The 94,534-nt window shown below is 65.0% G+C and carries 78 protein-coding genes, 11 tRNA genes and 1 pseudogene (1 of these 90 only partly in view); 57 read left to right on the top strand and 33 right to left on the bottom strand.

Features of this window, described 5'->3' with window-relative positions:
- Positions 1–81: 81 nt before the first annotated feature.
- Positions 82–327 carry a DUF2939 domain-containing protein gene (locus FHR95_RS09795; RefSeq protein WP_183314239.1) on the bottom strand — a complete coding sequence of 82 codons (246 nt, stop codon included), beginning with the start codon at positions 325–327 and terminating at the stop codon, positions 82–84.
- A 1,012-nt stretch (positions 328–1,339) separates the two neighbouring features.
- Here FHR95_RS09795 and FHR95_RS09790 point away from each other — a divergent pair.
- The gene (locus FHR95_RS09790) at positions 1,340–1,783 is read left to right on the top strand and encodes a helix-turn-helix domain-containing protein (protein WP_183314238.1); all 444 of its coding nucleotides are present in this window, start codon (positions 1,340–1,342) and stop codon (positions 1,781–1,783) included.
- Between the two features lie 804 nt (positions 1,784–2,587).
- Complete coding sequence (locus FHR95_RS09785) at positions 2,588–3,739, top strand: hypothetical protein (protein WP_183314237.1); 1,152 nt, start codon at positions 2,588–2,590, stop codon at positions 3,737–3,739.
- A gap of 616 nt (positions 3,740–4,355) precedes the next feature.
- Here the strand turns inward: FHR95_RS09785 and FHR95_RS09780 are convergent.
- Positions 4,356–4,431 (bottom strand) — tRNA-Thr (locus FHR95_RS09780).
- Between the two features lie 42 nt (positions 4,432–4,473).
- On the bottom strand, positions 4,474–5,289 hold the full coding sequence (locus FHR95_RS09775) for an acyl-CoA thioesterase (RefSeq protein WP_183314236.1): 816 nt from the start codon (positions 5,287–5,289) through the stop codon (positions 4,474–4,476).
- An 83-nt stretch (positions 5,290–5,372) separates the two neighbouring features.
- On the opposite strand from FHR95_RS09775, the gene tadA reads away from it, so the two are divergent.
- Entirely contained in the window at positions 5,373–5,843 is a 471-nt protein-coding gene (tadA, locus tag FHR95_RS09770; protein WP_183314252.1) for a tRNA adenosine(34) deaminase TadA, read from the top strand.
- A 16-nt stretch (positions 5,844–5,859) separates the two neighbouring features.
- Here tadA and mltF read toward each other — a convergent pair whose 3' ends face one another.
- Positions 5,860–7,323 (bottom strand): membrane-bound lytic murein transglycosylase MltF, encoded by a 1,464-nt coding sequence (gene mltF / locus FHR95_RS09765; protein ID WP_183314235.1) that lies wholly within the window; start codon positions 7,321–7,323, stop codon positions 5,860–5,862.
- Positions 7,324–7,480: 157 nt separating this feature from the next.
- Here mltF and purL point away from each other — a divergent pair, with 157 nt between their 5' ends.
- The 8 genes from purL (at position 7,481) to FHR95_RS09725 (ending at position 18,497) form a co-directional block, all read left to right on the top strand.
- On the top strand, positions 7,481–11,437 hold the full coding sequence (gene purL / locus FHR95_RS09760) for a phosphoribosylformylglycinamidine synthase (RefSeq protein ID WP_183314234.1): 3,957 nt from the start codon (positions 7,481–7,483) through the stop codon (positions 11,435–11,437).
- Positions 11,438–11,450: 13 nt separating this feature from the next.
- Positions 11,451–13,313, top strand: a complete 1,863-nt coding sequence (radD, locus tag FHR95_RS09755; protein WP_484494481.1) for a DNA repair helicase RadD — start codon at positions 11,451–11,453, stop codon at positions 13,311–13,313.
- Between the two features lie 122 nt (positions 13,314–13,435).
- Positions 13,436–15,511 carry a PAS domain-containing protein gene (locus FHR95_RS09750; protein WP_183314232.1) on the top strand — a complete coding sequence of 692 codons (2,076 nt, stop codon included), beginning with the start codon at positions 13,436–13,438 and terminating at the stop codon, positions 15,509–15,511.
- 72 nt (positions 15,512–15,583) lie between these two features.
- Positions 15,584–16,522: a segregation and condensation protein A gene (locus FHR95_RS09745; RefSeq protein ID WP_183314231.1), complete on the top strand. Its 939-nt coding sequence runs from the start codon at positions 15,584–15,586 to the stop codon at positions 16,520–16,522.
- Positions 16,519–17,376: an SMC-Scp complex subunit ScpB gene (gene scpB / locus FHR95_RS09740; protein ID WP_183314230.1), complete on the top strand. Its 858-nt coding sequence runs from the start codon at positions 16,519–16,521 to the stop codon at positions 17,374–17,376. The genes FHR95_RS09745 and scpB overlap by 4 nt, the downstream gene beginning before the upstream one ends.
- On the top strand, positions 17,376–18,233 hold the full coding sequence (gene rluB, locus FHR95_RS09735; protein ID WP_040185382.1) for a 23S rRNA pseudouridine(2605) synthase RluB: 858 nt from the start codon (positions 17,376–17,378) through the stop codon (positions 18,231–18,233). Before scpB ends, rluB begins: the two co-directional genes overlap by 1 nt.
- A gap of 82 nt (positions 18,234–18,315) precedes the next feature.
- Positions 18,316–18,391 (top strand) — tRNA-Lys (locus tag FHR95_RS09730).
- A 30-nt stretch (positions 18,392–18,421) separates the two neighbouring features.
- Positions 18,422–18,497, top strand: a tRNA-Lys gene (locus FHR95_RS09725).
- Between the two features lie 511 nt (positions 18,498–19,008).
- Here the strand turns inward: FHR95_RS09725 and FHR95_RS09720 are convergent.
- A complete protein-coding gene (locus FHR95_RS09720; protein WP_281380756.1) occupies positions 19,009–19,977 on the bottom strand; it encodes a diguanylate cyclase domain-containing protein in 969 nt (322 codons plus the stop codon).
- Between the two features lie 705 nt (positions 19,978–20,682).
- On the opposite strand from FHR95_RS09720, the gene FHR95_RS09715 reads away from it, so the two are divergent.
- From FHR95_RS09715 to FHR95_RS17140, 3 genes are all read left to right on the top strand, one after another.
- Positions 20,683–21,402, top strand: a complete 720-nt coding sequence (locus tag FHR95_RS09715; RefSeq protein ID WP_183314228.1) for a Crp/Fnr family transcriptional regulator — start codon at positions 20,683–20,685, stop codon at positions 21,400–21,402.
- A gap of 210 nt (positions 21,403–21,612) precedes the next feature.
- Positions 21,613–22,335, top strand: coding sequence for a Crp/Fnr family transcriptional regulator (locus FHR95_RS09710; RefSeq protein ID WP_183314227.1), 723 nt, complete (start codon positions 21,613–21,615; stop codon positions 22,333–22,335).
- A 223-nt stretch (positions 22,336–22,558) separates the two neighbouring features.
- Entirely contained in the window at positions 22,559–22,738 is a 180-nt protein-coding gene (locus FHR95_RS17140; protein ID WP_040185385.1) for a CsbD family protein, read from the top strand.
- A gap of 116 nt (positions 22,739–22,854) precedes the next feature.
- On the opposite strand, the gene FHR95_RS09700 is transcribed toward FHR95_RS17140, so the two are convergent.
- Positions 22,855–23,100: a hypothetical protein gene (locus FHR95_RS09700; RefSeq protein ID WP_183314226.1), complete on the bottom strand. Its 246-nt coding sequence runs from the start codon at positions 23,098–23,100 to the stop codon at positions 22,855–22,857.
- Positions 23,101–23,445: 345 nt separating this feature from the next.
- On the opposite strand from FHR95_RS09700, the gene nadA reads away from it, so the two are divergent.
- On the top strand, positions 23,446–24,474 hold the full coding sequence (nadA, locus tag FHR95_RS09695) for a quinolinate synthase NadA (RefSeq protein ID WP_040185387.1): 1,029 nt from the start codon (positions 23,446–23,448) through the stop codon (positions 24,472–24,474).
- Positions 24,475–24,532: 58 nt separating this feature from the next.
- Here the strand turns inward: nadA and FHR95_RS09690 are convergent, their stop codons facing one another.
- Positions 24,533–26,035 (bottom strand): M48 family metalloprotease, encoded by a 1,503-nt coding sequence (locus tag FHR95_RS09690; protein WP_183314225.1) that lies wholly within the window; start codon positions 26,033–26,035, stop codon positions 24,533–24,535.
- Between the two features lie 140 nt (positions 26,036–26,175).
- Here FHR95_RS09690 and FHR95_RS09685 point away from each other — a divergent pair, with 140 nt between their 5' ends.
- Together FHR95_RS09685 and FHR95_RS09680 are read left to right on the top strand one after the other, a co-directional pair.
- On the top strand, positions 26,176–26,424 hold the full coding sequence (locus FHR95_RS09685; RefSeq protein WP_040185391.1) for a sulfurtransferase TusA family protein: 249 nt from the start codon (positions 26,176–26,178) through the stop codon (positions 26,422–26,424).
- Positions 26,421–27,521, top strand: coding sequence for an AI-2E family transporter (locus FHR95_RS09680; protein ID WP_040185394.1), 1,101 nt, complete (start codon positions 26,421–26,423; stop codon positions 27,519–27,521). The genes FHR95_RS09685 and FHR95_RS09680 overlap by 4 nt, the downstream gene beginning before the upstream one ends.
- Positions 27,522–27,580: 59 nt before the next feature.
- On the opposite strand, the gene FHR95_RS09675 is transcribed toward FHR95_RS09680, so the two are convergent.
- Positions 27,581–28,054 carry a peroxiredoxin gene (locus tag FHR95_RS09675; RefSeq protein WP_040185396.1) on the bottom strand — a complete coding sequence of 158 codons (474 nt, stop codon included), beginning with the start codon at positions 28,052–28,054 and terminating at the stop codon, positions 27,581–27,583.
- A gap of 188 nt (positions 28,055–28,242) precedes the next feature.
- Here FHR95_RS09675 and dapA point away from each other — a divergent pair, with 188 nt between their 5' ends.
- From dapA to purC, 4 genes are read left to right on the top strand one after another with little or no spacing between them, the layout of a single operon-like run.
- Positions 28,243–29,127, top strand: a complete 885-nt coding sequence (gene dapA, locus FHR95_RS09670; RefSeq protein WP_183314224.1) for a 4-hydroxy-tetrahydrodipicolinate synthase — start codon at positions 28,243–28,245, stop codon at positions 29,125–29,127.
- Positions 29,128–29,173: 46 nt separating this feature from the next.
- The gene (locus tag FHR95_RS09665) at positions 29,174–30,142 is read left to right on the top strand and encodes a lipoprotein, NlpB (protein ID WP_246378486.1); all 969 of its coding nucleotides are present in this window, start codon (positions 29,174–29,176) and stop codon (positions 30,140–30,142) included.
- 11 nt (positions 30,143–30,153) lie between these two features.
- Positions 30,154–30,936: an MBL fold metallo-hydrolase gene (locus FHR95_RS09660; RefSeq protein ID WP_343065203.1), complete on the top strand. Its 783-nt coding sequence runs from the start codon at positions 30,154–30,156 to the stop codon at positions 30,934–30,936.
- Positions 30,937–30,977: 41 nt separating this feature from the next.
- Positions 30,978–31,691 (top strand): phosphoribosylaminoimidazolesuccinocarboxamide synthase, encoded by a 714-nt coding sequence (purC, locus tag FHR95_RS09655; protein WP_183314222.1) that lies wholly within the window; start codon positions 30,978–30,980, stop codon positions 31,689–31,691.
- Between the two features lie 61 nt (positions 31,692–31,752).
- Here the strand turns inward: purC and tsaA are convergent, their stop codons facing one another.
- On the bottom strand, positions 31,753–32,508 hold the full coding sequence (gene tsaA, locus FHR95_RS09650; protein WP_183314221.1) for a tRNA (N6-threonylcarbamoyladenosine(37)-N6)-methyltransferase TrmO: 756 nt from the start codon (positions 32,506–32,508) through the stop codon (positions 31,753–31,755).
- Between the two features lie 93 nt (positions 32,509–32,601).
- Here tsaA and FHR95_RS09645 point away from each other — a divergent pair, with 93 nt between their 5' ends.
- Positions 32,602–33,159 carry a GNAT family N-acetyltransferase gene (locus FHR95_RS09645; protein ID WP_183314220.1) on the top strand — a complete coding sequence of 186 codons (558 nt, stop codon included), beginning with the start codon at positions 32,602–32,604 and terminating at the stop codon, positions 33,157–33,159.
- Between the two features lie 8 nt (positions 33,160–33,167).
- Here FHR95_RS09645 and nadC read toward each other — a convergent pair whose 3' ends face one another.
- The gene (gene nadC / locus FHR95_RS09640; protein ID WP_040185404.1) at positions 33,168–34,019 is read right to left on the bottom strand and encodes a carboxylating nicotinate-nucleotide diphosphorylase; all 852 of its coding nucleotides are present in this window, start codon (positions 34,017–34,019) and stop codon (positions 33,168–33,170) included.
- A 76-nt stretch (positions 34,020–34,095) separates the two neighbouring features.
- Here nadC and ampD point away from each other — a divergent pair, with 76 nt between their 5' ends.
- The 6 genes from ampD to FHR95_RS09610 all read left to right on the top strand — a co-directional run bounded on the left by ampD (position 34,096) and on the right by FHR95_RS09610 (position 42,237).
- Positions 34,096–34,659, top strand: a complete 564-nt coding sequence (gene ampD / locus FHR95_RS09635; RefSeq protein WP_040185405.1) for a 1,6-anhydro-N-acetylmuramyl-L-alanine amidase AmpD — start codon at positions 34,096–34,098, stop codon at positions 34,657–34,659.
- Between the two features lie 335 nt (positions 34,660–34,994).
- Positions 34,995–37,667: a pyruvate dehydrogenase (acetyl-transferring), homodimeric type gene (gene aceE, locus FHR95_RS09630; RefSeq protein ID WP_040185406.1), complete on the top strand. Its 2,673-nt coding sequence runs from the start codon at positions 34,995–34,997 to the stop codon at positions 37,665–37,667.
- Between the two features lie 76 nt (positions 37,668–37,743).
- The gene (gene aceF / locus FHR95_RS09625; protein ID WP_183314219.1) at positions 37,744–39,768 is read left to right on the top strand and encodes a pyruvate dehydrogenase complex dihydrolipoyllysine-residue acetyltransferase; all 2,025 of its coding nucleotides are present in this window, start codon (positions 37,744–37,746) and stop codon (positions 39,766–39,768) included.
- Between the two features lie 239 nt (positions 39,769–40,007).
- Positions 40,008–40,664 carry an adenylate kinase gene (gene adk / locus FHR95_RS09620; RefSeq protein WP_040185410.1) on the top strand — a complete coding sequence of 219 codons (657 nt, stop codon included), beginning with the start codon at positions 40,008–40,010 and terminating at the stop codon, positions 40,662–40,664.
- 110 nt (positions 40,665–40,774) lie between these two features.
- Positions 40,775–41,479, top strand: a complete 705-nt coding sequence (gene tsaB, locus FHR95_RS09615) for a tRNA (adenosine(37)-N6)-threonylcarbamoyltransferase complex dimerization subunit type 1 TsaB (RefSeq protein ID WP_183314218.1) — start codon at positions 40,775–40,777, stop codon at positions 41,477–41,479.
- A gap of 8 nt (positions 41,480–41,487) precedes the next feature.
- Positions 41,488–42,237, top strand: coding sequence for a class I SAM-dependent methyltransferase (locus tag FHR95_RS09610; RefSeq protein ID WP_221199278.1), 750 nt, complete (start codon positions 41,488–41,490; stop codon positions 42,235–42,237).
- A 2-nt stretch (positions 42,238–42,239) separates the two neighbouring features.
- Here the strand turns inward: FHR95_RS09610 and plsB are convergent, their stop codons facing one another.
- A complete protein-coding gene (gene plsB, locus FHR95_RS09605) occupies positions 42,240–44,693 on the bottom strand; it encodes a glycerol-3-phosphate 1-O-acyltransferase PlsB (protein WP_246378484.1) in 2,454 nt (817 codons plus the stop codon).
- A 126-nt stretch (positions 44,694–44,819) separates the two neighbouring features.
- Between plsB and FHR95_RS09600 the strand changes: the two genes are divergently transcribed.
- Positions 44,820–45,941, top strand: coding sequence for a phospholipase D-like domain-containing protein (locus tag FHR95_RS09600; RefSeq protein ID WP_040185414.1), 1,122 nt, complete (start codon positions 44,820–44,822; stop codon positions 45,939–45,941).
- A 140-nt stretch (positions 45,942–46,081) separates the two neighbouring features.
- Here FHR95_RS09600 and FHR95_RS09595 read toward each other — a convergent pair whose 3' ends face one another.
- Positions 46,082–46,732, bottom strand: a complete 651-nt coding sequence (locus FHR95_RS09595) for a YecA/YgfB family protein (RefSeq protein WP_183314216.1) — start codon at positions 46,730–46,732, stop codon at positions 46,082–46,084.
- 75 nt (positions 46,733–46,807) lie between these two features.
- Here FHR95_RS09595 and FHR95_RS09590 point away from each other — a divergent pair, with 75 nt between their 5' ends.
- The 3 genes and pseudogenes from FHR95_RS09590 to FHR95_RS09580 all read left to right on the top strand — a co-directional run.
- Positions 46,808–47,356 carry a SprT family zinc-dependent metalloprotease gene (locus tag FHR95_RS09590; RefSeq protein WP_183314215.1) on the top strand — a complete coding sequence of 183 codons (549 nt, stop codon included), beginning with the start codon at positions 46,808–46,810 and terminating at the stop codon, positions 47,354–47,356.
- 175 nt (positions 47,357–47,531) lie between these two features.
- Positions 47,532–49,481: an acetate--CoA ligase gene (gene acs / locus FHR95_RS09585; protein WP_040185418.1), complete on the top strand. Its 1,950-nt coding sequence runs from the start codon at positions 47,532–47,534 to the stop codon at positions 49,479–49,481.
- 222 nt (positions 49,482–49,703) lie between these two features.
- Positions 49,704–50,363: pseudogene (locus FHR95_RS09580) on the top strand (LuxR C-terminal-related transcriptional regulator); the annotation flags it as partial.
- A gap of 128 nt (positions 50,364–50,491) precedes the next feature.
- Here the strand turns inward: FHR95_RS09580 and FHR95_RS09575 are convergent.
- The 4 genes from FHR95_RS09575 to FHR95_RS09560 all read right to left on the bottom strand — a co-directional run bounded on the left by FHR95_RS09575 (position 50,492) and on the right by FHR95_RS09560 (position 57,191).
- On the bottom strand, positions 50,492–54,436 hold the full coding sequence (locus tag FHR95_RS09575) for a hybrid sensor histidine kinase/response regulator (protein ID WP_183314214.1): 3,945 nt from the start codon (positions 54,434–54,436) through the stop codon (positions 50,492–50,494).
- Positions 54,437–54,514: 78 nt separating this feature from the next.
- Positions 54,515–55,030 (bottom strand): hypothetical protein, encoded by a 516-nt coding sequence (locus tag FHR95_RS09570; protein WP_040185426.1) that lies wholly within the window; start codon positions 55,028–55,030, stop codon positions 54,515–54,517.
- A 97-nt stretch (positions 55,031–55,127) separates the two neighbouring features.
- Positions 55,128–56,924 carry a sodium:solute symporter family protein gene (locus tag FHR95_RS09565; RefSeq protein WP_040185428.1) on the bottom strand — a complete coding sequence of 599 codons (1,797 nt, stop codon included), beginning with the start codon at positions 56,922–56,924 and terminating at the stop codon, positions 55,128–55,130.
- Between the two features lie 6 nt (positions 56,925–56,930).
- Positions 56,931–57,191, bottom strand: coding sequence for a DUF4212 domain-containing protein (locus tag FHR95_RS09560; RefSeq protein WP_040185430.1), 261 nt, complete (start codon positions 57,189–57,191; stop codon positions 56,931–56,933).
- A gap of 529 nt (positions 57,192–57,720) precedes the next feature.
- Between FHR95_RS09560 and FHR95_RS09555 the strand changes: the two genes are divergently transcribed.
- The 3 genes from FHR95_RS09555 to ttcA all read left to right on the top strand — a co-directional run bounded on the left by FHR95_RS09555 (position 57,721) and on the right by ttcA (position 61,203).
- Entirely contained in the window at positions 57,721–59,547 is a 1,827-nt protein-coding gene (locus FHR95_RS09555; protein ID WP_183314213.1) for a putative nucleotidyltransferase substrate binding domain-containing protein, read from the top strand.
- 42 nt (positions 59,548–59,589) lie between these two features.
- Positions 59,590–60,216: a 3'-5' exonuclease gene (locus FHR95_RS09550; RefSeq protein WP_040185435.1), complete on the top strand. Its 627-nt coding sequence runs from the start codon at positions 59,590–59,592 to the stop codon at positions 60,214–60,216.
- Between the two features lie 75 nt (positions 60,217–60,291).
- Positions 60,292–61,203, top strand: a complete 912-nt coding sequence (gene ttcA / locus FHR95_RS09545) for a tRNA 2-thiocytidine(32) synthetase TtcA (protein ID WP_040185437.1) — start codon at positions 60,292–60,294, stop codon at positions 61,201–61,203.
- A 102-nt stretch (positions 61,204–61,305) separates the two neighbouring features.
- Here the strand turns inward: ttcA and fnr are convergent, their stop codons facing one another.
- The 11 genes from fnr to ccoN all read right to left on the bottom strand — a co-directional run bounded on the left by fnr (position 61,306) and on the right by ccoN (position 72,338).
- Entirely contained in the window at positions 61,306–62,049 is a 744-nt protein-coding gene (fnr, locus tag FHR95_RS09540; protein ID WP_040185439.1) for a fumarate/nitrate reduction transcriptional regulator Fnr, read from the bottom strand.
- A 114-nt stretch (positions 62,050–62,163) separates the two neighbouring features.
- The gene (gene hemN / locus FHR95_RS09535; RefSeq protein ID WP_183314212.1) at positions 62,164–63,546 is read right to left on the bottom strand and encodes an oxygen-independent coproporphyrinogen III oxidase; all 1,383 of its coding nucleotides are present in this window, start codon (positions 63,544–63,546) and stop codon (positions 62,164–62,166) included.
- A gap of 96 nt (positions 63,547–63,642) precedes the next feature.
- Positions 63,643–64,341, bottom strand: a complete 699-nt coding sequence (locus tag FHR95_RS09530; protein WP_183314211.1) for a sulfite exporter TauE/SafE family protein — start codon at positions 64,339–64,341, stop codon at positions 63,643–63,645.
- On the bottom strand, positions 64,341–64,559 hold the full coding sequence (ccoS, locus tag FHR95_RS09525) for a cbb3-type cytochrome oxidase assembly protein CcoS (protein WP_040185447.1): 219 nt from the start codon (positions 64,557–64,559) through the stop codon (positions 64,341–64,343). Before ccoS ends, FHR95_RS09530 begins: the two co-directional genes overlap by 1 nt.
- On the bottom strand, positions 64,556–67,039 hold the full coding sequence (locus FHR95_RS09520) for a heavy metal translocating P-type ATPase (RefSeq protein ID WP_183314210.1): 2,484 nt from the start codon (positions 67,037–67,039) through the stop codon (positions 64,556–64,558). The genes ccoS and FHR95_RS09520 overlap by 4 nt, the downstream gene beginning before the upstream one ends.
- A gap of 19 nt (positions 67,040–67,058) precedes the next feature.
- Positions 67,059–67,571, bottom strand: coding sequence for a FixH family protein (locus FHR95_RS09515; RefSeq protein WP_183314209.1), 513 nt, complete (start codon positions 67,569–67,571; stop codon positions 67,059–67,061).
- Entirely contained in the window at positions 67,571–69,004 is a 1,434-nt protein-coding gene (ccoG, locus tag FHR95_RS09510; RefSeq protein ID WP_040185452.1) for a cytochrome c oxidase accessory protein CcoG, read from the bottom strand. Before ccoG ends, FHR95_RS09515 begins: the two co-directional genes overlap by 1 nt.
- A 133-nt stretch (positions 69,005–69,137) precedes the next feature.
- Positions 69,138–70,067 carry a cytochrome-c oxidase, cbb3-type subunit III gene (gene ccoP, locus FHR95_RS09505; protein WP_040185453.1) on the bottom strand — a complete coding sequence of 310 codons (930 nt, stop codon included), beginning with the start codon at positions 70,065–70,067 and terminating at the stop codon, positions 69,138–69,140.
- Positions 70,064–70,279: a CcoQ/FixQ family Cbb3-type cytochrome c oxidase assembly chaperone gene (locus FHR95_RS09500; protein WP_040185454.1), complete on the bottom strand. Its 216-nt coding sequence runs from the start codon at positions 70,277–70,279 to the stop codon at positions 70,064–70,066. Before FHR95_RS09500 ends, ccoP begins: the two co-directional genes overlap by 4 nt.
- A 2-nt stretch (positions 70,280–70,281) precedes the next feature.
- Positions 70,282–70,890, bottom strand: a complete 609-nt coding sequence (gene ccoO / locus FHR95_RS09495; protein ID WP_183314208.1) for a cytochrome-c oxidase, cbb3-type subunit II — start codon at positions 70,888–70,890, stop codon at positions 70,282–70,284.
- A 23-nt stretch (positions 70,891–70,913) separates the two neighbouring features.
- Positions 70,914–72,338 (bottom strand): cytochrome-c oxidase, cbb3-type subunit I, encoded by a 1,425-nt coding sequence (ccoN, locus tag FHR95_RS09490; RefSeq protein ID WP_040185459.1) that lies wholly within the window; start codon positions 72,336–72,338, stop codon positions 70,914–70,916.
- 163 nt (positions 72,339–72,501) lie between these two features.
- On the opposite strand from ccoN, the gene FHR95_RS09485 reads away from it, so the two are divergent.
- The 10 genes from FHR95_RS09485 (at position 72,502) to FHR95_RS09440 (ending at position 81,136) form a co-directional block, all read left to right on the top strand.
- Positions 72,502–73,224 (top strand): alpha/beta family hydrolase, encoded by a 723-nt coding sequence (locus FHR95_RS09485; protein ID WP_246378482.1) that lies wholly within the window; start codon positions 72,502–72,504, stop codon positions 73,222–73,224.
- 136 nt (positions 73,225–73,360) lie between these two features.
- Positions 73,361–73,436 (top strand) — tRNA-Val (locus FHR95_RS09480).
- A 42-nt stretch (positions 73,437–73,478) separates the two neighbouring features.
- Positions 73,479–73,555 (top strand) — tRNA-Asp (locus FHR95_RS09475).
- 37 nt (positions 73,556–73,592) lie between these two features.
- A tRNA-Asp gene (locus FHR95_RS09470) sits at positions 73,593–73,669 on the top strand.
- A gap of 39 nt (positions 73,670–73,708) precedes the next feature.
- A tRNA-Val gene (locus tag FHR95_RS09465) sits at positions 73,709–73,785 on the top strand.
- 3 nt (positions 73,786–73,788) lie between these two features.
- A tRNA-Asp gene (locus FHR95_RS09460) sits at positions 73,789–73,865 on the top strand.
- 177 nt (positions 73,866–74,042) lie between these two features.
- Positions 74,043–76,055, top strand: a complete 2,013-nt coding sequence (locus tag FHR95_RS09455) for an oxidoreductase (protein ID WP_183314207.1) — start codon at positions 74,043–74,045, stop codon at positions 76,053–76,055.
- 275 nt (positions 76,056–76,330) lie between these two features.
- On the top strand, positions 76,331–78,253 hold the full coding sequence (locus tag FHR95_RS09450) for a PrkA family serine protein kinase (protein ID WP_040185463.1): 1,923 nt from the start codon (positions 76,331–76,333) through the stop codon (positions 78,251–78,253).
- Positions 78,254–78,268: 15 nt separating this feature from the next.
- A complete protein-coding gene (locus FHR95_RS09445) occupies positions 78,269–79,555 on the top strand; it encodes a YeaH/YhbH family protein (RefSeq protein ID WP_040185465.1) in 1,287 nt (428 codons plus the stop codon).
- A 30-nt stretch (positions 79,556–79,585) separates the two neighbouring features.
- Positions 79,586–81,136 (top strand): SpoVR family protein, encoded by a 1,551-nt coding sequence (locus FHR95_RS09440; protein ID WP_040185466.1) that lies wholly within the window; start codon positions 79,586–79,588, stop codon positions 81,134–81,136.
- Positions 81,137–81,210: 74 nt separating this feature from the next.
- On the opposite strand, the gene FHR95_RS09435 is transcribed toward FHR95_RS09440, so the two are convergent.
- The gene (locus FHR95_RS09435) at positions 81,211–81,525 is read right to left on the bottom strand and encodes a high-potential iron-sulfur protein (protein WP_040185468.1); all 315 of its coding nucleotides are present in this window, start codon (positions 81,523–81,525) and stop codon (positions 81,211–81,213) included.
- 339 nt (positions 81,526–81,864) lie between these two features.
- On the opposite strand from FHR95_RS09435, the gene FHR95_RS09430 reads away from it, so the two are divergent.
- Both FHR95_RS09430 and FHR95_RS09425 read left to right on the top strand, forming a co-directional pair.
- The gene (locus FHR95_RS09430) at positions 81,865–82,140 is read left to right on the top strand and encodes an Lrp/AsnC family transcriptional regulator (protein ID WP_040185470.1); all 276 of its coding nucleotides are present in this window, start codon (positions 81,865–81,867) and stop codon (positions 82,138–82,140) included.
- A gap of 53 nt (positions 82,141–82,193) precedes the next feature.
- On the top strand, positions 82,194–83,060 hold the full coding sequence (locus FHR95_RS09425) for a DNA/RNA non-specific endonuclease (RefSeq protein ID WP_183314206.1): 867 nt from the start codon (positions 82,194–82,196) through the stop codon (positions 83,058–83,060).
- 87 nt (positions 83,061–83,147) lie between these two features.
- On the opposite strand, the gene FHR95_RS09420 is transcribed toward FHR95_RS09425, so the two are convergent.
- The 3 genes from FHR95_RS09420 to FHR95_RS09410 all read right to left on the bottom strand — a co-directional run bounded on the left by FHR95_RS09420 (position 83,148) and on the right by FHR95_RS09410 (position 83,522).
- Positions 83,148–83,234 (bottom strand) — tRNA-Leu (locus FHR95_RS09420).
- A gap of 41 nt (positions 83,235–83,275) precedes the next feature.
- Positions 83,276–83,362: transfer RNA gene (locus FHR95_RS09415), tRNA-Leu, on the bottom strand.
- A 73-nt stretch (positions 83,363–83,435) separates the two neighbouring features.
- Positions 83,436–83,522, bottom strand: a tRNA-Leu gene (locus tag FHR95_RS09410).
- A gap of 235 nt (positions 83,523–83,757) precedes the next feature.
- Between FHR95_RS09410 and rnr the strand changes: the two genes are divergently transcribed.
- The 9 genes from rnr to FHR95_RS09365 all read left to right on the top strand — a co-directional run bounded on the left by rnr (position 83,758) and on the right by FHR95_RS09365 (position 91,504).
- Positions 83,758–86,136, top strand: coding sequence for a ribonuclease R (gene rnr / locus FHR95_RS09405; protein ID WP_040185476.1), 2,379 nt, complete (start codon positions 83,758–83,760; stop codon positions 86,134–86,136).
- The gene (rlmB, locus tag FHR95_RS09400) at positions 86,136–86,996 is read left to right on the top strand and encodes a 23S rRNA (guanosine(2251)-2'-O)-methyltransferase RlmB (protein WP_183314205.1); all 861 of its coding nucleotides are present in this window, start codon (positions 86,136–86,138) and stop codon (positions 86,994–86,996) included. The genes rnr and rlmB overlap by 1 nt, the downstream gene beginning before the upstream one ends.
- Positions 86,997–87,169: 173 nt before the next feature.
- Positions 87,170–87,541, top strand: a complete 372-nt coding sequence (gene rpsF, locus FHR95_RS09395; protein WP_040185479.1) for a 30S ribosomal protein S6 — start codon at positions 87,170–87,172, stop codon at positions 87,539–87,541.
- Positions 87,542–87,573: 32 nt separating this feature from the next.
- Positions 87,574–87,801 (top strand): 30S ribosomal protein S18, encoded by a 228-nt coding sequence (rpsR, locus tag FHR95_RS09390; RefSeq protein WP_013333281.1) that lies wholly within the window; start codon positions 87,574–87,576, stop codon positions 87,799–87,801.
- Positions 87,802–87,814: 13 nt separating this feature from the next.
- Positions 87,815–88,666, top strand: a complete 852-nt coding sequence (locus FHR95_RS09385; RefSeq protein WP_183314204.1) for a YybS family protein — start codon at positions 87,815–87,817, stop codon at positions 88,664–88,666.
- 16 nt (positions 88,667–88,682) lie between these two features.
- The gene (gene rplI, locus FHR95_RS09380) at positions 88,683–89,129 is read left to right on the top strand and encodes a 50S ribosomal protein L9 (RefSeq protein WP_040185483.1); all 447 of its coding nucleotides are present in this window, start codon (positions 88,683–88,685) and stop codon (positions 89,127–89,129) included.
- A gap of 185 nt (positions 89,130–89,314) precedes the next feature.
- Positions 89,315–90,703, top strand: coding sequence for a replicative DNA helicase (gene dnaB / locus FHR95_RS09375; protein ID WP_040185484.1), 1,389 nt, complete (start codon positions 89,315–89,317; stop codon positions 90,701–90,703).
- Between the two features lie 70 nt (positions 90,704–90,773).
- A complete protein-coding gene (locus tag FHR95_RS09370) occupies positions 90,774–91,067 on the top strand; it encodes a hypothetical protein (protein ID WP_040185486.1) in 294 nt (97 codons plus the stop codon).
- A gap of 134 nt (positions 91,068–91,201) precedes the next feature.
- Entirely contained in the window at positions 91,202–91,504 is a 303-nt protein-coding gene (locus FHR95_RS09365) for a DUF6482 family protein (protein ID WP_040185488.1), read from the top strand.
- On the opposite strand, the gene FHR95_RS09360 is transcribed toward FHR95_RS09365, so the two are convergent.
- Positions 91,501–91,899, bottom strand: coding sequence for a thiol-disulfide oxidoreductase DCC family protein (locus FHR95_RS09360; RefSeq protein WP_040185490.1), 399 nt, complete (start codon positions 91,897–91,899; stop codon positions 91,501–91,503). The genes FHR95_RS09365 and FHR95_RS09360 overlap by 4 nt on opposite strands.
- A complete protein-coding gene (locus tag FHR95_RS09355) occupies positions 91,896–93,482 on the bottom strand; it encodes a cryptochrome/photolyase family protein (RefSeq protein WP_183314203.1) in 1,587 nt (528 codons plus the stop codon). The genes FHR95_RS09360 and FHR95_RS09355 overlap by 4 nt, the downstream gene beginning before the upstream one ends.
- Before the next feature lie 113 nt (positions 93,483–93,595).
- Here FHR95_RS09355 and hemH point away from each other — a divergent pair, with 113 nt between their 5' ends.
- On the top strand, positions 93,596–94,534 hold the 5' portion of the coding sequence (gene hemH, locus FHR95_RS09350; RefSeq protein WP_183314202.1) for a ferrochelatase. 150 nt of this gene lie beyond the right edge of the window; 939 of the gene's 1,089 nt are visible here — the first part of the coding sequence; its start codon is at positions 93,596–93,598; the stop codon falls past the right edge of the window.

The following is a 94,534-nucleotide window of genomic DNA, read 5'->3' as shown; positions in this document are numbered from 1 at the left end:
ACCCGCTACGACAAGTTGGCCAGCAGCTTCAAAGCGATGGTATGCCTGGCCTGCATAGATCGCTGCTTGCGTGCCAACTTTTCAGACAGAACCTAGTATCGCGCCGAAGCCGTTATCAGACTCCTTCGCAAGCTCCTTGGCCATGTGGGCATTCATCTGATCTTTGAAGTTCTGGCGAAGAGCGGGGAAGTCGATGTGTCTGGAGAGCGCTTCACCATCCTTGTCCTCTGCCGCAGACTTGATTTGATAGCAGGTGATGTACGGTGAGGCGATGGCATACCCGCTGGCGAGAAAGACGGCAATTCCTGCGATGAGGCCTTTTTTCATTTTATGGCTTCCTTGTTTTGATCTTGGTCTGGAATGTCGTAACCGAAGCCTGGCGGAATTCTGAGATGATGCTTTACCAGCACGAATCCTGCCTCGTGGGCACAAGACGAAGTCAGTGCCAGCATGTTGAGGTTTGTTAAGGTGTGCAGCAGAGGTGCGCACCCTTCGATGTAGAAAAATCTCCACATGCTGAAGGCGTCAGTATGCTAACAAAAGCTAACATGCGCGACGGCTCTGCGTGAGGGTGCAGGAATGATAGAGGGCTTAGCGCCTAAGCCGGAAGCCATGCCTTTCCATGCAGAACGTAAGAAGCTCCTGCTTCTCAGCTCGTGTCTTTTCTGACATGCCGATTTCGTATCGACATTCCGCATAGGCGTCCTTTGTGGCTTCGCGGGAAACCCCCTCCTTGTACCAATAGGGAGGTGAAGCCGCACACGCGGATACGAGCAGTGCTATCAGCATGGGTATAACGGTGCGAATCAGCTTAGCCATGAATCTTCCCTGATCTGTTAATTGAGTGGTGATTGGATAAACCTAGCAGGGTTTCTCCGCCCTGCAATGTCGGTGGGCTGGCCGTCCATGGCCGGGCTGTATTAGAGGAAACCGTCCCTTGGGCGCAACCCGTAGGCGACCGAGACCGCGACAATAAGGCGCCACTTTGAGCATGGCCCAAGATGCGCCGATATGCTGTAGGAGATTGCCGACACAAACAAAAGGTACTCCGGCCCCGCCCCGATCTATGGGGGCGCCGAGTCCCAGGCGCGCGCTATTTACGGCGCTTTCGTTCGGTTGTGGTTTCCGTTTCCGCATGGCGCCAGCAGCGAAAGCCGCGCCACGTCTGGCCTGACGGGCGATCTGAAAGCGTAACCTCCAGCCGTTCATAGCAAACTTAGCGACTGCCCGTCCTGTTTCGGTTGAGGTATCGCCAAGGTACTGGCTGGCTAGCGGCGCATAGGGTAGGTTTGAGTAGCGTGACTAAATTAATTGCGTGAACCAATGAAGGAACCAAGGAATGAAATCGGAGGGCGAGCGGAAGGGAGTCTTTGCCGAGAGACTGAAGCAGGCTTGTATTAGCCGCTATGGACGCGAACATGGGATCGCATCCAGGCTGGCGGATGATGTTGGGGTGAGCATTCAGTCGACGAGCAAGTGGCTCAGGGGTTTGACAAGGCCAAAAGCCGAATATGTGAAAGTCATCGCGGCCAAGCTGGGCGTTGCTTCCCACTGGCTCTCAGGCGAGACGCATGAAGCGCCTGAACACCTGGCTGACATCCCTGACGAACCCCTAGAGCTCGCCAGCGAGGCGGCTCGAATAGTTTTCCCGTTGATCGAAAAGCTCAAACCAGAAGCCGACCACGCCACCCGAGACGAGCTGTTCCGTCATGCTTACCTTGAACTCAAGGTCGGAAGAGAATCGCGTGCCGTTGCTGGCGATGTCGCTGCGCGCCTGATGTAAACCGTTACCTCCTGACCTTCTTTACATCCGCCTATGCCACCGGCCACTGGGCGCCGAGTGCCTGACCGTCGGCAATTTTTCGGCGTTGCATGACCGTCAGCAGCAGCCCGCCAAACCCGTATGGTTGAGCGGTTTTGAGGTGCTGAAGGTGGCGATTCGATGTTGAGTTTTGTTGAGGTGCTGGCGCTGTCGGTTGGTAGACAAAAGCCAACATGCTGCCCGCTGGTTCGCACTGGTGCGCAGCATGGTACGCACGATTGGTACGCACCGGCACGCGTGACGATGATGCGTGAGAGGGCGTGAAGCATGGGCTGACCATCCGTGGCCATGCCGCTTCCATTGGGCGCGCCCACTAGGCGACCGAGGCCGGGATTCAAGGCGCCAGCGCCATCATGGCATTGAGCAGGGCGAGCGCACGTAAGACTCTGCCGATAGATAAGGTGCTCTCACCACTACCCGGCCTTGAGGAGGCGCCGAGGCCCGGCGGCGCGCCATGTATGGAGGATGGGCAAAGATGCCGGTTCTGCTAGCCGTGGAGGGCGCAGACGTGTCGCTGATGGGACTGGTGCGGCGTAGGCGAACGTCCATGGCTTCGCGACGAGGCGGCAGAGCCCGCCCAGGCGAGGCAATCGGCCCGCACAAGTTAGTGCTCATTCCCGGTGAAGCCGTTCAGCGGCAGGTTGCGCTCGGTCCAGTCTAGGTAGGTCGGTGCTCCCGATTAGGGATACTTTGAAATAATCTTTTGGATTTCCTACCTTTACAAGGTGCAACGAAATCGGACCAATCGAAATCGGAGCAATAAAGATGAGACAACGCAATCTTCTGCAGCTGTCTAACACCCTAACGGCCGGTGCGGTGTTAACCATCGCCAGTGCGGGCTTCGTGCCGGCTACCGCTACGGCGGCTCCATGCGATTCCGCTGCAACCGTCGTTTCTGACTTGTGGAGCGAGCACGAAGACATCGTGAAGCAGACCGGCCCCGGAGATAAGGCCGAAATCGTAGACAAGATGATCAATCGCTGGAATGACCTAGCGGGCAATAGCTGGGCGAAGATCGGTCCCCGTATGCTGGAGTTCGGTAGCACCCAGAAAGGGACGATCCGAAGCAAGGGGACGCGGGTATTCGTAAGCCCCCACCCGGTTTACGGCGAAATCGATCTGACGATCGAAAAGGTGGGCATGCGCGGCAAGACGTATGTCGAGGCCTGCAAGTTCCCCGAAGGCTTGGATTCGGGCGAGGAAATCTGGTCGTTCACTATCGATCCCGGCGGTCAAAACGTCGGCAAGCAATGGAGCCGAACGTTCGACAACGTCGACAGCCATATCGTCGCGGTTAAGTTCGCGGGCCAGAGCTGGGCTAAGGGAATGGAGTACCAGCTCAGCGCTAGCACGGCAGGCAGCACGAACACGAAGCGGTCCGGAAGCACCGCAGTGTCCCACTCCATCATCATCGACGGCACCGCCGCTTCAGGGCGCACCAAGTACACGATCGAAGGCGGCGGCACACTGAATCAGATGAAGGGCAATTTCGCCGGGCACAACGTCAGCATCCAGGGCAACGACAAGGTTAGCGGCAATCACGCAGAGGGTTACGTAGCCAACGGCATAGATGGCTATGCAGTGAGCGGCGAGTTTCCCGATATCCTGCTTGAGAACCCGGACAACGCGGCGGTCTACGTTGACGGGAAAGAATACCATTCCATCGTGATTGACGGCAGCGCCGGCTCCGGCAGTACGAAATACACAATCTCGGGCGGCGGCGACCTGGAACAGGTAAAGGGTATCCTCGCCGATCACAAGGTGACCATCCAGGGCAATGACAACGTCAGCGGCAACAGCGCTGAAGGATATGTTGCCGGCGGTGAGGACGGTTTGCGGGTGTTCGGGTCCGTGCCGAATGTCAACCTCGCCAACCCCCAAGCTGCCGTGGTCTATATCGACGGCCAGCAGAAATAGTGCTCATGCAATCTGGAAGGGGGCTTCAGCCCTCTTCCATTCTTGCGGGCTTCCTCTACTTCGGCCTATCGCGAAGATCTTGTTCTGAGGCAGCGGCGAGAACGCCGCCGATACCGTACCGGTTCCTAAAGTTGGCTGAGCCTTATGCGTAATCAGGAAAGCCAATATGCTGGCAGGGTAGAGGGACCGAATCCCTGGAGCGTCAGGGGCTGGACACCGCTTGCCCCGTCAGACTTTCATGCCTGCGAAATAAGAGATTTTTTCCGGCAGACGATCCACCGGCAGGGCAGGGGGAGGGCCGATTTTGAGCCGCGGGCGCCTGCGACCGGAGCGGTCCTATCTCGTGATCGCTAACTCAGTTTTCCGCCTGAGCTGTTGGTGGACGGCGTCATGCCCTAGCAAGCCGTGCCTGCCCACTAATCCTGGCATTGCAATCCCAGACGATCCGCACAGGGCAGATAGTAGTGCGACGTGGGCGAGGTGCGCCCACCTGCAGGCCGGTTGCTACCTGGCCCGCCTGATTCTGCTGGCTGCTACCTATTTGCTACCTAGAGGCTGAATAACGAAAAACGGCTACCGAGACGATTCGTCAAGTAGCCGTTTTATCAGTGTTTTCTGGTGCCGCAAAGAGGAGTCGAACCTCCGACCTACGCATTACGAGTGCGTTGCTCTACCAGCTGAGCTATTGCGGCGACAGGGGCATGGTAGCGCCGCTTGCGGCCCGATGCCAGGCGTCAGCGGCGCAGCCGGGTCAGCCCCTCCTGGGCACTGGAGGCGACCAGCCGGCCCCGGCGGTCGTAGATGCTGCCGCGGGCGAAGCCTCGTGCCCCATCGGCCCAGGGACTATCCATGTCGTAGAGCAGCCAGTCGTCGACCCTGACGTCATGGTGGAACCAGAGGGCATGGTCGAGGCTGGCGATCTGCAGCTGTGGGTCGCGGAAGTCGATGCCGTGGGGCACCAGGGCGGTGGTCAGCAGGTTGAAGTCGGAGCTGTAGGCGAGCAGATAGCGGTGCAGCGCCTGGTCGTCGGGCAACTCGCCGACCAGGCGGAACCAGAGGCGCTTGCGTGCCGGTTGGCCCGTATCGGCCTCGTCGCCCAGGTGCAGGAATTCGATGGGGTGGCCGGGGAAGCGCTCGAGGCGAGCATCGCTGTCCGCCAGCGTCTCGGGCGAGGCGACCTCGGGCATGGCGGGCTGGTGGGCGATGCTCTGCTCCTCGCCGTGAAAGGAGGCGCTGCAGAAGAAGATCGGCCGCCCCTTCTGGATGGCCGTGACCCGGCGCGTGGTAAAGCTGCCGCCGTCGCGCACCGCATCCACCTGGTAGACCACCGGACGATGCGGGTCTCCCGGGCGCAGGAAGTAGCCGTGCAGTGAGTGGCTGCGGCGTGCCGGGGCGACGGTCTGGCTAGCCGCCGAGAGTGCCTGGCCCAGCACCTGGCCACCGAACAGCTGCGGCAGGCCGAGATCCTGGCTGTGGCCGCGGAACAGGTTCTCTTCCAGGGCCTCCAGGCCGAGCAGGTCCACCAGGGCGTTCAGGGCATCGGGCGTCATCGGTCTCCTCCGTGCGATGGCGTGATGGCCAGCGCTACCATACGATCATCGGAATACCAGCCAGTCTACGGGAGTTCATGACCGTGCGCAGCGACGAGTTCTACATGCACCGGGCGCTGGACGAGGCCCGGCGGGGGCTGTTTGCCGGCGAAGTGCCGGTGGGCGCGGTGGTGGTGGACGCCGCGGGCGAGATCGTCGGCGCTGGCTTCAACGCCCCGGTGGGGGCGCATGACCCCAGCGCCCATGCCGAGATCCGTGCCCTGCGCGATGCCGGTGAGCGGCTCGGCAACTACCGGCTGGACGGCTGCACCCTGTATGTGACGCTGGAACCCTGCCTGATGTGCACCGGGGCGATCATCCATGCCCGCCTGGCGAGAGTGGTCTATGGTGCCGCCGAGCCGCGCAGCGGCATGGCGGAGTCGAAGGCCAACCTCTTCGCCCAGCCCTGGTATAACCATCGGGTGGCGGTGGAGGGCGGGATGCTGGCCGCCCGTGCTTCGCGCCTGCTGCGGGAGTTTTTTGCCGCACGCCGCCAGGACCTGGAGCGCGACTGAGATCGGCGTTCGCGGACTATAGGACGGGCGGCACCTGCTCGAAGAGTGCGCTTTCGTCATCGTCGGGCAGGCGCGCATCGAGTTCGTGAAACTGCTCTTCGCTGCGGTCCAGGTAGGCGAGGATCTCGTAGTAGCGGCGGATGTTGCGCACGTAGATCACCGGTTCGCCGCCCCGGGCGTAGCCGTAGCGGGTCTGGCTGTGCCACTCGCGCTCCTGGAGCAAAGGCAGTGACTCGCGCACGTCGCGCCACAGGTCCGGGTCGCCACCACGCTGCTCGGTGATCCTGCGGGCATCGTAGAGATGGCCGAGGCCGACATTGTAGGAGGCCATGGCCATGAACAGGCGATCGTCGCCGGTGATCGACTCCGGCAGTCGCTCGATCAGCTGACGCAGGTAGCGGGCGCCGCCGTGGATGCTCTGGGCCGGGTCGAGCCGGTTGTCGACGCCGAGATCGCCGGCGGTAGCGTTGGTCAGCATCATCAGCCCGCGCACACCGGTGGGGGAGGTGGCCCTGGGCTTCCAGTGGGACTCCTGGTAACCCAGCGCCGCCAGCAGTTTCCAGTCGAAGCGGGTATTGCGGGCGGCTTCGCGGAACAGCTCGGTGTAGCGGGGTAGACGCTCGCGGGCATGGGCGATGAAGGTACGGGCGCCAACGTACTCCAGGTAGTCGTCGTGGCCGAAGTAGCTGGCGATCAGAGCGTCGAGATCACCGTCGCGTCGCAGCTCGTCGAGGAAACGATTGGCGGCGTTGACCAGTCCCAGCCCCCGTCCCGCGGGGAAGGCCCAGGCCAGGGAGAGTGGCTTGCCGAGGGGAAAGCCATCCTCGACCTCGGGGAAGAACAGCCGGTTGAGGCGGAACTGGTGTTCGAAGATCACCGCGGCATCCAGGGTGCCCCCGGCCACCTGCCCAAGCAGCTCGGCCACTTCCAGTTCGCCGGACTCCTTCCAGCTCAGCCCGGGGTGCTCGGCCTGCAGCTCGCGCAGCACCCGGTCGGTACCGGCCCCGCGCAGGGTGCCGATCTCCAGCCCCTCCAACTCGGCGATCGTCTCCGGTGGGTGCAGGCCGCGTCGATAGACCAGCAGCGGCTGCAGCAGCATGATCGGCCGGCTGAAGAGCAGCCCGTCCAGCGTCGGGTCCAGGGGCAGGGCGGCGGCGCCCAGGTCACCCTCGTTGCGCACGGCGTCCAGCACGCCTGGAATGTTGTGGTCGGCATCCAGGGTGAGGCTGACGCCCAGGTGGTCGGCGAAGCGCCGCATCAGCTCGTATTCGAAGCCGGTAGGTCCCTGGCGCCCCTCGTAGTAGGTCGTGGGGGTGTTGCGGGTGTGTACGCTGAGGAAGTCACGCGCCAGCACCTCCCTCAGGTGCGGCCCTTCGGGAGAAGCGAAACGCCCGGGCAACAGCGCCAACATGAGAGCGCTGCACAGCAGGGCAGTCCCGCGCCACTGGCGACGGGCGAAGTCGGTCGGGAGTGCTGGCATGGGGGCCATGAGTGGCGATGCGGCCTTCAACCTTAACCAGCCCGCGGGCGACTGTCACCTACGCCGATTTCTCGCGCCCTGCGCTTTCCAGTATCATGTGCGCTCGTTGCCGCCGGCGACGGCCCCGAATTCTCCCCCGTTTCAGAGGCTCCAGGATATGCTCGAACTGCGAGGCGCGCCCGCCCTATCTGCCTTCCGTCATGCCAAGCTGCTGGACGCCCTGCGCGCATCCGTTCCCGAGGTCGAGTCCCTGCATGCCGACCATGTCCACTTCGTCGACCACGACGGCGACCTCGCGGACGAAGAGCGGCATCTGCTCGAGCAGCTGCTCGACTACGGCCCGGCGCACGAGCAGCAAGGGCGTGCCGAAGGTCAGCTGTTCCTGGTGGTGCCACGCATCGGTACCCAGTCACCCTGGTCCTCCAAGGCGACCGACATCGCCCGCAACTGCGGGCTGACCAGGGTGCGCCGCATCGAGCGCGGCGTGGCCTACCGGGTCAAGGTCGCCGGCACCCTCACCGAGAGCGCCTTCGAGCAGATTCAGGCCGCGCTGCACGACCGCATGACCGAGAGCGTGCTCGCCGACGCCTCTGACGCCGCCAAGCTCTTCGCTCACCACGCGCCGGCGCCGCTGGGCAGCGTCGATGTGCTCGAGGGAGGGCGCGAGGCGCTGGTCACCGCCAACGTCGAACTGGGGCTGGCGCTGGCCGAGGACGAGATCGACTACCTGGTCGGGGCCTTCCGCGACCTGGGGCGCAATCCCACGGACGTCGAACTGATGATGTTCGCCCAGGCCAACTCCGAGCACTGCCGCCACAAGATCTTCAATGCCGACTGGCTGATTGACGGCGAGGCGCAGCCCCATTCGCTGTTCGGGATGATCAAGAACACCCACGCGTGCTCCCCCGACGACATCCTCTCCGCTTACAGCGACAACGCGGCAGTGATCCGCGGCTCGGAGGCGCCGCGTTTCTTCCCGGCACCGCTCAGCGGCAAGCCAGGCGAGCGCGCCGCCTATGGCAGCACCCGTGAACCGATCCAGATCCTGATGAAGGTGGAGACCCACAACCACCCGACGGCCATCGCGCCGCACCCCGGGGCCGCCACCGGCGCTGGCGGCGAGATCCGCGACGAGGGCGCTACCGGTATCGGCGGCAAGCCCAAGGCGGGCCTGACCGGCTTCACCGTCTCCAACCTGCGCATCCCCGAGTTCGTGCAGCCCTGGGAGGCCTTCGACTACGGCAAGCCCGAGCGTATCCAGTCGGCGCTCGAGATCATGCTCGAGGGCCCCATCGGCGGCGCCGCCTTCAACAACGAGTTCGGCCGCCCGAACCTCGCCGGGGTCTTCCGCACCTACGAACAGGACGCCCTGGGTCACGACGGCATCGAGCGTCGCGGCTACCACAAGCCGATCATGCTCGCCGGCGGCTACGGCAACATCCGCGACGGACACGTCCAGAAGGGCGAGATTCCGGTGGGCGGCAAGCTGATCGTGATGGGCGGTCCGGCGATGCTGATCGGCCTGGGCGGCGGCGCGGCCTCCTCCATGGCCTCCGGGGCCTCCAGCGCCGACCTGGATTTCGCCTCGGTGCAGCGCGGCAACCCCGAGATGGAGCGCCGCGCCCAGGAGGTGATCGACCGCTGCTGGGCGCTGGGCAGCGAGAACCCGATACGCTTCATCCACGACGTGGGCGCCGGGGGGCTCTCCAACGCTCTGCCGGAGCTGGTCAAGGATGGCGAGCGGGGCGGCCGCTTCGACCTGCGTGCCGTGCCCAACGCCGAGCCGGGCATGAGCCCGCTGGAGATATGGTGCAACGAGGCCCAGGAGCGCTACGTGCTGGCGGTGGCCCCCGAGGACCTCGCCACCTTCGAGGCGCTGTGCGAGCGCGAGCGCTGCCCCTATGCCGTGGTCGGCGAGGCCATTGAGGCCCACCACCTGTCGGTGCGCGACGGCCACTTCGAGAGCCAGCCGGTCGACCTGCCGATGAGCGTGCTGTTCGGCAAGCCGCCGAAGATGCAGCGCGAGTTCCAGCACCGGGATAAGACGCTCTCCGGGGTGATGCTCGACAACCTCGACCTGCGCGAGGCGATGGACCGCGTGCTGCGCCTGCCCGCCGTGGCCTCCAAGAGCTTCCTGATCACCATCGGTGACCGCTCCATCACCGGTCAGGTGGCTCGCGACCAGATGGTCGGCCCCTGGCAGGTGCCGGTGGCCGATGTCGCCGTGACGACGGCGAGCTTCGACACCCATGCCGGCGAGGCCATGGCCATGGGCGAACGGCCGCCGGTGGCGCTGATCGACCCCGCGGCCAGCGCCCGCCTGGCGGTGGCCGAGACCATCACCAACCTGGCCGCCGCGCCCATCGACAAGCTTGGCGACATCAAGCTTTCCGCCAACTGGATGAGCGCTGCCGACCATCCCGGCGAAAACCAGGCGCTGTTTGACGCCGTGCACGCCGTGGGCATGGAGCTCTGTCCGGCACTGGGTATTGCCATCCCGGTGGGCAAGGACTCGATGTCCATGCGCACTGCCTGGCAGGAGCGGAGCCAAGAGGACGACGGGCAGGGCGAGGAGAAGAGCGTCACCTCGCCGCTGTCCCTATCGGTGACCGGCTTCGCCCCGGTCAGCGATGCCATGCGGACCCTGACCCCGCAGATCAATCTCGAGCAGGACGAGTCCGACCTGCTGCTGGTTGATCTGGGCGGTGGCCGCAACCGCCTGGGCGGCTCGGCGCTGGCCCAGGTCTACGGTCAGGTAGGTAACGAGTGCCCCGACCTGGACGACCCCGAGGACCTCAAGGCGTTCTTCTCGGTGATCCAGGGGCTTAACGCCGACGGCATGCTGCTGGCCTATCACGATCGCAGCGACGGCGGCCTGCTGGTGACGCTGATGGAGATGGCCTTCGCCGCCCATGCGGGCCTCGAGATCAAGCTCGACTGGTTGATCGACGAGCCCGTCGAGGCCTTCAACGCGCTTTTCGCCGAAGAGCTCGGGGCGGTGATCCAGGTGAACCGTGGGCACACCGAGGCGGTGCTGGCCCAGTTTGCCGCCGCCGGCATCGAGACCTGCGGCGTCATCGCCCGGCCGCGCTATGACGACCAGGTGCGGGTGACGCTGTTCGAGGAGCCGCTGCTGGAGACTACCCGGTTGCTGGCCGAGCGCACCTGGGCCGAGACCAGCTACCGCCTGCAGGCGCTGCGCGATAACGCCGACTGCGCCAAGAGCGAATTCGATGGCCTGCTCGACGGCCGCGACCCGGGCCTCTCTGCCCAGCCGAGCTTCGATGTCGACGAGGATATCGCCGCGCCCTATCTCCAGGTCTCCCAGGTGAATACCGCTAGGCCGGCGGTGGCGGTGCTGCGCGAGCAGGGCGTCAACGGCCAGCTGGAGATGGCCTGGGCCTTCGACCGCGCCGGCTTCGAGGCGGTGGACGTGCACATGAGCGATATCCTGGAAGGGCGCATCGACCTCGAGGCCTTCAAGGGCCTGGTGGCGTGCGGCGGCTTCTCCTACGGCGACGTGCTGGGCGCCGGCGGCGGCTGGGCCAAGTCGGTGCTCTTCAACCCGCGCGCGCGGGAGCAGTTCGCGGCCTTTTTCGCGCGCGACGACAGCTTCTCGCTGGGGGTATGCAACGGCTGCCAGATGCTCGCCCAGATCCGCGAGCTGATTCCCGGGGCGGAGGCCTGGCCGCGCTTCGTGCGTAACGAGTCCGAGCAGTTCGAGGCCCGGGTCTCGATGGTGCAGGTGGAGGAGAGCCCGTCGATCCTGCTGGCCGGCATGGAGGGCTCGCGCCTGCCGATCGCCGTGGCCCACGGCGAGGGCCGCGCCGAGTTCCGCGACAGTGCCCACCTGCGCGGCATCCAGGGCAGCGGCCAGGTCGCCCTGCGCTTCCTGGACAACCACGGCCAGGTGACCACCCGCTACCCGGCCAACCCCAACGGCTCGCCCTCCGGCATCACCGGTCTGACCACGCCCGACGGCCGGGTCACCATCATGATGCCGCACCCCGAGCGAGTCGTGCGCGCGGTGACCAACTCCTGGCGGCCCGCCGAGTGGACCCGCGACGGCGCCTGGATGCGCCTGTTCCGTAACGCTCGGGTGTGGGTGGGCTGAGCCGTCCATGGCGATGCAACAGCCCACGACGAAGGCGGCCCCCGGGCCGCCTTCGGCATCTTCGGCGCCGGCGCTGCGCCCCTACCAGCAAGAGGCCGTGGCGCGCACTATCGCGCATTTTCGGGCAAGCAGCGAGCCCGCCGTCGTGGTGCTGCCTACCGGCAGCGGGAAGTCGCTGGTGATTGCCGAACTGGCACGCCTGGCCCGTGGGCGAGTGCTGGTGCTGGCCCATGTGCGTGAGCTGGTGGCGCAGAATCACGCCAAGTATCAGGCCTACGGTCTCGAGGCCGATATCTTCAGTGCCGGCTTGGGACGCAAGGAGTGCGGTCGTCAGGTGGTGTTCGGTTCGGTGCAGTCGGTGGTGCGCGGCCTGGCGCATTTCGACGACGGCCGTTTCACCCTGCTGGTGATCGACGAGTGCCATCGGGTCTCGCCGGCCGAGGATGCCAGCTACCGGCGAGTGATCGAGCGTCTGCGCACGGTCAATCCGCGGCTCAAGGTCCTGGGCCTCACCGCCACGCCTTATCGGCTCGGGCAGGGCTTTATCTATCATCGTCACCACCATGGCATGGTGCGAGGGGAGGTGGACTGCTTCTTTCAGGCGTGCGTCTTCGAGCAGCCGCTGCGACTGATGGTCAAGCAGGGCTATCTCGCCCCGCCGGAGCGCATCGATGCCGCGCTTTTCAAGGATGGGCAAGAGCTGCGCTACGACTTCTCGGCGCTCGTCCCCGGCTCGAGCGGTCTGTTCCGCGAAGAGGAGCTCAACCGGGTGGCGGCGGGCCACCGCGCCACGCCGGGGATCATCGCCGAGGTGGTGGCGCGCGCCGTCGACCGCCAGGGGGTGATGCTGTTTGCCGCGACAGTGGCCCACGCCGAGGAGGTGCTGGGCTACCTGCCGGCGGACGAGGCGGCGCTGGTCACCGGCGAGACACCCTCCGCCGAGCGCGAGCGGCTGATCGACGCCTTCAAGGCGCGCGAGCTCAAGTACCTGGTCAATGTGGCGGTGCTGACCACCGGCTTCGATGCCCCTCACGTGGACTTGATTGCCATTCTGCGTCCCACCGAGTCGGTAAGTCTTTACCAGCAGATCGTTGGGCGCGGCCTGCGCCTCTCGCCAGGCAAGCGCGACTGCCTGGTCCTCGACTATGCCGGCAACCCCTGGGACCTCTATGCCCCGGAGGTGGGCTCGCCGAAGCCGGCCGGCGACAGCGAGCCGGTGCAGGTCGAATGCCCCCAGTGTGGCCACGCCAACCTCTTCTGGGGCAAGCGTGACGGCGAACTGGTCATCGAGCACTTCGGGCGGCGCTGTCAGGGGCTTGTTGAAAGCAGCGCCCGAAGCCGCGCTCAAAGCGAAAAAGCAACCTCGACGACGCCTACGATGGAGCAATGTTCGTTTCGCTTCCGCTTCAAGGTGTGCGGTGACTGCGGTGCCGAAAACGATATTGCCGCCCGGCGCTGTCACGGCTGCGAGACGCTGCTGGTAGACGCCGACGACAAGCTCAGGGAGGCGCTGCGCCTGCGCGATGCTCGGGTGCTGCGCGTGGCCGGTATGCAACTCGAAGCCACGCTCAACGGCCGCGGCCTGCCACGATTGAAGGTGACCTACCACGACGAGGATGGCGCCATGCTGTCGGAATGGTTCGCCCTGGAGACTCCGGCCCAGCGGGGCGCTTTTGCTGCGGCCTTCCTGCGTCATCACCTGCGTGCGCCGGGTGTGCCATTCCGGCCCACTTCACCCGATGACGTCATCGCCGAGCGCCGCCGTCTGCGTCAGCCGGACTTCGTGGTGGGCCGCAAGGTGGGGCGCCACTGGCAGGTGCGCGAGAAGCTCTTCGATTACACCGGCCGCTTCCGCCGAGCGCAAGCGGCGGAGTAGAAGGCGACATCTTCATGGACAACCGGATGTCACGCCGCGGGGGAAAGCGCGGTAAACACCAAAGGCTGTTAAAGTAGGCCCGACGATCAACGGGCTGCCGGTGCCTGTCAACGGGGAATCAAGTGCTGCAAGAAGATTTCTTTTCGAGCCTGATGGAGAAAGTGGATGACGTGATCTGGGCGGTCGCTTATCCCCATCTTCAGCTCGAATACCTCAATCCTGCCGCCGCTTGCGTGTTCGGACGCCCGATACAGGCGTTCATGGAGGACTCGCAGCTCTGGTTGTCCATCGTCCATCCGGATGACCGAGACGACGTTGCGGCCTCCCATGATCGGCTCCTGCAGCAGGGGCAAGTGGAGCGTCGCTATCGAGTCCTGAGGCCCGATGGCGAAGTGGTGTGGATTCACGATCGCGCCTGGCTGATGCGAGGGGCTGGCGCTGAGCCGTTGCGCCTGTTCGGCATTGCGCGGGATGTGACCCGGGAAATGACCGAGCAGCAGCGCTTGAACAGCACCCTGATGCTGCACCGGCGCTTCATGGAGAGTGCTCCTGACCCCATCTTCCTCATCAAGGTGCTGCCCGAAGGCGACTTTGTTTTTCGCTACAACAATCCCGCCCACCGTCAGCAGACCGGCATCCCCCTCGAGGCGCTCCGCGACCAGACCCCGGATACGCTGCTTGATGCGACCCAGGCGGCGGCCGTCAAGGCCCACTACCGTGAATGTGTCCGGCTCAAGCGCCCCGTCCAGTACGAGGAGCGTCTCGATATGCCGGCCGGCCTGCGCGACTGGCAGACCCTGCTGGTGCCCGTGGAGGACACTGCCGGCAACGTCATCGAGCTGGTCGGGGTGGCACGCGACATCACGCCGCTAAAAGAGGCCGAGCGAGAGAGTCGCGGTGCCTTCGTTGCCCTGGACCAACTGCTGCAAGCGAGTCCCGTGGTGATCTATGAGTGCCAGCCGACCTACGAGTTGGTCCCCACCTATGTCAGCTCCAGCGTGGAGCGGCTGTTCGGCTATGCACGCAGTGAGCTGCTGGGCCATTCCGTCTGGCATGCCATGATCCACCCCGACGACGCGACGCTGGTCTTGGCCAAGGTGAAGGCCATGCTGGCGGGAGAGGGGCCGATTCAGCTCAATTACCGCCTGCGTCACCGGGAGGGTCACTATCTTCGCGTGCAGAGCGAGAAGCGGTTGATCAGTGATGAGGCCGGTTGTCCCCTTAAGGTCGTGGGCGCGCTTCTCGACATCAGCCATTCGTATCGTCTCAGTCAGCGGCTGGAAAAGCTGGCCCAGCAGCTGCCCGGTTTCATCTATCAATATCAGCTCTTCCCGGACGGTAAGGCATGCTTTCCCTACGCCAGCCATACCAGCCTTGAGATCTACGGAGTGCCCCCCGAGGAGCTGGCAGACAGCGACGAAGCGGCCTTCCAGGCGATTCATCCCGATGACCAGCCCAGGGTAAAGGACGCCATCGAGACCTCTGCCGCGACCCTGAGCCATTGGCAGTGCGAGTATCGCGTCATGCAGGCCCAGGGAGACCCGCTCTGGGTGGAAGGGAGCGCCATGCCCGAGCGCCTGGAAGATGGCAGCGTGCTGTGGCACGGCTACATCGCCGACGTCTCCGAGCGCAAGCGTCTTCAATTGGAGCTCGAGGCGAGCGAGGCGCGCTTCCGGCGCCTGGCTACCCTGGATATGCTGACAGGGGCCCCGAACCGACGCCACTTCATGCAGTGCTTCGACGCTGAGCTGTCCCGCGTCAAGCGTCATGGCGTGGACACCTGCCTGGTGATGTTCGATGCCGACCACTTCAAGCGCATCAACGACACCTTTGGCCACGCCGCCGGGGACGAGGTGCTCAAGGCGCTGGTCGCCGCAGGTCAAGAGCAGCTCCGAACTGCCGATATCCTTGGGCGGCTGGGAGGCGAAGAGTTCGCCATCCTGCTGCCGGATACCTCTTTCGACGGTGCCATGGAGATAGCCGAGCGTTTTCGCCAGGCCATCGCAGCCCTGCAGGTGGCGTCGGGTGATGCCAGCATTCGCCTGACCATCAGTCTTGGGGTGGCGGCGGTGCGCGCACACGATTCGCCGGACAGTGCCATGGAGCGGGCTGACAAGGCGCTCTACCTGGCCAAGACGCAAGGCCGCGACCGCGTGTGTCACGAGGGCGAAGTGACGAGCGATGTCACCATCGACTGACAGGCCTGTCTGTGTCCCAGGCATCTTGCTAGACTGTTGCGTTGATCTCGCGTCCCCGAAGAGGCACGCCGCGTGAGCGCCACCCCCGATACCGCCAGCCCCGAACAGATCGATGCCACGGCCGGCCATGCCGAGGTGCTGGGGCGGCTGTTCGACGAGCCGATCACCCAGCTGCCGGAGGATCTGTATATTCCGCCGGAGGCCCTGCGCGTGTTCCTCGAGGCCTTCGAGGGGCCGCTCGATCTGCTGCTCTACCTGATTCGTCGCCAGAACCTGGATATCCTGGCCATCGATGTGGCCGCCATCACCCGCCAGTACATCGAGTACGTGGAGCTGATGAAGGCCATGGAGATCGAGCTGGCCGGGGAGTACTTGCTGATGGCGGCCATGCTGGCCGAGATCAAGTCGCGCACCCTGTTGCCGCGCCCGCCCAAGGAGGGCGCGGACGACGAGGAGGAGGACCCGCGCGCCGAGCTGATACGTCGGCTGCAGGAGTACGAGCGCCTCAAGCACGCCGCCGAGTCGCTGGCCGAGCTACCCCGCCTGGGACGCGACTGGTTCCCGGCCCGAGCGGCCCTGCCGTCCCTGGAGGCGCGAGTCATTCACCCCGATGTGGAGCTCGATGAGCTGCTCGGGGCGCTGGCCGGTATCCTGCGTCGTGCCGAGCTCAACCAGGCCCACCAGATCAGCCGCGAGGGACTCTCGACCCGGGAGCGCATGCTGGCGATCATGGAGCGCCTGGAGCATGAGCACTACACCGCCTTCGAGGCCCTGTTCACGCTCGATGAAGGGCGAGCCGGGGTGATCGTTACCTTCATGGCGATTCTCGAACTCGCCAAGGAGGCGATGATCGAGATCGTGCAGAATGCGCCGCTTTCGCCGATCCATGTACGGGCCCGGCTGGACGAGCAGGAGGCCTTCGAGCCGGAGGCCCTTGACGAGGGCGAGGACGGCGAGAGCCCCTTCGACGATGATCGTCTCGACAACCAGGACGGGAGCGACCCGGCATGACCGCCATGGAATTTCCCGATGCCCTGGACGAGATTCTCGAGGCGGCGCTGCTGGCGGCCGGTGAGCCACTGGGGCTGGAACGCCTGGAAGGGCTGTTCGACGATCAAGAGCGCCCGCCGCGGCGTGCCCTGCGCGAGGCCCTGGAGCGCCTGGGAAGCCGCCACGAGCGGGGCGCGATGGAGCTGATCGAGACCGCCTCGGGCTACCAGCTGCGTATCCGGCCGCGCCTCTCGCCGTGGGTGTCGCGGCTCTGGGACGAGCGGCCCCAGCGCTACTCACGGGCGTTGCTGGAGACCCTGGCGCTGATCGCCTATCGTCAGCCGGTGACCCGTAGCGATATCGAGGAGGTGCGCGGCGTCACGGTGAGTGGCTCGATCATGCGCACCCTGCTCGATCGCGGCTGGATCCGCGTGGTGGGCCACCGGGACGTGCCCGGGCGCCCGGCGGTGTTCGCCACTACCCGCAGCTTCCTCGACGACTTCGGCCTCAGGACCCTCGACGAGCTGCCGCCGATGCACGAGCTCAAGCACTTCACGGAGCCCGTCCTGGAGGAACAGGCGCCGCCGCCCCAGTACGAGCTGCTCGCTCAGGCCGACGAGGCGAGCGATGATTCGCCCGGGGCCGATGAAGCAGGAGATGACGCGTTGCCCGAGGCGGGTGATGCGGCGGCACCGCACGCCGCCGATCCGACGGCCCAGAGGGCCAACGAAGATGACCACGCCGAGAAGGCGTCTGAGCGGACAGGACTCAGCTTTGCCGATCTGGAAGCACGCCTGTCCGATCGTGCCCGGGGCCGCGTCGCCGATGACGCTGCTCCGGGGACGGAATCCACACCCAGTGAGAACGACGACTGATGAGCACTACCACCGAGAAATTGCAGAAGGTCCTGGCACGTGCCGGGCTGGGCTCGCGCCGCGAGATGGAAACGGCCATCGCCGATGGCCGGGTCAAGGTCAACGGCAAGGTGGCTACCCTGGGCGACCGCATCGAGATGCGCGACCGGGTGGCCTTCGATGATCGCCCCGTGACCCTGCGCGGCGCCGAGGAGGTGCCGCGTCGAGTCATCATGTACAACAAGCCCGAGGGCGAGCTGTGCACCCGCAAGGACCCGGAAGGGCGCCGCACCGTGTTCGACCGCCTGCCGCGCCTCAAGGGCGAGCGCTGGATCGCCATCGGCCGCCTGGACATCAACACCAGCGGTTTGCTGCTGTTTACCACCGACGGCGAACTGGCCAACAAGCTGATGCACCCCTCCACCGAGGTGGAGCGTGAATATGCCGTGCGCGTGATGGGCGAGGTGAAGAAGGAGCAGGTGGTGGCCATGGTCGAGGGCGTGATGCTCGATGATGGGCCGGCGCGCTTCACCGACGTCCAGGAGTTCGGCGGCGAGGGCATCAATACCTGGTTCCACGTGGTCATCATGGAGGGCCGCAACCGCGAGGTGCGTCGCCTGTGGGAGTCCCAGGGGCTCACCGTCAGTCGCCTCAAGCGGGTGCGCTACGGCAACATCTTCCTCGACAAGCGCACCAAGGCCGGCGAGTGGGTAGAGCTCTCCCAGGACGAGATTGATGACCTCTCGGCGACGGCCGGTCTGGTCGCTCGCAAGGTGCCGGAGCTGACCCCGGACGAGAAGAATCGCTGGAGCCGCGACAAGCATAAGCGTCGGCCGGTGCAGGCCATGCGCAAGCCCAAGGGCCAGCCCGGGCGCTGAGCGGGACAGCGCGTTACGACCAAAGACAAAAATCGCTTGCCAACAGGGGGGTAGATCAGTAATATCTGCCCCCGTTCGGAAGGGGTCGTTAGCTCAGTTGGTAGAGCAGTTGGCTTTTAACCAATTGGTCGTAGGTTCGAATCCTACACGACCCACCATCCGAGCCTGTATGCTTGCCTGAAAGCACCGGGTCGTTAGCTCAGTTGGTAGAGCAGTTGGCTTTTAACCAATTGGTCGTAGGTTCGAATCCTACACGACCCACCAGATTCACGACAAAGCGCCCTCGCTTCCTGGAAGCGAGGGCGCTTTGCGTATGTCGGGATCCACGTGGGTTCGCTGTCGGGCGTGGCCCGCTCTTCCGGCGATCACCTCGCCCTTTGATGATGGCCACGGGGGCGTTTCCAACGGGGTGGGGCCTCTGCGGCCGACAGCCTCTCGGTTTCCGATGCCGTGTTGATCCACTCGTTTGTCGCTTGTCTCAACGGAGTCCGAGAACGGAAAGGACCACCAGAACGATCACGACGGCACCGACGATATAAACGATGTTGTTCATCAAGTAAGTAACCCTCTTTGGCACATGATCCTGTGCCAGGATGCTGCGGGATGGCTCATGTCATGATGGCGTCGCCGTCCGTGCGACGCGTGGTGCAACTCCCTGTACAAGCAGCTCCCTTGCCTCACCCACGATGATGATAGGCGATTGGCGCCTCACCATCTGTGCGCTGGCGTACAGTACGCCTCGCATCCGATGCCTGGCAAAACGCCCGGTCCTCCACTAGAAGTCGAGAACGAGTTGCGAGGGCTGGAGGGGGCGTTGCAGGCCTGGTTCGGTCCGCCTGCGTTGAAGGGGGCGGGTATTCATCTCGGCCGTGAAGCAGTGATGCCCATTTCGACCATTTCTCTTGGCGTGGTACATGGCCGTGTCGGCGTTGTGCATGAGGGCATCGGCATCGTCGGCATCATCCGGGTAGAGGCTGATGCCGATGCTGAGCGTGATAAGGAGTTGATTGCCATGGATGCAGTACGGCCTGCCGAGGACGGCGAGCAGCTTTTCCGCGACTCGGGTGGCATCCTCGGGTCGCCTGATCTCGGCGAGCAGGATCACGAATTCGTCGCCACCCTGGCGGCAGACGGTGTCGATGTCGCGCATGCACTCCTGAACACGACTCGCCACCGCCTGGAGCAGGCTGTCCCCCACGGCATGGCCGAACGAATCATTGATGGGCTTGAAGGCGTCAAGGTCGAGATAGAGCAGGGCGACTAGGTGGCGGTGACGTCGGGCCAGGCCTAGGTCCCGGGAGAGCCGTTCGGTCAGCAGGGCGCGGTTGGGCAGGCCGGTGAGCGGATCATGCTGCGCGAGGTGGGCCATCCTCTCCAGCATGACCTGTGAGCGAGTGGCGTCGTGGAACACGATCACGGCGCCGGTGACGCGACCCTCACGGTCGTGGATGGGCGTCGCGGAATCCTCGATCTCGATCTTGCTGCCATCCTGGCGGACCAACACGCCATCCAGGGCGAGGCCCGCCGCTCTGTTCTCCTCGATGGCGCGCCGCCCGGGGGTGATGGCCGTGCGGTGTGTCTTGCCATCGACGAGAGGAAACACTCGCGAGACTGGCGCTCCGATGGCCTCCCGTTGTGACCAGCCTGTCAGGGTCTCCGCCACCCGGTTCATGTAGGTGACCGTCCCGCGGAGGTCGATGGCAGGACGGCATCGCCGATGGCGCCGAGGGCCGCCCGGGCCCATCGCTTCTCGGCCTCCAGGGCCGCTGCGAGGCACCGTCTCGAGGTTCTGGTCGCTGTTCGCTCGGGGAGGACCTCCGTGCGCGGAGGGTGACCTTGCCGCAGCGGCTGCTCGGCAGTGAAGGCGGCGGAATCGAGCGGCGTCCAGGTGGAGCCCTGAAGCATCGAGTCGTTCCTCATGGACTCGGCCTGGGAGCGCGCCTGGCCCATGGGGCAGATGCCCATGCGGTGGGTAAGGATGGTGTGGTCCGCTGGTGCGCTCGATGGCGTGAGACAAGGGACCTGGTCATCAGAAGGGCGTGCATTACCATGAGTCGGTTTCCTTTTCTGCCGATATCTGATTTCCGCTGGGACGGTGTTGCCTGGCCCGAGCCCTGGAGCGCCTGGCCGATATCCAGCGAGCGTAGTGGCGTGACGGCGTCGCTTCCGTGCGTTAGCGTACACGGCATGGACTTCGCTTCCAGCGAATCTGTCGGCGGGTGAGGGAGTGCAGTTAGACTCCTGTGAGTCAGCGCTTCTCTATATATGTCAATGGTTTATCGGCTGCCTGGTGTTGCGGGGCAGCCTGTGGCCTGTCTCTTGACCGAGATCTGGGGCAAGTCCGGCAAGGCGTTCCAGCGGCTGCCTCTGTCCGTCAACCACCATTGGACAAGTCCGCTCTTCTCCCTCCTGTTGCCGGGGTGGCTTGCCTGATACGGGAGTGTTCGTCATGGCTTCGCAACATGACCCTCGTCAGAATCACCTGCTGGCAGCCCTGCCGAGGGATGAATGCCAGCGCCTGGCGCCCCACCTCGAGCGGGTCGAGCTGACCCTGGGGGAGTCGCTGGTCGAGTCGGGAAAGGTGATGCGCCATGTCTATTTCCCGACGGACTGCATCGTATCGCTACTCTGTGTCATGGAAGATGGCGACTCGACGGAAATAGCCGTCGTCGGTGCCGAGGGTATCGTCGGCATCTCGCTGTTCATGGGCGGTGAAACCACGCCGAGCCGTGCCGTCGTGCAGAGTGCTGGTGGTGCCTATCGCCTCAAGGGACAATTGCTGAAGGATGAATTCGATCGCGCCTCGACGCTCCAGTACCTGTTGTTGCGTTATACCCAAGCCCTGATCACCCAGATGGCGCAGACGGCGGTATGCAACCGGCACCACAGCCTGGATCAGCAGCTGTGTCGGTGGCTGTTGCTGAGCCTGGATCGCTTGCCGAGCAACGAGCTGGTCATGACCCAGGAGCTGATCGCCAACATGCTGGGCGTCCGTCGAGAGGGCGTTACCGAATCGGCCGGCAAGCTGCAGAAGGCTGGGCTGATTGCCTACCATCGTGGGCGCATCAGTATCCTGGACAGGCCTGGCCTGGAAGCACGGGTCTGTGAGTGCTATGCGGTCGTCAAGAAGGAGTACGACCGCCTGCTGAGCTACCATCGTCCCGGGTGATGGGGCCCTTTTCCTCGAGGCGCGAGATCGTGTTCGAGCAGCACGTGCCCTTCGTGTGTCTCCTGGCGCACCGACGGCATGATGATGAACATGCCACTGTTCGTTCGGTGGCTTTTCGGTGACTGCCTGATCACCCCGGCTGCCGCCGGCCTCGGAGCCTGGTGGTTGCCTGCCATGTGCCGATTGCCGGGTCTTCACCAGGAGCGTGCCATGCAGTCCTCTATCCCCGGTCCGGTGACCAACCACCTTATCGACAGCTTGTCGCCTCAGGACCGGGCGTCTTTCCTCGCCGACTGCGAGGCTGTCGACCTGGCGTTCGGTGAGGTATTGACCGAGCCAGGTGGGCAGATCCTGCATGTCCATTTTCCGCTCGACTGCTTCATCTCCCTGATTGCCAGCCTGAGCGACAGTGAGCGGCTGGAAGTGGCAATGGTCGGCAGTGAAGGGATGTATGGCATGCCCTTGATCCTGGGGCTCGATGAGTCGCCCTTGCGTGCCATGGTGCAGGGGGCAGGGCAGGTGCTGCGCATGCCGGCGGCTGCCTTTTGCCGTCACCTGAAGCAGAGCCCCGCACTTAAGGCGCTGCTGAATCGCTATCTCTACGTGCTGATGCATCAGCTCACACGGGTGGCGGCATGCACCCACTTTCATCAGGTCGAGGCCCGCCTGGCGCGCTGGCTGTTGATGACCCAGGATCGTGCGCACTCCGATCGGCTGCATCTTACCCACGAGTTCCTGGCCATGATGCTGGGGGTGCGGCGTGCCGGCATCACTCTGGCCGCCATGGCGCTTCAGGGGCGCCGGTTGATCAGCTATCAGCGTGGGGATATCACGGTGCTGGACCGGGCGGGCCTGATCGAGGCCGCGTGTGGCTGCTATGCCGCCGATCGAATCCTCTACCGCCGGATCCTCATCAAGGAAGGTTCACCATGACGTCGGCTGGTGCGCTCTCCCCCCCAGAGCGCACCAGCCGGGATATCATGACGGTAATTCGATTCGGAAGGGCGCGTGTCGATAGCGTGGCTCCGTAGCGCTATGTTGTGCAGCGCACAGATCATTGGTAGGTCGCTGCCTATGCTGAAATTCTCCCCCGATCTCTACATGAGTCGGGGTGAGAGGCAGCGCCCAGACGAAACCACCATCGGGAGATAAACTCGTGAACAAGAACCAGATCAAAGGCCGTTCCAACGAGGTGAAGGGCAAGGTCAAGGAAGTTGCCGGTAAGGTGACCGGCGACAAGGAGCTTGAATACAAGGGCAAGGTCGAAAAGCAGGGCGGCAAGGTAGAGGCCAGTTACGGCGATCTCAAGCGCGACATCAAGAAGTCAGCGGAGTGAACGGGTTAACGGCATCCTCGAGGCGCCGGGATGAGTCGGCCCGGTGATCCGCGGCAGCAGATTCCTGTTGCCGGATTCGGCTGGCGCACCTCGTCGGGGTCGCGCCAGCCGGTCTGCTAGAGGAGAGGGTCGAAATCGACCGCGTTAATATCCTGGCTCATCAGGTCATCGTCGCCTTCGGCAGCGAGCACATCAGGTTCTTCGGGGGATGTCCTGGCGGGCATCTCGCTCGGTGCTTCGGACAGGCGCTGTGGCGAGAAGGGGTAGCCATGCTGCTGCTCGCCGGGCTCGCGGTCGGGCAGGCGGATGAACGTCGTGAACGTGGGCGTGGCAGGGGCGTCGTGCTGGATGGGGATTGGCATGGTGACCTCGCGTCACTGTCCGGCCTTCACGGTGTCGTGAAGCATCGGTAGGCCATGGTGACACCCCGGCAGGCTGTCGTCGGTGCGCCAGGACACTATCGCCGCTGCCAGGCGCCTGGCATGCCCTTGATCCTGGTGGTTGGCGCCCTCATCTCACTCGCATGACGCTTTTCTGGACGGGGCTGGTCAATATTGCAGCGTTCTGGTCTAGAATGGCGGTATGGGTCGGCCATCGCGAGAGACGCAGCGGTTGACCCTCTGGCGTGTTGCCCCGTGCGGAGAGCACGAGCGGTAGCACCTGGTGTAACGCAGGGGGAGCCCCTGCCGGTCACAGTGGTAGACACGATGACGATTATGACTTCCCGTGCTGATCTGCGCGAGCAGCTCGCACGCACCTACTGCCCCACCCGCATTCCTGCCGAGGACGAGGCGCGCATCGATGAGATCAAGCGTCTGCTCGAGGCCCACAATGCCGTATTGGTGGCGCATTACTATACCGACGATGCTATCCAGCAGCTGGCCGAAGAGACCGGCGGTTGCGTGGCCGACTCCCTGGAGATGGCCCGCTTCGGTGCCCGTCACGAAGCCGACACCCTGGTGGTAGCCGGCGTGCGCTTCATGGGCGAGACGGCCAAGATCCTCTCCCCCGAGAAGCGGGTGCTGATGCCGACCCTGGAGGCCACCTGTTCGCTGGACGTGGGCTGCCCCGCCGACGCCTTCGGCGCCTTCTGCGACGCTCATCCCGACCGCACCGTGGTGGTCTATGCCAACACCTCCGCGGCGGTGAAGGCGCGCGCTGACTGGGTGGTGACCTCCTCCATCGCCGTTGACGTGATCGAACACCTCCAGGCGCGGGGCGAGAAGATCCTGTGGGCCCCGGACAAGCACCTGGGGGGGTATATCCAGAAGCAGACCGGCGCCGACATGCTGCTCTGGGACGGCGCCTGTATCGTCCATGAGGAGTTCAAGGCCCAGGGCGTCGAGGACCTCAAGGGGCTCTACCCGGAGGCGGCTGTGCTGGTGCACCCGGAGTCGCCGGCCGCGGTGGTCGAACTGGCCGACGTGGCAGGCTCTACCTCCCAGCTGATCAAGGCCGCAAAGGAATTGCCCCACGACAAGCTGATCGTCGCTACCGACCGCGGCATCTTCTTCAAGATGCAGCAGGCGGTGCCGGAGAAGACGCTTTTCGAGGCCCCCACCGCCGGCAATGGCGCGACCTGCAAGAGCTGCGCCCACTGCCCGTGGATGGCGATGAACGCCCTGGACAACCTGGCGGGCACGCTACGTGACGGTTCGGGCGAGATCGTCGTCGACGATGCACTGCGCCTGGCCGCCCTCAAGCCGCTGGAGCGGATGCTCAACTTCCAGGCGTAAGGGGCGAGGGACGAGGCTCGAAGGGCGTTCTTCCTCGCGCCTCGCCTCTCGTCGCCGATCAGAACTCCTCCAGCGTCTCCCGATAGCCGATAAAGTCCTCGCGACGCCTCTCGATATGGCTGGCGGCGGTGCTGTTACCCTCGCGCTCGGCCACTTGCTTGGCCACTTCGAGCTGGCGGATGGCGCGATCGATGCGGCCGGTGAGCTGCAACTGCTCGGCGCGGGCCAGGTGGCCCCAGGCTTCGCGACCGCTACGGCCCGCGGCCTCGGCGAGCAGGGTGAACACCTGCGGGTCCTCGGGACGATCGTCGGCCAGTTCGCGCAGGACGCGATAGGCCTCGTCGGGATCGCGCTGCAGCAGCGCCTCGCCCAGCAGGCGGCGCGTCGGCGCATAATCCGGCATCAGTCGCAGCTGCCGGCGGCTGCGGTTGATGGCTTCATCGATACGGCCGGCCTCGAAGGCGAGTTGGGCCGCCGAGGCCGGCAGCATCGCCAGGTCGGGGTATGATTGGGTCAAGGCGTCGAGCTCGCGCAGCGCCCGGTCGGTACGGCCAGCCCGGGCATCGATCAGTGCGTCAAGGTAGCGTCGGGCCGCCTCGGGCGCCTGGTCCTGGGCCAGGCGGGTGCTGGCCTGCTGGGGGTCGCGATCATGGATCGCCAGCAGTGCCCGGGCCCTTACCAGCTGGTAGTGAAGGTCCCCGTCGCGCGGTGCCGTCACCGAGAGCTGGTCGGCGCGGGCCTGGGTATCGCTGATGCGCGATTCGGTCACCGGGTGGGTGAGCAGAAACTCCGGGGGATTCCCGCCCTGCAGGCTCACCATGCGCTGCATGGCGCGGAACATCTCTACCATGGCGCCCGGCTGATAGCCGGCGTCCGCCATGGCCTGCAGGCCCACCCGATCGGCCTCCTGCTCGAAGCGTCGTGAGTAGCTCAGCTGATCCTGGATGACAGCCGCCTGTGAGCCCATGGCGGCGGCGATGCCGGCATCGCCGCCACCGCCGGCCGCGATCAACATGCCGGCGAGCATGGCGGCCATCGCCGGGATCTGGGTCTGCTCGGCGCGGGCCTGGCCGCGGGCATAGTGGCGCTGGGAGAGATGCCCGAGCTCGTGGGCGACCACCGAGGCCAGCTCGGCCTCGCGTTCGGCAAAGGCAAACAGGCCCGCGTTGACGCCGATCACCCCGCCGGGCACGGCGAAGGCATTGAGCAGTCGGCTCTCCACGAGTGTCACGGCGGTGCGCGCGTCTCCCAGTCCACTGTGGGGCAGCAGGCGAGCCACCAGCGACTCCACGTAATCCTGGGCGATGGCATCCTGCCATTCGGGCGCGCGGGCGCGGAACTGGCGCAGCCAGGCGCGGCCCAGCAGGTATTCCTCCCCGCTGATCGCCTGGCTGCCCGCACGGGTCAGGCTGGGCAACCCGTAGTCGCCCCCGGCCGTGACCGAGGCGCCTCGGGTCAGGTCGGGGGCCTCGTAACGGCCGGGAGGCTGGGCCTGGGTCGGCAGGGCAAGCACCAGGCTCAGGGTGCAGGCGGTGAGGCAGGTTCCGGTTCGACGCAGCATGGCCGTCCTCGTCAAGGGGAGCGCAAGGGGTGGCAAGTACTCAGATGTGACATTGATTCGGCCTGCAAAGTGCCTTTAAATCGCAGGGACTTGCGTGCGGGCCCGAGCCTGCACGTCCACTGCATCTTCTGGGAGACACCATGGCGCTGCAACCCGATGACCTGCTCGATGCCCAAGGTCTTCCCTGCCCCCTGCCACTGCTCAAGGCCAAGCAGGCGCTGTCGCGTCTCGCCCCCGGTCAGCTGCTGGAGGTCATGGCCACCGACGCAGGCTCCTGGCGCGACTTCGAGACCTTCGTGGCCCAGAGCGCGCACGAAATGCCGGCCAGGGAAGAGCGCGGCGACGTCTATCACTACTGGATCCGCAAGGGCGGGGAGCCTGCTCCATGACCTTGAGGTCGGTCTTCAGGAGTTGGATCGATCACTACTTCTCGGACGAGGAGGCGGTGATCCTGCTGGTGGTGCTGGTGCTGGGTTTCGCCGTGGTGATCCTGTTCGGGCGCATGCTGGCACCCTTTCTCATCGCCCTGGTGGTGGCCTTCCTGTTGCAGGGGCCGGTAAGCTGGATGGAGCGGCGCAGGATGCCACGCCTGCTGGCGGTGTTCGTGGTGTTTCTCGCCTTCATTGGGGTGCTGCTGGCGCTGGCCTTCATCCTGATGCCGCTGATCTGGAACCAGCTGGTGGGGCTGGTCCAGGAGGCACCGCGGATGTTCGCCAGTGGCCAGAAGTTGCTGGACGATCTCCAGGCACGCTATCCCAACCTGGTCACTCCCGACCAGATGCAGAACTGGATCGACGTGGCTGGCCGCGAGGTGACGCAGCTCGGCCAGAGGGCCCTGACCCTGTCGCTGGCCTCGCTGGGCAACGTCCTGACGCTGATCGTCTACCTGATCCTGGTGCCGATCCTGGTGTTCTTCATGCTCAAGGACCGCGACCGCCTGGTGGGCTTCACTACCTCGCTGTTGCCCCAGCGGCGCGAGCTGATGACCCGCGTCTGGGAGGAGATGGACGACCAGATCGCCAACTATGTGCGTGGCAAGTTCATCGAGATCATCATCGTCGGTAGCGTGGCCTTCTTCACCTTCGCCTACTTCGGGCTCCCCTACACGGCGCTGCTGGCGGTGGTGGTGGGGCTCTCGGTGCTGGTGCCCTATATCGGAGCGGCGGTGACCACCCTGCCGGTGGCGGCGGTGGCCGGCTTCCACTTCGGCCTGACGGATGAGTTTCTCTATGTGCTGGTCGCCTACGGCGTGCTGCAGGCCCTGGACGGCAACGTGCTGTCGCCGATCCTGTTCTCGGAGGCCGTCAATATCCATCCGGTATCGATCATCCTGGCGATCCTCTTCTTCGGTGGAATCTGGGGGTTCTGGGGGGTCTTCTTCGCCATTCCCCTGGCGACCCTGCTCAAGGCGCTGGTCTACGCCTGGCCGCGAGGCATCAAGCAGCGCCACCGGCAGGAGGCAGCCGAGACGTCCGCCGAGTCGTGAGCGCCGCGAAGCGCTCAGGATTGTCGCCGCCCATGGGCATGTGCGGCGACAGTCTGATGTCAATCAGCATTCAAGGCCTGGGCGGCGTCCAGCACTTCCTGGGCATGGCCCTTGACCTTGACGCCGCGCCACTCGCGGGCGAGCTTGCCGTCGGCGTCGATCAGGAAGGTACTGCGCTCGATCCCCAGGTGCTCCTTGCCATAGAGCTTCTTGAGCTTGATCACGTCGAACAGGCGGCAGAGCGTCTCGTCCTTGTCCGAGATCAGCGCGAAGTTGAAGCTCTGCTTGGCCTTGAAGTTCTCCTGGGCACGGATGCCGTCCCGGGAGACGCCGAGGATCACGGTATTGGCCGCGTCGAATGCCTCCTTGAGGTCGCGGAAGTCGCCACCCTCGGTCGTGCATCCGGGGGTGCTGGCCTTGGGATAGAAGTAGACCACCACCTGTTTCCCCTTAAGCTCGGAGAGGGTGACAGTGGTGTCCCCGGTGGCAATGGCGGTGAAGTCCGGAACGGGTTCGCCGAGGCTGACGCTCATGGTGGTGCTCCTGTCGTGGTTGGTGAAAGCTCTCTGATTACACGCAAGCCTTGGCGAACTGTAAAGTCGTGGCTGTACAGGCTCCCGAGGCCTGAGTACCATTTGGCCCCTGGCACCGGGGCAGGTCGCGGGACGTTGTCGAGGTCCCCGAGACCGCGAATGCAGGCGAATCGAGAGGAATCGAGAGGATGATCACTGGCAGTATCGTCGCGCTGGCGACGCCGATGAAGGTCAACGGCGATATCGACTGGGAGGCCCTGCGCCGCCTGGTGCACTTTCATCTCGACAACGGCACCGATGCCATCGTGGCGGCAGGCACCACCGGCGAGCCGACCACCATGTCGTTCGCCGAGCATTTCGATGTCATCCGCACCGTGGTCGAGGAGGTGAACGGACGCATTCCGGTCATCGCCGGCACCGGCTCCAACAATACCACCGAGGCGGTGGAGCTGGCCCGCTATGCCAGCGAGGTCGGAGCGGACTGCTGCCTGACGGTGGCCCCCTACTACAACAAACCCACCCAGGAAGGGCTCTACCGGCACTTCAAGGCCATCGCCGAAAGCAGCGACCTGCCGGTAATCCTTTACAATGTGCCGGGGCGCACCTGCTCGGACATCTATAACGAGACCGTGCTGCGCCTGGCCGAGGTCGACAAGATCATCGGGCTCAAGGACGCCACCGGTAATCTGGAGCGCGCCGAGGACTTGATCGCCCGCCTCAAGGGCAGCGGCTTCATGCTCTATTCGGGAGATGATGCCACCGCCTGTGACTTCATGCTGATGGGCGGTCATGGTGACATCTCAGTGACGGCCAACGTGGCGCCGCAGGCCATGCATGAGCTTTGCACGGCGGCCGTGACGGGGGCAGCCGATCGAGCTCACCAGATCAATACGCGCCTGATGCCGCTGCACACCAACCTGGGGATCGAGTCCAATCCTATCCCGGTAAAGTGGGCGCTGTACCGCATGGGCCATATCGAGCCCGGCATCCGGCTACCGCTGACCTGGCTCTCCGAGAAGTATCACTCCACCGTCAGTGAGGCCCTGCAGCTGGCGGGCCTGATCGACGACTGAGCGGTGTCCGGCACCGCACCCGCACAACTCTAGGCAAGGTGGACGCATGAACTCTGCGCTGAAATGGATGCCGCTGGTGGCGGTCATCGCCTTGGCCACGGCCGGCTGTGCCCGTGATGGCTTCTACCATGATCGCAACCTCGATTATGACGAGGCCGAGACCAATGCGCCCCTGGTACTGCCGGAGGGCCGCGACGCCGCGCGTTATCGCGATGCCATGCCGGTGCCCGAGGTGAGTGGTATGCGGCCCGCGGAAGACGGCGTTGTCGAGGCCCCCCTTCCCCAGGCCCTGTCGCCCGGGCGCGCCAGGGAGCGAGGCTATGTCGAGCGTCGCGCGATCGGTGACGATCGCTGGCTGGTGGTGGGCGCCGAGCCGGCAACGGTCTGGACAGAGCTCGAGCGTTTCGCTCGCCGTCGAGGCCTGACCGTCACCGCCAGCGACTCCCGTCGCGGCCTTCTGGAAACCGACCAGGCCACGCTCAGCGTCCGTCCGGCGTTGCGCCGAGGCGACAGCGAGATTCGCTGCAAGCAGGGCGGCGCCACTCAGGCGGCCTGCCTGACGGCGTTGGAACGTCATTTCGAGGCACGCAGCCTCTCCTCGAGCGTTGCCTCACTGGCCGCCCAGCGGCCCGATGCCCAGAATCGTGCCCGATTCATGCAGCGTGGCGACGACTGGCAGGTCATTCTGCCCTTCGCGGTGGACCGTTTGTGGGCCGAGCTCAGTCACCAGCTGGAACTCGACTTTTCGGTCGAGGGGCGTCGTGAACTGCTCGAACGCGACCCCGCGTCGCGTAGCTTCCTGCTGGGTTACCTGACCCGGAGTGAGCGGGAGCGAGGTTTCTGGCGCTCGCTGGCGACCTTCGATCTGGGTGAGGAGCCGCAGCAGGTTCGCCTGGTGCTGGAGTCTCGCGGCCCCGAGGAGACCGTATTGACGGCACGCGGTGCCGGCGACGGCGAGCTCTCCGCGGTGGACCAGCGCGAGCTGCTCGAGCGGGTGGCGGGCCTGCTGCGCTGATGACGGGGATGGTGTCGAGTGGGCAGGGGCGCCTCGCCTTTGCTTCACTGGGCAGCGGCAGCAAGGGTAACGCCACCCTGGTCAGCGACGGTGAGACGCACCTGCTGGTCGACTGCGGCTTCACCTTGCGCGAGACCGAACGCCGCCTAGCGCGCCTGGGGCTGCATCCTCGCCAGCTCGACGCGCTACTGGTGACCCACGAGCATGGCGACCACCTGCGAGGTGTCGGTCCCTTGGCCCGTCGCCACGGGATGCCGGTCTACCTGACGCCGGGCACCTGGCTGTCGGGTCGGCTCGGCGAGCTCCCGCGCCACCACTGGATCACTCCCCAGGCGCGCTTTGCGGTCAAGGGATTGACCATCGATCCCATCACCGTGCCTCACGACGCCCGGGAGCCGGTGCAGTTTCGCATCGCCGCCGGCGAGCGATGCCTGGGACTGCTCACCGACCTGGGGCATCCCAGCGCGCATGTGGTCGAGGCCTTCGCCGGCTGCGACGGCCTGGTGCTGGAGTGCAACCACGATCCGCGGATGCTCGTCGAGGGACCCTATCCCGCGAGTCTCAAGCGACGCGTCGGCGGCGACTGGGGGCATCTGGCCAACGGCCAGGCGGCCTGGCTGCTGGCCCGGCTGGGGCTCGATCGCTTGCAGCGCATCGTCTGTTCCCACCTCTCCGAACACAACAACCGCCCCGAGCTGGCCCTGGAGGCCCTGGTCCCCCTGCTCGACGGCGATGAATCCCGGCTGAGGGTCGCCGCCCAGGACGATGGACTGGCCTGGCAGACCCTCGGCTGAACGACCATCCTGATCCGTATTCGCGCCTCTGGAGGCTCCCCATGGAAAAGCGCCAAGAACTCTATGCTGGCAAGGCCAAGTCGGTCCATGCCACCGATGATCCCGATCGTCTGATCCTGACCTTCCGTGATGACACCAGCGCCTTCGACGGCGAGCGCATGGAGTCGCTGGCCCGCAAGGGCATGGTCAACAACCGCTTCAATGCCTTCATCATGGGCAAGCTCCAGGACGCCGGGATCCCCACCCATTTCGACCGGCGCCTCTCCGACACCGAGAGCCTGGTCAAGAACCTCGAGATGATCCCGGTGGAGTGCGTGGTGCGCAATATCGCCGCCGGCGGCCTGGTCAAGCGCCTCGGCGTGGAGGAGGGCCAGGCGCTCGACCCGCCCACCTTCGAGCTCTTCCTCAAGAACGATGCCCTGCATGACCCCATGATCAATGAGTCGCTGGCCGAGACCTTTGGCTGGGCGACCCCCGAGCAGCTGGCCGAGATGAAGGCGCTGACCTTCCGCGTCAACGCGGTGCTCAAGGCGCTGTTCGCCGAGGGTGGCCTGCTACTGGTGGACTACAAGCTGGAGTTTGGCTTGTTCAAGGGCGAGATCGTGCTGGGCGACGAGTTTTCGCCGGATGGCTGTCGCCTGTGGGATGCCAAGACCCGCGACAAGATGGACAAGGACCGCTTTCGCCAGGGACTGGGCGGCGTGATCGAGGCCTACGAGGAGGTAGGCCGGCGCATCGGCATCGATTTCGACTGATGGCGTGCTTTCAACCGATGCCATCGTCATGACGCAGAAGGGCCCCCCTTGGGGCCCTTCGTCATGCTGGCGCTGCGGCTGGCACGATCTCGACCACCCTCAGGGTGGTCGGCCCGGATGCAGCCTGCAGGGCCTGGAAGCGCACGTCCACGTCGCGTAGCCGCACCCCGTAGACCCGTGCCTCGGCGCCACGGCGGTAAGCGGGGCGCGGGTCTTGGGCGAGTACCTGGGTGATCAGCTCGCGCAGCGAGTCACCATCGGCGCGTTCGGCCAGCATGGCCTCGGCCTCGGGCGAGAGGTTGACCGCCAGCGTCGGTGGCGGCGCTGGCGCGAAGTCGGCGCGGGCCTCGGGGCGGGACTCCGCCCAGGGCAGATAGGGCTTGATGTCGAGTACCGGGGTGCCAGTGACCAGGTCGGCGCCGCGCAGGACAAGGCGTACACCGTCCGAGGTGTCGATCTCGACAAGTTCGACCAGCGACAGCCCCAGGCGGTTAGGACGATGGGTGCTGCGGCTGGCGAAGACGCCCACCTTGGCATTGCCGCCCAGACGCGGCGGGCGCACCAGCGGCGTCCAGTGCGCGGGATCGCTCTGCCCGGGACTGAGGTGGAAGACGAAGGTCAACCAGAGGTGGCTGAAGGCGTTCAGGCCCCTCACCGCCAACGGCTCATCGTACGGCGGGACCATCACCAATGAGGCTCGGGCCGCCGGTGCCAACCCCGGCTGGCGAGGGATGCCGAACTTGTCCGGGAAATCGCTCTCGATGACGCCGATAGGCGCGAGGTGTAAGGCCTCGGACGAGGCAGGGCGGTCGTTCATGGCATATCCTGACAGTGTTCACTCGCAAGGCTTGGCCCGGCGGCGTGGCTTGGGTAATCTGCTGGGCCGGTCATCATCTCAGGAAGGTCCTGCATGCGTCTTGCCGACATCGATACCGATCATGAGCCGGCCGAGCCGCCGCTTTGCGCACGCCCTCGCGGGCCGCGCATCATCTATCGCGCCGCTCGGGCGCGCGATGGCGCCGATCAGGGCGAGGTCTTTCACCATGCCGTGCTGCAGGGGGCGGCGGGGCACTATTCGCTGGCCGAGCGGGAGACCTGGGCAATGGCCCTGCCGCGGGATGGCAGTGCCTGGACGGCACGTCAGGCGCTCTATACCACCCTGGTCGCCGACTGCGAGGGCCGCTGTGTGGGCTTTCTCGAACTGGACGTGCCCCGTGGGCGGGTCGAGACCCTCTATGTCTGGCCGTCGTTGGGCCGTCGCGGTATCGGGTCGACCCTGCTGGTGCACGCCGAGCGCCTGCTCTTGGAGCAGGGCGTGACCCGAATCAGCATCGTGGCCAGTGCCGTGCTGGCGCAGGGCCTGGTGCATCGGGGGTGGACGCCGCTGGGCGACGACTGGGTCGAACGCGGGGGCGAGCGGCTCTATCGCCAGCGTCTCGAGAAGCGACTGGTCGCTGTCGAGACCTGAGCGGACCGTCAGGCCTCCTGCTCGACGATGCGCATCGACAGGTCGATTGCGCCGATGTCCTTGGTCAGGGCGCCGCTGGAGATGCAGTCCACGCCGGTCTCGGCGATGGCGCGCAGGGTGTCCTCGTCGACGTTGCCCGAGGCCTCCAGGGTGGCCCGCCCGGCGGTGCGACGCACCGCCTCGCGCATGTCGTCGAGGCTGAAGTTGTCGAGCATGATCACGTCGGCCCCAGCGGTGAGCGCCAGATCCAACTCCTCGAAGGTTTCCACTTCCACCTCCACCGGCAGGTCGCGGGCGATGCGCCTTGCTTCCTCGACGGCCGCCGCGATGCCGCCGCAGGCCGCGATGTGGTTCTCCTTGATCAGGAAGGCATCGTAGAGACCGATGCGGTGGTTGTGACCGCCGCCGCAGGTCACCGCGTATTTCTGGGCGAGTCTCAGCCCGGGCAGTGTCTTGCGTGTATCGAGCATGCGCACCCCGGTCCCTTCGAGCAGGTCCACGCAGTGGCGGGTGCGGGTCGCCGTGGCGGAGAGGGTCTGCAGCAGGTTGAGCGCGGCCCGCTCCCCGGTGAGAAGGCTGCGTGCAGGACCCTCCAGCTCGAGGAACACTTGGCCGGGCGCGAGACGGTCGCCATCGGCGGCCTGCCAGTGCAGGGCGACCCGGGCATCGAGGCGCCGGAACAGCTCGTCGACCCAGGCCACGCCGCACAGCACCGCCGCCTCGCGGGTGATCACCCGAGCCCGGGCCATCTGCCGTTCGGGTACCAGCTGGGCGGTGATGTCGCCGGGACCGACGTCTTCGGCCAGCAGCCGGGCGGCGCTGTCTCGGATCTCTTCGACTAGGGCGTCCTGATAATGCATGGCGGGTCCATCTCTGTGCGGGGAAGCGTGAGGCGGTCATTATAGGGAAATCCATGCATTGACGTCAGGTAAAACCATGTATATCGACGACGGCTGGCTCTCCGGCGCCCGGCGGCTATCCTCACCCAATCAGGACGCCCGACCGGCGGGGGAGGTCTCGCTGCTGCTGCTGCACTCCATCAGCCTGCCGCCGGGAGTCTTCGGGGGCGAGCATATCGAACGGCTCTTTACCAACCGGCTCGAGCCCGAGGCACATCCTTTCTTTGCGGCCATCGCCAGTCTGCGCGTCTCGGCGCATCTGCTGATCCGGCGCGATGGCGAGTGCGTTCAGTTCGTGCCCTTTCAGGCACGGGCCTGGCATGCCGGCCGTTCGTGCTGGAAAGACGGCGCTCGCGAGCGTCGAGCGTTGAACGACTTTGCCCTCGGCATCGAACTGGAGGGTGACGAGGTGAGCCCCTACACCGGGGCCCAGTATCGGTCGCTGGCGGCGGTCACGCTGGCCTTGATGGCGGCCTATCCGGACCTCGACGAAACGCGCATCACCAGTCATGCCCGAGTGGCACCGCTGCGCAAGAGCGACCCCGGGCCCGCCTTCGATTGGGCCTATTTTCGCCAGGAAATGGGAAGAATACGTTTCTGAAGCATGCCACAAGGCCAGGTCGATGCTTTCTGAATGGCACGCTTGCTTCATACAGTAGTTTAACTACAACTGCCTGAGACGGGCCGATTTCGATCTTGCGGTGGCGCGTAATGCCCTGTGTTGCAGCGCAAAATAATTCTTTGGAATTATTTTCCATTTTATCTTGAATTGGCAGGGCCCGGCGTTTACGGTATCTTCGCGCGAACAGCAACGTCCCATCACACTGTCTTGTAAAACAACTACAGGCCTGGCGCGTTCGGGCTTCAGGTTCGAACAGGAGCACCACTCGCCCCTCTGCGGGGCTGTAGTCCCAACCGTCATTCGGAGAGACGTCTATGAGTCTGGAAACAAGAGAAGATCTCGATCCGGTCGAAACCACGGAATGGCTGGATTCCCTGGAGTCGGTCCTGGATCGCGAGGGCGAGGATCGTGCCCGGTACCTGATGACGCGTCTGGCCGACCGTGTGCGTCGCGATGGCATGCAGGTGCCCTTCTCGGTGACCACCCCGCATCGCAATTCCATCCCGGTGCATCGCGAGGCGCCGATGCCGGGGGATATCTTCATGGAGCGGCGGATTCGTTCGCTGGTTCGCTACAACGCCATTGCCCAGGTCATCCGCAACAACCGCGCGAACCCGGGGCTGGGTGGTCACATCGCCAGCTTCATGTCGGCGGCAACCCTCTATGACGTGGGCTTCAACCACTTCTTCCGCGCCCCGAACGGCGATTTCGAGGGTGACCTTGTCTACATCCAGGGTCATGTGGCGCCCGGGGTCTATGCCCGCTCCTACCTGCTGGGCCGACTCAGTGAAGAGCAGATGGACAAGTTCCGCCAGGAGGTGGATGGCGACGGCCTCTCGTCCTATCCCCACCCCTGGCTGATGCCGGATTTCTGGCAGTTCCCCACGGTGTCCATGGGGCTGGGCCCGATCCAGGCTATCTACCAGGCCCACGTGATGAAGTATCTGGACTCCCGTGAGCTCAAGGCAATGCACGACCGCAAGATCTGGTGCTTCATGGGAGACGGCGAGTGCGACGAGCCGGAATCCCTGGGGGCCATCCACCTGGCCAGCCGCGAAAAGCTCGATAACCTGATCTTTGTCATCAACTGCAACCTGCAGCGCCTGGACGGCCCGGTCCGTGGTAACGGCCGCATCATGGACGAGCTCGAGGGTGTGTTCCGCGGCGCCGGTTGGAACGTCCTCAAGGTCGTCTGGGGCCGCCTGTGGGACCCGCTGTTCGAGAAGGACAAGAAGGGCATCCTGCAGAAGCGCATGGACGAGGCGGTCGACGGCGAATACCAGAACTACAAGGCCAATGGCGGCGCCTACACCCGGGAGCACTTCTTCGGCAAGTACCCGGAAACCGCCGAGATGGTCAAGGACCTGTCCGACGAGGACATCTGGAAGCTCAACCGCGGCGGTCACGACCCCTTCAAGGTGTATGCGGCCTATCACGAGGCGACGCAGAACGCCAACGGCCGGCCCACCGTGGTCCTGGCGCATACCGTCAAGGGCTATGGCATGGGGAGCGGTGATGGTGAGGCCGCCAACGAGGCCCACCAGGTCAAGACCATGGAGTACGAGGCGCTCAAGACGTTCCGCGATCGCTTCGGCATTCCGTTGAACGACGAGCAGCTCAAGGAGGTGCCCTACTACAAGCCCGAGGATGACTCCCCGGAGCTCAAGTACATGCATCTGCAGCGCGAGCGTCTGGGCGGCTACGTGCCGAGCCGGCGCAGTGATTTCGAGGCGCTGGAGATCCCCTCGCTGGATGACAAGATCTTCGCCTCTCAGACCGGCGGCTCCAAGGGCCGTGAGGTCTCCACCACCATGGCCTTCGTGCGCGTCTTGAACGGGCTGGTCAAGCACAAGCAGCTCGGCCCGAGGGTGGTGCCGATCATTCCCGATGAGGCGCGCACCTTCGGCATGGAGGGCATGTTCCGCCAGCTCGGTATCTACACCTCAGAGGGCCAGAAGTACGAGCCGGTCGACAAGGGCCAGATCATGTTCTACCGCGAGGATCAGAAGGGTCAGATCCTCGAGGAAGGCATCACCGAGGCCGGTGCCATGTCGGCGTGGATCGCCGCCGCGACCTCCTACTCGAATAACGCCACGACGCTGCTGCCGTTCTATGTCTACTACTCGATGTTTGGCTTCCAGCGCATCGGCGACCTGGCCTGGGCGGCCGGTGACATGCAGGCTCGCGGCTTTCTGATCGGGGGCACCGCCGGGCGTACCACGCTGAACGGCGAGGGCCTGCAGCACCAGGATGGGCATTCGCACATCCTGGCCTCGACGATTCCCAATTGCCGCAGCTATGACCCCACCTATGGTCATGAGGTGGCGGTCATCGTCCAGGACGGCCTGAAGCGCATGTTCAGCGACAAGGAAAACTGCTTCTACTACCTGACGGTGATGAACGAGAACTACGAGCATCCTGCCCTCGAGGAGGTGCCCGCCGACGACATCATCAAGGGCATGTACCTGCTGCGCGAGACCCAGGGTGACAAGGGTCGCGTCCAGCTGCTGGGCTGCGGCACCATCCTGCTAGAGGTCGAGGCCGCCGCCGAGATGCTCGCCGAGGAGTGGGGCGTAGGCGCTGACATCTGGAGCGTGACCAGCTTCAACGAGCTTCGCCGCGAGGCCCTGGAGATCGATCGCCAGGCCTTCATCAATCCCGAAGCGGAGCCCGGCAAGCCTCACGTCACCGCCTGCCTGGAGGGGCGCAAGGGCCCGGCGATCGCCTCCACCGACTACATGAAGCTGTTCGCCGACCAGGTCCGTGCCTGGGTGCCGACCGACTACCATGTACTGGGGACTGACGGTTTCGGTCGCTCCGATACCCGCGAGAAGCTGCGCGCCTTCTTCGAGGTCGACCGCCGCTTCGTGACCGTGGCCGCGCTCAAGGCGCTGGCCGACCGTGGCGAACTGGATCGCAAGGTCGTCGGCGAGGCGCTCAAGAAATACGACATCGACCCGGCCAAGCCCAACCCGCTTGAGGTATGAGGCGCTGACCGACTGATCCGGTGGCACGGCGGGCCCGCGGGGCCCGCCCCCGTCAAGAGTTTGAAGGAGCGCGACCTTGAGTAGCGAAATCATCAAAGTTCCGGACATCGGTGGCGATACCGATGTGGAAATCATCGAGATCGCGGTGGCCGAGGGCGATGTCATTGCCCCCGAGGACACCCTGATCACGCTGGAATCCGACAAGGCCAGCATGGACGTACCGGCGCCGAAGGGGGGCAAGGTACTGAAGGTGCTGGTCAAGGAAGGCGATACCGTCTCCGAGGGCGATGACATCGTCGAGATAGAGGCCGAAGGTGGCGGCGAGACCGAGGACAAGAGCGAGGCCTCGGAGGCGCCCAAGAAAGCCGAATCGCCGCCCGACAAGGCCTCCGAGAAGCCCGCCGCCAAGAGCGGGGGTGGGGGCAAGCGCACCGTGGAGGTCAAGGTTCCCGATCTGGGGGGATCCTCCGATGTGGAGATCATCGAGGTGGCGGTGGCCGAGGGTGACGAGGTGGCCGCCGAAGATACGCTGATCACCCTGGAGTCCGACAAGGCCTCCATGGATGTGCCGAGCCCCCATGCCGGCAAGCTGGTCTCGCTCACCGTCAAGGAGGGTGACACGGTTTCCGAAGGTGACGTCATCGGCACCATGGAAATCGAGGACGCGGGTACCGGCGAAGGGGGTGGCGAGGCCGAGGACGCTGCCGAGAGCCCCGCTGAACCTCAAGCCAGCGCGCCTCAGGAATCGGCGCCGGCCGAGGAAGAAAGCGGCGGTGGCGAGCCCGAGCGCAAGGAAGTGCGGGTCCCGGATCTCTCCGGCTCCTCCGACGTGCCGATCATCGAGATCGCGGCCAGTGCCGGCGATGAGGTCGATGAGGAGGATCCGCTGATCACCCTGGAGTCCGACAAGGCTTCCATGGACGTGCCCAGCCCCTACAAGGGCAAGCTCATCGAGCTCACCGTCAAGGAAGGCGATACCGTCTCCGAGGGCGACCTGATCGGCTATATCGAGGTGGCCGGCAGCAAGCCCGCCGCCCAGCCGGCGGCGAAGCAGCCCGAGCAGAAGGCGGCGCCGAAGGCCGAGGCGCCGGCGTCCGCTGCCGACCAGCCAGCGGCCACGCCCTCGGGCTCGCCGAGTCCCGAAGCCCAGATGGCCGCCCACAAGCCCCGCGACGGCAAGCTGGTCCATGCCGGACCGGCGGTGCGCATGTTGGCGCGTGAGCTGGGTGTCGACCTGGGGCTGGTCAAGCCCAGTGGCCCCAAGGATCGTGTGCTCAAGGAGGACGTCCACGCCTACGTCAAGCAGGTGATGAGCGGCAAGGCTCAGACCTCCGCCACGGCGGCACCGCCGGCGGCTGCCGGGGGTGGCATCCCGCCGATTCCGGATCAGGACTTCAGCCAGTTCGGCGAGGTGGAAGAGAAGCCCATGGGCCGTCTGATGAAGATGGGCGCCACCAACCTGCATCGCAGCTGGGTCAACCTGCCGCATGTCACTCAGTTCGACGAGGCGGACATCAGCGAGCTGGAAGCCTTCCGCAAGTCGATGAAGGCCGAGGCCGAGGCTCAGGGCGCCAAGCTCACGCCGCTGCCCTTCCTGATCAAGGCCTGTGCCTTCGCCCTCGAGAAGTTTCCGCAGTTCAACGTCAGTCTGAAAAGTGACGGTGAGACGATCGTGCACAAGAAGTATGTGCACATTGGCATCGCCGTGGACACCCCGGACGGCCTGATGGTGCCGGTGATCCGCAATGCCGACCGGAAGTCGCTGATCGAGCTGGCCAAGGAGTCCGTGGAGCTGGCCAAGAAGGCCCAGTCGAAGAAGCTCAAGCGTGAGGAGATGACCGGTGGCTGCTTCACCATCTCCAGTCTGGGCTCCATCGGCGGCACCGCCTTCACGCCGATCGTCAATGCGCCGGAGGTCGCCATCCTGGGCATCTCCAAATCGCAGACGAAGCCGGTGTGGGATGGCCAGGCCTTCCAGCCGCGGCTGATGATGCCGCTGTGCCTCTCCTATGACCACCGGGCGGTCAATGGTGCCGATGCGGCACGCTTTACCGCTTTCCTGGGCCAGGTGCTGACCGACATTCGTCGTCTGCTGCTCTAGGCCTGTTACCCCTGCCTGGCACAACGGCGTCGCAAGACGCCGTTGTCGTTTCCTCCAGCCGCTATCATGAAGGGCAGACCAAAGTGCTATTTGGCTGCCAGAGGGTTGATGTACAGGCCTTTTTTCCACATTCAAGGCGGTGCGCCAAGGCCTGTCGCTTGTCTGGACCCGACGGCACGGTTATCGTTCGGTTCTTCTCTTTCTTCGTGCACGAGATTCACACTTCAAGGAGCAGTCAGATGCGTTTGATCCTGTTGGGCGCCCCCGGTGCCGGCAAGGGCACTCAGGCCCAGTTCATCTGCGAGCGTTTCAACATCCCGCAGATATCCACCGGCGACATGCTGCGCGCCGCCGTCAAGGAGGGCAGCGAGCTGGGGCTGAAGGCCAAGGAGATCATGAACAGTGGCGGCCTGGTGTCCGACGACATCATCATCGCCCTGGTCAAGGAACGCATCAGCCAGCCCGACTGCGAAAACGGCTTTCTGTTCGATGGCTTCCCCCGCACCATCCCCCAGGCCCAGGCCATGAAGGATGCCGAGGTCAAGATCGATCACGTGCTGGAGATCGCCGTGGAAGACGAGGAGATCGTCAAGCGCCTGGCCGGTCGCCGCGTGCATCCCGGTTCCGGCCGCGTCTATCACGTCGAGTACAACCCGCCGAAGGAAGAGGGCAAGGACGACGTCACCGGCGAGCCGCTGATCCAGCGCGATGACGACCGCGAGTCCACGGTGCGCAACCGTCTGGCGGTCTACCATGAGCAGACCGCGCCGCTGGTTGACTACTATCAGGCCTGGGCGGAGCAGGACCCCGAGGCGGCACCGACCTACCACCGCGTCGAGGGCGTCGGCAGTGTCGACGACATCACGGCGCAGGTGCTCAAGGCGCTGGAAGGCTAAGCCCTCACTCTCTCCGCTCCCCGTGACGAAGGCCCGCCATGCGCGGGCCTTCGTCGTTGGCGATGGCGCGCGTATAATGATCCGACATTTTTTGCCGCGACCTCTTGCCCATGTCGATCCTGCTGGCCCTGGATGCCTCCTCGAGCGCCTGTTCCGCCGCTCTGCTGCGCCGCCGTGAAGGCCTCGATGATGAACTGATATCACGCTTCGCCATGACGCCGCGGGAGCACACCCGGCGCCTGCTGCCGATGGTCGACGAGGTGCTCGCCGAGGCCGGCCTGCCGGCCTCGGCGCTGGACGCCGTGGCCTATGGCAGGGGGCCGGGCTCCTTCACCGGCCTGCGCATCGCCGCCGGTGTTGCCCAGGGGCTCGCCTTCGGCCTCGACCGGCCGCTGGTGGGTGTCTCGACCCTCGAGGCGCTGGCGCTAGGTGCCCATCGTCGACACCACTACCGCTGGCTGATCACCGCCCTGGACGCGCGCATGGGCGAGATCTACGTGGCTACCTGGCAATGCCGGGACGGCGTGCCCGTGGCGCTGACCGAGGAGGCCGTGATGCCACCGGCACAACTGCGCGTGCCTGCCGGCCATGAGGACCCTGACTGGGTCGGCATCGGCTCCGGTTGGCGCCTGTGGGACCAGATGTCTGCCGAGGTGCAGGCCAGTATTGGCCTCTACCTGGCCGAACCCGAGCCCGAGGCTGCCGACATGGCACGCCTGGCGGCGCGCGCCGTCGATGCCGACGAAGCCCGGCCGGCCCATGAGGTCCAGCCGGTCTATCTGCGGGACCGGGTCGCCTGGCAGAAGAGCCGATGAGGCCTGGCATGCCGGTGGGGGTACAGGGCGCCCCGGCACTGGCGGAGCAGCTCGGCCTGCCCAAGGCCGCGGAAGGCGAGGCCGAGCTGCTACTGGTCCGCCAGGATGACCGCCTGGTGCTGGCCGGTGATCCGAGGCGCTATGGCCGTCCGCTCGCGGTGGATTTCGTTACCGGGCGTGCTGCCCATCGGCGTCGTTTCGGCGGTGGCCGCGGCCAACTGGTGGCACGGGCCTGTGGCCTGGCCAGGGGTGTCACCCCCTCGGTGGTGGATGCGACCGCCGGGCTGGGTCGCGATGCCTTCGTGCTGGCGAGCCTGGGCGCCGAAGTGCTGATGATCGAGCGGGTCGCGGCGATCTTTGCCCTGCTGGAGGACGGCCTGGTGCGGGCGCGGAGCGATTCGGAAATACGTGACATTGCCGCGCGCATGTCGCTCGTCCACGGCGACGCGACCCACGACCTGGAGACGCTGGTGGCAAGGGCGACAGTGGCCCCTCAGGTGATCCATCTAGACCCGATGTTTCCCCACCGCGACAAGTCTGCGCTGGTCAAGAAGGAGATGCGGCTGTTCCGTACCCTGGCCGGGGATGACCCCGATGCTCCGCGGTTGCTGGAGGCGGCGCTGGACGTGGCCACTCACCGGGTGGTGGTCAAGCGGCCACGCAAGGCCCCGCCCATCGAAGGACCGACGCCCCGTCACGTCGTCGAGGACAAGACCAGCCGCTATGACCTCTATGTCCACCGCCGCCTGGAGGCCTGACCTCAGCCCGCGTCCCGGCGACTGACCAGCTGCAGGCGGTGACGCAGCGCCGGGTCGAACAGTGCCCGACTTCGCTGGGCCGCCTCGCGCAGGCGCTCGTCGAACACCAGCCGGCCAGCCTCGCTGTAAAGCCATCCCTGCGCTTCCAGGCTCTCCACCAGGCCCGAGAATAATCGCGTGTCGAAGAACTCCGGTGCATCAAGCCCCGAGAGCAGTGCCAGCCGCTCGGCGAGTTCGCGACTGTGCGACGTCAGCTCATCGGCCGTGAAGTGGCCCGGGGGCTCGCTCAGCAACACCGACAGCAGCAGGTAACCGCGCTCCAGGGAGGGCTGCATCAATCCGCCGAGCATGCGCAACTGCTCGCCGGCCTCCAGCGACTCGGCGGGCCGTCGCCAGCCCTCACCGTCACGCTCCAGCAGCGTCGCGTCGACCAGGGCGTCGAGCATGTTGACCAGATCGTCGCGCAGCGAGTCAGGCGGGGAGATCTTCAACTCCCGGGCGAGGATCGGCCAGCCGGGGGCGAGCAGGGCCTCGAGACCCGCCGGGTCATGGCGGGCCTGGTGACGGAAGGCGAAAGCGGTGAGGCCGGCGAGCGCAAAGAGGTGCAGCACGTTGTTGCGGTACCAGGCCAGTTGGCCGGCCTGTCGCTCATCGGCGACGATGATGTCGCCCAGCGGGTGGGAGCGACGCTCGACCATTCCCAGGACGAGCGCTCGCTCGAGCCAGTCATCAGGTGTGCCATCCGGCAGGCTGACGTGGCGGCCGCCCGGCAGGCGTTGCTGCAGGGCGATCAGCAACGCCAGCTGACGCTTCAGCAGAGCGGCCTCGATGGCCCGATGGGGGGTGGTCAGCAGCACCAGGGCCACCAGATTGACGGGGTTGAGGGCGGCGGCCGCGTTGATGCGTCGTGAGAGTGTCTCGCCGAGGCGAGGCACGAGCGGAGTGAGCCAGGCCGGGCGCGAGTCGTCGCGCCGTTGTCGCCAGTCGGGGACCTCCGCGTCCAGGAAGCCACGCAGGGAAAGGGGCTCACCGATGTTCACGGCGACCTGCCCGAAGGGCTGACGGAGTTGGCGGAGCACCCGCAACAGCCCCCATGGGCTCTCCTTACGTTTACTGCCACCGTGCAGTTCACGCTGGTAGCTGCCGCCCTCGAGGATGCGCTCGTAGCCGATATAGACGGGGACGAACACCAGCGGCTGGCCGCCGTTTCGCGCGCTGCGCAGGTAGGAACGCAGGGTCATCGAGAGCATGCCGGGCCGGGCGGGCAGCATGCGGCCACTGCGCGAACGTCCCCCCTCGATGAAGTATTCCAGCGGGTGGCCGCGGGCTATCAAGCGATGCAGGTACTCATTGAAGACCGTGGCATAGAGGCGGTTGTCGCGGAAGCTGCGGCGCATGAAGAAGGCCCCGCCGCGGCGCAACAGCGGGCCGATCAGCGGCATGTCCAGGTTGCGTCCGGCGGCGATGTGCGGGGGCATCAGGCCGTCGCGATAGAGCACGTAGGAGAGCAGCAGGTAGTCGATGTGGCTGCGATGGCAGGGAACATAGACCAGGGTATGGTCTCCGGCGAGAGGCTTGACCCGCTCCAGCCCACGCACCGAAACGCCGTCGTAGAGGCGATTCCAGAGCCGCCTTAGCAGGCCATCCATGAAGCGCAGTACCGGGTAGGTCATGCTCGAGGCGATCTCGCGGCCATAGCGGCGGGCGCGGTCCTCGAGGTGCGCCGGCGAGCGCTGCTCGGCGACGGCCACCTCGCGGATGACGCGTCGCACCTCGGGACTTGCTGCCACGCCTTCGATCAGCGTTCGCCGATGGGACAGGTCCGGCCCCAGCACCCGAGTGCGCATGCGGCGGAAGTGGACCCGCAGCAGCCTGGCGATCTTGCGATTGGTGAGACGGGTTTCTCGCGCGTCGAGCAGCTCGGAGAGTCTCAATGGCGTGCCGAGATGGACTTCCACGTCCTTGCCATTGACCACCACCGACAGCAGACGGCGGAGCCGCCCGGTGAGTTGCCAGTTGTCGGCAGCCAGCAGCTGCCAGAAACCGAAGCGCTTGCCCGGGGCGCGCCCCCAGAAGATGCTCACTGGCACCAGCTGCACATCGCGGGCGGGGTCCTGGTGGCACTGCTCGATCAGCGTCAGGAAGGGGGGCACCGGCCGCCTGGTGCGGCGCCACAGGCGCCGGCTCGGCGCGGGCAACGGCAGGCAAGCGGGCAGGGTGATGGCGCCGACGTTCTGTCGTCCCCCGGCGGCTGGCAGACCGTGGGATCGGGTCAGAGTGGCCAGCAGCAGGGTGTCGGAGAGCGCCGGGTGTGGCAGCACATAGAACGTCGGGAGTGTCGGGTCGAGAGCCAGCGCCTCGGGGTCGGGTTCGATCAGCCGAATGCGGGCCCACTGTGCCATCAGTCGCTCGAGCGGCGCGCGCAGGGCGCCGGTCAGCATGCGTGCAAGGCCCATCCATTCGCCTGTGCCCGAGGGTGAGCCGTCAGTATAGCGGTCTCTCTGCCGGCGGTCAGCGGCGGGCTTTTCCCGAACGGGCAAACATGCGTCAATGCTGCAAGGGTATGTGACAGGGACGATGTCATGCATGGCATGTGGCGAGACGGCAATCATTTCGAACTGCTTCCCGAGGCGGCGCTGTTCTTGCCGACAATGTTCGATGCCGTCGACCGGGCGCGCCACTCCGTGCTCATCGAGCTCTATCTGATGGAATCGGGCCGGCTCGCCAGTGCCTTGATCACGGCCCTGGTGCGTGCCGCCGAGCGCGGCGTGTCGGTGCTGTTGCTGCTCGATGGTTACGGGGCCATGGGGCTGGCGAGCGCCGATCGCCAGCGCCTCGAGGAGGGCGGGGTGGCGCTGCGCTTCTTCAACCCTCTGGGGGTTCAGTCGCTGGTGCGCAACCTGACCCGAGACCACCGCAAGCTGGTGGTGATCGACGGCAGTGAAGCCTTTACCGGCGGCTTCGGGGCCGTGGATGAGTTTCTGGATGCCTGGTACGAGGTGGCGATGCGTATCGAGGGGCCGGTGGTGGCCGACTGGGTAAGGCTGTTCTGCCGGCTCTGGGACTCCCCCATGAGCCGCGGGCCGGGCAGGGCCTCACTGGTGCGGGGGCTGGAGCTCTCGACGCGGCCTCGCGAGGACTTTCGTGGCATGCGCGGTCGCGTGGTCTGGGGTCAGGGTTACCGCTATCAGGCGATCCGCCACTCGCTGCATCAGCGCGTCTCGGCGGCCGATCAGCGACTCTGGATCTGTACGCCCTACTTCGTGCCGACCTTCACCCTGCGACGTCGCCTGGCACGGGCAGCGCGACGAGGCGTCGACGTGCGCCTGCTGCTGCCGGGCAAGCTTCATGACCATCCCGGCGTGCGCTATGCCGGCCAGCGCTTCTATGGCCGCCTGCTGCGCGCGGGGGTGCGCATCTTCGAGTTCCAGCCCACCTTCATCCATGCCAAGTTCTCACTGGCCGATCACTGGGTCAGCCTCGGTTCCTGCAACTTCGACCATTGGAGCTTGCAGTGGAACCTGGAGGCCAACCAGGAAGTTGACGATGCCCGTTTTGCCGCCGATGTCGCGGCGCTTTTCACGCGCAATTTCGCCTCGAGCCAGGAGATCGACCCCGAGGCCTGGGCGCGGCGGCCGCGCCTGCAGCGCTTTCGCGAGTGGCTCTACGGCACCCTCGACGGGATGCTGACGCGGCTGCGTTAACCCGGCGTCGCCGGGAGCGATAAGCGGTAAAAAAAACCGTCTATGCCTGCACCAGAAGCCACACTCTGCTATCCAGCTTCCAGCTTCCAGCTTCCAGCTTCCAGCTTCCAGCTTCCAGCTTCCAGCTTCCAGCTTCCAGCTTACCGCCGGCCCTTGCCTCGTCCGCCGGGCTGCTTGCGGCGCGGCTTGGGCTTGGGCGTCTCCGGGGGGACGCGATAGTGGAGGTAGAGGTCCAGTACCAGCTCCGGGAGCTGACTGACGAGACTCTCGAGGCGCGCCGCATCATTGGCCAGCTCTGCCATATCGGGTTCGTCATCGAACAGGCCCGAGAGCAGCATGAAGGGCAGCAGCAGGGTGGCGGCGGCTTCCTCGTCGTCGGCGAACCAGGCGGCCTCGTCGAGGAATACCCCCTCCATGAAGCCGGCGCACCAGTCACCGATGGGCGTCTCCTCGGGGGCGCTGTCACCCAGCTCGAGTTCGAAGGGCAACTCCGGCAGGCCGCCCGCCTCCAGCACGTCGATGGCGTTGTGCCGGAGCCGCTCGAGCAGCCCCAGGATGGTTTCACGCTCGGCGTCGTCGGCGAAGGCCGGCTCGCCGTGAAACAGTTCAGCGACCCAGGTCGCGGCGGGCGTATCGCGTGGCGCTACCGCCAAGGCCACCAGGAAGCCATGGGCGGCGATCAGGTCCAGGGCGTCGGCGTCGACCCGCTCCGAGTCGAGGAAGTCGTCGAGCAGTTCGAGCGCTTCATCCTCGAGCAGCGGCTGGGGGAGTGGCGTTTCGGCATCGGACATGACGGCTCTCGCAGGGGACACGTGGACATGGGTGAGGCTTTACGCCTCGACGCGAAGGCGCCATTCTAGCATCCCATGACGATGCCCGCGCTTCCCGATCCCGACGCCTCCCGGCTCGATGACCTCGACCAGGCCGCCTTGCACCGCAGTCTCCTGGCGCGCGTCGAAGCGGCCTGGCAGCTGTGTCGTGAGCTGCATCCGTCACTGCCGCGCCCGGCGGTATGGCTGGACCTGCGCGGCAAGTGCGCCGGCCAGGCACACTTCGCTCGTGGCGGGCTGCGCTTCAATCCGGTGCTGCTGGCGGAGAACCGTGTTGCCTTCCTGGTCGAGGTGGTGCCCCATGAGATGGCTCACTGGCTGGTGCATCACCTGGAGGATGGCCCAAGGGCGCGACCCCACGGACACGAGTGGCAGACCGTGATGCGTCGCCTCTTCGGTCTGGAGCCGCGCACGACTCATCGCTTTGATACCGGACGCGCGAGCCCGGCGCCTTACCGCTATCGCTGCGCGTGTCGTGAACACGCTTTTACCGCCCGGCGGCACTCCCTGGCCCGCCGGGGGCGAGGATACCGGTGCCGGCACTGCGCTGAGACCTTGGTCTATCTTGGCTGTCACGCCTCCTGATTTTTCTTGTAAGTCATTGTGATTAATGGGAAAAATGTTTCTACCAATGTCTAAAGGGAAGGCCGCCTGCTGACGTATATGCTGTTGGCAGGTTTTATGGGGCCGGCCCGTCCTTTCGCACCGGGGTCGGCAACATCCACCTGGAGGGTCCAACCCCCTGGACAGAGGCATATCCATGACCGAACAGCAGAAAGTCCATCCGGTAAGCGACGAGTTTGCCGCCAACGCCCACGCCGACAAGGCCACCTATGAGGCCATGTATCAGCAGTCGGTCGACGATCCCGAGGGCTTCTGGAGTGAGCAGGCCAAGCGCCTCGACTGGACCAAGGCGCCGACCAAGATCAAGCATACCTCCTTCGATTCTCACAACGTGGATATCCGCTGGTTCGAGGACGGCACTCTGAACGCCAGCGTCAATTGTCTCGATCGACATCTCGAGACGCGTGGCGACCAGCCGGCGATCATCTGGGAAGGCGACGACCCCAAGGATGACAAGACGCTCACCTACCGCGAGCTCTTTGAGCAGACCTGTCAGCTGGCCAATGGCCTCAAGGAAATGGGCGTCGGCAAGGGTGACGTGGTCACCCTCTACATGCCGATGATTCCCGAAGCCGCCATGGCCATGCTGGCCTGTGCTCGCATCGGTGCCGTGCACTCGGTGGTGTTCGGTGGCTTCTCCCCGGATGCCGTGGCCCAGCGCGTCATCGGTGCCAAGTCCAAGCTGGTCATCACCGCCGATGAGTCGGTGCGTGGCGGCAAGCAAGTGCCGCTGAAGGACAACGTCGATGCTGCCCTGACCCGCGACGGCACCGATGTGTGCAAGAACGTGCTGGTGGTCAAGCGTACCGGCGGCGAGGTCGACTGGAAGGACGGGCGCGACGTCTGGTACGACGACATCGTCAGCAAGCAGTCTACCGACTGTCCGGCCGAGGAGATGGGGGCCGAGGATCCGCTGTTCATCCTCTACACCTCCGGCTCGACCGGCGCGCCCAAGGGGCTCAAGCACACCACCGGTGGCTACCTGCTGCATGCTGCCATGACCCACCAGTACGTCTTCGACTATCAGGAGGGCGAGGTCTACTGGTGTACCGCTGACGTCGGCTGGGTGACCGGTCACAGCTACATCGTCTACGGCCCGCTGGCCAACGGCGGCACCACCCTGATGTTCGAGGGGGTGCCCAGCTATCCGACGCATGGCCGCATGGGTGAGGTCGTCGACAAGCACAACGTCAATATCCTCTATACCGCGCCGACGGCGGTGCGTGCCCTCATGGCCCACGGCGACAACGTCATGGACTCCAGCAGCCGCGAAAGCCTGCGCGTGCTCGGCTCGGTGGGTGAGCCCATCAACCCCGAGGCCTGGGAGTGGTTTCATCGGGTGATCGGCAACGGCAAGTGCCCCATCGTCGACACCTGGTGGCAGACCGAGACCGGCGGCATCATGATTGCTCCGCTGCCCGGCGCTACCGACCTCAAGCCGGGCTCTGCCACGCTGCCGTTCTTCGGTGTGGTGCCGGCGCTGGTGGACAACGAGGGCAACGAACTCAAGGGCGCCGCCGAGGGCAACCTGGTCATCCTGGACTCCTGGCCGGGCCAGGCCCGCTCCATCTGGGGAGATCACGAGCGTTTCGTGCAGACCTACTTCTCCACCTACAAGGGCATGTACTTCACCGGCGACGGCTGCCGTCGCGACGAGGATGGCTACTACTGGATCACCGGCCGCGTCGACGATGTGCTTAACGTTTCAGGCCACCGCATGGGCACCGCCGAGATCGAGTCCTCACTGGTCGCCCATGACGCCGTGGCTGAGGCGGCCGTCGTCGGCTTCCCTCATGACATCAAGGGACAGGGCATCTACATCTACGTGACCCTGGCTGATGGTTTCGAGGAGAGCGACGAGCTCAAGAAGGAGCTGACCAAGTGGGTGCGCAAGGATATCGGCCCCATCGCCTCGCCCGACGTCATTCAGTGGGCCCAGGGCCTGCCCAAGACCCGTTCCGGCAAGATCATGCGCCGCATTCTGCGCAAGATCGCCGCCAACGAATGTGAGGGGCTGGGCGATACCAGTACCTTGGCGGATCCGTCGGTGGTCGATGAGCTGATCGAGCATCGCGCCAATCGCTGAGGGGCCTGCCCGCCCCGCGTCAGGTGGAATCACCTGCCGCAGCTGATATGCCAAGCCGGCCCCTCGGGGCCGGCTTGTTCATTTCATGGCCACCGACATGATGTCGACAATACCCGAGAGCCCTTGGGAATCGCCGCGGCCATGGGGTAACATGCGAACAACAATTGTAGAGCCCAGCGTGGCGGTTGTCGGTCAGCTGCTCGAGGAACCGGAGGAAGATCCATGGCGTTTGCCCAGAAATTCATCGTTGCCGATGACCATCCGCTGTTCCGTGCGGCCCTGACCCAGGCCCTGCGCCAGCTGGCGCCCCAGGCCGAGATCGTCGAATCCGACACCATGGAGGCCACCACCGAGGTGGTCACTCGCCACCCCGATGCCGACCTGATCCTGCTGGACCTGCACATGCCGGGCGCCCATGGTTTCTCTGGCCTGATCCAGCTGCGCGGCCAGACGCCCGATATTCCGGTCGCGGTGGTCTCCGGCAGCGACGAGGTCTACGTGGTGCGCCGCGCCATCGACTACGGCGCCTCGGGCTTCATCCCCAAGTCGTCGTCGCTGGCGCTGATCGCCGAGGCCGTGGGTGAGATCCTCGATGGCGAGGTCTGGCTGCCGGCCGAGATGGCCGCAGCGCTGGGCGAAGCCAACGAGGAGGAGACCAAGTTCGCCGAGGCCATCGCCTCGCTGACGCCGCAGCAGTTCCGGGTGCTCAACATGCTCACCGAGGGGCTGCTCAACAAGCAGATCGCCTATGAACTGAGCGTCTCTGAGGCCACCATCAAGGCCCACGTCACCGCCATCCTGCGTAAGCTCGGCGTGCACTCCCGCACCCAGGCGGTGATCGCCGCCCAGAAACTCGAGGTCGAGCCGCCGAAGGTGGAGTCGTATCGACGAGCGCCGAGCTGCAAGCGCCAAGGCGCAAGCTTCAAGGAAACGCGAAACCCACCGTCAGGTGGGTTTCTTGTTCCAGGTCTCAATGTTTTCCTGTTTTGGCAGCTTGGCAGCTTGGCAGCTTAGCCGCTTGGCGCCCGGCTGGCCTGCAAGGTGCGGGTGAGCAGGGCACGCAGGGCGGCGGGGCGCACCGGCTTGAGCAGTAGCTGATAGCCGGCACGCTTGACCTCCTCGGCGACCTCCTCGGTGCGGTCGGCGGTGATCACGATGCCGGGCACTGCCCCTTCCAGCCGCTCGCCGAGGGCTTCCAGGGCCATCAGCCCGGTGACCTCGTTGTCCAGATGGTAGTCCGCCAGGATCGCGTCCGGGTCGCCGTCCAGGTGGCGCAGCACCGACTTGGCGCCGCCGATGGTGGTGGCCGTGAACACCTCGCAGCCCCACCCCGAAAGCATCGCCTTCATGCCCTCGAGGATCAGCGACTCATTGTCGATGCACAGTATTCGCGTGCCGGCGAGCTTGTTGCCGGCGCGCTTCGGCGAGGCGTCCTTGGCCTGCTCGGTCGCGGTGCGTGGCGCCACCACCGGCACACTGACCGAGAACATGGTGCCGAAGCCCTCCTTCGAACGTACCCGGATGGGGTGGTCGAGCACCCGGGCCATGCGGTCGGCGATGGACAGCCCCAGGCCCAGGCCCTTCTCGCTCTCCTTGTGCCGCGTGGTCTGGTCGAGGCGCCGGAATTCCTGAAAGATCTCGAGCTGCTTGGCCTCGGGAATCCCCGGACCCGAGTCCCACACCTCGATGGTCATGCGTTCGCCCTGGCGGCGGCAGCCGAGCAGCACCCGGCCGGCCTGGGTATAGCGAATGGCATTGGAGAGAAAGTTCTGGATGATCCGGCGCAGCATCTGGGGGTCGCTGTCGACCCACTGGCGGGTTGCCACCACCACCAGGTCCAGGCCGCGCTCCTCGGCCATCACCTCGAACTCGGCGCGCAGCGGCTGAATGATATCGGCCAGCGCAAAGTGGCTGCGCCGTGGGGTCAGGGCGCCGGCATCCAGCTTGGAGATGTCGAGCAGGGTGCCGAGCAGTTCCTCGGCGGCCTGCAGGGAGTTGTCGATATGGCCAATGGTGCGCTTCATGTCGTCGGCCGCCATCTCCTGGGCAAGGGCCGAGGTGAACAGTCGTGCAGCATTGAGCGGTTGCAGCAGGTCGTGGCTGGCGGCGGCCAGGAAGCGCGTTTTGGAGGCATTGGCATCCTCGGCCAGCTGCTTGGCCTGGCGCAGGGCAAGCTCGGCCTCGGCGCGCACCCGGTTCTCCTGACGCAGGGCCGCATTGGCCTCGGAGAGCGCCTGGGTGCGCTCGCGCACCCGCTCCTCCAGGGTTTCGTTGGTCTCCTTGAGGGCGATCTCGGCCAGGCGTCGCTCGGTGATGTCCTGGTAGAGGGCAAAGAAGCCCAGGATCGCGCCGCTGTCGCCGAAGTGGGGGGTGTAGGTGACCAGCATGTAGCGACGTTCCTTGCCGATCGGCAGCGAGACCTCGAAGTTGACTCGCTCACCGGCCAGGGCGCGCTCGATCCAGGGTGCCCGCTCGCGCGCCATCGCCGGGTCCATCACTTCTTCCACCCGCTTGCCGATTACCGCGTTGCGATCGATGCCGAAGGCCTGCTCATAGGCACGGTTGGTGAAGAGGTAGCGGCACTCCTTGTCGAAGTAGGCGATCAGCGCCGGCACGTTGTCGGTATAGATGCGGATGTTGTTCTCAGAGCGGATCAGCGCTTCCTCGATACGCTTCTGCTGGGTGATGTCCTGGTAGGTATAGACGAAGCCGCCGCCCGGCATGGGGTTTCCCTGTACCTCCAGCACGCTGCCGTCCTGCCGGTAGCGCACATAGCGATGGGGGTGTCCCTCGCGGATATTGTCGATCAGCAGGCGGACGTGCTCCTCGGGATCACCGGGGCCATATTCACCGTTGTGGGCGTTGTAGCGGAAGATCTTGTCCATCGGGGCGCCGACGCGGATCAGGTGATCCGGAAAGCGGAACAGCTCCAGATAGCGCTGGTTCCACACCACCAGGCGCAGGTTCTGATCGACCACGCTGATGCCCTGGTTGATGTTTTCGATGGTGGCCTGCAGCAGGGCACGGTTGAACTCCAGCACCTGAGAGGCTTCGTCGACGATGGAGATCACGTCCGAGATGCCGATACCGCGCCCCTGAAGGGCCGAATTGACCACGATCCGCGCCGAGGAGGCGCCGAGTACCGATGCCAGGAAACGCTCGGTGAACTGGATGACGTCGATGGAGGCCCGCGTGTTGTTGTCCAGTGGCTTGCCGGTGCGCCGGGCGTAGTCCTCGAAGGCGCGGCTCACCTGGCCGGCGCCCAGGAAGCGCTCGCACAGCACCTTGAGGTCGCCCACGGTGGTGGCGCCGGTCCAGGGGCGGTTCACCGAGGTCTGGCGGGTCTCGACGCTGTCAACGAACAGCGAGGCCTGGATGCGCTCGACGACGCGCTGGGGCGTCATCTGGGAAACGAAGATGTAGCAGAAGAGGTTGACGCCCAGCGAGAGCATCACGCCATGGGTGAAGCTGTCGCCGACATTGAGGCCGAACAGCGAGGTGGGGGCCAGCCAGGCGATGCTCAGCGGGCCACCGTCGAGCCAGCTCGCCGGCAGCACGCCGGCGCCGATCAGGGTGGGCATCAGCAGGCTGTAGGCCCAGATGGCGAAGCCGGCGTTCATGCCGGCGATGACGCCTAGGCGGTTGCCTCGCTTCCAGTAGAGGCCGCCGATCAGCGCCGGGGCGAACTGGGCGGCGGCGGCGAAGGAGAGCATGCCGGTGTTGGCCAGCGAGCTGAACTCACCGATCAGCTGGTAGAAGCCATAGGCCATGGCCAGGATCGCGGCGATGGTGATGCGCCGCGCGCGCAGCACCAGGCGGCCATAATCGCGCGGCTTGGTATCGAACCAGCGTAGGCGGAAAAGGGCGGGGATGACGATCTCGTTGGAGATCATGATCGACACCGCTACCGCCGCGACGATCACCATGCCGGTGGCCGCCGAGAAGCCGCCGATGAAGGTCAACAGCGTCAACCATTCGTTGCCCGCGGCCATGGGCAGGGCCAGCACGTAGGTGTCGGGCTCGATACCGCTGTCGGCGAAGATGGTCAGGCCCGCGGCGGCGAGCGGGATGACGAAGAAGGCGAAGGCCAGCAGATAGAGCGGGAATAGCCAGCGGGCCTTGGTGGCGTCGTCGCGGTGGATGTTCTCGACCACCGCGACGTGGAACTGGCGCGGCAGGCAGAGGATCGCCAGCATGGCCAGCAGGGTCTGAGCCCAGAAGCTCTGACCGAAGTCCTGGTCGGCCAGCTGTCGCTCCAGCCCGAGCTGAAGCTCGGCGCGGCCCAGCAGGTCGCCCAAGCCGTCGAACATGCCCCAGGTGACGTAGGCCCCGAGGATCAGAAAGGCGAGCAGCTTGACCATCGACTCGAAGGCCACGGCATGGATCAGGCCCTCGTGATGCTCAGTGGCGTCGGTGTGGCGGGTGCCGAAGAGAATGGCGAAGGCCGCCATTACCATCGCCACATAGAAGGCCGTATCGCCGAAAAGCGGCGCCTGGGTGATGTCGGAGGCCGCGGTAATCACGCTGAAGGAGGTCGAGACCGCTTTCAGCTGGAGGGCGATATAGGGCAGGGTGCCGATCAGTGCCACCAGGCTCGCGAAGGCCGCCAGCGACTGGGTCTTGCCATAGCGTGAGGCGATGAAGTCGGCGATGGACGTGACATTCTGGTGCTTGGCGACGCGGATCATCTTGGCCAGCACCGGCCAGAACAGCAGCAGGGTGAGGATCGGCCCGACGAAGATGCTGGCGAAGGACCAGCCGGCCGTGGCGGCCTGGCCTACGGCGCCATGGAAGGTCCATGAGGTGCAATAGATGGCCAGCGCCAGGCTGTAGATCACCGGGCGGCGACGGCTTGCGCCATGTTCCCGAGCATGCCGATCACCTCGCCAGGCGATGGCGAACAGCACGGCGATGTAGAGCAGTGAAACGACGATCAGCAGCCAGCCAGCGAACATGCACTCTTCTCCCTTCCCGATGCGCCCATTCTAGGGCAAGGCTGGCGGCGGGGCAGCCGCGGGTCGCGTGGCGTCGCTTCAGGCGTTCTCGCAGACCGCCTCATAGAGCGGACTGGCCGCGTCGACACGACGCATCTGCTCGGTGGCCGGGGTGCGCGATTCGCCTTCCAGCGGCAGCATCTCGCGGGTCGCGCAGTTCATCAGGTAGGCCTGATGACTGACTTGATCGACGTACTCCTTCTCGAAGCGGTAGAGGATGAACTCGATCAGCCGGTCCTGCTCTTCCCGGCTCACGGCCATACTGTCGCGGTCGACGATGGTGAAGGCCGTGGTCATGGGAAAGGCGAAGGTCCAGGGCCGCCAGAACATCTGGCCCTTCTCCATGGCGACCACCTCGGCCGAGGCGGGTAGCTGCGTCTTTTTCTGTTCGAACCAGCTGTATTCGTTATGAATCTGGTAGGCCAGCATGCCCAGGCCGCCGCAGGCGGGAATGATCCAGCGCGGCAGTCGCTTGCCGCTGGCCAGCCGCAGGATCAGGCCGATCCCTGCCGCGCCGAGACCGGCAAAGAGCGCTGCTATCAGGTGCCATATCATGAGGGGTGCATCCTTAAAGCGATCGGGCTTCCCTTAGGAAGCCCGATCGGTAGTGGTTGGACTGGCCCGGCGAGCCGGGCCAGGGAGCCATTATGGCTTAGTGCCCTGTGGCGATACCAGCACCCTTGGGATAGCGCACGCTTTCCACCAGGTCCTGAATCTCCTGCGGAGGCTCCTCGGTAGCGCTGGAGACGGCGAAGGCCACGATGAAGTTGCAGATCGCGCCAACCGCACCGAAGGAGAGCGGCGAAACGCCCATGATCCAGTTCTCTGCGGTATTGGGCAGCATGTTGGTGCCGGGGATGAAGAACCAGCCCAGGTAGGTGAAGATGTACAGCAGGGTCAGCAGCAGGCCTGTCAGCATGCCGGCAACCGCGCCCTTGTTGTTCACCCGCTTGGAGAAGATGCCCATCATCAGCGCCGGGAACAGCGAGGCACCGGCGATACCGAAGGCCAGGGCCACCGTCTGCGCCGCGAAGCCCGGCGGATTCAGGCCCAGGTAGGTCGCCAGCAGAATGGCACCGGCCATGGAGAGGCGAGCCGCCAGCATTTCGCCCTTCTCGGTGATCTTCGGATTGATCATGGTCTTGATCAGGTCATGGCTGATCGCCGACGAGATGGCCAGCAGCAGGCCCGCAGCAGTGGAGAGTGCCGCGGCGATACCCCCGGCAGCGATCAGGCCGATCACCCAGCTGGGCAGGTTGGCGATCTCCGGGTTGGCGAGTACCAGGATGTCGTTGTTGACGTTCAGCTCGCTGCCTTCCCAGCCACGCGCTTCAGCGGTCTCGGCGAAGTCCTCGTTGCCTTCGTTGTAGAGCTGGATGCGCCCGTCGTCATTCTTGTCGGTGTAGGTGATCAGACCGGTCTCTTCCCAGGTCCGGATCCAGCCGGGTCGATCCTCGTAGGCCAGCGGGTCGGTCATGGCATCTTCATAGCTCTCTACCTGCCCTGCTGCCTCCGGATAGACCGTGGTCATCAGGTTCAGACGTGCCATGGACGCCACCGCAGGTGCGGTCAGGTAGAGCAGTGCGATGAACACCAGCGCCCAGCCGGCGGACCAGCGAGCATCGGCGACCTTGGGCACGGTGAAGAAGCGGATGATGACGTGCGGCAGACCGGCGGTACCGACCATCAGCGACAGGGTGAACAGCACCATGTTCAGCTTGTTGTCGACATCGGCGGTGTAGTCCCGGAAGCCCAACTCGTTGAGCACTTCATTGAGCTTGACCAGCAGCGGCAGTCCCGACTCGCTGTGGGTGCTGAACATGCCCAGGCCGGGGATGGGATTACCGGTCAGCTGTATGGCGATGAATACGGCCGGAATGGTGTAGGCGATGATCAGCACGATGTACTGAGCCACCTGGGTGTATGTGATGCCCTTCATGCCGCCGAATACCGCATACAGGAAGACGATGAAGGCCGCGATCCAGATGCCCCAGGTGTTGGAGACTTCCAGGAAGCGCGAGAAGGCAACGCCAGCACCGGTCATCTGGCCGATGACGTAAGTGATCGACGCAACGATCAGGCAGATGACGGCCACCAGGCGCGCCGTGTTGCTGTAGAAACGGTCACCGATGAAGTCGGGCACCGTGAACTTGCCGAACTTGCGCAGATAGGGCGCCAGCAGCATGGCCAGGATGACGTAGCCCCCGGTCCAGCCCATCAGGAAGGTGGAGTTGGCGTAGCCCCCGGAAGCCAGCAGGCCGGCCATGGAGATGAAGGAGGCGGCGGACATCCAGTCGGCGGCCGTGGCCATGCCGTTGGTGACCGGATGCACGCCGCCGCCGGCGACATAGAAGTCCTTGGTCGAGCCCGCTCGGGCCCAGATCGCGATGCCGATGTAGAGGGCGAAGGAGGCCCCTACGAACAGCAGGTTGATTGCAAACTGACTCATGCTGACTTACTCCCCGAGTCCGAACTGTTTGTCGAGACGGTTCATCTTCCACGCGTAGAAGAAGATGATGCCGATGAAGGTCAGGATCGAACCCTGCTGGGCGAACCAGAAGCCCAGGTCCGTCCCGCCGACGGGAATGCCAGCCAGCAGCGGGCGCAGAAGGATGGCGAAACCGTAGGAGACCAGGGCCCAGACGATCAGGCACCCTGTGATCAGGCGTACGTTTGCCTTCCAGTAAGCAGCGGCATTGGCTTTGTCGTCTGCCATAGTGTTGCTCTCCACTTGTTGTTCAGGTTGGGAAGTTGCCCAGAGCGTTGAGGTCACTCATCAGGACAGTCGAATCGACGGAGCCAGCCTGACCTGAGCAGTCTGGATCAGTCTGTCATCAGGTTGCCCGCTCCTTGTCGAGGTGGCGTGTCGACGCGGGATTGTCCTGCATGGCTCGGGGGCAATAGTGGGCAGCAAACGCCTAAAATAAATCCCAGACTTTCGTATCATGAAAAGATACCGATGCAAGTCGTTTCTTTTTAATTCTTTATATTCAATGACTTGCGGCGTTTTTGCGGTCGGTTTGATGAGGCCCAGTAAGCAAGCATAGGACGATGGTATAGGCTTGAAATCCCATGCAGTTAATAGGTCTGCCTGGAACGTCTTTGACGATGGTCTAAGAACGCCAGGATAGGACGATTGTCTAGGTTATTTACTGAAAGCTGACTTTGCTATCTTGGATGCTCGCGTGAACCGACGCACAAACTAGCCAGCGGAGTGATGATCACCGCGCAATGAGGACGGCCCCATGGTCGATATCGAACTCTCACAGCCGCCTTTCACTTTCCTCGACGAGGAGGGACGCGAGCGCGTACGTAGCGGCATCGACCTGGCCTATTTCGACCGTGACGAGATTATCCTCGATGCCGGCCAGCCCGGCGAGTATGTGTTCCTGATTCACAAGGGCGAAGTCGCTGAGCTCGACCCGACCCTGCCGGGCGCGCAGTCCCGCATCGGCCACTACACCGCCGGGGACCTTTTCGGGGCCATCAGTATCCTCAATGGCAAGAGTCGCTATCGCTTCCGCGCCGAGCAGGAGTGTCTCTGCTATCTGCTGCCCAAGGGCCTGTTCAAGCAGCTCTGTGAGGCGTACCCGGCCTTCTCCGAGTTCTTTCGCCAGCGCCTGGCCCACAAGACTCGGCTGCTTACCGAACGCCGCGCCGAGGGCGGGGTGACAATGGCCGGCTTCATGCTGGCGCGGGTCGACGAGTGCATGCGCGCGCCGTTGCTTGTCGATGGCAGCACGACAAGCATTGCCGAAGCGGTCCATACCCTTCATGACAGCCACGCTGACAGCCTGCTGGTTCAGGGGGATGACGGCCCGGGCATGGTCACCAAGACGGACCTGCTCAATGCCCTGGTGCTCGAGGGGCTGGCCCAGGATAGCCCGGTGCAGGCGATTGCCCACTTCACGCTCGTCGCGGCGACGCCGGGGCAGTACCTTTTCGAGGTGCTGGTGCAGATGACGCGCTTCAAGGTGGAGCGGGTCGTGGTGATGGAAGACGACGCCCCGGTCGGCGTCGTGGAACTGACCGACGTGTTGAGTTACTTCTCCAGCCGCAGCTACGTGGTCAGTCTGCAGGTGGAGCAGGCCAACAGCCTCGAGGCGCTGGCCGCCGCCAGCCGCCGCACCCCGGAACTGGTGCGCGCGCTGATGGCCCAGGGCGTCAAGCTGCGTTTCGCCATGGAACTGCTGGCGGCTCTCAATGGGCGCATCATCAACAAGGCCTGGGGCTTTCTGATCGACGAGCGCTACCACGCCGACAGCTGTCTGGTCGTGATGGGCAGCGAGGGACGTGGCGAGCAGATCCTCAAGACCGACCAGGACAATGGCCTGATCCTGACCGACGACCTCGAGTGGCCCGACTGCCATGAGCAGATGCAGCGCCTCACCGAGACGCTGATCGAGCTCGGCTATCCGCCCTGCCCGGGCAATATCATGGTCTCCAACCCGGAGTGGGTCGGTACCGAGACCCAGTGGCGAGGACGCATTGCGCAATGGGCGGAGAGTCGTGATGGCGAGAGCCTGATGCGGCTCGCCATCATGCTCGACTCCCACGCCGTGGCCGGCAACCCGGCGCTGCTCGAGCGGCTGCGCGAAGAGCTCTTCGAGCGCTGCAGCCGCGACGAGATCCTGCTCTCCTACTTCGCGCGCACGGCATTACGTTTCTCAACGCCGCTGACGCTCTTCGGGTCGCTGAAGAAGCCGCAACACGGCGTCGATATCAAGAAGGGCGGTATCTTCCCCATCGTCCACGGAGTGCGCACCCTGGCACTGGAGCGCCGCATCACGGCGACATCGACCCATGAGCGGCTCGCGGCGCTGGTGGCCGACGGTCGTCTGGAGGAGCGCTTCGCCGAGGACCTGGGGGAGGCGCTGTCGTTGTTCACCGAACTGCGGCTGCGCCAGCAGCTCGAGCGCCTCGATGATCCTGAAGGCCGGGGTGAGGAGCCCGACCGGGTGGTGGTTCAGGAACTCTCCTCGCTGGAGCGCGACCTACTTCGTGAAGCGCTGCATATCGTCAAGGACTTCAAGCAGCGCCTGTCGCACCGCTTCCACCTTGAATACTCGTGAAACACGCTTGCGCCACGGGGAATGACAACAGGAGGTTTACCCATGTTCAAGGCGCTTCGGCGTGCCGCCGATCGTCGACGACAGGCTCATGGCGACTACGGCTGGCTCTTTTCTCCCTACACCGGGGACGAGATGGTGGCCATCGACTGCGAAACCACCGGCCTCGATACTCGCCACGCCGAACTGGTGTCGCTGGCGGCGGTACGTATTCGCGGCGACCGTGTGCTGATCAGTGATTCGCTGGACCTGCGGCTAGCCAGGCCGGCGAGTCTCTCCGGTGACTCGATTCGTATCCATGGCCTGCGCGGCATCGACTTGGCCGATGGCGCGGGGGTCGATGAGGCACTGGCGCAGTTTCTGGACTTCGTCGGCAACCGTCCACTGGTCGGCTGGTGCCTCGGTTTCAACCTGGCGATGCTCAACCGCTACCTGCGCCCCCTGTTCGGCTTCGACCTGCCCAATGCCGGCATCGACGTGGCACAGACCTATGCACGACAGCTGCGCCGTAGTCATCCCGAACTGGATATCCGGCCGCGCTTCGAGCACGTTGCCGAGCGCCTGGGTGTTCCGGTCATGGGGCGTCACACCGCGCTGGGCGATGCCGTCACGACGGCACTGATGCACCTGCGCCTGGCGCGAGAGCCCATGCTGGCGAAGCGCCTCTGCTGACCGGATCGCCTGTCGATGGCAAGGGTGGTAGCATACTGACCGTCATTTCCAGTCGCCCAGGCAGCGCCCGAGACCATGCAAGACGCCCTGATCTTCGATCCCCGTGACACCGATGCACCCGATGGCCCGTCTCCCGCCGCCTCTGCGTCGACCCTCGATGGCAGAGCCAAGCGCGAGTTCAACAAGTTGCAGAAGCGACTGCGCCGTCAGGTGGGCAACGCGATCATCGACTATGGCATGATCCATGAGGGGGACCGGGTCATGGTCTGCCTCTCCGGCGGCAAGGACAGCTACACCATGCTGGAGATCCTGCGCAACCTGCAGCGCAACGCCCCCGTGGCCTTCTCGCTGGTGGCAGTGAACCTCGACCAGAAACAGCCCGGCTTTCCGGAGCACGTCTTGCCCGAGTACCTCGAGGGCACTGGGGTCGAGTATCATATTCTCGAGCGTGACACCTATTCGGTGGTCAAGGAGAAGACCCCGGAGGGCAAGACCACCTGCGCGCTCTGTTCGCGACTGCGGCGGGGCTCGCTCTACGGCTTTGCCGAAGAGATCGGTGCCACCAAGGTGGCCCTGGGGCATCACCGCGAGGACATCCTCGAGACCCTGTTTCTCAACATGTTCTTCGGCGGCAGCCTCAAGGCGATGCCGCCCAAGCTGCTCTCCGACGACGGTCGCAACATGGTCATTCGTCCACTGGCCTACTGCCGGGAGGCGGATATCGCCGAGTTCGCCCGGCGGATGGACTTCCCGATCATTCCCTGCAACCTCTGCGGCTCTCAGCCCAACCTGCAGCGCCAGGTGGTCAAGGAAATGCTGGCCGACTGGGAAAAGCGTCACCCCGGCCGGCTCGAGAGCATGTTCAAGGCCGTGACCAACGTGGCTCCCTCGCAGTTGGCCGACCGCGAACTTTTCGACTTCGCCGGCCTTGAGGAGAAGCAGGCCCGCAGGCAGGCCGACCGGATCGCTATCCAGCAAGAGCTATAAGCTTGAAGAGCGGCGCTTCGCGCCTGGAAGCTGGAAGAAAAAACCGCCCCACGGCAAGGCCATGGGGGCGGTTTCATTTAGACTGCCGACCAGCTTCCCGCTTTAGTGCGCGCCTTCCTCGTCGGCCACCTCGATCAGTGCCTGCAGGTCGAGGATATTCACCTCGCGGCCGGAGACGGCCACCAGCCCCTGTGACTGGAAGCGCCCCAGGATGCGGCTGACGGTCTCGACGGCCAGCCCCAGATAGTTGCCGATGTCTGCCCGGGACATGGAGAGCCGAAAGCTGTACGGCGAATAGCCGCGACGCCGGAAGCGGTCGGAGAGGCTGGTAAAGAAGGTGGCCAGGCGCTGGTCGGCAGTCTTGCGCGAGAGCAGGCGCATCATGCGGCGGTCGTCGCGCATCTCCTTGCTCATGCTGCGGTAGAGCTGGCCGCGAAGCTCCGGCAGCGACTCGGAGAGGGCGTCGAGACGGTCGAAGGGGATCTCGCACACCGTGGTGGTCTCCAGGGCGACCACGGTCCCGGGATAGCGTTCCTCATCGATGCCGTCGAGCCCCACCAGTTCGCTGGGCAGGTAGAAGTTGGTCAGCTGGTCCTCGCCGCTGCCTTCTGTGGTGACTTGCTTGAGACTACCCGAGCGCACGGCGAAAACGCTCGTGAAGGGGCTGCCCTGTCGAAATAGCGCCTCGCCCTTCTTGAGCGGCGCCCGACGCCGGATGATGGCGTCGAACTGGTCCATGTCCTGGACCTCGAGCGCCAGTGGCAGGCACAGCGAACTCAGGCTGCAGGTCTGACAGCGGGCCTCGTTCAGCAGTGAGCGGCGCCTGCCGGTCGCGGTGTCGGGCATGCTCTCCTCCAGATAAAGTAGCTCTGGCCACAGTATGGAGGATTGTGGCCCACCGGCAAAGCATCCCTTAGGAGGTACTCCCCGGCGCGGCGACGGGTATCGTCGCCGCGCCGGTCAGCCGGCACGGGCATCGAAGGCGGCGGCCAGATGGTGGACCAGCAGTCGTCCCAACGGTGTGACCTTGAGACGCTGGTCGACCCGCCTCACCAGGCCATCCTGTTCGGCCGGGGCCAGCCGAGTCAGAGCATCGTGCAGGTGCGCGCTGGCATCCAGCTTGAACTCCTGCCCCAGCGCGCCAAGATCCAGCGACATGTCACACATCAAGCGCTCGATGGCGCACGCCCGCAGGCGATCGTCGTCGGTCAGTCGCAGCCCGCGTTCCACGGGCAGGTGGCCGGCGTCGAGCCGCCTTTCGTAGTCACCGAGGCTCATGGGGTTGCGGGTCGCGATGCCGCCCAGCCGACTGAGCGCGCCGACACCCAGTCCGAGTTCGTCGCAGGGGGCAAGCGCGCTGTAACCGTTCAGGCCGCGCGATAGTTGTCCCCGGGCCTGGGCCTTGGCCAGCGAGTCGTCCTGGCGGGCGAAGGTCTCCATGCCGATGTGCACGTATCCGGCATTGGCCAGCATCGACAGGGCGGTCTCGAGCATGCCTGCCTGCTCGGTCGCCGAGGGCAGTTCATCGGCCCGGATCCCGCGCTGGGACACGAAACGCTCGGGACGGTGGGTATAGGGGGACAGTGATAGGCGGGCCGGGGCCATGGCGATTACCTGCTCGAGAGTCTCGGCAAGGCTCTCTTGCGTCTGGCCCGGCAGGCCATGCATCAGTTCCAGCCCCAGAGAGCGGAAGCCCAGCCGGTGAGCCTCATCGATCAGCTGTTCGGTGAGAACCCGGGGCTGGTAGCGGTTGATGGCGCGTTGGACGCGCGGGTCCAGATCCAGCACCGAGAGGCTCAGGCGGTTGAAGCCAAGGGCCTGGAGATGGCGCAAGGTGAAGACGTCCGCGTCGCGAGGGTCGACCTTGATGCTGTAGTCGCGGTCACGCGAGTTCGATAGCCCGAAACGGGCGTCGAGGCGGTCGAACAGGTCGCTCATCTGGTCGAGGGTCAGGAAGGTCGGGGTTCCACCCCCCCAATGCAGTTGCGAAACCTCTCGCGCGCGCTCCAGATGGCGCGAGGCGAGGACCATCTCCCGATCAAGCCGCGAGAGGTAGGGCTCGGCGCGCCGGGTCGTCTCCGTGGTCACCCGGGTACGGGCACAGTGGTGGCAGCGGTGGCGGCAGAAAGGCACATGCACGTAGAGCGATAGGTTCCGTCCGCTGGCGTTGCTGCGTTGCAGCGCCGCGGTGAGATCTCGCTCGGAGACGTCCGTCGTGAGGTCATTCGCGGTGGGGTAGCTGGTGTAATGCGGTCCGCCGGCGCCATGACGACGCAGCACGCCTGCGTCCCGGATCAGGGCGGTGCCGCGGGGAATGACGTCGGCGACGGCTCGAGCGGTCATGGGTGGCACTCCGGAGTTTGAACATGCCTTCATGCTAGCGTCGCGCGACAGGGGTTGCGTTGAGCTACGTCAACCGAGGGGAAATTGGTGTCGGCGTCAATGAGCGGCCGAGACCGGCAGCAGCGTCCACAGCTGCCAGAGGGCAAAGACGATGATCGAGAGTGCCGCGAGGCTGCGGGTAGCCGGATGACGGATCAGCGTATTGAGTTGTCGGGCGGCCAGGCCGGTGGCCACCAGGGCCGGCAGGGTGCCGAGTCCAAAGGCTCCCATCAGGGCGGCGCCGCGCCAGGGCTCGGCGATCGCCAGGCTCCAGGCCAGCATGGAGTAGACCAGCCCGCAGGGCAGCCAGCCCCAGATAGCCCCCAGCGCCACCGCCTGGGGTACCTGCACCACCGGCATCAGGCGCCGTCCCAGGGGTTCGAGGTGCTTCCACAGGCGGCGTCCCAGGGCCTCGATCCGCAGCAGTCCCTTCCACCAGTTGGCGATATACAGGGCCATCAGGATCAGCATCACGGCGGCCAGCACCTGGAGCGCCAGTCGCGTCTCGGGGGTGAGGGCGACGATAGTGCCGAGTCCCGCGACCAGGGCGCCGGCGACCATGTAGCTGGCGATCCGCCCCAGGTTGTAGCTCAGCAGCAGCCCGGAAAGGCGTATCGGGCTGCGCATGCTGGGCGGCACGGCGAAGGTCAGGGCACTCATGATGCCCCCACACATGCCGATGCAGTGGGCACCCCCGAGCAGGCCAAAGATGAAGGCGGCGACCAGTGGCGGCAGATCGAGACCGGTAGGGTCCATCAGTCGCGGCGTTCCTTGTCGTCAGCAGGGTGGTCGTCGTGCTGCTGCTGGGGCCGTTCATCCTTGGGGCGGTCGTTGTCGTCCTCGTCGAAGAGGATGCGGTAGGCGGGCCCCTCCAGGTCCTCGAACTGGTCGTGCTTGACGGCCCAGAAGAAGGCCCAGACGGCCAGTCCCAGCAGGATCAGCGAAAGGGGGATCAGCAGGTAGAGGATGCTCATGCATTCACCAAGCGGGCAGCGTCGTGGCCGGCCTGACGAGACGGGGCGTCGCGATTCAGGCGCAGGGCATTGCCGACGACGACCAGAGAGCTGGCCGACATGCCGATGGCCGCCAGCCACGGCGGCACGAACCCCATGGCGGCCAACGGTAGAGCCGAGACGTTGTAGACCAGCGCCCAGACCAGGTTCTGGCGGATGATGCGCCCGGTAGCCCGGCTGGTCTCGACGGCGTCGACGATACGCCCCAGCCGCGGGCTGAGCAAGACGGCGTCGGCGCGGGTCCGGGCCAGGTCGGTGGCACCGTTCATGGCAATGGCCACATCGGCGCCGGCCAGTACCGGCACATCGTTGATGCCGTCACCGACCATGGCGACGCGTTCTCCGCTGTTCTGCAGCGTCTGGAGGCGGGCCAGTTTGTCCTCGGGGGTAGCAGACGCCTGCCAGTTATCAATGTCCAGGCGTCGCGCCATGTCGGCCACTGCCGACGCGGTATCACCGGAGAGCAGCTCCACGGCCAACCCGCGCGCCTTGAGGGCCTCGACCGTCTCTCTCGCATCTTCCCGAAGGCGGTCGTGGAGGGCAAACCAGGCGCGCGGCTGACCCTCCTCGGCCAGCAGCAGCCATTGTCCCTCGCCGGGCAGCGCCGGCGGGCATTCGGGGGCGGCGAACTCGGGCCTGCCCAGTCGCCAGCAGCGGTCGTCGATGCGGCCCTCCAGTCCCTGGCCAGGGCGGCTGAGCACCTCGTCGGCGATGATCCTCGCCTCGCGGAAGGGGCGGAAGGCCCGTGCGATGGGGTGTTCCGACTGGGCCTCCAGGGCCGCCGCCACACTGCGCGCGCGTGCCGCGTCCAGCGCACCGTCCGGTGCACCGATCAGGCGGGTCTCGACCAGACTCATCTCGCCGCTGGTCAGGGTGCCGGTCTTGTCGAAGATCACCCGGTCGAGCTGGGACAGTGTCTCGAGGGCATCGGCGCGGGTGATCAACACGCCGCGGCGATGCAGGCGGCCATGGCCGGCGGTCAAGGCCGTGGGCGTGGCCAGTGCCAGGGCACACGGGCAGGTGACCACCAGCACCGACAGCGTCACCCAGAGCATTCGGTCGGGGTTGATGAACCACCAGGCAACGGCCACCCCGACCGTGACCAGCAGCACCTGCAGCACGAAGTGGTGGGCCATGCGTGCCGCCAGTTGGGCGACGCGGGGGCGGCTGGCGAAGGCGCGGTCGGTAAGGTCGATGATGCCGGCCACCCGGGCATCGGCGCCGGCATGGGTAACACGCACCGTCAGGGGACTCTCGATGTTCTGGCTGCCCCCGGTCACGCCGTCACCAACCCCGCGGGTCACCGGCAGGTACTCCCCGGTGAGCATGGACTCGTCGAGGCTCGACTCGCCGGACTCGATCACCCCGTCAGCCGGCACGCCATGGCCGGGCTTGACCAGCACCCGGTCCCCCGCAGCAAGCTCGCTGGCCGGCAGAATGCGCTCCTCGCCCGACTCGGTCAGGCGGGTCGCCGAGAGCGGTAGGGCGCCAGACAGGGCGTTGCCGCTGTGTCCGCTGCGGCGCCGGGCACGCGCCTCCACGTAACGGCCGAAGAGCAGGAAGAAGGTGAACATGGCCACTGAATCGAAATAGACGTCACCGTGACCGGCGATTACCGCATAGCCACTGGCCAGGTAGGCGCCGCCAATGGCCAGCGATACCGTGACGTCCATGCCCAGCATGCGGGTCTGCAGGTCGCGCAGGGCATTGCGGAAGAAGGGTTGAGCCGAGAACAGCACCACCGGGGTGGCCAGCGCAAAGGAGAGCCAGTGGAAGAGAGCCAGGAAGTCGGCGCTGATCTCGTCGGGGCCGGCCACGTAGATGGGGATCGAGAACATCATCACCTGCATCATGCCCACGGCAGCGACGATCAGGCGGCGCACGTTCATGCGCTCCTCATGCTGCAGGCGCTGCTGTGCGGCATCCGGTTCCCAGGGCTGGGCGGGGTAGCCGATGGCGGCCATCTCGGCGAGGATTCGTGACAGGGCGACCCGCTCGGGGTCCCAGCTGACCCGCAGGCGGTGATGGGTGAGATTGACCGCGCTGGTGGCGACACCTGCCAGGGCATTGAGGCGATGCTCGATCAGCCAGGCGCAGGCCGCACAGGTGATCCCGTCCACGGCCAGGGTGGCATAGACCGCCCCGTCGTCACCGTCGGGGTGCACGAAGCGGGCCTGTAATCCCGGGTCATCGAAGACCGCCCAGGTGTCGACCCTGGCCGCCTGGCGATCGTTCGGGCGCTCGGGAAGCTCGGTGCGGAAACGGTAGTAGCTCGCCAGACCACCATCGACGATGGCGTGGGCCACGGCCTCGCAGCCGGGGCAACAGAGCGGGTGACGCGACTCGTCGAGGCTGATCGACCAGGGTGCATCCGGCGGCACCCGGCTGCCGCAGTGGTAGCAGTCGGGGGCCGCGTCAGGCGTCTGGGAACGGTGGGTCATGGTGTCTCGTTGGCAGGCCCTAGAGGCCGGGTACCAGGGCAATCTCGTCGTCGCTGGGGAAGGTGGCCTCGCCGGTCAGGCGCCATTCGGCATCCTGACCTTCGGTGGGCTGCAACTGCAGGTACCAGCGGTAGTTGAGCGGCTCCTCGATCATGCCGACGTAGCGTCCCTCGCGGACATGTTCCAGGGTCAGCGAACGGTCACGGTGGCTGTCGGTGGGAAAGATCAGCGCCAGGTGGAGGCGCTCCGGACGTCGCTCTCCCTGCAGGTCGACGACGATGTCGCCGGTGAGGGCGTCAGCGCGCATCACCGCCTCGAGGCCCAGTGTCTGGGCGTGCTTCTGCTTGGCCAGCTGCTCGTTGATGGCCAGCCCTTGCTTGTAGTAATCGCCGCCCACCGAGCCATCATAGTAGCGAATCGACAGCGTCAAGTAGGTCAGGCTGAAGATGATCGAAGACGCCAACAGGCCGATCAGAAACCAGGGCCAGAACTGCTTGTACCACGGGGGAATGCTTTCCGGTTCCGCACTCATCAGCGGGTCTCTCCTAGGAATCGGCTGTCACGTTCGACGGCGATGTCGGCATCCTTGGCTTCCAGGCGCAGGATGATCTCGGCGCTGGGGCGGTCGATGGCATCGGCTGGCACGCTGGCCTGAATCACCAGCTGGCGGGAGTCGCTGGCGGGCACGCTGACTTCATGAGTATCCAGGGTCAGGCCCGGCAGGCCGGAAGCCTCCAGCCGGTAGACATGCGCCTCGCTGTCGAGGTTGCGCACCGTCAGGGTGTAAACATTGCTGATACGTCCGTCGCGGGTCATCTGGAACAGCTGGTTGCGGTCGCGCTCCACATCGAAGCCGAGTGGCGTGCGATCAGCCACCGCCCAGGCGAAGACCCCGATCATCACTACCAGGGCGGCCAGATAGCCCATCAGGCGCGGCCGCAGGATATGCGTCGGTTTACCCTCCAGCGCGTTCTCGGTGGTATAGCGGATCAGGCCACGCGGATAGCCCATCTTGTCCATTACGCTGTCGCAGGCATCGATGCAGGCTGCGCAGGTGATGCACTCGTACTGCAAACCGTTGCGAATATCGATGCCGGTAGGGCAGACCTGGACACAGAGGTCGCAGTCGATGCAGTCGCCGTGACCGGCGGCCAGGGCCTGCTCATGGCTCAGGCTCTTCTTGCGCGGGCCGCGCGGCTCGCCACGTGCCTCATCGTAGGACACGATCAGGGTGTCGCGATCGAACATCACCGACTGAAAGCGCGCGTAGGGGCACATGTAGATGCACACCTGCTCGCGCAACCAGCCGGCATTGAGGTAGGTGAAGACCAGGAAGAAACCCACCCAGAAGTAGGACCAGCCATGGGCATCGAGCGTCGGCAGCTCCACCACCAGGTCGCGGATGGGAGTGAAGTAGCCGACGAAGGTAACGCCGGTGGCCAGGGCAATCAGCAGCCAGATGGCGTGCTTGGCGGATTTACGCCATAGCTTGTCGGTGGTCATTGGCTGCTTGTCGAGCTTGATGCGGCGGTTGCGCGACCCCTCCAGGCGGTGCTCGACCCAGATGAACAGGAAGGTCCAGACACTCTGCGGACAGGTATAGCCGCACCACACTCGGCCGGCGAACACCGTGATGAAGAACAGGCCGAAGGCACAGATGATCAGCAACCAGGAGAGCAGCATGAACTCCTGGGGGTAGAAGGTCGCCGAGAAGATGTGGAACTCGCGACCGGGCAGGTCGAACCAGATCGCCGGACGATCACCCCAGGGCACCCACGGCAGAAGGAAGAAGGCCAGCATCAGGGCCCAGTTGGATGTGCGCCGCAGGCGCTGGAAGAAGCCCTTGATTTCGCGCACATAGATATGTCGCCGGCTGGCGTACATGTGCTGGGTGACGGCTCCCTGCGGAGTGTGATGCGCCACCGGATCCGAGGTGACGTCGTGGGTCGGGATCTTCTCGCTCATGGCAGGCTCACGGCTGGCAAGGAAAACAGGATCTCAGGAGACCGCTGTAAAGGCCAATATTGTATCGAGATGGCCGCACAACGAGAAAGGGTGCGACCGGAGGCCGCACCCTTCAACGTCGGCAGCGCTGTCCTCAGTCCTCGAGGCGCAGGCTATAGACGTAGGCGGCGACGAGATGGACCTTGTCCTCGCCGATGTAGGCGGCCTGCGCCGGCATGTGGCCATTACGACCGTTACGCAGCGTCTGGCGCACCGAGTCCGCAACACTCTGGCCCGGTGCCAGATAGAGCCAGGCATCGTCGGTCAGATTAGGTGCGCCCAGCGCCTGATTGCCGGTGCCGTCGGGCATATGGCAGGCCGCGCATACCGAGGCGAAGGTCGCCGCGCCGCGCTCGGCACGCTCGGCATCATGCTCGAGCCCCGACAGCGATAACACATGCTGGGTGACGTTCTCGATGTTCTCGCTGCCCAGCTGCTGCCAGGAAGGCATCAGGCCGTTGCGGCCGTTGGTGAGGGTTTGGACGATATTCTCCGGCGCGCCGCCATAGAGCCAGGCGTCGTCGGTGAGGTTGGGAAAGCCGTAGCCGCCCTTGGCATTGGAGCCGTGGCAGATCGCGCAGTTGTTGAGGTAGATGCGCTCGGCGACCTGCATGGCCTCGCCGTCCGTGGCCAGTTCCGGGATCGGGACTTCCTGGTACTGGGCGAAGATGGGGGCGAAACGTTCCTCGGCGCGGGCCACTTCCTCTTCCCACTGGCTTTCCTGACTCCAGCCCAGCAGGCCGGCAAAGTTGCCGAGGCCGGGGTAGAGCAACAGGTAGCCGAGAGAAAAGATGATGGTGCCGACATACAGCTGCAGCCACCAGCGGGGCAGCGGATTGTCGTACTCCTCGATCTCGTCGGCGGCATGGCCGGTGGTTTCGACGTTGCCCTCGGCATCGGGGGTCTTGTCGGTCTTGCGGTTGGCGTAGAGCAGCCAGAAGGCAATCCCGATGGAGCCCAGCGTGATGACGATGATCCAGGCACTCCAGAAGCCGGAAAGGGAGTCACCCCATAAATAGTTCATGTATTCTTGTCTCCCCTGTCATGACGGGAATCGGTCTCGCGCGAGGCGCTCGTGTCACGGTTCACTGGTGCATCATCCTCATCGGCGAAGGGCAGGTTTTTCGCCTCGTCGAAATCCTTCTTGCGACGGCTCGAGTAGGCCCACAGCGTCAGTCCGATGAAGGCGATGATCAGGATACCCGTGATGATGCCGCGAAAGGTTCCGGTATCCATGGTCAGCGTGTGCCCTCGAGCACGGTCCCAAGCTGTTGCAGATAAGCGATCAGCGCGGTGATCTCCTGTTCGCCTCGCACTTCCCTGCCGGCGTTCTCGATCTGCTCGTTGGTATAGGGCACGCCGAGGGCGCGCAGTGCGCGCATCTTCTTCGGTGTGTCCTCGCCATCCAGGGTGTTCTCGAACAGCCACGGATAGGCGGGCATGATCGATTCCGGCACCACATCACGGGGGTTGTACAGGTGAGCGCGGTGCCAGTCATCGCTGTAACGGCCACCGACACGGGCCAGATCCGGCCCGGTCCGCTTGGAGCCCCACAGGAAGTTGTGCTCGTAGACCTGTTCGCCAGCGACACTATAGGGCCCGTAGCGCTCGGTCTCGGCGCGGAAGGGGCGAACCATCTGCGAGTGACAGCCGACGCAGCCCTCACGACGGTAGATGCCGCGGCCTTCCAGCTCCAGCGCCGAGAGCGGTTCGAGCCCCTCGACGGGTTCGGTCGTCTGTTTCTGGAAGAACAGTGGCACAACCTCGGCCAACCCGCCGAAGCTGATCACCACCAGGATCAGTACGGCAAGCAGGCCGACGTTCTTTTCGACGATCTCGTGTTTCATTGGTGTCGGTTTCCCCGGTTAGCTCAGGCAGTCTGCGGAATCGGCTGACGGGCGCCTTCGTCACGCCGGACTGTCATGAAGACGTTGAAGGCCATGATCAGCATGCCCGCCACCCAGCACAGGCCGCCGATCAGGCGCACGATGTAGCCCGGGCCGCTGGCCTCCACGGCCTCGACGAAGGTGTACATCAGGGTGCCGTCGGGGTTGATGGCGCGCCACATCAGGCCCTGCAGGATGCCGTTGACCCACATCGAGGCGATATAGAGCACGGTGCCGATGGTGGCCAGCCAGAAGTGCACGGCGATCAGGTTCACCGAGTGCATCTCGGTGCGGCTGAACAGGCGCGGGATTAGGTGGTACATGGAACCGATGGTGATCATCGCCACCCAGCCCAGGGCGCCGGCATGCACGTGGCCGATGGTCCAGTCGGTGTAGTGGGAGAGCGCGTTGACGGTCTTCACCGCCATCATCGGACCTTCGAAGGTGGACATGCCGTAGAACGAGAGCGCGACGACCAGGAAGCGCAGCGTGGGGTCGGTGCGCAGTTTATGCCAGGCGCCGGAGAGGGTCATCATGCCGTTGATCATGCCGCCCCAGGAGGGAGCCAGCAGGATGATCGACATGATCATGCCCAGCGACTGGGCCCAGTTGGGCAGGGCCGTGTAGTGCAGGTGGTGCGGGCCGGCCCACATGTAGACCATGATCAACGCCCAGAAGTGGACAATCGACAGGCGGTAGGAGTAGACCGGGCGCTCGGCCTGCTTGGGCACGAAGTAGTACATCATCCCCAGGAAGCCAGCCGTCAGGAAGAAGCCCACCGCGTTGTGCCCGTACCACCACTGCACCATGGCGTCGATGGTGCCGGCGTAGATGGAGGTGGAGTACATGGCGGTGACCGGGATGGCGGCGTTATTGACGATATGCAGCACCGCTACGGTCAAGATGAAGGCGGCGAAGAACCAGTTGGCCACGTAGATGTGGGAGGTCTTGCGCTGCTTGAGGGTCATCAGGAAAACGATGGCGTAGCTGACCCAGACCACCGCGATCAGGATATTGATCGGCCACTCCAGCTCGGCGTATTCCTTGGTGGTGGTGTAGCCCAGCGGCAGCGAGACCACTGCGGAGAGGATCACCGCCTGCCAGCCCCAGAAGGTGAAGGCCGCCAGCTTGTCCCCGAACAGTCGGGTCTGGCAGGTCCGCTGCACCACGTAGTACGAGGTGGCGAACAGCGCCGAACCGCCAAAGGCGAAGATCACGGCGTTGGTGTGCAGCGGGCGCAGGCGGCCGAAGCTCGTCCAAGGCAGTCCCAGGTTCAGTTCCGGCCATACCAGCTGTGCGGCAAGGATGACACCGAGGGCCATGCCCACGATGCCCCACACCACCGTCATGATCGCGAACTGCCGAACTACCTTGTAGTTGTAGGTCGGGTGTTCAAGTGCTGTGCTCATGTCAGGTTCCCATCGAACGCGGTTTGGGGGTGTCCCGCGGCATTCTGCCTCGGGGTGACCTCCGCAGGATGATGCAGGTCTATAACCAGAGCTGATTCTAGCGCAGGCGTGCGACAAGCTGAACACGCCAATGTGTTGATTCATGAACGCGAAGAGGGTGAAATTGACAGACTATTTTTGTCGGGATTTACTCCGCATCGACCGTGAGGCGCTGCGCGGATTGCTGCGCGATGGCGAGCCGGGACGCTGGAATATCGAGGGGCGCGGTCCGCTGGAAGTGCGCGGAACGTGTCGCAATGGCCGGCTGCTGATGGCCCATGGCGCCGGTGCAGGACAGGATTCAACCTTTCTGCAACGGTTGCGTGATGCCCTGGCAGGACAGGGCGTGCAGACACTGGCCATCGAGTTCGCCTACCTGCAACAGATGCGTCGTGAAGGTCGGCGGCGACCACCGCCGAGGGTCGACCGCCTGGTCGATGAACTGTCGTTCTGGTGCGACATTGTGTCGCACGTCGATCTTCCCAGGCCCTGGCTGGGGGGCAAGTCGATGGGTGGGCGCGTCGCCAGTCTGCTGGCGGCCCGTGACGGGGCTCGGGGCCTCGTGCTGTGCGGTTACCCGTTTCACCCGCCGGGCAAGCCCGAGCGCCTGAGGCTCTCCCACTGGCCGTCACTGGCGTGTCCGACACTGGTCGTGCAGGGCAGTCGTGACCCCTTCGGCAATCGTGACGAGGTCGGGGGCTATGAGCTTCCCGGCATTGCGCGCCTGCACTGGCTCGAGAGCGGCGACCATGACTGGAAGCCGCGTCGCACCTCGGGCAGGACCCAGGCGGCGCTGATCGATGAAGGGGCGGGCGCGATTGCAGCCTTCATGGCCGCCCAAGCCTGAAACGCCCGTCGCGCGTGCGGTACGGGCAAGTCGATGAAAGGGCAGAGGTAATTCGGTGTGGTGCCTTCCTGAGCGGTAGTACAAAAAGCGTTGACATTACCCGGCACCCCTGTAGAATGCAGCGCCACGTGACCGGGGGTGGTTAGCTCAGCTGGGAGAGCACCAGCCTTACAAGCTGGGGGTCACAGGTTCGAACCCTGTACCACCCACCATCGCTCCGGCGATGCCCGATCATGTAGCTGGAAGAGAGCAGCGGACCGGTAGTTCAGTTGGTTAGAATGCCGGCCTGTCACGCCGGAGGTCGCGGGTTCGAGTCCCGTCCGGTCCGCCAACGTCTTCCCCGTAGCATAAGTTGTAGGTCATCTTGTGGACCGGTAGTTCAGTTGGTTAGAATGCCGGCCTGTCACGCCGGAGGTCGCGGGTTCGAGTCCCGTCCGGTCCGCCATGATGACGCGACGACAGCAGTAAATTTGCAGTAACGCGTGGGTGATTAGCTCAGTTGGTTAGAGCACCAGCCTCACATGCTGGGGGTCACTGGTTCGAGTCCGGTATCACCCACCACGCGGACCGGTAGTTCAGTTGGTTAGAATGCCGGCCTGTCACGCCGGAGGTCGCGGGTTCGAGTCCCGTCCGGTCCGCCATCTGCAGTCGAATTCTTCAGCCCCGGAGCCCTTCATGGCTCCGGGGCTGTTTCGTTGGTCCCCGCTTTATTCTCCTGCATCCGGCATCATCACGGGGTAATGACCCTTTGCGTCCCGCGCCCCGGCTATCATACAGTTGTTTGAATATATCACCGCCACGACCGTGAGGATCCTGCCGTGAGTGCTTATCCCCAACTGTTCCGCCCCCTGAAGGTCGGCCACCTGACGCTTCCCAACCGGGTGCTGATGGGTTCGATGCACACCAACCTCGAGGAGGCGACCGGCGGCTTTGCACGGCTGGCGGCCTTCTATGCCGAGCGGGCGCGGGAAGGCGTGGGGCTGATCGTCACCGGCGGCATCGCGCCCAATGCCGAGGGTGCCGTCTTCGAGGGGGCGGCGACGCTGGAGCGCGCCGAGCAGGTAGCCGACCACCGTGGGGTGGTCGAGGCCGTGCATGCCGCCGGGGGACACATCTGCCTGCAGATCCTTCACGCGGGGCGTTACGCCTATACGCCAGAGCTGGTGGCGCCCTCCCCGCTGCAGGCGCCGATCAACCCGTTCGTGCCGCGGGAGCTCGCCACTGACGAGATCGAGGCGCGCATCGAGGCCTATGTGTGCTGCGCGGTCCTGGCCCAGGAAGCCGGCTACGACGGCGTCGAGGTGATGGGGTCGGAGGGCTATCTGATCAATCAGTTCATCTGTCCGCGCACCAACCATCGCGATGATGCCTGGGGGGGCAGCCTCGAGAATCGCCTGCGCTTTCCGGTGGCAATCGTCGAGCGCATCCGTGAAGCGGTGGGGAGCGACTTCCTGCTGATCTTTCGGCTGTCGATGATCGACCTGGTGGAGGAGGGCAGCACCTTCGAGGAGGTCGTCGCCCTGGGGCGCGCCCTCGAGGCCGCCGGGGTCGATGTGATCAACACCGGTATCGGCTGGCACGAGGCGCGCATTCCCACCATCGTGACCAGCGTGCCGCGGGGGGCCTTCACCGAGGTGACCCGGCGCATGAAGGCCGAGCTCACGGTGCCGCTGATCACCACCAACCGGATCAACATGCCGGAGGTGGCCGAACAGGTGCTCGCCGAGGGTCACGCCGACATGGTCTCCATGGCGCGTCCCTTCCTGGCCGACTCGGCCTGGGTGAGCAAGGCGGCCGAGGGGCGCAGCGAGGAGATCAACACCTGCATCGCCTGCAATCAGGCCTGCCTGGACCAGGTCTTCCTGGGTCGGGTGACCTCTTGTCTGGTCAATCCGCGTGCCTGTCACGAGACGCAGCTGGAGATCGCCCCGGCCGCTGCGCCGCAGGCGATCGCGGTGGTGGGCGGCGGTCCGGCTGGGCTTGCCACCGCGGTTACCGCGGCCGAGCGTGGCCATGCCGTGACCCTGTTCGAGCGCGCCACCGAGTTGGGGGGCCAGTTCAACCATGCGCGCCGGATTCCCGGCAAGGAGGAGTTCGACGAGACGCTGCGCTACTACCGGGTAAGGCTCGACCGGCTGGGCGTCGCGATCCGGCTGGGTACCGAGGCTGACGTCCAGGCCCTGCGTGCCTTCGATGTGGTGGTGCTGGCCAGTGGCGTGCGGCCACGCCGACTCGACCTGCCGGGTATCGACCACCCGACGGTGATCGACTATCCGACGGCGATCACCCATCCCGAGCGGGTCGGCCGACGCGTGGCGATCATCGGCGCCGGGGGCATCGGCTTCGACGTGGCCGAACTTCTGACCCACGTTGGCGAGTCCGCCCCCGCGGTCGGCGCCTGGTGCGACGAGTGGGGGGTGGATCTCGGCGTCTCGCGGCGCGGTGGCCTCAAGCCGGCCGAGCGGCTCACGGCCCCGCGGCAGGTCGTCATGCTGCAGCGCAAGACCAGCAAGCCAGGCAAGGGGCTTGGCAAGACCACCGGCTGGGTCCACCGGGCCTCGCTCAGACATCGCGGGGTCGAGGCGCTGACCGGCTGCGAGTATCTCGGCATCGATGACGACGGACTGCATATCCGCCTCGAGGGAGCTTCACGCTGCATCGCGGTCGATACCATCGTGGTCTGCGCGGGCCAGGAGCCGGTCCGCGATCTGCTCGCACCGCTCCAGGCGACCGGCATGGCCGTGCACGTCATCGGCGGTGCCGACGAGGCGGCGGAGCTCGATGCGCGCCGGGCCATCGATCAGGGAACGCGACTGGCCGCGCGTCTCTGACCCCGTTCCCGGCCGTCGTGCTGCCCCCTGCTGCCTGCCTGACGCTGATCTGCCCGCCGGCCCTCTGCGGCGGGCTTCGTCCATTGAGCGTTTAATCTTTACTGATTTTCCATGAACCGAGTAACGCTTGCCGGGCTCTCAGTGGATAGGGCTCGGCTGCGTTGATTGGTGTGGCAAACCGTTATCCGCTGATGCTGTCTACGCTGAAGAGACCCCACCCTGGCCTGTCATCACCATGTCGAGTGGCTGGGGAATCGGGCATACAGGAGGCATCGATGAGCATCTTCGATCATGTGCAGAACCGCTTCTCTCGCGTCCAGCAGGAAGAGATGAGCCTGCAGGAGTATCTGGAACTGTGTCGCCGGGAGCCCGTGGCCTATGCGTCGGCGGCCGAGCGAATGCTGGAGGCCATTGGCGAGCCAGAGGTGATCGATACCGCGAAGGATCCGCGGCTGTCACGCATCTTTTCCAACAAGGTGATTCGACGTTACCCGGCCTTTGCCGAGTTCTACGGCATGGAGGAGGCCATCGAGCAGATCGTCGCCTACTTCCGCCATGCCGCCCAGGGACTCGAGGAGCGCAAGCAGATCCTCTATCTGCTGGGGCCGGTGGGGGGCGGCAAGTCGTCTCTTGCCGAGCGCCTCAAGCTGCTCATGGAGAAAGTGCCCTTCTATGCCATCAAGGATTCTCCGGTCTACGAGTCCCCATTGGGCCTGTTCTCCCCTGAGGAAGACGGCGAACTGCTGGAGAAGGAGTACGGCATTCCCCGTCGCTATTTCAAGAGCGTGATGTCGCCCTGGGCCGCCAAGCGCCTCAAGGAGTACGGTGGCGACATTTCGCAGTTTCGGGTCGTGCGTCTCTACCCCTCGCGGCTCAACCAGATCGCCATCTCCAAGACCGAACCCGGTGACGAGAATAACCAGGATATTTCCTCGCTGGTGGGCAAGGTGGACATTCGCCAGCTCGAGCTTTACTCCCAGGATGATCCGGACGCCTACAGCTTCTCTGGCGGGCTGTGTCGTGCCAACCAGGGGCTGATGGAGTTCGTCGAGATGTTCAAGGCGCCGATCAAGGTGCTGCATCCGCTGCTGACGGCGACCCAAGAGGGCAACTACAACCCCACCGAGGGCATGGGGGCGATCCCTTTCGACGGTGTGGTGCTGGCCCACTCCAACGAGAGCGAGTGGCAGACCTTCCGAAACAACCGCAACAATGAGGCCTTTCTCGATCGTGTCTATATCGTCAAGGTGCCCTATTGCCTGCGAGTGACCGAGGAGATCAACATCTACAAGAAGCTGCTCGAGCACTCGTCGCTGGCCGAGGCCCCTTGCGCACCCGACACGCTGCGGATGCTGGCCCAGTTCTCGGTGCTTTCCCGGCTCAAGGAGCCGGAGAATTCGAGCATCTACTCCAAGATGCGGGTCTACGATGGCGAGAACCTCAAGGACACCGACCCCAAGGCCAAGTCGATTCAGGAATATCGCGATGCGGCAGGGGTCGATGAAGGCATGGAGGGGCTGTCGACGCGCTTTGCCTTCAAGATCCTCTCCAAGGTGTTCAACTTCGATAACCACGAGGTGGCGGCGAACCCGGTGCATCTGCTCTACGTCCTCGAGCAGCGCCTGGAGCAGGAGCAGCTGCCTCGCGAGACCTTCGAGCGCTACCTGCGCTTCATCAAGGAGTTCCTGGCCCCGCGCTACGTCGACTTCATCGGCAAGGAGATCCAGACGGCCTATCTCGAATCCTATTCCGAGTATGGCCAGAACATCTTCGACCGCTACGTGACCTACGCCGATTTCTGGATCCAGGATCAGGAGTTTCGCGATCCTGAGACCGGTGAATTCCTCGACCGCCAGGCCCTCAACGAGGAATTGGAGAAGATCGAGAAGCCGGCGGGCATCTCCAACCCCAAGGACTTTCGCCACGAAGTGGTCAATTTCGTGCTGCGGGCGCGTGCCCAGAACAATGGCATGAACCCCAGCTGGCAGTCCTACGAGAAGCTGCGCGGGGTGATCGAGCACAAGATGTTCGCCAACACCGAGGAGCTGTTGCCGGTGATCTCCTTCAACGCCAAGGCCTCGACGGCAGATCAGAAGAAGCACGAGGACTTCGTGGCACGCATGGTCGATCGCGGCTACACCGAGAAACAGGTCCGCCTGCTCTCTGAGTGGTACTTGCGGGTCCGTAAGTCGCAGTAGGCCGAGGAGGTCGTCATGACCTATTTCATCGATCGTCGAGCCAATGCCAAGCACAAGAGCGCGGTCAACCGCCAGCGCTTCCTCGACCGCTACCGCACCCATATCAAGCGGTCGGTCGAGGAGGCGGTGAACCGTCGCTCGATTACCGACATGGAGCGGGGCGAGAAGGTCTCGATCCCCTCCCGGGACATCTCCGAGCCGGTCTTCCAGCATGGCCCGGGGGGTCGACGGTCCATCGTCGCACCGGGCAACAAGGAGTTCGTCGAAGGGGATCGCCTGCGTCGTCCCGGCGGCGGGAGTGGCGGTGATGGTGCCGGGGAGGGCGGTGCCTCCAATCAGGGCGAGGGCATGGATGAATTCGCCTTTACCCTGAGCCGCGAGGAGTTCCTCGATTTCGTCTTCGACGGCCTGGAGCTGCCCCACCTGGAGCGCAAGGCCCTCGTGGACCTCGACGAGGTACGCCGGGTGCGTGCCGGGGTGTCCAAGGAGGGGGTGCCGGCACGTATCAACATCGTGCGTTCCATGCGTGAGGCCCAGGCGCGGCGTATCGCCATGCGAGCGCCGATTCGTCGGGCCCTGCGCGAAGCCACCGAGGCGCTGGCCGAGGAGGAGCGCAAGGATCCGGTGCTGCGCAACCCCGCTCGCATCAGCGAGCTCAAGGTGGAGATCGAGCGCTTGAAGAAGCGCCTGGAGACGGTGCCCTTCATCGATACCTACGACCTGCGCTACAACAACCTGATCGACCAGCCGCAGCCTTCCAGCAAGGCGGTGATGTTCTGCGTGATGGATGTCTCGGGGTCCATGACCCAGGCGCACAAGGACATTGCCAAGCGCTTCTTCCTGCTGCTCTATCTCTTCCTCGAGCGCAACTACGACAAGGTCGAGCTGGTCTTCGTCCGCCACCATACGGCGGCCAAGGAGGTCGACGAGGAGGAGTTCTTCTATTCCCGTGAGACCGGCGGCACCATCGTGTCCAGCGCCCTGACGCTGGTCGACGAGATCATCGAGGCGCGCTACCCGCCCGGGCAGTGGAACCTCTACGTGGCCCAGGCGTCCGACGGCGACAACTGGGACGACGACTCCATCACCTGTCGCGAGCTGCTCGTCGAGCGTCTGATGCCACGGCTGCAATACTTTACCTATGTGGAGATCACGCCCCATGCCCACCAGGCGCTGTGGGAAGAGTATGAACGCGTAGAGGCCGAGTATGACGAGCGCTTCGCCATGCGGCAGATCGTCGAGGCCGGGGACATCTATCCGGTCTTTCGCGAGTTGTTCAAGCGCCGCATTGCCAGCACGTGATCGCCAGTGCAGGCCGCCCGAGGAGGCAGCATGACCCGACGCAAGCCCATCGCGACCGGTTCCGACTGGAACTTCGATATCCTCCATGCCTTCGAGGAGGAGATTGCACGCCTGGCGGACGAGTATCGCCTGGATACCTATCCCAACCAGATCGAGGTCATCACCACCGAGCAGATGATGGATGCCTATGCCAGCGTGGGCATGCCGGTGGGCTATCACCACTGGTCGTTCGGCAAGCAGTTTCTGGCCGTGGAGCAGGCCTATCGACGCGGCCAGATGGGGCTCGCCTATGAGCTCGTGATCAATTCCGACCCCTGCATCGCCTACCTGATGGAGGAGAACACCCTGATGATGCAGGTGCTGGTCATGGCGCATGCCTGCTATGGCCACAACTCCTTCTTCAAGGGTAACTACCTGTTCCGCACCTGGACGGATGCCTCGTCCATCGTCGACTACCTGGTGTTCGCCCGGAAGTACATCAGCGAATGCGAGGAGCGCCACGGCGTGGCGGCAGTGGAGCAGCTGCTGGACGCCTGTCACGCCCTGCAGAACTATGGCGTCGACCGCTACAAGCGCCCCTCGCCGGTTTCCGCCGCCGAGGAGGCGCGTCGCCAGACGGAGCGCGAGGCGCATCTCCAGGCCCAGGTCAACACGCTGTGGCGCACCATCCCGGGGCGCCCCCGCGACGATATCCTGCCCGGCATGGCCGACGAGGAGGACCCGCTGGGGCTTCACGAGGGCGGCCGCTATCCCCCTGAGCCCCAGGAGAACCTGCTCTACTTCATCGAGAAGAATGCCCCGCTACTGGCGCCCTGGCAGCGCGAGGTGGTGCGCATCGTGCGCAAGCTGGCGCAATACTTCTATCCTCAGCGCCAGACCCAGGTGATGAACGAGGGCTGGGCGACCTTCTGGCACTACACCCTGATGAACCGGCTCTACGAGGAAGGCCTGGTGGATGAAGGGCTGATGCTGGAGTTCCTGCAGTCGCATACCGCGGTCGTCAACCAGCCGGCCTTTGACAGCGGCTACTTCAGTGGCATCAACCCCTACGCGCTGGGCTTCGCCATCTTCACCGACCTGCGGCGCATCTGCGAGGCGCCGACGGAGGAGGACCGGCAGTGGTTTCCCGACAGTGCCGGCGGCGACTGGCGGGAGACCCTGGAATTTGCCATGAAGAACTTCAAGGACGAATCCTTCATTCAGCAGTTCCTGTCGCCTAAGGTGATCCGCGACCTCAAGCTGTTCATGGTGGTCGACGACGACCAGGAGGAGATGCTGGAGGTGGCGGCGATCCACGACGAGCGCGGCTACCGGCGTATTCGCGAGTCCCTCGCCACCCAATATGCCCTGGCGGTGCGTGAACCGAATATCCAGGTGTACGCAGCGGACATTCGTGGTGACCGTTCGCTGACCCTGCGTCATGTCCAGGACAGTCGGCGCCCGTTGGCACGCAGCGTCTACCCGGTCATCCGTCATCTCCACCAGCTATGGGGTTTTCCGGTGCGGCTGGAGTCGCTGCACGGCGAAGAAGTGGTGCGCCGCTACCACTGGCCCTTGCCCGAGGAAGAGCGTCGCGACTAAGGCGACGAAACGACGAGGCCCGCGCCATGGCGCGGGCCTCGTCGTTTCACTTCGAGTGGGGCGTCGGTCAGGTGTCAGGCCTGGGCGGTCCAGGACTGGCACCAGCCGCCCGGCTCGACGCTGTTCTGCGGGAACAGCTGGCAGCCCTGGCTGTCGGCCTGGTAGAACATGCAGTTGTCGCAGCGCTCGCCTTCCTCGTAGGCGGGATGATCGCTGGCGTCGCTGGCGTTCTCGACATAGTTCAGGGCCTGGGCCTGGTCGGCGCTCGGGTCGAGCCGCGGCAGGTCCTGGGCAAAGGCGCTCTTCGACAGGATGCCGGCGCCGAGGGGCAGGGCGGCAAGGCCCAGCAGGCTGTTGCGCATGAAGTCACGACGGCTGGTGTCGGCCATGGTCTCTCCTCGTCATCATGGTGGATCTGGGGTCACGGTTGGCACTCGGGGTGCCCGTTTCTTCTTGGCGGGTGGTTGAGCCACCTCTTGATCCGACAGGCGCTTCCCTGCGGAGTTCGTCCGCACAATAGTAGTAAACTGCTGGGGGGATCGCGAACCGGCCGGGGCCTGTGCGGCAATTCGCCGCACAGTCGGTGGTCATGGCACAGCCCCTCGCGCGGTTGGCCCCTCGGTTCAGCGACCTCGATGGCGCTGCTATACTCGCGCCAGCTGCGGCGGCCGGCCGGTCGGCCACAGAACGAGACGTGCGCGCAAGCGCCCAGAGCAGGGAGAAGTCCGATGCAGAACGCGGTGATTCTGATCAATGCCGAGAAGGGCCAGGTGAAGGCCGTGGCCGAGCGGCTGGCCGATGTCGAGGGCATCAGCGAAGTCTATTCCACCTGTGGCCGCTATGACCTGGTCGCCATCGCGCGCACCCGTGACTTCGAGAGCCTGGCCGAGCTGGTGACCGGGCACCTCAATGCCGTCGAGGGGATTCGCGACACCGAGACGCTCAATGCCATGCAGGTCCACTCCCGGCACGATCTGGAGACCATGTTCTCGCTGGGCTGGTGAGGGAAGGCGGGGGCTCCGTGCCCGCCGCATGATCGGACAGGGAATAGGCAGGCATGGCAGCAAGACAAAAGCGCGTCGCCAACCGCTGGCGCCGTCGAGTGCGTCGATTCGGCATCACGGCGCTCTTCGTGGTCGTGACCACGGGGCTCTGGCACTTCCAGGAGCGTGAGCTGCGTGACGGGCTCAGCTGGCAGGGCGTGACGACCTGGCAGGACCTCACCCCGCTGAGCTTCCATCGCGTGCTGCGCAACGATGGCTATCTGCTGGGCTGGTCCGATGTGCGGGTCAATCCGCTGTGGGTCAGCTATCTGCTCCAGGAGGTCGACAACCCTCGCGCAGGCCCGCGCCCCGGCTTCCAGCGCGACTGGCGGGCGCTATGGCCCATCGCGCCGGACAGCTATTTCGGCAGCGGCTATGACCGGGGGCATCTGGCGCCCAACTATGCGATCGCCGCGGTTCATGGCGGCGAGGCGCAGCGTGACACCTTCCTCATGAGCAACATGTCGCCCCAGCGGCCTGCGCTCAACCGGCGTCTCTGGCAGCGGCTGGAAGAGGTGGTGATGGATCACTTCGTGCCTCGCTTCGGCACGCTTCAAGTGATCACGGGGCCGGTCTTCCCGGCGTCGTTCCGGGACAACGTGCTCAACCGGGTCGGTCTGGTGGAGGTGCCCGAGGCCTTCTACAAGATTCTGGTGGTGCCCGGCGAGGCGCCACGGGCACTGGCCTTCCTCATGTCGCAGGATGTCTCTGGTGACGAGCCGCTGGATGACTTCCTGGTCAGCATCGATATGCTGGAAGCGCGCACGGGGCTGAATTTCTTCCCGCAACTCTCCGAGGCGGCCGCCGCCGACCTGGAGGCCGAAGTGCAAGCGGCGGGCTGGGGGCTCGAGGCCGTCGCCCGGTTGCCGGGCCGCTTCTGAGCGGCAGGCACAAAAAAACCGCGAACTTGGCGTCGCGGTTTCCTGTGGGGCTGCAATGTGGACTCGTCTGCATGACGCGATAAGTAGTGGTGCCCAGGAGAGGACTTGAACCTCCACATCCGTAAGGATACTAGCACCTGAAGCTAGCGCGTCTACCAATTCCGCCACCTGGGCGCATCATGCTGTCGTCGTGTTCGCGGTCATCGCTTGAGCGATGGTGCCCAGGAGAGGACTTGAACCTCCACGTCCATAAGGACACTAGCACCTGAAGCTAGCGCGTCTACCAATTCCGCCACCTGGGCGAACACGAGCGTTTCGAGCTGACAAAGAGCGTGGGAAAGATATTCCCCTGGTATTCCGCCTGACGGATACCGATGGTGCCCAGAAGAGGACTTGAACCTCCACGTCCGTAAGGACACTAGCACCTGAAGCTAGCGCGTCTACCAATTCCGCCATCTGGGCAGGCGAGGCGTATGGTACCGGATTCCTTTGCTGATGCAAGCACAACCGGCCTTGCCTGAGAGATTTTTTGCCACCTGCCCCTGCTCATCGGCGTCGCCATGGTTGGGTGACGGAGGCGCCGGCGCTATACTAGGTGGATGACAATTGACCCTCGATGCCAGACGCCACGCGCCGGACGCTGTCCCCGCGCCCTTTCGATCACGCTGCTCCCGATGCCGCCAAGGATGCCCCCCGCATGACCCACTGGACGCTCAGCGACGATCCGCACGCCAAACGCGAAGCCCACAAATACGATAAGCCTGCTCCCAGCCGTGAATATCTGCTCGCTCGCCTGGAGGAAGCGGGCAAGCCGCTCACTCACGAGGCGATGAGCCAGCAGCTGGGCCTCGAGGACGAGGAGCTCCAGGAGGCGGTGCGCCGGCGCCTGGCGGCGATGGAGCGCGATGGCCAAGTGCTGCGCAACCGTCGCGGTGCCTATGCGCTGATCGACAAGCTCGACCTGATCAAGGGGAAGGTGCTGGGGCATCGTGATGGCTTCGGCTTCCTGCTTCGCGACGACGGCAAGAAGCCCGACCTGGTGCTGCCGCCAAGGCAGATGCGCCGGGTCTTCCACGGCGACCACGTGCTGGTGCGGGTCAGCGGTCGCGACCGTCGGGGCCGCGATGAAGCCACCATCGTCGAGGTGCTGGCGCGCAACACCCAGACCATCGTCGGCGTCTATCGGGCCAATACCCCGGAATTCGGCGTGCTGATCCCCGAGAACTCGCGCATCACCCAGGAGATCATCATTCCCCACAGCGCCTGTGGTGGAGCCCAGGACGGTCAGGTGATCTCGGCGAATATCGTCCAGCAGCCCGAGACCCGGGTACAGCCGGTGGGCGAGGTCGTCGAGGTGCTCGGCGAGCGCATGGATCCCGGGATGGAGATCGACATCGCCATCCGCAGCTACGAGATTCCCGCCGAGTTCCCGCCGGATGTTCACGATCAGATCGCCGGCATGTCCGCCGAGGTGGCCGAACAGGATAAACACCATCGCATTGACCTGCGCCACGTGCCGCTGGTGACCATCGACGACGAGAGCGCCAAGGATTTCGACGACGCCGTCTGTGCCTGGAAGACCAAGTCGGGCAGCTGGAAGCTGCTGGTGGCCATCGCCGACGTCTCCCACTACGTGCGTCCTGGCACGCCGCTGGACCAGGAAGCGATCACTCGCGGCAACTCGGTCTACTTCCCGGGTCAGGTGGTGCCGATGCTGCCGGAGCTGCTCTCCAACGGCCTCTGCTCGCTGAATCCGGCCGTCGACCGCCTGGCGCTGGTCTGTGAGATGAACATCTCCCAGAGTGGGGCGATCAGCCGCTACCGGTTCTACGAGGCGGTGTTCCAGTCTCATGCGCGCCTCACCTACAACAAGGTGGCCGCGATTCTCGATGACGAGGGGCAGGAGGGTGACGACCTGCGCCAGGAGTACCGCGAGCTGGTACCGTCGCTGAAGAACCTGCATTCGCTCTACCGGCTGCTGCGCGAGGCTCGGGTCGAACGTGGCGCCATCGACTTCGAGACCACTGAGACGGCCATCGTCTTCAATGACGAGCGAAAGATCGAAAAGATCGTCCCGCGCTCGCGCAATGACGCCCACAAGATCATCGAAGAGTGCATGCTGGCGGCCAACGTGGCCACCGCCCGCTTCCTCGACAAGCACGACCTGCCGGCGCTGTATCGTATCCACGAAAAGCCATCGCCGGAGCGCCTCGACAAGTTGCGCCTGTTCCTCAATGAGCTGGGCCTGTCGCTCGGCGGTGGCGACGACCCGAGCCCCCAGGACTATCGAGACCTGGCCGAGGCGATCAAGGGACGTGACGATGCCGACGTCATACAGACGGTAATGCTGCGCTCCATGAGCCGAGCGGTCTACTCGCCGCAGAACGACGGCCACTTCGGCCTGGCCTATCCGGCCTATGCGCACTTCACCTCGCCGATCCGGCGCTATCCGGACCTGCTGGTCCACCGCGCCATCCGCTCGGTGATCCGTGGCCCACGCCAGACCAATACCGTGCTGCGCGCCGACGGGGCACCCGTGGAGCCGCCCAGCAAGTGGGCGCCCTACACCTTCGAGCAGATGCTCGAGCTAGGCGAGCACTGCTCGATGACCGAGCGGCGCGCCGACGACGCCACCCGCGACGTGGAAGACTGGCTCAAGTGCGAGTTCATGTCCGACAAGCTCGGCGAGGTCTATGACGGCAGCATCGCCTCGGTGACCCAGTTCGGCATCTTCGTGCGCCTCGACGAGGTGTTCGTGGAAGGGCTGGTGCACGTCACCTCGCTGCCCTCCGACTACTATCACTACGAGCCCGAGAAGCACCGCCTCAAGGGTGAGCGCAGCGGCATGAGCTACCGCCTGGGCGACGGCGTCACCGTGCAGGTGGCCCGCGTCGACCTGGACGAGCGCAAGATCGACTTCGAACTGGCCGACGACAAGCCGCGTCCCAAGCGGACACCGCGCAAGCGCCGCGGGGGCGACAAGCCCGCCGAGGCGGGTGCAGGCAAGCCTGGTGACAAGTCGGGCAAGAGCGGCCGTCGTCGTCGTGGTCCGCGTCGCTCGAGGGCCCGCGGCTAATGGCGGCAGGTCGCAAGCCTCGGCATGGCGGCAAGCCGGGGCAGGAGAGCGGGAAGCGGCGGCACCCCGAAAAGGCGGCGTCCCGCCCGCCTGCGCCACCTGGCGGGCTCGAGGCGGTGTTCGGCGTGCATGCGGTGCGGGCGCTGCTCGACCGCGGCGAGATGCCCCGTGAGGTCTGGGTGCAGGAGGGCAGCGCCGGCGCTCGCCTGGCCGAGTTGGTCGAGGCCGCGCGCCAAGGTGGGGCGCGCCTGCAGTCGCGGCCCCGTGACGAGCTCGACCAGCTCGCCCAGGGGGCTGCCCACCAGGGCATCGTGGCCTTCGCCACGCCGCTCGCCTTCGAGGGCGAGACCTCGCTGTGGCTGAGGCTCGAAGGCTGGCCGCATGAGGCCCCCCCGCTACTGCTGGTGCTCGACGGCATCACCGACGTGCACAACTTCGGCGCCTGCCTGCGCAGCGCCGATGCCGCAGGTGTCCATGGCGTGATCGTGCCCAAGGACAAGGCGGCGCCGCTCAATGCCACGGTGCGCAAGGTGGCCTGCGGTGCCGCCGAGAGCATGCCTGTCTATCAGGTTACCAACCTGGCCCGCGCCATGGCCAAGCTGAAGGCGCTCGGTGTCTGGATCACCGGTACCGCCGGCGAGGCCGAGGCGAGCCTCTTCGAAGGCGACTTCACCGGCCCCGCGGCGCTGGTGATGGGTGCCGAGGGCAAGGGGATGCGGCGTCTCACCCGCGAGGCCTGCGATACCCTGGTAAAATTGCCCATGGCGGGCAGCGTCTCCAGCCTCAACGTCTCGGTGGCCACCGGCATCTGTCTGTTCGAGGCCGTACGCCAGCGCCAAGGACGCACGCCGGGCGACTGAGTCGCATCTGCCTTGCCAATCGTGGCACATGTCATTAAAATGCCTGCGCCCGCTCGTCCTGCGAGCGGGTCTTTGTGTCTTCTGACAACCCGTCTTTTGACAATCACTCCTTGCTTCCCCTGAGCGAATACGTGTTCGCCACTGTGGAAGCTGCCAAACCGCAAGGAGATCCCATGCGTCACTACGAGATCGTCTTCATGGTCCATCCGGACCAGAGCGAGCAGGTTCCGGCCATGGTCGAGCGCTATACCGGCCTCGTCACCGAGAACGGCGGCACCGTGCATCGCCTCGAGGATTGGGGCCGTCGCCATCTGGCCTACCCGATCAACAAGATCCACAAGGCTCACTACGTGCTGATGAACGTCGAGTGCAGCGGCGAGACCCTCGACGAGATCGAGAACATCTTCCGCTTCAACGACGCCATCATCCGCAGCCTGGTGGTTCGCGCCAAGGAAGCCGTCACCGAGGCCTCACCGATGATGAAGCCGGTGGAAGAGAAGCGTGTCCGTCGCGACGAGAAGCCGCGTAGCACCGAATCCGCCTGAGCCACCCCATCGCCCTCTGAAGGAGTCTTCCCATGGCACGCTTTTTCCGTCGTCGCAAGTTCTGCCGTTTCACCGCTGAAGGCGTGAAGCAGATCGACTACAAGGATCTGGATACGCTGAAGGCCTACGTCACCGAGACTGGCAAGATCGTTCCCAGCCGTATTACCGGGACCAAGGCCCGTTACCAGCGCCAGCTGTCCACCGCGATCAAGCGGGCACGCTACCTGGCGCTGCTGCCCTACACCGACAGCCACCAGTAATGCGCCGCGCGTGATGTTGCCCGTTGCCCGCTGGATGATGCGCGCCACGCCCTACGCCGCCGCGGGGGCGGCCGTGGCCACCGCAATTCCCTGGCTGTTCTGGCTGGGGGCCGCCGTGGCCGCTTTGGTTACCCTGCGACACGGCCTGGCCGCGTCCCTGCCAGTGATCATCGCCGCGGCCGTGCCGGCCGGCTGGTGGTGGACCCAAGGGGACGTCATTCCGTTGGCCAGTGTGCTGCTGGTGGTACTGATGGCAGTGGTACTGCGCTCACGGCTGCGTTGGAGCGAGGCGCTGATCGCCGGCGTGCTGGCAGGGTCGGCGATGATCCAGCTGGGTATCTTCCTGCCGCCAGGCGGGGCGGGGCCGGTACTGGAGCAGCTTCGCCAGGGGTCACCGGATATTGCCTCGATGCTCAGCGAGCTCTCGCGCCAGGGCATGGACACCGAGCGGCTCGCGGGCTTGCTGATCAGCAGTGTAACGGCGCTGATCGTGCTGCTCGCCGCCGTGGCCTGCCTGGCGCTGGCGCGTGGCTGGCAGGCCGGGCTCTATAACCCGGGCGGGTTCCGCGAGGAGTTTCACGGCCTGCGCCTGGCCCCTCGTGAGCTCATCCTGCTGGTGGTCCTGGGGGTGTTGGGGGCAGTGCTGGAGCTCCCGGCCCTGGGCATGCTGGTCTGGGTGCCGCTGCTGGTGGCCGGCATCGCGCTGGTGCATGGTTTTATCGGATTGAAGGGAATGAACGGGCTGTGGCTGGTCGCCTTCTATGTGCTGCTGATCACCACCTGGCCCATGATTCTCATCGTGCTGCTTGTGGCCTTCATCGATACGTTCGCGGATTTCCGTGGACGAATGGCCCGCAGCCACTGACAAGAGGTTTACGAGAATGGACGTCATTCTGCTCGACAAGATTGGCAAGCTGGGCGGTCTGGGTGACCAGGTCACCGTCAAGCCCGGTTATGGCCGCAACTATCTGGTGCCCTACGGGCTGGCCGTGCCGGCCACCCGGGACAACATTGAGGCCTTCCAGGCCCAGCGTGCAGAGCTCGAGGCCCAGGCCGCCGAGCGCAAGGCCGAGGCCGAGGCGCGTGCCGAACAGCTCAACGACATCGAGCTGTCGCTGGTCTCCAAGGCCGGCGACGAGGGCAAGCTGTTCGGCTCCATCGGTCCGCGGGATCTGGCCGAGGCCATCTCCAGCGCCGGGATCGAGGTCGCCAAGAGCGAAGTGCGCATGCCGCAGGGCCCGATTCGCCAGACCGGCGAGTACGACATCGACCTGCACCTGCACGCCGAAGTCGATGCCACCGTGCGTGTGGTGGTCGTGGCCGAGTAAGGCCAGCACGATGGCACGCCTGCCGGGCGTGCCTCGACAGGGGGGGTGAGGAGCGAATCCTCGCCCCCCTTTTCGTGCCATCAGGGTTTCCTGAACGCCTGTGGTGGCCCTGTCCCTGGCATGGGGTCGTGGCGTGCCATCGCGTAGAATGAGTCAGCCCCTTTCTTTCCGCAGGTCCGCGCACCATGAATGAACGCCCCACCCTTGACCAGGAAACCGCCGCTCTCAAGGTGCCACCGCATTCGCTGGAAGCCGAACAATCGGTGCTCGGCGGCCTGATGCTCGACAATCAGGCGTGGGACAACGTGGCCGACCGCCTGGTGGCGGATGATTTCTATCGCTACGAGCACCGCCTGACCTTCAACGTCATGGCAGGTCTGGCCGAGGCAGGGCGCCCACTCGACGTGGTGACCCTCTCCGAAGCGCTGGAAGGACGCGACCAGCTGGATACCGTGGGAGGGCTGGCCTACCTCGCGGAGCTGGCCAGGAACACGCCCTCGGCGAGTAATATCCGCGCCTATGCCGACATCGTTCGCGAGCGGGCGACCCTGCGCAAGCTGATCCGTGCCGCCAGCCAGATTGCCGACGGCGCCTTCAGCCCCCAGGGGCGACCCGCCGACGAGCTGGTCGACGAGGCCGAGCGGCTGGTCTTCCAGATCAGCGAGGAGCGCCCCCGGTCGGGTGGACCGATCGGCATGAGCGAGCTGCTGACCAAGGCGGTGGATCGCATCGACGAGCTGTTCAACCTGCAGGGCGAGATGACTGGGCTCTCCACCGGCTTTCGCGACCTGGACGAGATGACCTCGGGACTGCAGCCCTCGGATCTGGTGATCGTTGCCGGCCGGCCCTCGATGGGCAAGACCACCTTCGCCATGAACCTCGTCGAGCATGCGGTGATTTCCAGCGACAGGCCGGTGATGGTGTTCTCCATGGAGATGCCCGCGGACTCGCTGATGTTGCGCATGCTCTCTTCGCTGGGGCGGATCGACCAGACTCGCGTGCGTACCGGCCAGCTTGAGGACGAGGACTGGCCGCGCCTGACGTCGGCGGTCAACCTGCTCAAGGACAAGCAGCTGTTCATCGACGATACCGCCGCGCTATCACCCAACGAGATGCGCTCGCGGATCCGCCGGGTGGTGCGCGAGCACGGCAATCTCGCGCTGATCATGATTGACTACCTGCAGCTGATGCAGATCCCCGGCTTCTCCGAGAACCGCACCGGCGAGATTTCCGAGATCTCCCGCTCGCTGAAGGGGCTGGCCAAGGAGTTCGGTTGCCCGGTGGTGGCGCTCTCCCAGCTCAACCGTTCGCTGGAGCAGCGCCCCAACAAGCGCCCGGTAATGTCGGACCTGCGCGAGTCGGGGGCCATCGAGCAGGATGCCGACATCATCGGCTTCGTCTATCGTGATGAGGTCTACAATCCGGACAACCCCGACAACCAGGGGCTGGCCGAAGTGATCATCGGCAAGCAGCGTAATGGCCCCATCGGCACCGTGCATATGGCATTCATCGGCAAGTACACCCGCTTCGAGGACCTGGCGCCGGACAGCTATCGCGAGGCCTTCGGCGAATAACGCTACCCTTGAGTCCCGTGGCCGGCGCCGTATAATGCCGAGCCCTTGAATGACACAGGAAGGAGGCACCATGGCAGGCGGATTTCGACGCGGCAACCGTCGCCGTACCCCGAAGCTCGAGGGGCGCGGCGAGCTCCAGTCGATGGAGCGTGAAGGCCCCTTCAAGGAGTGGCTGGGGATGCCCGACCTCTATCGTTACCACCTGGTGGTGGACGGCGAAGCCTACAGCTACCAGACCGAGGATGCCGAACTGCCGGTCCAGGTCGGTGATCGGGTGGTATTTCGCTACAAGGAGACCAAGGCCGGCAACTGGGTGGACCGCAACTCCCTGGGCAAGGCGATCGATCCTTCGGAATATCAGTAGGTCCGGAACCTGACGACATGGTCAGGGTCACAGGGAGTTAACGTCGACGACACGATATCGTCATCGGGCGCCTTCAGGCTTTGCCCGATCGTATATCTCGACATCATCGGCCCGGACATCAGGAGGAAGGACCCATGGAATTCCAGGAACTCAAGACCTTCGTGGCCCGCCACGACAACTTCGAAATACGCGTGATCGGCCATGCCGGCAGTCGGTTCTACCAGGTCGAACTGGAGGACGTTGAAGGTCAGCGCCATATGCTGACCCGTTCAGGCAAGCCGATGCTCTTTCGCTCGCTGGACGACGTCTATCTGGAGCTGAGGCGTGCCGGCATCCACCGCGCTTATCTGGTTCAGCAGGTGCCTCACGACGAGGTCATCGGACGCGAGACGCATTACCAGGATCCATTGACGTCACGCATGCCGCTGGTCTTCTAGTTCTTCTCCTGCCGTCGTTGCAGCCAGCGCCCCAGTCGCACCCGGCGGCGGGCAAACCATCGATATCCCGCATCCAGCAGGCCGGCAAGCCCCGGCAGGGTGCTCAACCACACCAGTCGGCGATAGCCCAGCACCGCATAGAGCGCGCGGCTGGCATCCATGCCGACATACCAGCGGTCCTGAGCGTCGCGCACGTGCAGTCGGCCCATCATCGCGTCGAAGCTGGCCCCCGCGGCTGCCGCGTCGAAACGTTCATCCCGGATATCCACCAGTCTGATGCGCTCGCGGCGCGGATGGCGTGCCAGCCACGCGACTTCGCGCTGGCACAACGGACATTCGCCGTCGTGATAGAGCGTTGCGGGGGCACTGGCGTCGAGCGTCTTGCTGCGTGTCATGAGGTTGTCTCCCGGGTTGCATCATAGCCGGCCCGATGCATGCCCTGGCCATAGGCGGGGGTGGTCTCGAGCGCTGCCAGAAAGCGTTCGGCCTGTTCGCGCATGGCCGTGCGTTTGTCATTCTTCATGCGTCGCAGGCTGCCATAGATCAGTGCCATGCGCGGATTGCCGCTCAGGGTATCGGCATGGCGTTCGAGGAAGGCCCAGTAGAGGCTGTTGAAGGGGCAGGCATTGGGTCCCGTGACCTGCTTCGGGTCGAATCGACAGTGCCGGCAGTGGTCCGACATGCGGTCGATGTACTTACCCGAGGCACAGTAGGGTTTGGAGCCCATCAGCCCGCCGTCGGCGTGTAGCACCATGCCCAGGGTGTTGGGCAGCTCCACCCATTCGCAGGCGTCGGCGTACACGGCGAGATACCAGTCGCAGAGTGCCTCGGGCGCCACGTCGCAGAGCAGCGCGAAGTTGCCGGTGACCATCAGTCGCTGGATATGGTGGGCATAGGCGTGGTCGCGCGTCATCTCGATGGCGCGACGCAGGCAGCGCATCTCGGTATCGCCATCCCAGAAGAAGCTCGGCAGTCCGCGCCGGGCACCCAGGGTGTTGCCGCGCTTGTAGTCGGGCATGCGCGTCCAGTAGAGCCCGCGTACGTACTCGCGCCAGCCGAGTACCTGGCGAATGAAGCCCTCCACTGCGTTGAGCGGGGCGCGCCCCTCGTGATACTCGCGCTCGACTCGCTCGCAGACCTCCCGCGGCGATAGCAGTCCCAGGTTGAGGGACGCGGAGAGCCGCGAGTGGAAGAGAAAGGGGTCGGCGTCGCGGATGGCATCCTGGTAGCGGCCGAAGTCGGGGAGCAGGTGCTCGATGAAGTGGCGCAGGTCTCCCAGTGCCTGGCGGCGGGTGACTGGCCAGTGGAAGTGATCGAGGGAACCGAAGTGCTCGTTGAAATGCGCCTCTACCAGTGCCAGTACTTCGTCGGTGATGGCGTCATGGCGGTGACGTGGCGGGTCGGGTATCGTCACCTCATCGGGCAGCGGTTCGCGGTTGTCGTGGTCGAAGTTCCACTGGCCACCGGCCGGCTGGGTGTCTTCCATCAGCAGGCCCGTGCGGCGGCGCTGCTCTCGGTAGAAATGTTCCATGCGCGGTGCCTTGCGCCCTGCGGACCAGCTAGCGAAATCCTCGGGGGTGGTAAAGAAGCGGTCATCCTCGATCAGCTGCCAGGTCAGGACAGCATGCTGTCGCTCGCGCATCGCTTGCCACAGCCGCCACTCGCCGGGGCGCGCCACGCGAATCTCGTTGCAGTCGTAGAGTTCGGCCAGCCGCTCCGCTTCGGTGATCAACGCCTGGATGTTGTCGGGGTCGTCCAGGGCGCTGTAGTGAACCCGGTGGCCGCTGTCACGAAGTTCGGCGGCAAAGTGGCGCATGGCGGAGAAAATCAGCGCGATCTTCTGGGGATGGTGCGGAACATAGCTGCCTTCCGCGGCCACTTCACACAGCGCGATCACCGCGTCGTTCGGCAGGTCGCGAAGACTCGCTACGTCGAGGCTCAGCTGATCGCCAAGCAGCAGCACAAGTGGCCGGGACATGGCGGCACTCCCAAGTTGTACAAATCATCACCATAGTACAACTTCACTCCACCCCAAGCGAGCGGGCTGATAGACTGTCAGCGTCTGTCCCACCGATCCCAAGGAGCTCCCGCATGACCTCGCAGACCCCGGACAAGGCCTCTCCCGACCTGGATCCACCGGGCAGTGGCCGGTTGGCTCATGCGCCGGCCGACCACCCGTCGATCCCAAGGGCGAAGGTCGGCGTGGTGCTCGCCAACCTGGGTACCCCGGATGCCACCGACTACTGGTCGATGCGCCGTTATCTGAGCGAATTCCTTTCCGACAAGCGAGTGGTCGACTACGCGGACTGGAAATGGCAGCCGCTGCTGCAGCTGGTGATTCTCTCGCGCCGCCCCTTCAAGTCCGGCGAGGCCTATCGCGGCATCTGGAACACCGAGAAGAACGAGAGCCCGCTGCTGACCATTACGCGTGAGCAGACCCGCAAGGTCGCGGCCGGGCTCCAGGAGCAGCATGGAGACGCCGTGATGGTCGACTTCTGCATGCGCTATGGCAATCCTTCCACCGATAGCGTGCTGAAGCGCATGCAGGCGGCGGGGTGCGAGCGAATTCTGTTCTTCCCGCTGTATCCGCAGTACGCCTCGCCGACCACGGCCACCGCCAATGACCAGGCCTTCCGCACCCTGATGACGCTCAAGTGGCAGCCGGCCTTGCGCACCGTGCCGGCCTACTTCGAGCATCCTGCCTATCTGGACGCTCTGGCGAATTCGGTGCGCGAGGCCTACGACGCCGCCGAGACATCGCCCGAAGTGCTGGTCGCCTCCTACCATGGGGTGCCCAAGCGCTACCTGCTGGAGGGCGACCCCTACCACTGCCAGTGCCAGAAGACCACGCGCCTGCTGCGCGAGCGGCTGGGCTGGGACGAGTCGTCGATCCAGACCGCCTTCCAGTCCCAGTTCGGCCCGGAGGAGTGGGTGGGGCCGGCGACCGTGGAGCACGTCGCCGAGCTGGCACGCCAGGGCAGGAAGCATATCGCCGTGGTGTCGCCGGCCTTCTCCTCCGACTGTGTGGAA

This window comes from Halomonas fontilapidosi, from assembly GCF_014192285.1.
Taxonomy (GTDB): Bacteria; Pseudomonadota; Gammaproteobacteria; order Pseudomonadales; family Halomonadaceae; genus Halomonas; species Halomonas fontilapidosi.
Note: the sequence above shows the minus strand (reverse complement) of the source record. Positions and strands in the feature narration are given on the sequence as shown.

Coding starts and splice junctions, on each gene's coding strand:
- rnr (WP_040185476.1), top strand. CDS start 83,758: ATGACCCACTGGACGCTCAGCGACGATCCGCACGCCAAACGCGAAGCC.
- radD (WP_484494481.1), top strand. CDS start 11,451: ATGCAACAGCCCACGACGAAGGCGGCCCCCGGGCCGCCTTCGGCATCT.
- tsaA (WP_183314221.1), bottom strand. CDS start 32,508: ATGAACGACCGCCCTGCCTCGTCCGAGGCCTTACACCTCGCGCCTATC.
- ccoP (WP_040185453.1), bottom strand. CDS start 70,067: ATGAACTATTTATGGGGTGACTCCCTTTCCGGCTTCTGGAGTGCCTGG.
- FHR95_RS09560 (WP_040185430.1), bottom strand. CDS start 57,191: ATGGCAGACGACAAAGCCAATGCCGCTGCTTACTGGAAGGCAAACGTA.
- FHR95_RS09690 (WP_183314225.1), bottom strand. CDS start 26,035: ATGCTGCGTCGAACCGGAACCTGCCTCACCGCCTGCACCCTGAGCCTG.
- dapA (WP_183314224.1), top strand. CDS start 28,243: ATGATCACTGGCAGTATCGTCGCGCTGGCGACGCCGATGAAGGTCAAC.
- acs (WP_040185418.1), top strand. CDS start 47,532: ATGACCGAACAGCAGAAAGTCCATCCGGTAAGCGACGAGTTTGCCGCC.
- FHR95_RS09775 (WP_183314236.1), bottom strand. CDS start 5,289: ATGACGCCCGATGCCCTGAACGCCCTGGTGGACCTGCTCGGCCTGGAG.
- FHR95_RS09565 (WP_040185428.1), bottom strand. CDS start 56,924: ATGAGTCAGTTTGCAATCAACCTGCTGTTCGTAGGGGCCTCCTTCGCC.
- rlmB (WP_183314205.1), top strand. CDS start 86,136: ATGGCGGCAGGTCGCAAGCCTCGGCATGGCGGCAAGCCGGGGCAGGAG.
- FHR95_RS09360 (WP_040185490.1), bottom strand. CDS start 91,899: ATGACACGCAGCAAGACGCTCGACGCCAGTGCCCCCGCAACGCTCTAT.
- FHR95_RS09370 (WP_040185486.1), top strand. CDS start 90,774: ATGGCAGGCGGATTTCGACGCGGCAACCGTCGCCGTACCCCGAAGCTC.
- FHR95_RS09590 (WP_183314215.1), top strand. CDS start 46,808: ATGACGATGCCCGCGCTTCCCGATCCCGACGCCTCCCGGCTCGATGAC.
- rplI (WP_040185483.1), top strand. CDS start 88,683: ATGGACGTCATTCTGCTCGACAAGATTGGCAAGCTGGGCGGTCTGGGT.
- FHR95_RS09440 (WP_040185466.1), top strand. CDS start 79,586: ATGACCCGACGCAAGCCCATCGCGACCGGTTCCGACTGGAACTTCGAT.
- ttcA (WP_040185437.1), top strand. CDS start 60,292: ATGCAAGACGCCCTGATCTTCGATCCCCGTGACACCGATGCACCCGAT.
- FHR95_RS09600 (WP_040185414.1), top strand. CDS start 44,820: ATGCATGGCATGTGGCGAGACGGCAATCATTTCGAACTGCTTCCCGAG.
- FHR95_RS09430 (WP_040185470.1), top strand. CDS start 81,865: ATGCAGAACGCGGTGATTCTGATCAATGCCGAGAAGGGCCAGGTGAAG.
- hemN (WP_183314212.1), bottom strand. CDS start 63,546: ATGACCGCTCGAGCCGTCGCCGACGTCATTCCCCGCGGCACCGCCCTG.
- rluB (WP_040185382.1), top strand. CDS start 17,376: ATGAGCACTACCACCGAGAAATTGCAGAAGGTCCTGGCACGTGCCGGG.
- FHR95_RS09515 (WP_183314209.1), bottom strand. CDS start 67,571: ATGAGTGCGGAACCGGAAAGCATTCCCCCGTGGTACAAGCAGTTCTGG.
- FHR95_RS09700 (WP_183314226.1), bottom strand. CDS start 23,100: ATGCCAATCCCCATCCAGCACGACGCCCCTGCCACGCCCACGTTCACG.
- nadC (WP_040185404.1), bottom strand. CDS start 34,019: ATGCATTATCAGGACGCCCTAGTCGAAGAGATCCGAGACAGCGCCGCC.
- tsaB (WP_183314218.1), top strand. CDS start 40,775: ATGTCGATCCTGCTGGCCCTGGATGCCTCCTCGAGCGCCTGTTCCGCC.
- FHR95_RS09710 (WP_183314227.1), top strand. CDS start 21,613: ATGCAGTCCTCTATCCCCGGTCCGGTGACCAACCACCTTATCGACAGC.
- ampD (WP_040185405.1), top strand. CDS start 34,096: ATGTATATCGACGACGGCTGGCTCTCCGGCGCCCGGCGGCTATCCTCA.
- FHR95_RS09720 (WP_281380756.1), bottom strand. CDS start 19,977: ATGGGCCCGGGCGGCCCTCGGCGCCATCGGCGATGCCGTCCTGCCATC.
- rpsF (WP_040185479.1), top strand. CDS start 87,170: ATGCGTCACTACGAGATCGTCTTCATGGTCCATCCGGACCAGAGCGAG.
- FHR95_RS09665 (WP_246378486.1), top strand. CDS start 29,174: ATGAACTCTGCGCTGAAATGGATGCCGCTGGTGGCGGTCATCGCCTTG.
- FHR95_RS09435 (WP_040185468.1), bottom strand. CDS start 81,525: ATGGCCGACACCAGCCGTCGTGACTTCATGCGCAACAGCCTGCTGGGC.
- adk (WP_040185410.1), top strand. CDS start 40,008: ATGCGTTTGATCCTGTTGGGCGCCCCCGGTGCCGGCAAGGGCACTCAG.
- FHR95_RS09520 (WP_183314210.1), bottom strand. CDS start 67,039: ATGACCCACCGTTCCCAGACGCCTGACGCGGCCCCCGACTGCTACCAC.
- dnaB (WP_040185484.1), top strand. CDS start 89,315: ATGAATGAACGCCCCACCCTTGACCAGGAAACCGCCGCTCTCAAGGTG.
- FHR95_RS09425 (WP_183314206.1), top strand. CDS start 82,194: ATGGCAGCAAGACAAAAGCGCGTCGCCAACCGCTGGCGCCGTCGAGTG.
- FHR95_RS09550 (WP_040185435.1), top strand. CDS start 59,590: ATGTTCAAGGCGCTTCGGCGTGCCGCCGATCGTCGACGACAGGCTCAT.
- FHR95_RS09795 (WP_183314239.1), bottom strand. CDS start 327: ATGAAAAAAGGCCTCATCGCAGGAATTGCCGTCTTTCTCGCCAGCGGG.
- fnr (WP_040185439.1), bottom strand. CDS start 62,049: ATGCCCGACACCGCGACCGGCAGGCGCCGCTCACTGCTGAACGAGGCC.
- FHR95_RS09530 (WP_183314211.1), bottom strand. CDS start 64,341: ATGGACCCTACCGGTCTCGATCTGCCGCCACTGGTCGCCGCCTTCATC.
- FHR95_RS09570 (WP_040185426.1), bottom strand. CDS start 55,030: ATGATATGGCACCTGATAGCAGCGCTCTTTGCCGGTCTCGGCGCGGCA.
- FHR95_RS09555 (WP_183314213.1), top strand. CDS start 57,721: ATGGTCGATATCGAACTCTCACAGCCGCCTTTCACTTTCCTCGACGAG.
- purL (WP_183314234.1), top strand. CDS start 7,481: ATGCTCGAACTGCGAGGCGCGCCCGCCCTATCTGCCTTCCGTCATGCC.
- FHR95_RS09500 (WP_040185454.1), bottom strand. CDS start 70,279: ATGGATACCGGAACCTTTCGCGGCATCATCACGGGTATCCTGATCATC.
- FHR95_RS09575 (WP_183314214.1), bottom strand. CDS start 54,436: ATGTTCGCTGGCTGGCTGCTGATCGTCGTTTCACTGCTCTACATCGCC.
- FHR95_RS09450 (WP_040185463.1), top strand. CDS start 76,331: ATGAGCATCTTCGATCATGTGCAGAACCGCTTCTCTCGCGTCCAGCAG.
- mltF (WP_183314235.1), bottom strand. CDS start 7,323: ATGCCAGCACTCCCGACCGACTTCGCCCGTCGCCAGTGGCGCGGGACT.
- ccoG (WP_040185452.1), bottom strand. CDS start 69,004: ATGAGCGAGAAGATCCCGACCCACGACGTCACCTCGGATCCGGTGGCG.
- FHR95_RS09790 (WP_183314238.1), top strand. CDS start 1,340: ATGAAATCGGAGGGCGAGCGGAAGGGAGTCTTTGCCGAGAGACTGAAG.
- ccoS (WP_040185447.1), bottom strand. CDS start 64,559: ATGAGCATCCTCTACCTGCTGATCCCCCTTTCGCTGATCCTGCTGGGA.
- ccoO (WP_183314208.1), bottom strand. CDS start 70,890: ATGAAACACGAGATCGTCGAAAAGAACGTCGGCCTGCTTGCCGTACTG.
- purC (WP_183314222.1), top strand. CDS start 30,978: ATGGAAAAGCGCCAAGAACTCTATGCTGGCAAGGCCAAGTCGGTCCAT.
- FHR95_RS09675 (WP_040185396.1), bottom strand. CDS start 28,054: ATGAGCGTCAGCCTCGGCGAACCCGTTCCGGACTTCACCGCCATTGCC.
- FHR95_RS09645 (WP_183314220.1), top strand. CDS start 32,602: ATGCGTCTTGCCGACATCGATACCGATCATGAGCCGGCCGAGCCGCCG.
- FHR95_RS09715 (WP_183314228.1), top strand. CDS start 20,683: ATGGCTTCGCAACATGACCCTCGTCAGAATCACCTGCTGGCAGCCCTG.
- FHR95_RS09685 (WP_040185391.1), top strand. CDS start 26,176: ATGGCGCTGCAACCCGATGACCTGCTCGATGCCCAAGGTCTTCCCTGC.
- aceE (WP_040185406.1), top strand. CDS start 34,995: ATGAGTCTGGAAACAAGAGAAGATCTCGATCCGGTCGAAACCACGGAA.
- rpsR (WP_013333281.1), top strand. CDS start 87,574: ATGGCACGCTTTTTCCGTCGTCGCAAGTTCTGCCGTTTCACCGCTGAA.
- plsB (WP_246378484.1), bottom strand. CDS start 44,693: ATGGGCCTTGCACGCATGCTGACCGGCGCCCTGCGCGCGCCGCTCGAG.
- FHR95_RS09445 (WP_040185465.1), top strand. CDS start 78,269: ATGACCTATTTCATCGATCGTCGAGCCAATGCCAAGCACAAGAGCGCG.
- scpB (WP_183314230.1), top strand. CDS start 16,519: ATGACCGCCATGGAATTTCCCGATGCCCTGGACGAGATTCTCGAGGCG.
- nadA (WP_040185387.1), top strand. CDS start 23,446: ATGACGATTATGACTTCCCGTGCTGATCTGCGCGAGCAGCTCGCACGC.
- ccoN (WP_040185459.1), bottom strand. CDS start 72,338: ATGAGCACAGCACTTGAACACCCGACCTACAACTACAAGGTAGTTCGG.
- FHR95_RS09365 (WP_040185488.1), top strand. CDS start 91,202: ATGGAATTCCAGGAACTCAAGACCTTCGTGGCCCGCCACGACAACTTC.
- FHR95_RS09595 (WP_183314216.1), bottom strand. CDS start 46,732: ATGTCCGATGCCGAAACGCCACTCCCCCAGCCGCTGCTCGAGGATGAA.
- FHR95_RS09785 (WP_183314237.1), top strand. CDS start 2,588: ATGAGACAACGCAATCTTCTGCAGCTGTCTAACACCCTAACGGCCGGT.
- FHR95_RS09355 (WP_183314203.1), bottom strand. CDS start 93,482: ATGTCCCGGCCACTTGTGCTGCTGCTTGGCGATCAGCTGAGCCTCGAC.
- FHR95_RS09610 (WP_221199278.1), top strand. CDS start 41,488: ATGCCGGTGGGGGTACAGGGCGCCCCGGCACTGGCGGAGCAGCTCGGC.
- FHR95_RS09680 (WP_040185394.1), top strand. CDS start 26,421: ATGACCTTGAGGTCGGTCTTCAGGAGTTGGATCGATCACTACTTCTCG.
- FHR95_RS09385 (WP_183314204.1), top strand. CDS start 87,815: ATGTTGCCCGTTGCCCGCTGGATGATGCGCGCCACGCCCTACGCCGCC.